Raw genomic sequence first — 112,917 nt, 5'->3', positions numbered from 1 at the left:
TCCACCACACCGCGGCCACCGCGCCCTACGAGTGCTCCGAGTCCGCGGCCATCGTCCGCGGTCTGCACGTCTACCACGTGAAGACCAACGGCTGGCGCGACCTCGGCTACAACTTCCTCGTCGACAAGTGCGGCACCCTCTTCGAGGGCCGTCAGGGCGGTGTGGACCAGCCCGTCCAGGGCGCCCACACCTACGGCTGGAACGCCGAGTCGACGAGCGTCTCCGTCCTCGGCGACTACACGAACGGCGGCGCCTCCGCCGCCGCGCTCGAAGGCATCTCCAAGGCCGCGGCGTACAAGCTGGGCCAGTACGACGGCGACATGAACGGCACCGCGACGCTGACCGCGGGCGACACGCAGAAGAACTACTTCGGCACCTCCTTCACCAAGGGGCAGCAGTACCAGTTCAAGTCGCTCTCGGGTCACCGCGACGGCTTCAACACCCAGTGCCCGGGCAACTCGCTCTACCCCCAGCTGGAAGCGCTCCGCCAGACGGGCCCCGCGGCCCAGCTGAAGATCGCCTCGGTGAACGGTGCGACGGCCACGCCGGGTGCCACCCTCCCGAGCGGCGCCGCCCTCACGGTCGACTGGACCACCAGCACGGCCACCGGCCGGCTGGCCAAGTTCGAGCTCCTCGTGGACGGTGAGGCCACGGCGGTCACCGACGGCGCGGGCCGCAAGGCGACCGCCGTCGTGACCGACGGCAAGCACGAGGTCCGGGTCCGGGCGACCGCCGCGAACGGCAAGGTGTCCACGAGCCTCGCGGTCACCGTCGAAGCGGACGTCAAGGGCGCCAAGTTCGTCCCCCTGACCCCGAAGCGGCTGATGGACACCCGCGAGGGCCTCGGCGTCCGCAAGGGCCCGGTCGGCAGCGGCGAAGTGGTCACCCTGCCGGTGGCCGCGGCCACCGGCGGCACGCCCACCGCGGTGGTGCTGAACGTGACGGCGACGAACCCGACGCAGCCGAGCTTCGTGTCGGTGTACCCGAGCGGCACGACCCGCTCCAGCGCGTCGAACCTGAACTTCACCCCGGGCCGGACGATCCCCAACCTGGTGGTCGTGCCGGTCATCAACGGGAGCGTGAGCTTCTACAACAACCAGGGCACCGTCGACCTGATCGCCGACATCACCGGCTACTTCACCTCGACCGGTGACGGCGCCACGCAGACCAACTTCGGCCCGAAGCGCCTGATGGACACCCGCACGGGCACCGGCGTCCCGGCCGCCCCGGTCGGCACCGGCGGCGTGGTCACCCTGCCCGTGGCGGGCGTCGACGGCATCCCGGCCACCGGCGTCAAGGCCGTCGTGCTGAACGTGACGGCGACGAACCCGACGCAGCCGAGCTTCGTGTCGGTGTACCCGAGCGGCACGACCCGCTCCAGCGCGTCGAACCTGAACTTCACCCCGGGCCAGACGATCCCCAACCTGGTGGTCGTTCCCGTGGTGGACGGCAAGGTCAGCTTCTACAACAACCAGGGCACCGTCGACCTGATCGCGGACATCACCGGCTACTTCTCGGACAGTGACGCGGGCGCGACGCACGCGAACTTCGGCCCGAAGCGCCTGATGGACACCCGCACCGGCACCGGCGTCCGCCAGGGCCCGGTCACCGGCGGCAGCGTCGTCACGCTGCCCGTCGCGGGCATCGGCGGCGTCCCTGCCACCGGGATCAAGGCCGTGGTGCTGAACGTGACCGCGACGAACCCGACCGAGGCCAGCTTCGTGTCGGTCTTCCCGAGCGGCACGACCCGTACGAGTGCCTCGAACCTGAACTTCACCCCCGGCCTCACCATCCCCAACCTGGTGGTCGTGCCCGTGGTGGACGGCAAGGTCAGCTTCTACAACAACTCGGGTTCCGTGGACCTCATCGCGGACATCACGGGGTACTTCCGCTGAGCGTGTGAACACACCTTTGCGCAGGTGAGGGGCTCCGCACCGGAAGGTGCGGAGCCCCTCACGCTTTCCGGGCAGACAAGGGGAGGACAGGACATGGGGAAGAACGACCACGACAGACCGGGCGTCTCCGACGAGGAGTGGGCGCGGTTCATGGAGCAGGCCGCCCAGGGGGCGGGGGACGCACCCAAGGAGCCCTCGGCCCGGGCGCGCATGGTGACCGAGCGGCTGCGCTCCACGCAGGGGCAGGAGCCGGCCGGCTGGCGCACCGGCCCCGCGCCGCGGGAACGCCGCCGCCCGGGCAGGCTGGGGGCCGTCCTGGCCGTCCTCGGCATCGCGGGGCTCGCGCTGATCGCCGTACGGCCCGAGCTGGTGATCGACCGGATCACCGGCAAGACGGCGGCCCGCGAGGAGGCCGCGAAGGCCGGCCCGCTGGCGCCGGAGACCGCCCGCCCGAGCGCCCCGCCGCCGTCGCTGCCGCCGGACAGCCCGACCCTCCAGGAGCCCTTCCGGGGCTCCCCGGCCCTGCAGTGGGCGGACGGCGCCGCCGGCATCGAGATACCCGAGGCCACCGCTGTGAACGGGGTCAGCCGCGAGCTGGTCGCGCAGGGGCTGGAGCGGACGAAGCAGTTCCTGGTGCTCGCCAACCTGGACCCGGCGACACTGCGCGGCGAGCGCCCCACCGCGGCGCTGCAGATGATCGACCCCGGCCAGCGGGAGATGGTGGACCGGCTGGAAGGGGCCCTGGCCCGCCCGGGCCGGGACGCGGACCCGCTCCAGGTGTTCACCCGCGCCGACCCGGCACAGGTGCGCCTCGCAGGCGACGTGGTGAAGGTGCGCGGCCGGATGACGGTCGAGCCCGGCGCGAGCCCGGGCCAGATCGACGTCATGACCGACTACACCTTCGTCTACCCGCTGGTCCAGGCGAAGAGCGGCGCCGAGGAGGTCAGCCGCACCATCGTGCGCAGGCAGATGGAGTTCACCTTCGCCGATCCCCGCAAGTGGCGGGTCGAGGCGGGGATGATGCAGGTCGGGCCCTACCAGTACGACATCGCGAACTCGGAGTGCTTCGTCTACGACGGGTACCTGCATCCGATGTTCCGGGACGCGCCGGCCGGTCCCGAGCCGACGGGGGCGCCCAGGGACCCGTACGACCGCAGCCAGGCCCTGGAACGGCCCGAGAAGGAGGGCTGCGGGACGGTCTCGCGGACCTGAGCCGGCCGGGGGAGAGGCCGCGCCGCGCCAAGGGCGCGGCGCGGTTTGACCACTCAGCGTGGCGGGGTATTCTCTTCGGCCCGATTGGCCAGGTACGTGTCTTGTATGGCAGACTACTCAAGTTGCTCGGCTGAGTGCCGATGCTGCGCGCCTCCCGCCGGGAGGACCGGAAGCGAGTCCCACAGTACTCGTCGTCCTTAATCTGCCTCTCGGGGCAGCAATGGGGACGGACGTACGGGAATCTTCTGGGAAGTGTCAGCACGGTGCCCACCAGGCACTCGGTGGGTGTTTCTCCCCCGAATCGCGGTCATGGGACCGCACCCCCTTGGACGAGGGAATTTCCGTATGGGAATTTTCTGTGGAGGGAGTGCGACACGCCCGACCGCGTGGGTCGGAGGAGAGGCCGCGGGATCCGTCCCGCAGCCGACCGGGCGCCAGAGCGTTTCCACATAGAGACAGGACTACGGAGTAGCCATGGCGGGACAGAAGATCCGCATCCGGCTCAAGGCCTACGACCACGAGGTCATCGACTCCTCGGCGAAGAAGATCGTCGAGACGGTGACCCGCACTGGTGCGTCGGTCGCGGGCCCGGTGCCGCTGCCCACTGAGAAGAACGTGTACTGCGTCATCAAGTCGCCGCACAAGTACAAGGACTCGCGCGAGCACTTCGAGATGCGCACGCACAAGCGCCTGATCGACATCCTCGACCCGACGCCCAAGACCGTTGACTCGCTGATGCGCCTGGACCTTCCGGCCGGCGTTGACATCGAGATCAAGCTCTGAGAGGCGTCGAGAAGATGGCAAAGCAGATCAAGGGCGTCCTGGGCGAGAAGCTCGGCATGACCCAGGTCTGGGACGAGAACAACCGTGTCGTCCCGGTGACCGTCGTCAAGGCCGGGCCCTGCGTCGTTACCCAGGTCCGTACGAACGACATCGACGGCTACGAGTCGGTCCAGATCGCCTTCGGCGAGATCGACCCGCGCAAGGTGAACAAGCCCCTCAAGGGCCACTTCGCCAAGGCCGACGTGACCCCCCGCCGCCACCTGGTGGAGCTCCGCACCTCCGACGCCAGCGAGTACACGCTCGGCCAGGAGATCACTGCTGAGGTGTTCGAGTCCGGCGTCAAGGTTGACGTCACGGGCAACAGCAAGGGCAAGGGCTTCGCCGGTGTCATGAAGCGGCACAACTTCCGGGGCCTCGGCGCCGGTCACGGTGTGCAGCGCAAGCACCGCTCCCCCGGTTCGATCGGTGGCTGCGCCACCCCTGGGCGTGTCTTCAAGGGCATGCGCATGGCCGGTCGCATGGGTAACGAGCGCGTCACCACCCAGAACCTGACCATCCACGCGGTTGACGCGGAGAAGGGTCTGCTGCTCATCAAGGGCGCGGTCCCCGGTCCGAACGGCGGCCTCGTCCTGGTCCGTACCGCGGCCAAGGGGGCTTGAGGTAATGAGCACCATTGACATCCTTTCGCCGGCAGGCGACAAGGCCGGTACCGTCGAGCTCCCCGCGGAGATCTTCGACGCCAAGACCAGCGTTCCGCTGATCCACCAGGTCGTTGTCGCTCAGCTGGCTGCTGCCCGTCAGGGCACGCACAAGACCAAGACCCGTGGCGAAGTCCGTGGTGGTGGCCGCAAGCCGTACCGCCAGAAGGGCACCGGCCGCGCCCGTCAGGGTTCGACCCGCGCTCCGCAGTTCGCAGGCGGTGGCGTCGTCCACGGCCCGCAGCCGCGTGACTACTCGCAGCGGACCCCCAAGAAGATGAAGGTCGCCGCCCTCCGCGGTGCCCTCTCGGACCGTGCGCGTCACTCCCGCATCCACGTCGTCACCGGCGTGGTCGAGGGTGCCGCCTCCACGAAGGCCGCCAAGACGCTGTTCGGCAAGATCTCGGAGCGCAAGAACCTGCTCCTGGTCGTCGAGCGTGCCGACGAGGCCGCGTGGCTGTCCGCCCGCAACCTGCCCCAGGTTCACATCCTGGAGCCGGGCCAGCTGAACACGTACGACGTGATCGTCTCTGACGACGTGGTCTTCACCCAGGCCGCGCTCGAGTCCTTCGTGTCTGGCCCCAAGGCCGATGAGACCGAAGGGAGCGACGCCTGATGTCTGAGGCGACCGTTACCAGCAAGACCTTCACCGACCCGCGCGACCTGCTGATCAAGCCGGTCGTCTCGGAGAAGAGCTACGCGCTGCTGGACGAGAACAAGTACACGTTCATCGTCGCGCCCGGCGCCAACAAGACCCAGATCAAGCAGGCCGTCGAGGCGGTCTTCTCGGTCAAGGTCACCGGGGTCAACACGATCAACCGTCAGGGTAAGCGCAAGCGCACCAAGACCGGTTTCGGCAAGCGCGCCAACACCAAGCGCGCCATCGTGACCCTTGCCGAGGGCAACCGTATCGACATCTTCGGCGGCCAGGCCTCCTAACGGAGGTCTAGTCGTCCGGAATCGGACGAGGACTGAGAAATGGGTATCCGCAAGTACAAGCCGACGACCCCGGGCCGTCGTGGCTCCAGCGTCGCCGACTTTGTCGAGATCACGCGGTCCACGCCGGAGAAGTCGCTGGTCCGCCCCCTGCACAGCAAGGGCGGCCGTAACAACACCGGTCGTGTGACCGTTCGCCACCAGGGTGGTGGCCACAAGCGCGCCTACCGCGTGATCGACTTCCGTCGTCACGACAAGGACGGCGTGCCGGCCAAGGTCGCGCACATCGAGTACGACCCCAACCGCACCGCGCGCATCGCGCTGCTGCACTACGCCGACGGCGAGAAGCGCTACATCATCGCGCCGCGCGGTCTGCAGCAGGGTGACCGGATCGAGAACGGCCCGACGGCCGACATCAAGCCGGGCAACAACCTCGCGCTCCGCAACATCCCGGTCGGTACCACGATCCACGCGATCGAGCTCCGCCCCGGTGGCGGCGCCAAGTTCGCGCGTTCCGCTGGTGCCTCCGTGCAGCTGCTGGCGAAGGAGGGCGTGATGGCCCACCTTCGTATGCCGTCCGGTGAGATCCGTCTCGTCGACGCGCGCTGCCGCGCCACGGTCGGCGAGGTCGGCAACGCCGAGCAGTCGAACATCAACTGGGGCAAGGCCGGCCGCATGCGCTGGAAGGGCGTTCGCCCCTCCGTCCGCGGTGTCGCGATGAACCCGGTTGACCACCCGCACGGTGGTGGTGAGGGCAAGACCAGTGGTGGCCGCCACCCGGTCTCCCCGTGGGGTCAGAAGGAGGGTCGTACTCGTTCGCCGAAGAAGGCTTCGAACAAGTACATCGTCCGCCGCCGCAAGACGAACAAGAAGCGCTAGGAGCGGGTTTAGATGCCGCGCAGTCTCAAGAAGGGGCCCTTCGTCGACGACCACCTCGTAAAGAAGGTGGACGCCCAGAACGAAGCCGGCACCAAGAACGTCATCAAGACCTGGTCCCGTCGCTCGATGATCATCCCCAGCATGCTGGGTCACACCATCGCGGTGCACAACGGCAAGACCCACGTCCCGGTGTTCGTCACCGAGTCGATGGTCGGCCACAAGCTCGGCGAGTTCTCGCCGACTCGCACCTTCCGCGGCCACGTCAAGGACGACCGGAAGTCGAAGCGCCGCTAAAGGCGGGGTGGTTACGACTATGACTTACACCGAAGGGACAACCATGGAAGCCAGGGCCCAGGCGCGGTACATCCGCGTCACGCCCATGAAGGCCCGCCGCGTGGTGGACCTTATCCGTGGCATGGATGCCACGGAGGCTCAGGCGGTCCTGCGTTTCGCCCCGCAGGCCGCGAGCGTGCCGGTCGGCAAGGTGCTGGACAGCGCCATTGCCAACGCCGCACACAACTACAACCACCCGGACGCCTCCACGCTGGTCATCAGCGAGGCGTACGTGGACGAGGGCCCGACCCTGAAGCGGTTCCGTCCGCGTGCCCAGGGCCGTGCCTACCGGATCCGCAAGCGGACCAGCCACATCACCGTGGTCGTCAGCAGCAAGGAAGGTTCCCGGTAATGGGCCAGAAGGTAAACCCGCACGGGTTCCGGCTCGGCATCACCACGGACTTCAAGTCCCGTTGGTACGCCGACAAGCTGTACAAGGACTACGTCAAGGAAGACGTCGCCATCCGTCGGATGATGACGTCCGGCATGGAGCGCGCCGGCATCTCGAAGGTTGAGATCGAGCGCACCCGTGACCGCGTGCGTGTGGACATCCACACCGCTCGTCCGGGCATCGTCATCGGCCGCCGTGGCGCCGAGGCCGACCGCATCCGCGGTGACCTCGAGAAGCTCACGGGCAAGCAGGTCCAGCTGAACATCCTCGAGGTCAAGAACCCCGAGCTCGACGCTCAGCTGGTTGCCCAGGCCGTTGCCGAGCAGCTCTCCTCCCGCGTCTCCTTCCGTCGTGCCATGCGCAAGAGCATGCAGGGCACGATGAAGGCCGGCGCCAAGGGCATCAAGATCCAGTGTGGCGGCCGTCTCGGCGGCGCCGAGATGTCCCGCTCCGAGTTCTACCGCGAGGGTCGTGTGCCGCTGCACACGCTGCGCGCGAACGTGGACTACGGCTTCTTCGAGGCCAAGACCACCTTCGGCCGTATCGGTGTGAAGGTCTGGATCTACAAGGGCGACGTCAAGAACATCGCCGAGGTTCGCGCCGAGAACGCTGCGGCCCGTGCGGGTAACCGCCCGGCCCGTGGTGCCGGCGCTGGCGACCGTCCCGCCGGCCGTGGTGGCCGTGGTGGCGAGCGCGGCGGCCGTGGTGGCCGCAAGCCGCAGCAGGCTGCTGGTGCCGAGGCCCCCAAGGCCGACGCTCCCGCCGCCGCTCCGGCCGAGAGCACCGGAACGGAGGCCTGACCGACATGCTGATCCCTCGTAGGGTCAAGCACCGCAAGCAGCACCACCCGAAGCGCCGCGGTATGGCCAAGGGCGGTACTGAGGTCTCGTTCGGCGAGTACGGCATCCAGGCGCTTACCCCCGCCTACGTGACGAACCGCCAGATCGAGGCGGCTCGTATCGCGATGACCCGCCACATCAAGCGTGGCGGCAAGGTCTGGATCAACATCTACCCGGACCGCCCGCTGACGAAGAAGCCTGCCGAGACCCGCATGGGTTCCGGTAAGGGTTCCCCGGAGTGGTGGATCGCGAACGTGCACCCGGGCCGGGTCATGTTCGAGCTGTCCTACCCGAACGAAAAGATTGCGCGTGAGGCCCTCACTCGTGCGGCCCACAAGCTGCCGATGAAGTGCCGGATCGTCAAGCGCGAGGCAGGTGAGTCGTGATGGCGACGGGAACCAAGGCGTCCGAGCTCCGCGAGCTCGGCAACGAGGAGCTCGTTGCCAAGCTGCGCGAGGCCAAGGAGGAGCTGTTCAAGCTCCGTTTCCAGGCGGCCACCGGCCAGCTGGAGAACAACGGCCGGCTCAAGTCCGTCCGTAAGGACATCGCTCGCATCTACACCCTGATGCACGAGCGTGAGCTCGGTATCGAGACGGTGGAGAACGCCTGATGAGCGAGAACAACGTGACTGAGAAGACCGAGCGCGGCTTCCGCAAGACCCGTGAGGGTCTGGTCGTCAGCGACAAGATGGACAAGACCGTCGTCGTCGCCGTCGAGGACCGCGTGAAGCACGCCCTGTACGGCAAGGTCATCCGCCGTACGAACAAGCTCAAGGCTCACGACGAGCAGAACGCTGCCGGCGTCGGCGACCGCGTCCTCATCATGGAGACGCGTCCGCTGTCGGCGAGCAAGCGCTGGCGCATCGTCGAGATCCTCGAGAAGGCCAAGTAAGCACCTGAGGGGTTTCCCTTAGGTTCGTTCCGCCAGGCTCGGTGGGGGCTCCGCTCGCGTAGCGAGGCCCCCGCCGGGAACCGGCAGACAAACAGGAGATAGACGTGATCCAGCAGGAGTCGCGACTGCGTGTCGCCGACAACACTGGTGCCAAGGAGATCCTTTGCATCCGTGTTCTCGGTGGCTCCGGTCGCCGCTACGCGGGCATCGGTGACGTCATCGTCGCCACCGTCAAGGACGCGATCCCCGGTGGCAACGTGAAGAAGGGTGACGTCGTCAAGGCGGTCATCGTTCGCACCGTCAAGGAGCGCCGCCGCCAGGACGGCTCGTACATCCGCTTCGACGAGAACGCCGCCGTCATTCTGAAGAACGACGGCGACCCTCGCGGCACCCGTATCTTCGGCCCCGTCGGCCGTGAGCTGCGCGAGAAGAAGTTCATGAAGATCATCTCGCTCGCGCCGGAGGTGCTGTAAGCATGAAGATCAAGAAGGGCGACCTGGTACAGGTCATCACCGGCAAGGACAAGGGCAAGCAGGGCAAGGTCATCGTCGCCTTCCCCGCCGAGAACCGCGTCCTGGTCGAGGGTGTCAACCGGGTCAAGAAGCACACCAAGGCTGGCCAGAACCAGGCCGGTGGCATCGTGATCACCGAGGCTCCGGTCCACGTGTCCAACGTCCAGCTGGTCGTGGAGAAGGACGGCAAGAAGGTCGTCACCCGCGTCGGTTACCGCTTCGACGACGAGGGCAACAAGATCCGCGTTGCCAAGCGCACGGGTGAGGACATCTGATGGCTACCACTCCGCGTCTGAAGACGAAGTACCGCGAGGAGATCGCGGGCAAGCTGCGTGAAGAGTTCTCCTACGAGAACGTCATGCAGATCCCCGGCCTCGTCAAGATCGTCGTGAACATGGGTGTCGGCGACGCCGCCCGTGACTCGAAGCTGATCGACGGCGCCATCCGCGACCTGACGACGATCACCGGTCAGAAGCCGGCCGTCACGAAGGCCCGCAAGTCCATCGCGCAGTTCAAGCTGCGCGAGGGTCAGCCGATCGGCTGCCACGTCACCCTCCGTGGTGACCGCATGTGGGAGTTCCTGGACCGTACGCTGTCGCTCGCGCTGCCGCGTATCCGTGACTTCCGTGGTCTGTCGCCGAAGCAGTTCGACGGCCGTGGCAACTACACCTTCGGTCTCACGGAGCAGGTCATGTTCCACGAGATCGACCAGGACAAGATCGACCGTACCCGGGGTATGGACATCACCGTGGTCACCACGGCGACCAACGACGCTGAGGGCCGCGCGCTCCTTCGTCACCTCGGCTTCCCCTTCAAGGAGGCGTAAGCGAGATGGCGAAGAAGGCTCTCATCGCGAAGGCTGCCCGTAAGCCCAAGTTCGGTGTGCGTGCGTACACCCGCTGCCAGCGCTGCGGTCGCCCCCACTCCGTGTACCGCAAGTTCGGCCTCTGCCGCGTGTGCCTCCGTGAGATGGCTCACCGTGGCGAGCTGCCGGGCGTGACCAAGAGCTCCTGGTAATCACCCTCGTCCGCAAGGACTTGGGCGTTTCCAGGCACTCTCGGTAAGCATCTGGACGGTGGGTGCCCGGCCGCGCATGCCTTAGGCTTGTGTGGTTGGGCGTCCGCCGCCCTATCGACTTACTACGCCGTAGGTCCCCGTGCCGCACCCGTCCCGCCACTGAGTGGGGAGAGGGATGGCGCATACAGGAAACCCCGGCGAGAGAGGCCGAAGGCCACTTCATGACCATGACTGACCCCATCGCAGACATGCTCACGCGTCTGCGTAACGCTAACTCGGCGTACCACGACACCGTCGTGATGCCGCACAGCAAGATCAAGTCGCACATCGCGGAGATCCTCAAGCAGGAGGGTTTCATCACCGGCTGGAAGGTCGAGGACGCCGAGGTCGGCAAGAACCTCGTCCTCGAGCTGAAGTTCGGGCCGAACCGTGAGCGCTCCATCGCGGGCATCAAGCGGATCTCGAAGCCCGGTCTGCGCGTGTACGCGAAGTCCACCAACCTGCCGAAGGTCCTCGGCGGCCTGGGCGTGGCGATCATCTCCACGTCCCACGGTCTCCTGACCGGCCAGCAGGCAGGCAAGAAGGGCGTAGGTGGGGAAGTCCTCGCCTACGTCTGGTAGTCGGGAACGGAGGAAAAGCAATGTCGCGAATCGGCAAGCTCCCCATCCAGGTTCCCGCCGGTGTGGACGTCACCATCGATGGCCAGACGGTCAACGTGAAGGGCCCCAAGGGTTCCCTCGCGCACACCGTTAAGGCGCCCATCGCAGTTGTCAAGGACGAGGACGGCGTTCTGAACGTCACCCGTCCGAACGACGAGCGTCAGAACAAGGCCCTGCACGGCCTGTCCCGCACGCTGGTGGCGAACATGATCACCGGTGTGACCACGGGATACGTCAAGGCTCTCGAGATCAGCGGTGTCGGTTACCGCGTGGCCGCGAAGGGCTCCAACCTGGAGTTCCAGCTCGGCTACAGCCACCCGATCCTGGTGGAGGCGCCCGAGGGCATCTCCTTCAAGGTCGAGTCGCCGACCAAGTTCTCGGTCGAGGGCATCGACAAGCAGAAGGTCGGCGAGGTCGCCGCCAACATCCGCAAGCTGCGGAAGCCCGACCCGTACAAGGCCAAGGGTGTCAAGTACGCCGGCGAGGTCATCCGCCGCAAGGTCGGAAAGGCTGGTAAGTAGCCATGGCATACGGTGTGAAGATCGCCAAGGGCGACGCGTACAAGCGCGCTGCCAAGGCTCGCCGCCACATCCGCATCCGCAAGAACGTCTCGGGTACGGCGGAGCGTCCGCGCCTCGTCGTGACGCGTTCCAACCGCAACATCGTTGCTCAGGTCATCGACGACCTCCAGGGCCACACCCTGGCGTCGGCGTCGACCCTGGACGCTTCGATCCGCGGTGGCGAAGGCGACAAGAGCGCCCAGGCCCAGGCCGTCGGCGCACTCGTCGCCGAGCGTGCCAAGGCCGCGGGTGTCGAGACCGTCGTCTTTGACCGCGGTGGCAACCGATACGCCGGGCGCATTGCCGCTCTGGCTGACGCCGCCCGCGAAGCCGGGCTGAAGTTCTAAGCCCCGGTTCCGGGACTCACGGACGTAACAGAGAGAGGTAATCCAATGGCTGGACCCCAGCGCCGCGGAAGCGGTGCCGGTGGCGGCGAGCGGCGGGACCGGAAGGGTCGCGACGGTGGCGCTGCCGCCGAGAAGACCGCTTACGTTGAGCGCGTTGTCGCGATCAACCGTGTCGCCAAGGTTGTCAAGGGTGGTCGTCGCTTCAGCTTCACCGCGCTCGTCGTGGTGGGTGACGGTGACGGCACCGTAGGTGTCGGTTACGGCAAGGCCAAGGAAGTTCCCGCGGCCATCGCCAAGGGCGTCGAGGAAGCCAAGAAGAACTTCTTCAAGGTTCCCCGCATCCAGGGCACCATCCCGCACCCGATCCAGGGCGAGAAGGCGGCCGGCGTTGTCCTGCTGAAGCCTGCTTCCCCCGGTACCGGTGTTATCGCCGGTGGCCCGGTGCGCGCCGTTCTGGAGTGCGCCGGCGTTCACGACATCCTGTCGAAGTCCCTGGGCTCCGACAACGCGATCAACATCGTGCACGCGACCGTGGAGGCCCTCAAGGGCCTGCAGCGTCCCGAGGAGATCGCGGCTCGCCGTGGTCTGCCCCTCGAGGACGTCGCCCCCGCGGCTCTTCTCCGTGCACGTGCTGGGGCGGGTGTCTGATGGCCCGCCTCAAGATCACGCAGACGAAGTCGTACATCGGCAGCAAGCAGAACCACCGCGACACGCTGCGTTCGCTCGGGCTCAAGCGCCTGAACGACGTCGTCGTCAAGGAGGACCGCCCCGAGTTCCGCGGAATGGTGCACACCGTCCGCCACCTCGTGACGGTTGAGGAGGTTGACTAATCATGGCTGAGAACAGCCCGCTGAAGGCCCACAACCTCCGTCCCGCCCCCGGCGCCAAGACCGCGAAGACCCGTGTCGGTCGTGGTGAGGCGTCGAAGGGTAAGACGGCCGGTCGTGGTACGAAGGGCCAGAAGGCCCGTTACCAGATCCCGCAGCGCTTCGAGGGTGGGCAGATGCCCCTCCACATGCGCCTGCCGAAGCTCAAGGGCTTCAAGAACCCGTTCCGCACCGAGTTCCAGGTCGTGAACCTGGACAAGCTCGGCGCTCTCTACCCCGAGGGTGGAGAAGTCACGGTGGCCGACCTGGTCGCCAAGGGCGCGGTTCGCAAGAACAGCCTCGTCAAGGTCCTGGGCCAGGGCGAGCTCTCCGTGGCGCTGCAGGTTTCGGTTGACGCCGTTTCCGCCTCCGCCAAGGAGAAGATTGCCGCTGCCGGCGGCACTGTCACCGAGCTCGTCTAAGACGATTTCAGTGGCTGAATAGCTCAAAACCCGACCGGGGATGCCTCACATATGGGGCATCCCCGGTTGGTCGTTCCACGGGGGGCACACTCGCCGGTAAGGTGGCGTGCACCATTGCTTTGTCGTATACGTCGATCCCTCAGACCGTCACCTCTGACGCAGTAGCGCGGGGGTCGCAGGAGGCACCGTGCTCACCGCGTTCGCCCGGGCGTTCAAGACGCCCGACCTGCGCAAGAAGCTGCTCTTCACGCTCGGCATCATCGTGCTGTTCCGGCTCGGGTCACATGTCCCCGTCCCCGGCGTGAGCTACAAGAACGTACAGATCTGCGTGGAACAGGCCGGAAGCAGCAATGGTCTGTTCGGCCTCGTCAACATGTTCAGCGGTGGCGCGCTGCTGCAGATCACGATCTTTGCGCTCGGCATCATGCCGTACATCACGGCGAGCATCATTCTGCAGCTGCTGACCGTGGTCATCCCGAAGCTGGAGACCCTCAAGAAAGAGGGCCAGTCCGGCACGGCGAAGATCACTCAGTACACGCGCTATCTGACGGTCGCGCTCGCGATCCTCCAGGGCACCGGCCTCGTCGCCACCGCCCGGACGGGCGCCCTGTTCCAGGGGTGCCAGGTCGCCAGCCAGATCGTTCCCGACCGGTCGATCTTCACCACGGTCGTCATGGTGGTCACCATGACCGCCGGTACCTGCGTCGTCATGTGGCTCGGTGAGCTCATCACCGACCGCGGCATCGGCAACGGCATGTCGATCCTCATGTTCATCTCGATCGCCGCCGGCTTCATCGGCGCCCTGTGGCAGATCAAGCTCCAGGGCAAGATCGCGGACGGCTGGGTCGAGTTCGGCGTCGTCATGCTGGTCGGCCTCGCGATGGTCGGCCTGGTGGTCTTCGTCGAGCAGGCGCAGCGCCGGATCCCGGTCCAGTACGCGAAGCGCATGATCGGCCGCCGTGCCTACGGCGGTACCTCTACCTACATCCCGCTCAAGGTGAACCAGGCGGGCATCATCCCCGTCATCTTCGCCTCGTCGCTGCTCTACATCCCGGCACTGGTCGTGCAGTTCAGCGGGTCCACCGCCGGCTGGGCCACCTGGATCCAGAAGCACTTCGTCAAGGGCGACCACCCGTACTACATCGCGGTCTACTTCCTCCTGATCGTCTTCTTCGCGTTCTTCTACGTGGCGATCTCGTTCAACCCCGAGGAAGTTGCAGACAACATGAAGAAGTATGGTGGGTTCATCCCCGGTATCCGCGCCGGTCGACCCACCGCCGAGTACCTGAGCTACGTGCTCAACCGGATCACCTGGCCGGGGTCGCTGTACCTGGGTCTCATCGCTCTTGTGCCGACGATGGCGTTGGCCGGCTTCGGAGCGAACCAGAACTTCCCGTTCGGCGGGACGAGCATCCTCATCATCGTGGGTGTGGGTCTGGAAACCGTGAAGCAGATCGAGAGCCAGCTCCAGCAGCGTAACTACGAAGGGTTCCTCCGCTGATGCGAATCGTCCTCGTCGGACCGCCCGGTGCGGGCAAGGGAACGCAGGCCGCGTTCCTTGCCAAGAACCTGTCGATCCCGCACATCTCCACGGGCGACCTGTTCCGGGCCAACATCAGCCAGGGCACCGAGCTGGGCCTGCGCGCCAAGGCGTTCATGGACGCCGGCGACCTCGTCCCGGACGAGATCACCATCGGCATGGCGAAGGACCGGATGGAGCAGCCCGACGCCGCCGGCGGCTTCCTGCTCGACGGCTTCCCGCGGAACGTCTCCCAGGCCGAGGCCCTCGACGTGATGCTCCAGGAGTCGGGCATGAAGCTCGACGCCGTCCTCGACCTGGAGGTCGAGGAGGACGAGGTCGTCAAGCGCATCGCCGGCCGCCGCGTCTGCCGCAACGAGTCCGCGCACGTCTTCCACGTCGTGTACGCGGCCCCGAAGACCGAGGGCGTCTGCGACCAGTGCGGTGGCGAGCTCTACCAGCGCGGTGACGACTCCGAGGCCACGGTGCGCAACCGGCTGGAGGTCTACCACACGCAGACCGAGCCGATCATCGACTACTACAAGGCCCAGGGCCTGCTGGTGACCATCCCGGCCCTCGGTGAGGTCGCGGACGTCACGAAGCGCGCCATGGACGCCCTGCAGAAGTAGTCCCCAGTAGTACAGGTACGGCCGCGGTGTCCCCAGGGCATCGCGGCCGTACTGTTGAGAAGACCCGTTTCGAAGCTGGAAGGCACGCCCCTATGGTGCAGATCAAGACCCCCGAGCAGATCGCGAAGATGCGCGAGGCGGGGCTGGTCGTCGCCGCGATCCATGCGGCGACCCGTGAGGCGGCCGTTCCGGGCGCCACCACGCGGGATCTGGACATGGTGGCCCGCAAGGTCATCGCGGACGCCGGGGCGAAGTCGAACTTCCTCGGCTACGGCGGCTTCCCCGCGACGATCTGCACCTCGGTGAACGAGGTCGTCGTCCACGGCATCCCGGACGACAAGACCGTCCTCAAGGACGGCGACATCATCTCGATCGACGCCGGCGCGATCGTGGACGGCTGGCACGGGGACGCCGCGTACACGGCCTTCGTGGGCACCGGCCACGCTCCGGAGCTGGTGGAGCTCTCCCGGGTCACCGAGGAGTCCATGTGGGCCGGCATCGCCGCCATGAAGCTGGGCAACCGCCTCGTGGACATCTCCAAGGCGATCGAGACGTACATCAAGCGCCAGCCCCGCCCCTCCACCGGTGAGCACAGCCTCGGCAAGTTCGGGATCATCGAGGACTACGGCGGCCACGGCATCGGGTCCGAGATGCACATGGACCCCCACCTGCTGAACTACGTCTCGCGCAAGCGGGGCAAGGGGATCAAGCTGGTCCCGGGCGTCTGTCTGGCGATCGAGCCCATGGTCTCCCTGGGCACCGCCCAGACGGAGGTCCTCTCCGACGACTGGACGGTCATCACGACGGACGGCACCTGGTCCTCGCACTGGGAGCACTCCATCGCGCTGACGGAGGCCGGTCCGATCGTCCTGACCAGCCCGGACTGCGGCAAGGCGAAGCTGGCGGAGTACGGGGTCACCACGGCCCCGGACCCCCTCGGTTAATGATCTAGACTCTGGGGCAAACTTTCCGGATTCGTCTTTCTGGGTGCCCTGACGTAGACTGACTCGTCGGCTCTCGTGCACTTCCATGTCTGCATGGCGCACGGAGCCGATCAAGGTAGCCGATTCGAAAGGCGAAGCGTGGCCAAGAAGCAAGGTGCCATCGAAATCGAGGGCACCGTGATCGAGTCCCTCCCGAACGCCATGTTCAAGGTGGAACTCCAGAACGGTCACAAGGTCCTCGCGCACATCAGCGGGAAGATGCGCATGCACTACATCCGCATCCTGCCCGATGACCGGGTCGTTGTGGAGCTGTCTCCGTACGACCTGACGCGTGGCCGGATCGTCTACCGATACAAGTAGATCTTGCTCTCACTCCTGCCTGGGCGTCCGTCCCGGTGCGGGTGGTGGCACTGACCCGGAGAACCTCACCAACATGAAGGTCAAGCCGAGCGTCAAGAAGATCTGCGACAAGTGCAAGGTGATCCGCCGTCACGGCCGGGTCATGGTCATCTGCGACAACCTGCGCCACAAGCAGCGCCAGGGCTGACGCACGCCGACCGACCTGCCTTAACGCAGTTCTTCGCGCGACGTAAGAAAACGTACATACGCAGAACCCGCCCAGCCCCGCAAGGGCCGGCGGCACCTCCGGCGGGGGCCGGGGACCCGGACGTACCATCACCCACTCGGGTGGTCGGCGGTCGGGATCGGTTCTGTGGAAGACCCCCGAACACACAGGAGCCATTGAATGGCACGCGTTTCCGGTGTTGACATCCCGCGCGAAAAGCGTGTGGAGATCGCACTCACCTACGTCTTCGGTATCGGGCGCACCCGGTCCAAGGAGATCCTCGCCTCCACCGGCGTGAACCCGAACACCCGCGTTCGTGACCTGGCCGAAGAGGACCTCGTCAAGATCCGCGAGTACGTGGACGCCAACCTCCGTACCGAGGGTGACCTCCGCCGCGAGATCCAGGGCGACATTCGCCGCAAGATCGAGATCCAGTGCTACCAGGGTATCCGCCACCGTCGCGGCCTCCCGGTGCACGGTCAGCGCACCAGCACGAACGCGCGTACCCGCAAGGGCCCGCGTCGCGCGATCGCCGGTAAGAAGAAGCCGGGCAAGAAGTAGTCCTGTTCAGCGGTCTTGCGCTGTAGGACCGACCACCTCCCGTAGGAGATTTAGATGCCCCCCAAGGGTCGTCAGGGCGCTGCCAAGAAGGTGCGCCGCAAGGAAAAGAAGAACGTCGCTCACGGGCACGCCCACATCAAGAGCACGTTCAACAACACCATCGTTTCGATCACGGACCCGTCCGGCAACGTGATCTCCTGGGCCTCCGCCGGCCACGTCGGCTTCAAGGGCTCGCGCAAGTCCACCCCCTTCGCCGCGCAGATGGCCGCCGAGTCGGCCGCCCGCCGCGCGCAGGAGCACGGCATGCGCAAGGTCGACGTCTTCGTCAAGGGTCCCGGCTCCGGCCGTGAGACCGCGATCCGCTCCCTCCAGGCCACCGGCCTCGAGGTCGGCTCGATCCAGGACGTCACCCCCACCCCGCACAACGGCTGCCGCCCGCCGAAGCGCCGCCGCGTCTGACGCAGCGGACGCACAGTTGCGTTCTTGAGTGTCCGGGCGGTACGACCCCTTCGGGGGACGTACCGCCCGTACCCTTGCAGTAGCCGTACCCCGGTACGGCCTCCCGTCGGGCGTCAAATAGTGGGCGTCCACGAATGAAGGAACACAGACATGCTTATCGCTCAGCGTCCGTCGCTGACCGAAGAGGTCGTAGACGAGTACCGCTCGCGGTTCGTGATCGAGCCCCTGGAGCCGGGCTTCGGTTACACCCTCGGCAACTCCCTGCGCCGTACCCTTCTGTCCTCCATCCCGGGTGCCGCTGTCACCAGCATCCGCGTGGACGGCGTCCTGCACGAGTTCACCACCGTGCCGGGCGTCAAGGAAGACGTCACGGACATCATCCTCAACATCAAGCAGCTGGTCGTCTCCTCGGAGCACGACGAGCCGGTCGTGATGTACCTGCGCAAGCAGGGTCCCGGCCTGGTCACCGCCGCCGACATCGCGCCCCCGGCCGGTGTCGAGGTGCACAACCCGGACCTGGTCCTCGCCACGCTCAACGGCAAGGGCAAGCTGGAGATGGAGCTGACCGTCGAGCGCGGTCGCGGCTACGTCTCCGCCGTCCAGAACAAGCAGCTGGGCCAGGAGATCGGCCGCATCCCGGTCGACTCCATCTACAGCCCGGTCCTCAAGGTCACCTACAAGGTCGAGGCGACCCGAGTCGAGCAGCGCACCGACTTCGACAAGCTGATCGTCGACGTCGAGACCAAGCAGGCCATGCGCCCGCGCGACGCCATGGCGTCCGCCGGCAAGACCCTGGTCGAGCTGTTCGGTCTGGCCCGCGAGCTCAACATCGACGCCGAGGGCATCGACATGGGCCCGTCCCCGACGGACGCGGCCCTGGCCGCCGACCTGGCGCTGCCGATCGAGGAGCTCGAGCTCACCGTTCGGTCGTACAACTGCCTCAAGCGCGAGGGCATCCACTCCGTGGGTGAGCTCGTCGCCCGCTCCGAGGCCGACCTGCTCGACATCCGCAACTTCGGTGCGAAGTCGATCGACGAGGTCAAGGCGAAGCTGGCCGGCATGGGCCTGGCCCTCAAGGACAGCCCGCCCGGATTCGACCCGACCGCCGCCGCCGACGCCTTCGGCGCCGACGACGACGCGGACGCCGGTTTCGTCGAGACCGAGCAGTACTGAGAAAGCTTGCGGGGGGCTCACGCCCCCCGCACCCACCCTCTCGCGACCGCCTGAGGGAACTGACTCCGGTACCTGACACGGCCGGTGCAGATTTGAAGGAGTAACAATGCCGCGTCCCGCAAAGGGTGCCCGCCTGGGCGGCTCCGCCGCGCACGAGAAGCACCTCCTCGCGAACCTCGCGAAGGCGCTCTTCGAGCACGGCCGCATCACCACCACCGAGGCCAAGGCCCGCCGCCTGCGTCCCTACGCCGAGCGTCTGGTCACCAAGGCCAAGAAGGGCGACATCCACAACCGTCGCCTGGTGCTGCAGACGATCACGGACAAGAGCATCGTCCACACGCTCTTCACCGAGATCGCCCCGCGCTACGAGAACCGCCCCGGTGGTTACACGCGCATCACCAAGATCGGCAACCGTCGTGGCGACAACGCCCCGATGGCCGTGATCGAGCTGGTCGAGGCCCTCACGGTCGCCCAGCAGGCCACCGGTGAGGCCGAGGCCGCCACCAAGCGCGCGGTCAAGGAGGCGGAGGCCGTCGAGACCCCCGCCGAGGAGACCAAGGAGGCCTGATCCCCCGGGATCACGCTTGCTTGAACGGCTCTGAACGGGCCCGCCCCCTTCCGGGGCGGGCCCGTTCTGCATATGGGTGATTCTGAGAGGATCGGTCACGTGAGTGACGAGGTGGAGCCCGGGCACGTCCGGGTACGGCTGGACCTGAGCTACGACGGCAAGGACTTCTCCGGCTGGGCGAAGCAGCGCACGCTGCGCACCGTCCAGGGGGAGCTGGAGAGCGCCCTGCAGACCGTGATGCGGTTGAAGGACCCGGTCGAGCTGACCGTGGCCGGGCGCACGGACGCGGGCGTGCACGCCCGCGGACAGGTAGCCCAGTTCGACCTCGCCGAGGAGGTCTGGGCCGAGCACCACGACAAGCTGCTGCGCCGCCTCGCAGGCCGCCTGCCGCACGACGTACGGGTGTGGAAGGTCGCCGAGGCCCCCGAGGGCTTCAACGCGCGCTTCTCGGCCGTCTGGCGCCGCTACGCCTACCGCGTCGGCGACCACCAGGGCGGCGTGGACCCGCTGCGCCGCGGCCACGTCCTCTGGCACCAGTGGCCCCTCGACGTGGACGCCATGAACGAGGCCGCCGCCCCGCTCCTGGGCGAGCACGACTTCGCCGCGTACTGCAAGAAGCGCGAGGGCGCCACGACCATCCGTACGCTCCAGCAGCTCAGCTGGGAGCGCGCCGAGGACGGCATCGTCACCGCGACCGTCCGCGCCGACGCCTTCTGCCACAACATGGTCCGCTCCCTGGTGGGCGCCCTGCTGCACGTCGGGGACGGCCACCGGCCCACCGACTGGCCCGGCAAGGTGCTGGCCGCCGCCGTACGGGACTCCTCGGTGCACGTGGTCAAGCCGCACGGGCTGACCCTGGAGGAGGTCGGCTACCCGGCGGACGAGCTGCTGGCCGCCCGCAGCAGGGAAGCGCGCAACATGCGGACCCTGCCGGCCGCCGGCTGCTGCTGAGCCGCAGCCAAATCGTTTGGGCGGATCGCGCGCCGACCTGGACAATGCCCGGCATGGGACATCTCGAAGCCAGCCACCTGGAGTACTACCTTCCCGACGGGCGGGTACTGCTCCCCGACGTCTCCTTCCGCGTGGGGGAGGGGGCGGTGGCCGCCCTGGTGGGGGCGAACGGCGCCGGCAAGACCACCCTGCTGAAGCTGATCTCCGGCGAGCTGCAGCCGCACGGCGGCGGCGTCGCCATCAGCGGCGGCCTCGGCGTGATGTCCCAGTTCGTGGGCTCCGTACGCGACGAGACGACCGTTCGTGACCTGCTGGTCTCGGTGTCCCAGCCGCGGATCCGGGAGGCCGCGAAGGCCGTCGACCGCGCCGAGCACCTGATCATGACGGTGGACGACGAGGCCGCGCAGATGGCCTACGCCCAGGCCCTCAGCGACTGGGCCGACGTGCAGGGCTACGAGGCGGAGACCCTGTGGGACGTCTGCACGATGGCCGCGCTGGCCATCCCGTACGACTCCGCGCAGTTCCGCGAGGTGCGCACGCTCTCCGGCGGTGAGCAGAAGCGGCTCGTGCTGGAGGCGCTGCTGCGCGGGCCCGACGAGGTGCTGCTGCTCGACGAGCCGGACAACTACCTCGACGTCCCGGGCAAGCGGTGGCTGGAGGAGCAGCTGAAGGCGACCCGCAAGACGGTCCTCTTCGTCTCCCACGACCGGGAGCTGCTGACCCAGGCCGCCGAGAAGATCATCAGCCTGGAGGCGGGCCCGACGGGCTCCGACGTGTGGGTGCACGGCGCCGGCTTCGCCACCTACCACGAGGCCCGCAAGGAGCGCTTCGCCCGCTTCGAGGAGCTCAAGCGGCGCTGGGACGAGGAGCACGCCCGCCTCAGGGCCCTGGTGCTGCGGCTGCGCAACCAGGCCGCGAGCAGCCCCGACATGGCCTCGCGCTACCGGGCGATGCAGACCCGCTTCCAGAAGTTCGAGGAGGCCGGCCCGCCGCCGGAGCCGCCGCGCGAGCAGGACATCAAGATGCGGCTCAAGGGCGGCCGGACCGGCGTGCGCGCGCTCACGGTGGAGAACCTGGAGCTCACCGGGCTGATGAAGCCGTTCTCCCTGGAGGTGTTCTACGGGGAGCGCGTCGCAGTGCTCGGCTCGAACGGCTCCGGCAAGTCGCACTTCCTGCGGCTGCTGGCCGGCGAGGACGTCAAGCACACCGGTGACTGGAAGCTGGGCGCACGGGTGGTTCCCGGCCACTTCGCGCAGACCCACGCCCACCCGGAGCTGTTCGGCCGCACCCTCGTCGAGATCCTGTGGACGGAGGCCGCCAAGCCGCTGGGGCAGGCGATGGGGGCCCTGCGCCGCTACGAGCTGGAGCGTCAGGCCGAGCAGCCCTTCGAGAAGCTCTCGGGCGGCCAGCAGGCGCGTTTCCAGATCCTGCTGCTGGAGCTGGCGGGCACCACGGCGCTGCTGCTGGACGAGCCCACGGACAACCTGGACCTGGAATCCGCGGAGGCCCTCCAGGACGGCCTGGAGTCCTACGACGGGACCGTGCTGTGCGTGACGCACGACCGCTGGTTCGCGCGCACATTTGACCGTTACCTGGTCTTCGGTTCGGACGGTGTTGTGCGGGAGACTCAGGAGCCCGTCTGGGACGAACGCAGGGTCGAACGCAAGCGCTGAGCGGTGAGGGAGGGGCGTCGTGGGCCTGAGGCCTGGCATCTGGCTCATGAGGTGGGAGGCCACGGCCCCGGGGAACCGGCTGGTCGCGTGGCTGCTGCGGCCGGCCCCCCGGTCCTGGCGGGTGCTCTCCCTGGCGGTGCTCCTCGGGATCTGCGTCTCCACGAGCCTGCGGGCGAACTGGGGCTCGGACAACGCCTTCGTCGTCAAGGCGGCGCAGACGCTGCTGGAGGGCGGGTCGCCGTACGAGGACAAGCGCTTCCTCTACCTGCCCAGCGCCGTGCTCATGGCGGTGCCGGAGGCGCTGGTGCCGCGGGGGGTGCTGCGCTGGATCCTGCCGGTCGGGATGGCGGGGCTGCTGGGCGTCGGCTGGCTGGCCTCCCTGCGGCTGTTCTCGGTGCCGCTGCGCTCGCGCTTCGCGGTCGGCGGGCTGGCCGTGTTCGCCCTCGCCTACAAGCCGTGGGCGAACCTGGTGCTGATCGGCAACTGGACGGCCGTCTCGGCGGCCGCGCTGCCCGTGGCGCTGCTGCTCGCGCACCGGCGGTCGTGGGGGACGGCGGGGCTGGTGGTCGGGCTGGCCATCGCCTGCAAGCCGATGCTGGTGCCGATCGGGCTGCTGTTCCTGCTCGCCCGCCGGTGGCGGGGGCTGGCCGCGGCCGTGCTGGTGCCGCTGGGGATCTCGCTGGCCGGGGCGCTGCTGATGCCGAGCCCGTCGCTGTTCTTCACCAAGACCCTGCCGTTCCTGCTCCAGGGGCAGGACGCGTACGCGCTGCCCTGGGACGCCTCGCCGATAGCGGTGCTGCCGCGCCTGGGGGTGCCGCAGCCGCTGGCGGTGCTGGTGGCCTTCGCCGGGGCCGCGGCCGGGCTGTGGGCCGCCTGGGCGCGGTGGCGGCGTACCGAGCAGGACGCCGACCGGGGCGAGCTGCGTCTCGTGGAGACCGCCTGCATGGTGATGCTCGCCGCATTCCTGGTGTCGCGGCCGTCCTTCGACCACTACCTGCTCGTGGTGCTGCCGCTGCTGCTGGCCTCGGCGGTACGGCCGGGCTCGATGCCCCGCTCGCCCTGGTTCTGGCTGGCGTTGACGCCCCAGCTGGCCCTGGTCCCGTGGCCCTCGGAGCTGGCCCACAAACGGCGCGCCTTCAAGGACTGCGCCACCCTGTGCGGGCTCGCGTTCGTGCTGGCGCGTCGTGCGTTGCGCTCAGATCGGGTTACTCTTGAGCCCGTAACAACTGCGGGGTCCCCACCCAGGACCGAACCGGAGTGCGCCGCGACGCCAGCAGAATCGGCATCGCGGACCGCGTTTTGACCCGTACGGGTCTGCTTGGGTATCCTGCTGGTTTGTTATGCGTATTGGCTTTCTCATTCTCACGTGAAAGGGCCTTACGCCGGTCCACCGGACCGATGACCAGCAGTTGGCCGTTCACTCGGGTTGCGTCCCTGATGTGAACGAGGGCTGTCGTGATCGTCCGTGGTGACCCTGTCAGGACCTTCCCGCTGGGCTAGCGCCCGTGGGATACCACCACTGAAGAAGCGAAGGCATACGCGTGCGTACGTTCAGCCCCAAGCCCGGCGACATCTCGCGCCAGTGGCTCGTCATCGACGCCCAGGACGTCGTCCTCGGCCGTCTGGCGACCCAGGCCGCTGCCCTCCTGAAGGGCAAGCACAAGCCGACCTATGCCCCTCACATGGACATGGGTGACTTCGTCGTCATCATCAACGCCGACAAGGTCCACCTGTCCGGCAACAAGGCCTCCCAGAAGATGGCCTACCGCCACTCCGGCTTCCCGGGCGGTCTGCGCTCCGTGCGCTACGACGACCTGCTGGCGAACAACCCGGAGAAGGCCGTCGAGAAGGCCGTCAAGGGCATGCTCCCCAAGAACACCCTGGGCCGTCAGATGCTCTCGAAGCTGAAGGTCTACTCGGGCGACCAGCACCCCCACGCTGCCCAGCAGCCGGTGCCGTTCGAGATCACCCAGGTCGCGCAGTAGTTCCGGCCACCCCCTAAGACGTAGAAAATTCTGAGGAGCATCGTGGCCGAGACCACCGCCGAGACGACCGTCGAAGAGTTCGAGGGCAACGTCGAGGAGTACACCAGCGAGTCTGAGGTCGTCGTCGAGGGCGACTACACCTCCGAGTCCCTTGCCGGTCGCTTCGGCGACCCCCAGCCGGCCGCCGGCCTGGGCCGTCGCAAGAACGCCATCGCCCGCGTCCGGATCGTTCCGGGCACCGGCAAGTGGAAGATCAACGGTCGCACCCTTGAGGACTACTTCCCCAACAAGGTGCACCAGCAGGAAGTCAACGAGCCCTTCAAGCTCCTCGAGCTTGACGGCCGCTACGACGTCATCGCCCGCATCTCGGGTGGCGGCGTCTCCGGCCAGGCCGGCGCCCTGCGCCTGGGTGTGGCCCGTGCGCTGAACGAGGCGGACGTGGACAACAACCGCCCGGCGCTGAAGAAGGCCGGCTTCCTCTCCCGCGACGACCGTGCGGTCGAGCGCAAGAAGGCCGGTCTCAAGAAGGCCCGTAAGGCTCCGCAGTACAGCAAGCGTTAATCTGCGCCTGCTGTTCTGCAACGAAACCGCCCCGGCAGCACTCTCTGTGCTGCCGGGGCGGTTCGTTTACCGCCACAAGCGGCAAATACCTGACACAAACGGTCATACGCGAAGCGCAAACTCGGGAGGACAACAGTGGGACGACTCTTCGGGACGGACGGTGTACGCGGCGTTGCCAACGCGGATCTGACGGCGGAGCTCGCGCTCGGCCTCTCCGTGGCGGCTGCCCACGTACTTGCCGAGGCGGGCACCTTCGAAGGCCACCGGGCGACCGCGGTGGTCGGCCGGGACCCCCGGGCCTCCGGCGAATTCCTCGAGGCCGCGGTCGTGGCCGGCCTGGCGAGCGCGGGCGTGGACGTCCTGCGCGTCGGTGTGCTGCCCACCCCGGCGGTGGCGTATCTCACCGGTGCGCTGGGTGCCGACCTCGGCGTGATGCTCTCCGCCAGCCACAACGCCATGCCCGACAACGGCATCAAGTTCTTCGCCCGCGGCGGCCACAAGCTCGCCGACGAGCTGGAGGACCGCATCGAGTCCGTCTACGAGGAGCACCGCACCGGTGCCCCCTGGGACCGGCCCACCGGTTCCGGCGTCGGCCGCGTCTCGGACTACACCGAGGGCTTCGAGAAGTACGTCTCGCACCTCATCGGCGTCCTCCCGAACCGTCTCGACGGCCTGAAGATCGTCCTCGACGAGGCGCACGGCGCGGCCGCCTACGTGTCGCCCGAGGCGTTCGCCCGGGCCGGCGCGGAGATCGTCACGATCGGCGCCGAGCCGGACGGCCTGAACATCAACGACGGCTGCGGCTCCACCCACCTCGGCCTGCTGAAGGCGGCCGTGGTCGAGCACGGCGCCGACTTCGGCATCGCGCACGACGGCGACGCGGACCGCTGCCTGGCCGTGGACGGCAGTGGCGCAGAGATCGACGGCGACCAGATCCTCGCGGTGCTGGCGCTGGCCATGCGCGAGGCCGGCCAACTGCGCGAGAACACCGTGGTCGGCACCGTGATGTCCAACCTGGGCTTCAAGCTGGCCATGGAGGGCGAGGGCATCCAGGTCGTGCAGACCGGGGTCGGCGACCGGTACGTGCTGGAGTCGATGAAGGAGCACGGCTACGCGCTCGGCGGCGAGCAGTCCGGCCACGTGATCATCCTCGACCACGCGACCACCGGCGACGGCACGCTGACCGGCCTGCTGCTCGCGGCGCGCGTCGCGGCCACCGGCAAGTCCCTCGCCGAGCTGGCGGGCGTCATGCAGCGGCTGCCGCAGGTCCTGATCAACGTCCCCGACGTGGACAAGTCCCGGGTCTCCACCTCCGCCGAGCTGGCGCTCGCGGTGACCGATGCCGAGCGCGAGCTGGGCACCACCGGACGGGTGCTGCTGCGTTCGTCCGGTACGGAGCCGCTCGTACGGGTGATGGTCGAGGCCGCCGACATCGAGCAGGCCCGCGCCGTCGCCGGCCGGCTCGCGGACGCCGTGAAGTCGGCGCTCGGCTAGGCACCCGGCCGGCGGGCCATCTAGAGGGCGCCTCCACCAGGTCTGCGTGGCGCACCCGGCTTCCGGATCATCCGGTTCTGCTGGGTGCGCCACAGCAGTTTCCAGGCGATGAGCGTGAGCGTTCCCGAGAGGATGATCCCGCCGAGGTTGAGCGCCAGCTGGATGCCGGAGCCCCACATCTGGCCGAGGTCGCCGTAGCTGAGGGCCACGGCGGCGTTGGCGGCCGCCGGGACGGTGGTCACGGAGATCGCCACGCCGACCAGGGCGCCGGCCTTCGCGGACGTCAGCGAGAGCATGCCGGCCACGCCCGCGAGCAGCGCCACGACGAACGAGAACGGGTCGGGCTGCCAGATGAAGCTGGTGTTCGGCCGTTCGTTCTCCAGCAGGTGCTCGTGGAAGAGGCCGAGGAAGTCCATGACCAGGCTGAAGACCGTCGTCGCGACGATCGCCGCCGTGAAACCGACCGCCAGCGCGACGAACGAGCGCCAGGCCAGTCGGGGCCTGCGCCGCACCAGCCCGGTGCAGATGCCGGCGAGCGGGCCGAACTCGGGGCCGACCGCCATCGCGCCCACGATCAGCACGGCGTTGTCGAGCACCACACCGCACGCCGCGATCATCGTCGCCAGGATCATGAAGGCGGCGTAGGTGATGGTGAGGGTGGACTCCTCGTGCGTCGACTCGGCGAGCTGCTCCCAGACCACCGCGTCGGCCGCCTCGCCCGGAGCCTCCTCCTCCGCCGCGTCGGCGCGCCGGGAGATCGACAGGTCGATGTTCTCGACGGCGATCGAACCGGTCTTGTCGATGCCGAGGGAGCGCATCTCCTGGAGCAGCTCGTCGGCCGCCTCGCGGGCGACGTCGCAGAGGACGAGGTCGCCCGCCGGGTCGCGGGCGGCGCCGGCCAGGACGACCAGGTGGGTGGTGCCGACCGTCCGGTCGATCAGCTCCACCACCTGATCGGTGAGGTGGTGCGGGGTGATCATCCGCAGATGCAGCATGCCGGCACCCTAACCACTACAGCTTGCGGAGGCTCAGCTTCTGGACCTTGTGGTCCGGTCCCTTGCGGACGACGAGGGTGGCGCGGCCGCGGGTGGGGGCCACGTTCTCCAGCAGGTTGGGCCGGTTGATCGTCCGCCACATCGTCTGCGCGTACTCCATGGCCTCCTCCTCGGAGACCTGGGTGTACTTGCGGAAGTACGAGAACGGGTTCTGGAAGGCGGTCTCGCGCAGCTTCCGGAAGCGGTTGAGGTACCAGCGCTCGATGTCCTCCGGGCGGGCGTCCACGTACACGCTGAAGTCGAAGTAGTCGGCGAGGGCGACGCGGGTCCTGCCGTCGGTGCCGGGGAGCGCCGGCTGGAGCACGTTGAGGCCCTCGACGATGAGGATGTCCGGGCGGCGTACGACGAGCTCCTCGCCCGGCACGATGTCGTAGATCAGGTGCGAGTAGACCGGGGCCCGCACCTCGTCCTTGCCGGCCTTGATGTCGGCGACGAAGCGGGTGAGCGCGCGGCGGTCGTAGGACTCGGGGAAGCCCTTGCGGGAGGTGAGCCCGCGCCGCTGGAGCTCCTTCATCGGGTACAGGAACCCGTCGGTGGTGACCAGCTCCACGCGGGGGTGCTCGGGCCAGCGGGCGAGCAGTGCCTGGAGCAGGCGGGCCACGGTGGACTTGCCGACGGCGACCGAGCCGGCGACCCCTATGACGAAGGGGGTGCCCGCCTGTGAACCGTGGCCGTTGCCGGCGTCGCCGAGAAAGGTGTTGAGGGTGCCGCGGAGGTTGCTGGTGGCGCCGACGTAGAGGTTCAGCAGGCGCGACAGCGGCAGGTACACGTCGCGGACCTCGTCGAGGTCGATGACGTCGCCGAGGCCGCGCAGGCGTTCCACCTCGTCGGCGGTCAGCGGCAGCGGCGTCCGCTCGCGCAGGGCGCTCCACTCGGCCCGGGTGAGGTCGAGGTAGGGCGAGGCCTCGGGGCCGCGGCGGTGCGCGGTCCGCGGGGGCTGCGCGTCCCGGCCGGTGTGCTCCGTTGCACCCTCGGGCGTGTTGCTTCGTGGCGGCGAAGTGATCACACCGCCATTGTCGTGGCTGGGGGGCGGTTGTGGGTGGTGGGGTCGGTCACGTGACCAACGGGATATTCGGCCGCGGGGTCTCGATTCGGGGGGCCGCACGGTCTCGCCCCGGTCACGATCGGCCTCGAACGGTGTGTTCGGGCGAGTCGCTGTCGGTGGGGGCACGTACCTTTGATCATCGTGGCTCCGGCGAGCCCCTGGGGAGGGGGCGCCGTGCGAGCCGTACCTACCGTCACCGCATCACCCTGTGGGGGAGATCTTCCGTGCGCAGCACCCTGGTCCGCCGTTCCGTCATCACCGCCTCCGCCGTCTCGCTGGCCCTCATGGTCACGGCCTGCGGCTCCGACAAGGCCGACACCAAGGCCGACGCCAAGCCGTCCGAGGCCGCGGCGACGTCGGCCGCCCCCGCCGGCGCGAAGGGCAAGACCGCCGCCGAGCTGACCCCGCTGCTGGTCACGCAGGCCGACCTGCCGGACTACAAGGTGGAGGCGGACGCCGCCGCTGCCGCGGCCGCGAAGGGCAAGCCCGCCCAGGGGGACAAGCCCGAGTGCCAGCCGCTGATCCAGCTCCAGTCGTACGCGGCGCTGGGCAAGCCCGTCGGCACCGCGGGCATCGCCGCCACCTCCAAGCCGAAGGCGCCCGCCGAGGGCGCCACCATGGACGAGAAGCTGGACGCCGCCATGAGCGGCCTCGCGGTGACGCGGACCTCGGTCGGCCTGAACTCCTACGACGGCAAGGGCGCCGAGGAGGCCTTCACCGCGCTGAAGACCGCCGCCACCGCCTGCGCCGGCGGCTACACCATCACGGCCGAGGGCGAGCAGACGAAGATCGAGAAGGTCACCGTCGGCTCCCCGATCGGCGGCGGCGACGAGGCCATCTCCTTCGCCACGGTCATGGACCTCAAGGACGGCGACAAGGCCACCTGGCAGTACGCCGTCGTGCGCAAGGGCGCCACGCTCGCCACCTTCAGCAGCATGAACCTGACCGGGGACGCCGAGCAGCCCAAGCCGGTCATCGAGGCGCAGGCCAAGAAGCTCGGCTGACCCCGCCCGGCCGCACGTCGACCCCGTTCCGGCGCCACTGCCGGGGCGGGGTTTTCGGCGTGTTCAGGTACGGGGCAGACGGCCAACTACGGCGTACGCTGCGCCCTATGTGCGGAATTGTGGGTTACGTGGGAGCGCAGTCTGCGCTCGATGTGGTCATCGCCGGACTCAAGCGACTGGAGTACCGCGGCTACGACTCGGCAGGGGTCGCCGTACTCGCAGACGGCAGCCTGGCCGCCGCCAAGAAGGCCGGCAAGCTCGTCAATCTGGAGAAGGAACTGGTCGCGCACCCGCTGCCGGCCGGTTCCACGGGACTCGGGCACACCCGGTGGGCGACCCACGGCGGGCCCACCGACGTCAACGCCCACCCGCACCTCGACAATTCGGGGCGCGTGGCCGTCGTCCACAACGGCATCATCGAGAACTTCGCCGCGCTCCGGGCCGAGCTCGCCGAGCGTGGACACCGGCTGGAGTCCGAGACCGACACCGAGGTCGTCGCGCACCTGCTGGCCGAGCAGTTCTCGGCCACCGGCGACCTCGCGGAGGCCATGCGGCAGGTGTGCCGGCGCCTCGAAGGCGCGTTCACCCTGGTGGCCGTGCACGCCGACGAACCGGACGTGGTGGTCGGCGCGCGCCGGAACTCCCCCCTGGTGGTGGGCGTCGGCGAGGGGGAGAACTTCCTCGCCTCGGACGTCGCCGCGTTCATCGCCCACACGCGGTCCGCGATCGAGCTGGGGCAGGACCAGGTCGTCGAGCTCCGCCGGGAAGGGGTCACGGTCACCAACTTCGACGGTTCGGTCGCCTCCGTGCGGGCGTACCACGTGGACTGGGACGCCTCGGCGGCAGAGAAGGGGGGATACGACTACTTCATGCTCAAGGAGATCGCCGAGCAGCCGAAGGCCGTCGCCGACACCCTCCTGGGCAGGATCGACGGGAGCGGCTCGCTGAGCCTGGACGAGGTGCGCATCCCCGTCTCCGTGCTCAGGGAGGTGGACAAGGTCGTGATCGTGGCCTGCGGTACGGCCTACCACGCGGGCATGATCGCGAAGCTGGCCATCGAGCACTGGACCCGCATCCCGTGCGAGACGGAGCTGGCGAGCGAGTTCCGCTACCGCGACCCGATCCTGGACCAGCGGACGCTCGTCGTCGCGATCTCCCAGTCCGGCGAGACCATGGACACCCTGATGGCGCTGCGCCACGCGCGCGAGCAGGGCGCCAAGGTGCTGGCCATCTGCAACACGAACGGGTCGACGATCCCGCGCGAATCGGACGCCGTGCTCTACACGCACGCCGGTCCCGAGGTCGCCGTCGCCTCGACCAAGGCCTTCCTGACCCAGCTCGTGGCCTGCTACCTGGTCGCGCTGTACCTCGGGCAGGTCCGCGGCACCAAGTGGGGCGACGAGATCGAGGCGGTGATCCGCGAACTGTCGGACATCGCCGCCGCCGTGGACACCGTCCTGGAGACCATGGAGCCGGTACGGGAGCTCGCGCGGTCCCTCGCCGACAAGGACACCGTGCTCTTCCTCGGCCGGCACGTGGGCTACCCGGTGGCGCTGGAGGGCGCGCTCAAGCTCAAGGAGCTGGCGTACATGCACGCCGAGGGCTTCGCGGCGGGCGAGCTCAAGCACGGGCCGATCGCGCTCATCGAGAAGGACCTGCCGGTGGTCGTGGTCGTCCCCTCGCCGCGCGGCCGCTCGGTGCTCCACGACAAGATCGTGTCGAACATCCAGGAGATCCGGGCGCGCGGGGCGCGGACCATCGTGATCGCGGAGGAGGGCGACGAGGCGGTCGTCCCGTACGCGGACCACCTGATCCGCATCCCGGCGACGCCGACGCTGCTCCAGCCGCTGGTGGCGACGGTCCCGCTGCAGGTGTTCGCCTGCGAACTGGCCACGGCCCGCGGCAACGAGGTGGACCAGCCGCGTAACCTCGCAAAGTCCGTGACCGTGGAGTAGTCGGGTAGTGGGGTAGGCCTCGTGATTGTCGGCGTCGGGATCGATGTGGCGGAGATCGAGCGGTTCGGGGCTGCGCTGGAGCGCACGCCGGGCCTGGCCGGGCGGCTGTTCGTCGAAGCCGAGCTGACGCTGCCGAGCGGCGAGCGGCGCGGCACCGCCTCGCTCGCCGCGCGGTTCGCCGCCAAGGAGGCGCTGGCCAAGGCGCTCGGCGCGCCCGCCGGCCTGCTGTGGACCGACGCCGAGGTCTACGTGGAGGACAGCGGGCAGCCCCGGCTGCGGGTGTCGGGGACGGTACAGGCGCGGGCACTGGCGCTGGGCGTGAGGTCCTGGCACATCTCGCTCAGCCACGACGCCGGTGTGGCCTCCGCGGTGGTGATCGCGGAGGGTTGACCCCATGCGTACTGCTTACAGCGTGGAGACCGTACGGGCCGCCGAACGGGAGCTGATGGCCCGGCTGCCGGAGGGCGCCCTGATGCTGCGGGCGGCGGCCGGGCTGGCCGCCGTGTGCGCGGGCCTGCTGACGCGGCGGCGCGGCCGGGTCTACGGGGCGCGCGTCGTGCTCCTCGTCGGCCCCGGCGACAACGGCGGCGACGCCCTGTACGCCGGCGCACGGCTGGCGCGCCGCGGGGCCGGGGTGACGGCCGTGCCGATGGACCCCGAACGGATGCACACGGGCGGGCTGGCCGCGCTGCGGGCCGCCGGCGGTCGGGTGGAGCAGGCCGTACCGCAGCGGGCGGACCTGGTGGTGGACGGGCTGCTCGGGATCGGCGGGCGGGGCGGGCTGCGGCCCGCCGGCGCCGCACTGGCGGAGCGGATCCCGCCGGGGGTCCCCGTGGTCGCCGTGGACCTGCCCAGCGGGGTGGACGCCGACACCGGGGAGGTGGCGGGACCGGCCGTCACGGCCGACGTGACGGTGACCTTCGGGGCGTACAAACCGGGTCTGCTGATCGACCCCGGAGCCACCCGCGCGGGCGCGGTGCACCTCGTGGACATCGGTCTGGAGCTGCCGGAGCCCGAGGTGGAGGCCCTCCAGCACGCGGACGTCGCCGGGCTGCTGCCGCAGCCGACGGCGTCGAGCGACAAGTACCGGCGCGGCGTCGTCGGGATCGTCGCCGGATCGGCGCAGTACCCCGGAGCGGCGGTGCTGGCCGTCGCGGGAGCCCTCCGCGGCGGCGCGGGGGCGGTGCGCTACGTCGGCCCGGCGGCGGACTCCGTCCTGGCGCGCTACCCCGAGACGCTGATCGGGCCCGGACGGGTACAGGCGTGGGTGATCGGCCCGGGCCTGGGGGAGGGGCGCGTCGGCGAGGTCGCGGACCTGCTCGCGGGGGACACGGCGGTACTGGTCGACGCGGACGGGCTGCGCGGTCTGGACCCGGCGGTGCTGCGCGCGCGGACGGCACCGACCCTGCTGACCCCGCACGCGGGGGAGGCGGCGGCGCTGCTCGGGGTGTCGCGGGAGTCGGTGGAGGCGGGCCGGCTGGCGGCCGTACGGCGGCTGGCGGAGCGGTACGGGGCGACGGTCCTGCTGAAGGGTTCGACGACGCTGGTCGCCTCCGCCGGCGGCCGGCCGGTCCGGGTGAACCCGACGGGAACGCCGTGGCTGGCGACCGCGGGCAGCGGGGACGTGCTGTCCGGACTGGCCGGGTCCCTCCTGGCGGGCGGACTGTCCGGCGCGGACGCCGGCGCGGTGGGCGCGTACCTCCACGGCCTGGCGGCCCGCCGCACCGGCGGCCCCCTGCTGGCCCACCAGGTGGCCGAAGCCCTCCCCTCCGCCTGGCGCGACACCCGCTCCTGACCTGCGGGGCCCCGCTCCGCACCCCGCGGGGGAGGAATTGTCCGCCTCTTCGGCCGCCCGCACCAGTGCAGGGCGGGGATTCTGAGAGACTGGGGGCGATGAACGAGACACCGACGCGCGTGTACGCCGAGATCGATCTTGACGCCGTGCGGGAGAACGTGCGCGCACTGCGCGAGCGGGCGCCCCGGGCCGAGTTGATGGCCGTCGTCAAGGCGAACGCCTACGGGCACGGGGCAGTGGAGTGCGCCAGGGCCGCCCAGGAGGCCGGTGCCGCCTGGCTGGGGACCGCCACCCCCGACGAGGCCCTCGCGCTGCGCGCCGCCGGGATCGAAGGCCGGATCATGTGCTGGCTGTGGACCCCCGGCGGGCCCTGGCGGCAGGCCGTCGAGGCCGACCTGGACGTCTCCGTCAGCGGAATGTGGGCCCTCGACGAGGTGCGCGAGGCCGCCCGCGCGGCCGGCCGCACCGCCCGCATCCAGCTCAAGGCCGACACCGGCCTCGGCCGCAACGGCTGCCAGCCCGCCGACTGGGAGGCCCTGGTCGGGGCGGCCGTCGCCGCCCAGGCCGAGGGCACCGTCAAGGTCACCGGCCTCTGGTCGCACTTCGCCTGCGCCGACGAGCCCGGCCACCCCTCGATCAAGCTCCAGCTCGACGCCTTCCGCGAGATGCTCGCGTACGCCGAGAAGGAGGGCGTCGAGCCCGAGGTCCGGCACATCGCCAACTCGCCCGCCACCCTCACCCTGCCCGAGTCCCACTACGACCTGGTGCGCTGCGGACTGGCCGTCTACGGGGTCTCGCCGGCGCCCGAGCTCGGCACCCCGGCGCAGCTGGGCCTGCGGCCCGCGATGACCCTCAAGGCCTCCCTCGCGCTGGTCAAGACGGTCCCCGCCGGGCACGGGGTGAGCTACGGCCACCACTACGTCACCAGCGGCGAGACGAGCCTCGCGCTGGTCCCGGCCGGCTACGCCGACGGCATCCCGCGCCACGCCTCGGGGGCCGGCCCGGTGCTCGTCGGCGGCAAGGTCCGCCGCGTCGCCGGACGCATCGCCATGGACCAGTTCGTGGTCGACTTGGGAGAGGACCAGGCCCGCGCCGGCGACGAGGTCGTCATCTTCGGCGACGCGGAACGCGGTGAACCCTCCGCCGAGGACTGGGCGCAAGCGGCACACACGATCGCGTATGAGATCGTCACCCGTATCGGTGGACGCGTGCCCCGGGTGTACCTGGGCGGCTGAGCGGAGTGAGGGCGGCGGCGTGAGCGAGAACTGGCGCAGGGCCGGCTGGGCCGGCGCCGCCATCGGCGTGATAGCCGCGGGTGCGGCGGCCGGTGTCGCGGTCGAGCGGATCACCGTCGGACGCGGCATGCGCAGGAAGGCCCGCCTGGCCCTCGACGCCGCAGGGGACTACGGCTCCCTGCGCGGCACCGAGGGCACCTGCCGGGCCGAGGACGCCACCGAGCTCTACTACGAGGTCGACGAACTCCCCGAGGAGGGCAAGCGGCGCCGGCTGCGGCGCAAGGCCGACCCCCCGGCCACCGTCGTCTTCTGCCACGGCTACTGCCTCGCCCAGGACTCCTGGCACTTCCAGCGGGCGGCCCTGCGCGGAGTGGTCCGCGCCGTCTACTGGGACCAGCGCAGCCACGGGCGCAGCGCGCGCGGCCTGGCCCAGGCGGACGGCGAACCGCTCACCATGGAGCAGCTCGGCCGGGACCTGAAGGCCGTCATCGACGCCACCGCCCCCGAGGGCCCGCTGATCCTGGTGGGTCACTCGATGGGCGGAATGACCATCATGGGATTCGCCGAGCAGTACCCGGACCTCGTGCGCGACCGCGTCGTCGGCGTGGCGCTGGTCGGAACCTCCAGCGGCCGCCTCGGCGAGGTGACGTACGGGCTGCCCGCCGCCGGCATGGGCGCCGTGCGCAGGATCCTGCCGGGCGTACTGAAGGCGCTCGGATCGCAGGTGGAACTGGTCGAGAAGGGCCGGCGGGCCACCGCGGACCTCTTCGCCGGCATGATCAAGATGTATTCGTTCGGCTCCAGGGACGTGGACCCGGGCGTCGCGCGCTTCGCGGAGCGGCTCATCGAGGCCACCCCGATCGACGTCGTCGCGGAGTTCTACCCGGCCTTCCAGACCCACGACAAGACCGCCGCGCTCCAGCAGTTCGCCGGCATCCCGGTCACCGTCGTCGCGGGGGACAAGGACATGATCACCCCGCCGGGGCACAGCGTGGCCATCAAGGACGTGCTGCCCACCGCCGAGCTCGTCGTCCTGGAGTCCACCGGGCACCTGATGATGCTGGAGCGCCCCGAGACCGTGACGCGGCTGCTGACCGAGCTGCTGGCCCGCACCGGGGCGGTGCCGGTCCCGGTAGCGACTAACGTTGGCGCGCATGGAAGAAGTACCGCTGGAAGCACAGCGCAGCCAGGCACCCGAAGCTGAGTCCGGGCGCGGCGCGCAGACCCGGATCACCGTCGACTCCCCCCGTGCGATGCAGGAGTTGGGCCGCCGGATCGCCGGCCTGCTGCGCCCCGGTGACCTCGTCCTGCTGACCGGTGAGCTGGGCGCGGGCAAGACCACGCTGACCCGGGGCCTCGGCGAGGGGCTGGGCGTGCGCGGGGCCGTGACCTCGCCGACCTTCGTGATCGCCCGGGTTCACCCCTCGCTGACCGGCGGGCCGGCGCTGGTGCACGTGGACGCGTACCGCCTGGGCGGCGGGCTGGACGAGATGGAGGACCTGGACCTCGACGTCTCGCTGCCCGAGTCCGTCGTCGTCGTCGAGTGGGGCGACGGCAAGGTCGAGGAGCTCTCCGACGACAGGCTGCACGTGGTGATCGCGCGGGCCGTCGGCCACGAGGAGGTCCTGGACGACGTGCGGGAGGTCGCGGTGCGCGGGGTCGGAGCGCGCTGGGGCGCCGGAGCGGGGCTGGAGGCCCTGGCCGGAGCGTTCTCGGAGTAAACGTGCCGACAACTCGTCGGCAAGATATTGCGTTGGCGGCAGCCCTCGTGATGACATGGTACCGAGAGTTTCTTAGGCATGCCTAAGTACGGCGTCCCGGGGTCCAGGAGGCAGCCATGTCGGCACCAGCAGGAGCACAGCGCCACCCCCGCCCGTCCGCCGTCTCCATGCACGCGCTGCTGGCCGCCGGCGTGGCCGCCACCGCCGTCTCGACGCCGCCCTCGCGCGAAGAACGCGCACCGCGCGAGGCCGAGCCGGAGGCCGGCGTACGCGAACAGGCCGCTCCGGAGTCCGAAGCGGCCTGAAAGGGCCCCGAGCTGGGCCCGAAGGGCTCGTCCCGAGCGCCCCGGCCTCGGCCGGTCGCCCGTACGGGTGAAGGAAGCGCGTCCCGTCAGGGAACGACGACGACCTTGGAGTTGATCGTCGCGAAGGCCCACATCGCGTCGCCGTCGGCCCGCGACATGCGGATGCCGCCGGTCTTCTTGTTCGGGTCGGGCTCCGGGGTCGAGCCGTCCACGCGGGCACTGAAACCGATCGCCACACCCTCCTGGGTGGCGAACCGGACCACGTGCTCGATCGGCACCCCGTCCGAGCCCGTGACCGAGCCCGAACGCGAACCGACGAGGTAGGTGCCCGGCTTCGGGTGCACCGTGCTCGGCATCACCGTGAACGACTTGAGCTGCTGCTGCTGCGCGGCGTCCCCCACCAGCCACACCCGCTTCTGCCCCACCGAGTACACGACGCGCACACCCGTGCCGGAACCCTCGGGCACGGCCACCGGCTTCGCCGGGTCCTGCTTGCCCGCGGCCGCCGGGCTCGCCGCCGGGGCCGGCTCCTGCGCGGCCGCCTGCGGGGGATGCGCCGGCGCCGTCGCGGAAGCCTGGTAGCCGAGGAAGCCGACGGCTGCGATCGCCGCGGCGGTGAGCCCGGCCACGATTCCCGAGCTGCTGCGTGCCACCTTGCTCCACCTCTCCGCGCTGACGCGATCCGTGTGATCCCTCTGTGATCCCTCGGTCGAAAGGTAGCAGCCGCCCCGCTCCACGACCGGGCGCAAGGGGTGCGGCCGCCGGAGTCGTAGGCTGTTCGCGTGCTCTTGCTCGCTGTAGATACCGCCACGCCCGCCGTCACCGTCGCCCTGCACGACGGCGAGTCCGTCCTCGCCGAGTCCGACCAGGTCGACGCCCGCCGCCACGGGGAGCTGCTGATCCCCTCCGTGGACCGCGTCCTCGCCGAGGCCGGCCTGAAGCTCGACGCGATCACCGGCATCGTGGTCGGCGTCGGACCCGGCCCCTACACCGGGCTGCGCGTCGGCCTCGTCACCGCCTCCACCTTCGCCGCCGTACTGGGCGTGCCCGTCCACGGCCTGTGCACGCTGGACGGACTCGCCTACGCCGCGGGCACCGCCGGAATCGAGGGCCCCTTCACCGTCGCCACCGACGCGCGGCGCAAGGAGGTCTACTGGGCACGCTACGAGGACCCGCGCACCCGCGTCGGCGAGCCCGCGGTGGACCGCCCGGCGGACATCGCCGAGGAGGTCGCGGGCCTGCCCGCGGTGGGCCAGGGCGCACTCCTGTACCCCGAGGTGTTCCCGGACGCACGGGGCCCCGAGCACCAGTCGGCCGCCGCGCTGGCCTCCCTGGCGGCGGAACGGCTGGCCGCGGGCGCGGAGTTCCTCCCTCCGACCCCGCTCTACCTGCGCCGCCCCGACGCGCAGGTGCCCAAGAACTACAAGGTGGTCACCCCGCAGTGACCACGGCCGAGACGGTTCTGCGCGAGATGCGCTGGTGGGACATCGCACCGGTGCTGGAACTGGAGCACGACCTCTTCCCGGAGGACGCCTGGTCCGCCGGGATGTTCTGGTCCGAACTGGCCCACGCGCGCGGCCCGCAGGCCACCCGCCGCTACGTCGTCGCCGAGACGCCCGACGGCCGCCTCGTCGGCTACGCCGGACTGGCCGCCGCCGGCGACCTGGCCGACGTACAGACCATCGCGGCCGCCCGCGACCAGTGGGGGACCGGGCTCGGCGCCCGGCTCCTGACCGACCTGCTGCGCGCCGCCACCGCGTTCGAATGCGCCGAGGTGCTGCTGGAGGTGCGCGTGGACAACACGCGCGCCCAGAAGCTCTACGAGCGCTTCGGTTTCGAGCCCATCGGCTTCCGGCGCGGCTACTACCAGCCGGGCAACGTCGACGCGCTCGTCATGCGACTGACCGACCCCGCACAAGCACGAACTGAGAGCAGTGAGAGCAATGGCTGACGAACCGCTCGTCCTCGGCATCGAGACGTCCTGCGACGAGACCGGCGTCGGCGTCGTCCGCGGAACCACCCTCCTCGCGGACGCGATCGCGTCGAGCGTCGACGAGCACGCCCGCTTCGGCGGCGTCGTGCCCGAGGTGGCCTCGCGGGCCCACCTGGAGGCGATGGTCCCCACCATCGAACGCGCCCTGAAGGAGGCCGGCGTCAGCGCCCGCGACCTCGACGGCATCGCGGTCACGGCCGGCCCCGGCCTCGCCGGGGCGCTGCTGGTGGGCACCTCGGCCGCCAAGGCCTACGCGTACGCCCTCGGCAAGCCCCTGTACGGCGTCAACCACCTGGCCTCGCACATCTGCGTCGACCAGCTGGAGCACGGCCCGCTGCCCGAGCCGACCATGGCGCTCCTGGTGTCCGGCGGGCACTCCTCGCTGCTGCTGGCCCCCGACATCACCTCCGACGTACGGCCGCTCGGCGCGACCATCGACGACGCCGCGGGCGAGGCCTTCGACAAGATCGCGCGCGTGCTCCAGCTGGGCTTCCCCGGCGGCCCGGTCATCGACCGGCTCGCCAAGGAGGGCGACCCGAAGGCGATCAACTTCCCGCGCGGCCTGACGGGCTCGCGCGACCCCGCGTACGACTTCTCCTTCTCCGGCCTGAAGACCGCCGTCGCCCGCTGGATCGAGGCGAAGCGCAACGCGGGCGAGGAGGTGCCGGTGCGCGATGTCGCGGCGTCCTTCCAGGAGGCCGTCGTGGACGTCCTGACCCGCAAGGCGATCCGGGCGTGCAAGGACGAGGGCGTCGACCACCTGATGATCGGCGGCGGTGTGGCGGCCAACTCGCGGCTGCGCTCGCTCGCCCAGGAGCGCTGCGACGCCGCGGGCATCACCCTGCGCGTGCCGCGGCCGAAGCTGTGCACGGACAACGGGGCGATGGTGGCCGCGCTCGGCGCCGAGATGGTCAAGCGGAACCGGCCGGCCTCGGACTGGGACCTGTCGGCGGACTCCTCGCTGCCGGTGACGGACCCGCACGTGCCGGGGACGTCCCACGCGCACGGCCACTCGCACGGAAACGGCCACTCGCACGGTCACGGTCACGACCACGACCACGTGCACGAGCTGAGCAAGGACAACCTCTACTCGTGAGCACCGTCGCGCTGATGTGGGAGGCCCGGGCCGCCGACGGCCGGGGCAACGAACTGCTGGAGTGGGCCCGCGCCCAGGTCCTCGCCCGGGACCCGGTACGCCGCGAGGTGTTCCGGGCCCCGCAGGACCGGGTCCTCGTCATCACCTGGTGGGAGGCGGCCGAGGGGGTCGCGGCGGACCTGCCCGAGCTGCCCGAGCCGGCGGCCGACCTGATCACGCGGGCGGTGCACCGCTGGCGGTTCGAGTCGGTGGAGGTCGAGGGAGCCTGACCCCGGGCCGGGGCACCCCGGCCCGGGGTGGCTACGCCTCGGGCGGGACGGCCGGCGCCGGGGCGCCGATCAGCATGGAGGGGGCGCCCGCCACCCGGGTCAGGAAGACGGTCGCCGAGTTCCGGCCCTGCGGCTTGACCTTCTTGCGCAGTTCCTCGGGCTCGACGGCCGAACCGCGCTTCTTCACGGTCAGGATCCCGACCTCGCGCTCGCGCAGCAGGGCCTTCAGCTTCTTCAGGCCGAAGGGCAGCACGTCGGTGATCTCGTACGCGGTCGCGTACGGCGTCGCCCGCAGCTCGTCCGCGGTGATGTAGGCGATGGTCGGGTCGATCAGCCGGCCGTCCAGCTGCGCGGCGACCTCGGCGACCAGATGGGCGCGGATCACGGCGCCGTCGGGCTCGTAGAGCCAGCGGCCCACCGGCCCGGCCTCCGGGTCGGGCAGCGGATCGGCGGTGCGCAGCTCGCGCGGCCCGGGGAGCAGGGTGGCGCGCACGGTCCCGGGGTCGGTGCCGAACCAGAGCACGGCCTCCTTGACGTCCCCCTGGTCGGAGATCCACTCGGCCTCGGCCTCCGCGGGGACCGCCTCGTGCGGGATCCCGGGGGCGATCTTGATGGCCGCGTACTTCGCCGCACGGGCCGTTTCCACGGCCCACGACAGCGGCGGCGAGTAGGACTCCGGGTCGAAGATCCGCCCGCGGCCCCCGCGCCGGGCCGGGTCGATGAAGACCGCGTCGTAGCCCGAGGTGTCCACCTCCGTCACGTCGGCCTCCCGGACCTCGATCAGGTCCGCCAGCCCCAGCGCCTCGGCGTTGGCGCGCGCGACGGCGACCGTCAGCGGGTCGTGGTCCACCGCGAGCACCCGGATGCCGAGCCGGGCCAGGGCGAGCGCGTCCCCGCCGATGCCGCAGCACAGGTCGGCCAGGCTGCGCACGCCGAGGGCCGCGAGCCGTTCCGCCCGGTACGAGGCCACGGACGCGCGGGTGGCCATCTCGCCGCCGCCGGGGGTGAAGTACATCCGGAAGGCGTCCTCGGACCCGAACTTCGCCACCGCGCGCTGCCGCAGCCGGGCCTGCCCGAGGGCCGCGGAGACCAGCCCGGCGGGGTGCTCGCGGCGCAGCCGGGTGGCGACGGCCAGCTCCTGGGCGGGGTCGTGGTCGCGGAGCGAGTCGAGGAGGGCACGGCCCTCGGGGGTGAGGAGGGCGGCGAAGTCTTCGGGGGTCACGGGTCCATTGTCGGCGACGGGGCGTGTGGGCCGGTCGGAGGAACGTCGCAGGCCGGTGCGCGGTGTCGGCCCGGAAGCCCGCGTGTCGGATGCCAGGATGCGCTGCTATGCAGCTAGTCGGACAAAGGGAAGATAAGACGCAACTGGGTCACCGGCGTGCGGCGGGTCCGCGCGGCCGGTTCGGGGTGGCCGTGGCCGCCCTGCTGGTAGCCGCCCTCGGCACGGCGTGCGGCTCGGGGCAGTCGGGGGCCCCGGACAAGGCCGAGAAGTCGAAGGCCGCCAAGGGCTCGGAGGCGGGCGCCGCGGGCGCGCTCAGCGCCGCCGAGAAGGCCAAGGCGCTGCAGCAGGCGCGCGTCGCCGCGGCGAAGAAGTGGGGGCTGCGCAAGGTGCCGCTCGCCGCTCCCGCGGCGCCGAAGGAGAAGCCCCACATCGGCACGCGCGACGGCTTCGAGGTGTGGAACCACGAAGAGGACGAACTGCCCCCGGTCTTCACCACCGTCCCCACCGAGGACAAGGTCGTCTTCCTGACCATCGACGACGGCTCGGAGAAGGACCCCGAGTTCCTGAAGATGATGCAGGAGCTGAAGATCCCGTACACGGCCTTCCTCAGCGACTACCTGGTGAAGGACAACTACCCGTACTTCAAGCAGATGCAGGCCGCCGGCGTCACCCTGAACAACCACACCCTCAACCACCGCTACATGCCGGGGCTGTCGTACGAGCAGCAGCGCGAGGAGATCTGCGGCCAGCAGGACACCATCCAGAAGACGTTCGGCAAGCGGCCGACCCTCTTCCGGCCGCCGTACGGCAACTACAACGACGACACCCTCAAGGCGGCGAAGTCCTGCGGCATCAAGGCGGTCCCGCTGTGGAACGCCGAGGCGTTCACGAACCGCATGGACTACCGCGAGTGGGACCGCGACCTCCACCCCGGTGACATCATCCTCACGCACTTCCGGGGTAAGGAGGACTGGAAGGGCACGATGCCTGACATGATCCGTCATGTCATGAAGACCGTCACGGACAAGGGTTATGCCGTGGCTCGCCTGGAGGACTACTTGTGAGGTACGTGCGCCGGTTGGTAGCCGGAACACTGGCGGCCGGCGCGCTCGCGCTCTCCCTGGCGGGGTGCGGGGCGAGTGTGGAGCCCATCGAACGACTGGGCCGCAAGACGACGCAGGAGCCGTCGCAGACGCCGTCCGCGTCCGCGTCGGCACCTGCGTCCTCGCCCGCGCCCGCGCCGGGCGGCGCATCCGACGAGGCGTACAAGAAGTGGGGCCTGACGGCCCCCGTCCAGTACGCGCCGAAGCCCGCCCAGAAGCCGCAGCTTCCGAAGGCGGACCCGGGCAAGGTCCCGGTGATAGACCGAATACCCCTGCCGGCCGGGGAGAAAATAGTCTTCCTGACCTTCGACGACGGCTCGGAGAAGGACCCCGAGTTCCTCAAGATGGCGGCCGACCTCAAGCTGCCGATCAGCATGTTCCTGACGGACAGCGTGGCCTCGTCGGACTACGGGCACTTCGAGAAGCTCCGCGACAACGGCTCGGCGAGCACGGTGAACAACCACACGCTGACCCACCCGAACCTGCGGACCCTCTCCTTCGAGGCGCAGAAGAAGGAGATATGCGGCCAGCAGGACAAGCTGGAGCAGCGCTTCGGCCAGCGCCCGCCGCTCTTCCGCCCGCCCTTCGGCAACTACAACGACGACACCCTCCGGGCGGCCTCGGAGTGCGGTGTCTCGTCGATTCTCCTGTGGCGGGTGTCGATGCAGATCAACAACTTCCAGTACGCCCAGGGCTCCGCCCTCCAGCCCGGCGACATCGTCCTGGCCCACTTCCGCGGCCCGTCCGAACTCAAGGGCGCGACGGAGATCCAGATGACGACCCGCATGCTCCAGCGCATCCAGGAACAGGGCTACAAGATCGGCCGCCTGGAGGACTACCTGTAGGGGGGCCGGTACGAACCCCTGCGCACGCGGGGCGATGGTACGGGGGCGGGGGTTCCGGCGGGGCGGCATCAGGGCTGTCTTGGGGGTTTCCCGTCAGTCCATCGTTTCTCCGGTTCGCGCCGGCCCGTCAAGGGCGCTCCCTTCGGTCGCGTCGCTGCGCGATGGCCTGCGGCCACCCTTGACCGCCCGTCCCGTCCCGGAAATCCGAAAGACTGCCGGGAAGCCCCCAAAGGGACGGGCCGGGGGAGAGAAGGCCATCGGGGTGGGCGGAGCCCGGCGCGCGTCAGATCGCTACGCGCTCCTGCCCGGCGGCGTCCGCGAGCCTCTTGGGCTGGTCATAAGCCGCCATCGATCGCTGCGCGCTCCTCCGAGACGGCGCCTGCGGCCCACATCCACGTCCTGGGGCCCTGTGTGAGGAACCTCTGATCTCGCCGGCGCATCTTTACGGGAGCCGTTCCCGTGTACAGGGGCGCGCGTGGGGACTTCAGTGAGGAATGCGGATGCTTGCTCTGGGTGCGACGTACGGGCCCGGCTCGGGGGTGATCGGGCTGCTGGTTGCCGCCCTGGGTATTGCGGGACTGGTCTCCATGGTGCGCGTGGCGCTGGTGAACCGAAGAACCATCCGGGAGGGGGTGGTGGCAGAGGCCCGCTGCCTGGAGGCGTACGTGGTGCACAACCGCTCTTCGGACGGATACACCACCAGCCAGCGGCGGCTGATCCTGGGATTCCTGACGCCGGAAGGACGGGACGTACGCACCGAGCTGGTGGCCCAGGTCCCCTACGCCGTCGGCGACACCGTGCCCGTGCGGTACCTGCCGGAGTGCCCCGAGCGGGTCGTGCCGGCCGGAGCGACGTTCGGGATCGGCCTCTCCGCCGGCCTCAAGGGTGTGGCGATGCTCGGCCTCGTCTACGCGGGACTCTCCCTCATGGTGATGGCGCTCGGCGCCGACTGGGCGTAGGGCCCCGGCGGCAGCAGCGTCCGATCAGGGTCTCCGCCCTCACCCCCACGGCGGCGTCTTCGAGTACGTCGGCCCGTGACCTGCCGGGTGGGGCTCAGTCTGCGGGCTCGACGTTGGCGGCCGACGTGGTGAACTCCAGCCCGGACGCGCCGCGGATGTAGGCGAGCTCCACCCAGTGCTCGGTGGGGGCGTCCGAGACGTTCTCGTTGACCACGGCCATCAGTACGCCCTCGACACCGGAAGCGATGTCGCGGACACGCCGGTGCAGCAGGTGGTGCGGCACGTGCTCGTACTGCTCGCTCACCGGACGTCACGGTGCTGAGGCATGCAGACCACCCCTCATCCGCAGCTGCCTCAACGGCAGCCTCTCTAGAGACATTCCCACTACATCCGATCCGCCTTCCGTTCGCAATACGTCTCTAGAGAACTACCCCCGAATGGGCCCCCGGCCTGATGCGTGCGGCGGCCCACCTCTCGCCCTAGGGTGTCTAGAGAGGAAAGGGAGTGATCGTTCTCATGACCAGCCAGGGCGCTACTCGGCAGCCGAAGTACCAGCGGATCGCCGACGCGCTGAGGAAGTCCATCCAGGCGGGCGAATACGGTCCGGGTGACCGGCTGCCGGGTGAGAACGACCTCATGGCCGCGTACGAGGTCGCCCGGATGACGGCCCGCCAGGCCCTCGGCGTCCTCCAGAACGAAGGCCTCGCCGAGGCGCGGAAGGGCGCCGGAGTCTTCGTCCGGGCGTTCAGGCCCCTGCGGCGGCGCGGTCTCCAGCGGTTGGCGCAGGAACAGTGGGGTGCCGGCCGCTCCATCTGGTCGACGGACTCCGAGGACCGGGAGCTGGTCGTCGACCAGATCGACGTACGTGAAGAAGAGGCGGACGACCGCGTCTGCGACGCGCTCGGCATCACACCGGGAACCCGGGTATGGGCGCGCAGCCGCCGTTTCGTGCTCGACGGCAAGCCGGTGCTCTTCGCGACCTCCTACCTGCCGTCGGACGTCGTCGCCGATTCCCCCATCACCCAGCGCGAGACGGGCCCGGGCGGGACGTACGCGCGGCTGGCCGAGCTGGGCCACGGCCCGGTCCACTTCCGCGAGGAGATCCGCTCCCGGATGCCCTCCGCCGAAGAGGCCGACCGACTCTCCCTCGCGATGGGCACGCCCGTCATCCGCATCGTCCGCACCGCGTTCGCCGAGGACGGACGAGCCGTCGAGGTCAACGAGATGACCCTGGACTCCGCCTCCTACATCCTGGAATACGACTTCGACGCCTAGGCCCTGGAGCGGCGGCTTCGCGGGCGGGCGGCGGCTGACGTCGGGCGGGGGTGGGAGGCGCGCGGGGTGGGGGTGGGGCGGCGGTGTTTCGGCGGGGCGGGATCAGGGATGTGCTGGGGGTTTCCCGTCAGTCCCATCGTCTCTCCGGTTCGTGCCGGCCCGTCAAGGGCGCTCCCTTCGGTCGCGTCGCTTCGCGATGTCGCTGCGCTCCACCCTTGACCGCCCGTCCCGCCCCGGAAATCCGAAAGACTGCCGGGAAGCCCCCAAAAGAACGGGCCGGGCCTTCCTTTTCAGGGACGGGCACATCAGTGATGGGCGGGGCGGTTGGGGGAGCGCCCCAAATCGCTACGCGCTCCTGTCGGATGGCGTCCGCAGGCCTCTTGGGCTGGACATAGGCCGCCTCAGATCGCTACGCGCTCCTGTCGTGAAGCGTCTGCGAGCCGTCAAGGGCCGGACATAGGCCGCCCTCGATCGCTACGCGCTTCTCCGAGACCGCGTCCGGCCCTTGTTCGGGGCTGGGCGAGGCGGTTTCGGGGGCGGGCGGGCGATCCATCGGCTGAGCCGATGCCAACCCCCATCAAGGGCGAGGTGGCATCCCAGCCGCCCGCCCAAACAGGGGCAATTGGGGCAAGATGATGGCTCTCCGAGGCCTCCACCCACCTACACCTGGATTGGCATCGCCTCAGCCGTCATCTGACGCTTTTCCTCCCCCCAACCGCCTTCGGGCGCCCTCCATGAGGAGCGAATCGGGCCTCTGCGGCCTATTACCAGCCCCAGACGGTCTGCAGTCGCGTGATCGAGGAGCGCGTAGCGATCGATGGCGGCTTATGTCCAGCCCCTGACGGCTCGCAGACGCTTCACGACAGGAGCGCGTAGCGATTTGGGGCGCTCCGGGCCCCCGCCCGGGCCTCTCCGACGCCCCGTCCCTGAAATCTGAGACCGGCCCGTTCCTTTGGGGGGTTCCCGGCTGTCCTCGTATTTCCGGGGCGGGACGGGCGGTCAAGGGTGGAGCGCAGCGACATCGCGAAGCGACGCGACGAAGGAGCGCCCTTGAGGGGCCGGCACGAACCGGAGAGACGATGGGACTGACGGGAAACCCCCAAACCATCTCTGATGCCGCCCCGCGCAGACCCCGCCGCCCCACACCACCCCGCACCTCCCACCCCCGCCCACCTCCCACCCCCGCCCACACCCCCACCCGCCGCGCTCCGACCCCGCCGCGCCCGGGGGTGGGTGGGCAGCCACCGGCCCGGGGTGGTGGGGTCGCGGGGGTGAAGGCGCCGGGTGTGCGGAGCCCCGTACCCCCTACACCTGCACCACCGGGGTGATCGTCGTTTCCGCCGGGCCTCGGGCGTCCGCCTCGCGTTGGCGTTCCGCGCTGTCGCTGATGCGCAGAAGGAGGGCGATCATGATCCAGTTGGCCAGGAGGGACGAGCCGCCCTTGGCCAGGAAGGGCAGTGCCTTGCCCGTCAGGGGGATCAGGCCCGTGACGCCTCCGGCGACCACGAAGACCTGGAGCGCCAGCGCCGAGGCGAGGCCGACCGCCAGCAGTTTGCCGAAGGGGTCGCGGGCGCCGAGCGCCATCCGCAGGCCGCGCTGCACGAGGAGCGCGTAGAGGATCAGGACGGCCATGACCCCGGCCAGGCCCAGTTCCTCGCCCACGGTGGTGAGGATGAAGTCGCTGCGGCCGGCGAACTTGATCAGCTCGGGGTGTCCCATGCCGAGGCCGGTCCCGGAGATGCCGCCCGTGCCGAAGCTGAAGAGCGCCTGCGCCGACTGGTCCGAGGTGACGCCCGGGGGAGGGGTTTCCCAGTAGACGGAGAGCGGGTTCAGCCAGGCCGCCACGCGCGCCTTGACGTGCGGTTCCGTCGAGCCGACCACGAAGGCGCCCGCCGAGGCCATGAGCAGCCCGCACACGATCCAGCTGGTGCGCTCGGTGGCGACGTACAGCATCACCACGAAGACGCCGAAGAAGATCAGCGACGTGCCCAGGTCCCGCTCGAAGACCAGCACCAGCATCGAGAGGATCCACACCGTGATGATGGGTCCGAGCTGGCGCATCGGTGGCAGCCGCATGCCGAGGAACTTGCGGCCCGTCAGGGCCAGCGAGTCGCGGTGGATGACCAGGTAGCCGGCGAAGAAGATCGCGATCATGATCTTCACGAACTCGCCGGGCTGGATCGAGAAGCCGAAGAGGATGATCCACCGCTTGGCGCCGTACGTGTCCGCGCCGAAGAACGCCGGCGCGATCAGCAGCACCAGCGCGACCGCCATCGTGATGTAGATGAACCGCTGGAGCAGCCGGTGGTCACGCAGCAGGGCCAGTACAGCGATGCACGCGGCGACGCCGACCACCGTCCACAGCAGCTGGCCCGGGGCGTTGGCTTCGGAGTTCCACCGCTCGATGTAGCCCTGGTCGAGCCGGTGGATCAGTACCAGCCCCAGCCCGGTCAGCAGCATGGCGAGCGGGAAGACCAGCGGATCCGCGTAGGCCGCGAAGCGGCGCACGCCCAGGTGCCCCACCAGCGCCAGCAGCGTCATGGAGATGGTGAAGTCGGCGAGGTTGGGCGGGAGCTCGCCGTTCATGGCGAGGCCAGCGGCGGCGTGCCCGAAGACGGCGATGACGATGACGAAGACGAGGAGCAGCGCCTCGGTGCGGCGGCGGGCGCCCGCCGTCGTCAGGGGCCTCAGTCCACGCACGGGATGCCGCCGCCGTCCTTCGGGGAGGGCGAAGAGGCCGGTGGGGGTGACGCCTCACGCGCCCCCGGTGCGGAGCCGGGCGCGCCGGGCCCGCTCGCCGGGGCGCTCGGCGCGCCGGGGCTTGCGGAAGCCTTGGGTCCGATCTGCTCTGCAATGAGGCGCTTTATCTTCATATCATCTACGACGTTGATGTCCTCCCCAAGGTTCCTTCCGAAGCGCTCGACGGGGAGTGTCGTGAACTGCACCCTGCCGCCGGACAGGCTCTTCGCCTGCTTCACGAACGCCGCCAGGTCCCACCCCTGGTCGGTCACCACGTCCTGTTTCGCGACGTCGATCAGCTTGATCAGCTTCACCGGGTCGGTGAAGGTCCCGGCCGAGTTCAGCTTCTTCGTCGCACCCGCGAGGAACGCCTGCTGCCGCTTCGTCCGGTCCAGGTCGCCGCCGTCCAGACCGTGCCGCTGGCGCACGAAGGCGAGCGACTGCCGGCCGTCGAGGGTCTGCGGGCCGGCCGGGAAGTCGGCGCCCGAGTACGGGTCCTTGACCGCCTTGTTCAGGCACACCGGTACGCCGCCCAGCGCGTCCGCGAGGTGGTGGAAACCGGCCAGGTTCAGCTCGGCGAAGTGATCGACCGGCACCCCCAGGAAGGCGCGCACCGTCGCGATCTGGGCCGCTCGCCCCGCCTCCCGGCCCTCCCGTTCCAGCTGCCGGGAGTCCTTCACGCCCGCTGCGGCGAGCTGCCCCTCCTTCCGGGCCTTCGCCAGCCCGTACGCCTTCTTGATCTTGTCCTTGCCGTGGCCGGGTATGTCGACGAAGTCGTCGCGCGGCACCGAGAAGGCCTTCGCCCGGCTGCCGTCCCCCGGCACGTGCAGCAGGATCAGGGTGTTCGCGTTGTAGCCGCCGATGTCCGAACCGCCGGCGTGCAGTTGGTCGAGGACCTCTGCGGGCAGTTTCTCGCCGTTCTGATCCCGGCGGCTGTCCAGGCCGATGAGCAGGATGTTGGTGTCGCCGAACTTCGACTTCTCGGCTCCTTCGAGGGCCTTGGAACTGCCGATTCCGGCGGCCAGGTCCCGGTACAGGTACCAGGCGCCCCCGCCGGCCATCACCGCCAGCGCGCAGGTCGCGACCAGCAGCGTGCGGACCGGCCGCCGGCGGCGGGACGGGGGGCGGCGTCGGGTCGTCGTCTTCCTCCGGTGCGCGCTCATGCCAGTCGATGGTGGGGGAGGCCCGCTGAAGGAATCCTGAGGTTCCTGAAGGGGCGTTCAGGGCTGCCGCCCGGGGCCCCGCCCCGCTACCGGATCCGCAGCACCAGCCGTGCGCCCCCGGCCGGCGCCGGCAGCGCGCGTACGTCGCCCCCGTGCGCCCGCGCGATCTCCCGGGCGATGGCCAGGCCGAGGCCGGTGCCGCCGCCGGCCCGGCTGCGGTCCGCGTCGAGCCGTACGAACCGCTCGAAGACCCGGTCCCGGTCCGCGTCCGGGATGCCGGGGCCGTCGTCCGTGACCTCCAGCACCGCCCAGCCGTCCTCCTCGGCCGCCCGGACGGCGACCTGCGAGCGGGCGTGCCGCAGGGCGTTGTCCACCAGGTTGGCCAGCGCCCGCTCCAGCCTCGGCGGGTCCCCGGCCGCCGGTACGGGCGCCCGCGCGTCCAGCCGTAGCGAGACCCGGGCACCGCCCCGGCGGGCCACGTCCTCCGCGGCGAGCAGCGCCAGGTCCACCGGCTCGGTCCGGGGCGGCGGCCCGCCGTCGAGGCGGGCCAGCAGCAGCAGGTCCGCCGCGATCCGCTGCAGCCGGTCGGTTTCGGCCAGCGCGGCCACGACCGACTCGCGGTCGGGGCGGTCCGCCGCCAGCGCCACCTCCAGCCGGGACCGTACGGCCGCCAGCGGATTGCGCAGCTCGTGCGAGGCGTCCGCGGTGAACTGCCGCTGCCGGGCGTCGGAGCGCTCCAGCCGGTCGAGGGTGGCGTTGACGGTCCGGGCAAGCTGCGCGATCTCGTCCGCCCCGCCGGGGTCGGGGACCCGCCGGTCCAGCTCGCTGGCGGTCACCGACGCCAGCTCGGTGCGGATGGCGTCCACCGGGCGCAGCGCGCGGCCGGTCACCCACCAGGCCAGCGCCGCGGCGAAGCCGATCAGCGGGGGAGCGCCCGCCAGCAGTCCGGCGGCGACGGCCCGGGTCGCGTCGTCGACGTCGCCGAGCACGGTCATTGCGTACACCGTGTGCCCTCCGGGCGCCGCGACGGCGACCACCGCGCGCCGGTGCCCGCCGGGGTGCTCGGGCGGGAGTACGGCCGAGCGGGAGTCCTCCCCGGGGCCGGGGTGCGGCGCGCCGTCCAGGTCGGGGGTGTGCCGCGGGTCGCCGCCGGTCGCGGCGACGGTCCGGCCGGCTGCGTCCCGTACGAGGACCAGGTCCACGCCGTTCTCGGGGGCGGGCAGCCGCCCGCCGGGCGGCGGCGGGGTCCGGGCGTCGAGCTGGGCGGCGGCCCTGAGGGCGGCGAGTTCGGTGCGGCCGGTGGTGTTGTCGAGGAGGTTGGCCCGCAGCAGGGAGTGCAGCCACAGCCCGCCGGCGGCCAGTACCGCGGCCATGGCGAGGGCTGCGGCCGCGGCGGTGCGCGCCCGGATCCCGGGTCGGCTAGCCACCGTCGGGGGCCATCCGGTAGCCGGTGCCGTGGACGGTGCGGATGGAGCGGCGGCCGAAGGGGGCGTCGATCTTCTTGCGCAGCGAGGAGACGTACACCTCGACGATGTTCGGGTCGATGTCCTGCGGGGTGTCCCAGACCTCGTCCAGGATGTCCTGCTTGGCGACGGCGCGGCCGGGCTGCTCCATCAGGCAGGCGAGTACGCCGAGTTCGCGGGCGGTGAGCTCGATGTCCCGGTCGCCGCGGCGGCAGCGGCGGCCGCGCGGGTCCAGGACGAGGTCGCCGGCCTGCAGGGTGCCGCGGTCGCAGGCTCCGGCGCGGCGGGCGAGCGCCCGGATCCGGGCGGCCAGGACCACGAAGGAGAACGGCTTGGTGAGGTAGTCGTCGGCGCCGGCGTCCAGCCCCTCGGCCTCGTCGTACTCGCCGTCCTTGGCGGTGAGCATCAGGACGGGGGTGGTGTCGCCGTGGGAGCGCATGCGGGTGCAGATGGCGTGGCCGCCGGGACCCGGGAGCATCAGGTCGAGCAGGACGACGTCGTACGGGCCGCCGGCGAGGGCGAGGTCCAGGCCGCGGTGGCCGTCGTGCGCGACGTCGACCAGGTGTCCGTCGGCGGACAGGCCGCACCGCAGGGACTCGGCGAGGTTCTCTTCGTCTTCGACCACGAGGATGCGCACGGCTCAAGCGTCACATACCGCCCGAACCGGGTGTCCTGCGGGCGGCCCTGCGGGCGGCTCGGCGGTGCGGCTCGTTCCGGCTCGGCCGGGTCGGATCGGTCGGTCCGTGGCGCGGGGTGCCCTGCGGGCGGCGCGGCGGGGTCGGTCCGGTCGGGGAGCGGGGCCGCCGCCGGAGTGTCTCCTCGGCTCGGCGCGTGCGGGGTGTCTCGGCCGTACCCGGTGGTCGCGCGCTCGTCCTGCGGGGACACCCCGGCACGTCCCCACTCCCCTCGGCCGCGGACACGCAGGGGGATGCCCCTGTTTCGGAGCGGTGGCGTGGCGTACCCGCAGGGGCCGAGCAGGCCCTCGTGCGGGAACGGGGCGGATTCACGCTGCCGAGCGCCTCGCAGGGGACAGGATGTCGCGGGCGGCTGCCGTCAACGCCCAGGCCGGGAAGGCGAAGGCGGTCAGGCCCAGGCCCATGGGCGCGAGGGAGGTGAGGATGCTCATCTGTACGGCCTGGTCGGCCTCGGGTCCGCTGACGCGGGCGGCCACCGGCGCCTGCGGCCGCTCGTCGAAGACGCCGTCGATCCTGATCCCGGGGAGGGTGAACGATCCGTCGGCGGCGGTGAAGGATCCCGCGCACGTCATCGTGCGGTCCCCATCGGAATCCGGCTCACCCCACACGCACCGCTCCGCGCTGAACCTGCCGTCCACACCCGTCAGCTGGGTGATGAGCCGCGGTACGGCCGCGTGGAACATCCAGATCCCTACGGCGAGCCCGATGGCGATCGGGACGGCGTGCACCCACCGCACACCGGAGTTTGTCCTGGTCATGTCCGGGACAGTACTGATCTCGAACGTGTGCGCGTAAGGGAGTTTTCGGGGATCGGGTCGGGCTCCGCGCAACGCCCGGGGGTCGGGAATTGGCACTCCGCTTGACCGAGTGCTAATCGCCGGAATAGTCTCGCACCTGGCACTCACCCCAGGTGAGTGCCAACACAGCGACAGGCAGGTCCGGCACCCGCGACGACGGATCGACCTGGTCGCCACCTCAGACAGTTAACCCCGGATCTCCGAAGGGGGAGGTCGGATCGTGACGACCGCCAGCTCCAAGGTTGCCATCAAGCCGCTTGAGGACCGCATTGTGGTCCAGCCGCTCGACGCCGAGCAGACCACGGCCTCCGGCCTGGTCATCCCGGACACCGCGAAGGAGAAGCCCCAGGAGGGCGTCGTCCTCGCGGTCGGTCCGGGTCGCTTCGAGGACGGCCAGCGTCTCCCGCTGGACGTCACCGTCGGCGACATCGTGCTGTACAGCAAGTACGGCGGCACCGAAGTGAAGTACAGCGGCGAGGAGTACCTCGTCCTCTCGGCTCGCGACGTGCTCGCGATCGTCGAGAAGTAATTTCGCTTCACAGCACTGCTTTGAGCTACGCCCCTGGTCACCCCGCTGATTGCCGGGCGGCGAGGGGCGTAGCTCGTTAAACCCGAGTTTTCGAGAGGGCTGAACCGCTCCCATGGCGAAGATCCTGAAGTTCGACGAGGACGCCCGTCGCGCCCTCGAGCGCGGCGTCAACAAGCTTGCCGACACGGTCAAGGTGACGATCGGCCCCAAGGGCCGCAACGTCGTCATCGACAAGAAGTTCGGCGCCCCCACCATCACCAACGACGGTGTCACCATCGCCCGCGAGGTCGAGCTGGACGACCCGTACGAGAACCTGGGCGCGCAGCTCGTGAAGGAGGTGGCGACCAAGACCAACGACATCGCGGGTGACGGCACCACCACCGCCACCGTGCTGGCCCAGGCGCTGGTCCGCGAGGGTCTGCGCAACGTCGCCGCGGGTGCTTCCCCGGCCGCCCTGAAGAAGGGCATCGACGCCGCGGTCAAGGCGGTCTCCGAGGAGCTCCTCGCGACCGCCCGCCCGATCGAGGACAAGTCCGACATCGCCGCCGTGGCCGCGCTCTCCGCGCAGGACTCGCAGGTCGGCGAGCTCATCGCCGAGGCGATGGACAAGGTCGGCAAGGACGGTGTCATCACCGTCGAGGAGTCCAACACCTTCGGCCTGGAGCTGGAGTTCACCGAGGGCATGGCCTTCGACAAGGGCTACCTCTCCCCGTACATGGTCTCCGACCAGGAGCGTATGGAGGCCGTCCTCGACGACCCGTACATCCTGATCAACCAGGGCAAGATCTCCTCCATCCAGGACCTCCTGCCGCTGCTGGAGAAGGTCATCCAGGCGGGTGGCTCCAAGCCGCTGCTGATCATCGCCGAGGACGTCGAGGGCGAGGCGCTCTCCACCCTCGTCGTCAACAAGATCCGCGGCACCTTCAACGCGGTGGCCGTCAAGGCCCCGGGCTTCGGTGACCGCCGCAAGGCGATGCTGCAGGACATGGCCACCCTCACCGGTGCCACCGTCATCGCCGAAGAGGTCGGCCTCAAGCTCGACCAGGCCGGTCTGGACGTACTGGGCTCCGCCCGCCGCGTCACCATCTCCAAGGACGACACGACCATCGTCGACGGTGGCGGCAGCCACGAGGAAGTCGTCGGTCGCGTCAACCAGATCAAGGCCGAGATCGAGTCCACGGACTCGGACTGGGACCGCGAGAAGCTGCAGGAGCGCCTGGCGAAGCTCGCCGGCGGCGTCTGCGTCATCAAGGTCGGCGCCGCCACCGAGGTGGAGCTCAAGGAGAAGAAGCACCGTCTCGAGGACGCCATCTCGGCGACCCGCGCCGCGGTCGAGGAGGGCATCGTCTCCGGCGGTGGCTCCGCGCTCGTCCACGCCGTCAAGGTCCTCGAGGGCAACCTCGGCCTGTCGGGCGACGAGGCCACCGGTGTCGCGGTCGTGCGCCGCGCCGCCGTCGAGCCGCTGCGCTGGATCGCCGAGAACGCGGGCCTCGAGGGCTACGTCATCACCTCGAAGGTCTCCGAGCTCGACAAGGGCCAGGGCTTCAACGCCGCCACCGGCGAGTACGGCGACCTGGTCAAGGCCGGCGTCATCGACCCGGTGAAGGTCACCCGTTCCGCGCTGGAGAACGCCGCCTCCATCGCCTCCCTGCTGCTCACGACCGAGACCCTGGTCGTCGAGAAGCCGGCGGAGGACGAGGGCGACGCCGGTCACGGCCACGGTCACGGCCACAGCCACTGATCGCGCTCCACGTCGAAGGCCCCGTTCCGCAGTCGCGGAGCGGGGCCTTCCCCGTGTTCGGGCCTCAGGTTCCGTAGGGCGTTCCGGTCCCGCCCATCTGGCGTTGCAGGGCTCCGGGGTTGTAGTGCCACCAGCCCTCGGTGATCTCTCCGTCCTGGCACCGGAAGGTCGTCGTCCCGGACATCTCGTACGTCTTCCCGGTCGGTGCGACCCCCATGAACTCTCCCTTGTGGGCGCCGCGCCAGTTCCACACCGTCGTGACCATGTCGCCCTCGGCCACCTGGGCCGTCGGCTCGAAGGTCATGTCGAAGGCCGCGCGCCACGTCTCCATGTCCGAGCGCATGCCCTCGCGTCCGATGACGGTGGACTCCTCCTTGCTGGCGTCGTGGTCGATGTAGTTCACCGCGAAGCACTCGTCGAGGACGCTCATGTCGCCGGCCATGGCGGCTTCCTGGAACACCCGGTTCGCGAGCTGCTTGTTGAGGTGCTCGTCGCGGACGACGTCGAGGTTCATGAACTTCGGCATCCCCTCGCAGAGGGACACCATCTCCTGGAACATCCGGTCCGTCTCGGGGAGCTGAGAGTTCCTCATCGCCTCCTCGTACGAAGCGAATTCCACCATGTCCACGTAGTGGTTCCGGGCCTCGCGGTCCTGGCCGATCATCGTGTGCGTGGCGGTGCGCCTGCCGCTGCTCTGTTCCGCCCAGCGGTCGATGAGCGCGTTCATCTCATCGAACCGCGTCGTCTCGTAATCGATCACTTGTACGAATGTCATCGCGTCGCCTCCCTCTGGAGATGGGACATGTCCAGTTTAGGGAGAGTTCGCCCGTTTGGCGGTTTCGGTGGGGGCTTCGACGGAGGCTTACCGGCGGGTCACGAACGCTACTGGGGCCCGTACTTGCGGCCCGTGCGCGAGGACACCCCGCCCAGCAGCCCGCGCGGCGTCAGCTTCACCACGCCCATCAGCGCCTTGTACCGCGGGTCCGGGACGGACACCGTCTTCCCGCGCGCCAGGTCGGCCAGCGCCGCGGCCACCAGCTTGTCGGCGTCCAGCCACATCCAGCCGGGGATGTTGTCCGTGCCCATGCCGGCGCGCTGGTGGAACTCCGTCCGCACGAAGCCGGGGCACAGCGCCATCAGCCGGACCCCGGAGCCCGCCATGTCCCGCGCCGCGCCCTGGGTGAACTGCACGACCCAGGCCTTGCTGGCCCCGTACGTGCCGCGGGGTACGAAGGCGGCCACCGAGGCCACGTTGATCACGCCGCCGCGGCCGCGCGAGCGCATCGACTCCGATGCCGCCGAGGTCAGCCGCAGCACCGCCTCGACGTGCACCTTGAGCATGGTCAGCTCGTCGGCCATGGAGACCTCGAGGTAGCGGCCCTTGTTGCCGAAGCCCGCATTGTTGACCAGCAGGTCCACGGGGTGGGTGCGGTCGCCGAGGCGTTTCTCGACCGACGCGATGCCCCCCTCGGTGGACAGGTCGGCGACCAGTACCTCGGCCTCGATGCCGTGCAGGTCGTGCAGCTCCGTGGCCTGCTCGCCGAGGCGCCTGGCGTCGCGCGCCACCAGCACGAGGTTGTGCCCCTGGGCGGCCAGCCGCCGGGCGAAGGCGGCGCCGATGCCCGCCGTGGATCCCGTAATCAACGCAGTCGTCATAGGCGCAACCTAGCCGCCCCGGATGACAGCGTTATCGCGCCCCGGCCCCGGTCCCGTACTTCTCCACGTACCGGCGCACGGTCTCGTGCGCCTCGGGCTCCATCGCCGCACCCGCGGCCAGGGTGCTGGGCAGCAGCGTGCGCTCGGTGGTGAAGGCGCGGAACCAGAGCTGCACCGTCACGTCGTGGTCCGGCCGGTGGATGATCTCGATGCTGTCGCCGGGGGAGACGGAACCCTCCTGGATCACCCGGAGGTACGCGCCCGGCCGGGCCTCCTGGGTGAACCGCCTGACCCAGCCCGCCTCGCCCAGCGCCCCCTGGAAGGTGCGGCACGGGATGCGGGCCGAGGCCACTTCGAGGACGAGGTCCGCGCCGACCCGCCAGCGGTCGCCGAGCCGTGCGGTGTTCAGGTCGATGCCGGACGTCGTGAAGTTCTCGCCGAAGAGCCCGCCGGGCAGCTCGCGGCCCAGCTCCCGCTCCCACAGGTCCAGGTCCTCGCGGGCGTACGCGTAGACGGCCTGGTGGTCGCCGCCGTGGTGGCGCCGGTTGCAGATGGCGTCGCCCTCCAGGCCGCTGCCGAGGCCGCTGGCCTTGTCGCCGGGGGCGAAGACGCGGACCGGGCCGGGGACGGGGCGCTTGCCGATGCCCGTCACCCCGCTCTCCGCGTCGGTGTACTCGGAAGGCGTGGCGGTGCCGACGTTCACGGAGATCAGATGCATGGGACCCATGGGCACAGGCTAACCGGGCGGCCCCAAAGCGTCACAGAGGTATTCGCGCGACGGTCAAAGAGGGCCTTATGCTCGAAGGGTGATCGAGGCACGTCATCTCCGGGTACTGCGCGCCGTAGCCGGGACCGGATCCTTCTCCGCCGCCGCGCGCGAACTCGGCTGCACCCAGCCCGCCGTCTCCCAGCAGATGAAGGCGCTGGAGCAGTCGGCCGGCACCCCACTGCTCATCCGCACCGGCCGCGAGATGCGGCTGACCCAGGCCGGGGAGGCCCTGGTCCGGCATGCCGCCGGGATCCTGGCCGGGCTGACCGCCGCCGAGGAGGAGGTCGCGGCCATCGCCGGGCTGCGCGCGGGCCGGGTACGGCTCGTGTCCTTCCCCAGCGGCAGCTCCACCCTGGTGCCGACCGCGCTCGCGGCGATGCGTGCCGAGCACCCCGGAACCCGTATCTCGCTGGTCGAGGCCGAGCCGCCGCGGTCCGTGGAGATGCTGCGCGAGGGCGACTGCGATCTGGCACTGGCCTTCCGCTACGGCGGGTCCGCCGGATCCGCGGCCGAGTGGGAGGACCTCGTGGTGCGGCCGCTGCTGACCGACCGGCTCGTGGGGCTGGTCCCCGAGGGGCACGCGCTGGCCGGGGCGGAGCGCGTGGGCATGGCGGAGCTGGCCGACGAGCCCTGGATCGCGGGCTGCCCGCGCTGCCGCCGCCATCTGGTGGAGGTGTGCGAGGACGCGGGATTCACCCCGCGCATCGACTTCGCCACCGACGACTATCCGGCGGTGGTCGGCCTGGTCGGCGCGGGGCTGGGCGTGGCGGTACTGCCGGAGCTCGCGGTGGAGTCCGTACGGGCCAAGGGCGTCAGCACGCTCGTCGTGGAGCCGGCCGTCGAGCGGGAGGTCGTGGCGCTGACCCTGCCCGACCTGGCCCGGGTGCCGGCCGTGGCCGCGACCCTGGCCGAGCTGGAGCGCGCGGCCACGCGCTGACCGCCCGCAGGAGCACGAGCCGGCCGTGCGCGGCTACCGGCCGCACGCGCGGGGCACGCGTACGGCCGAACGTGTGAAACCCGGGCCGGGCGGCGACACGCCCGGCGTGCAGGTGGCGCAGAGGAAACGTTCCTTCCGTCGTTCGGTCGGCTCTCAGTGCGGCGCGGTCGGTCCGATCGCACTCGACGCGGGGATGAGTCGGTGCCGGGCGCGGCCCATCAGTTCCTCGCGTTCGTCCTCGGTGAGGCCGCCCCACACTCCGTAGGGCTCACGGACGGCGAGTGCGTGCGCGGCGCATTCCGAACGAACCGGGCATCGCATGCAGACCTCTTTAGCCGAGGCCTCGCGCGCGCTCCTGGCCGCGCCCCGCTCGCCCTCCGGGTGGAAGAAGAGGGAGCTGTCGACCCCGCGGCAGGCGGCTAGCAGCTGCCAGTCCCAGAGGTCGGCGTTCGGTCCGGGGAGGCGGGAGAAATCTGCCATTGGTAGTCCTCTTGGTGCCGGTACTGAGGCGGATACGGTCCATGTCTCCAAGGGTCTCCACACCTACTGTCGGAGTAGATGTAAATATGACTCATTGGGAATCTAGCCTCAGACACGTGCCAAACGGAAGGAAAGCCGCCAAATAGGGCATAGCTCCAGATGGAGGACAGGCCGCTTGCGCCTCCACCGCAGTGATCGCTTCCTCACGTAGAGTGCCGAAGGTGTCCGTCCGACCCGTAACTCTTTCGAGTGACCATCGTTGAGAGTGCGAAGGCGGTTGAACCCACAAGTTCTCGGACAGGTGTCCGGGAGCATCGACCGCACAGGTGACGATACGTACCAGCCTGGAGGCTCAAGGTGACGCGCATCAGCAGCTGCGGAGGGCGGTCATGACATCCGTCCTCGTCTGCGACGACTCCCCGCTTGCCCGAGAGGCGCTCCGTCGCGCGGTTGCCACCGTGCCCGGCGTCGAGCGTGTGACGACGGCTGCCAACGGCGAGGAAGTCCTCCGCCGCTGGGGTGCCGACCGCTCCGACCTGATCCTGATGGATGTTCGGATGCCCGGGCTCGGCGGTGTGGAGACGGTCCGCCGCCTCCTCTCGGCCGACCCCGGCGCCCGCATCATCATGCTGACGGTCGCCGAGGACCTGGACGGCGTGGCCCTCGCGGTCGCCGCCGGCGCCCGCGGCTACCTGCACAAGGACGCCTCGCGCGCCGAGCTGCGGGCCACGGTCACCCAGGCCCTCGCCGACCCGACCTGGCGACTGGCCCCGCGCCGGCTCCGCTCCGCCGAGATGGGCGCCGCGCCCACCCTCACCGCGCGCGAGATCCAGGTGCTGGAGGGCATGAGCCACGGCCGGTCCAACGCGGAGATCGGGCGCGAGCTCTTCCTCTCCGAGGACACGGTCAAGACGCACGCCCGTCGGCTGTTCAAGAAGCTCGGCGCCTCGGACCGCGCGCACGCCGTGGCGCTCGGCTTCCGCTGGGGTCTCGTCCGCTGACCCGGCAGCGGCCGGGCCCGGCCCGGTCCGCCGCAGACCGCGGATCGTCGAGAGCGGTCCCGTCCGCCACCGGTGGACGGGGCGGCGCGCCGCTCTTGCCGTCGCCCGGCGCCTCCCGGCGCCTCTTCTCGTCGCGGTAGCCCTGTCCCGCCGTACCCGGTGCGCACCCGGGGGTTGGCGGGGCACAATCCGGGGGACGTCTCGCTTCGTGCGCGATGCCGCATCCTTGAGGGTGTGGAGTCTCTCGGGGACTATTCGGCCGAGCGGGAGGGGAGGGCGCAGATGAAGAGTTCCGGCGCACCCGCTCATAACGCTTCGACGCACAACAAGGGCCACGGTGCCGCGGATGCTCCGGCGCCAAGGCACCATGGACTGATGCGCGACGACGAGGCCCTGGGGTCCCCTGCGGCCACAGGCCCCACCGGCGCCGCCGGAGGCGGCAGTGCCGGAGGCGTCAGCGCGCTCGTACGCCGGGCGGTGGAGGGTGACGAGCAGGCCACGCACGACCTGCTCGCCTTCGTGCACCCCCTGGCGATCCGCTACTGCCGCACCCGGCTGTCCCGGCTCCCGGGTGACGCCCGCCACTTCGTGGAGGACCTGGCGCAGGAGGTCTGCGTCGCCGTCCTGATGGCGCTGCCGCGCTACCGGGACACCGGTCGGCCCTTCGAGGCCTTCGTCTTCGCCATCGCCGCGCACAAGGTCGCCGACCTGCAGCGGGCCGCCATGAGGCACCCGGGCAGCACGGCCGTGCCGTCGGACGAGATGCCCGAGCGGCCGGACGACTCGCTGGGCCCGGAAGAGCGCGCGCTGCTCAGCAGCGACGCCGCCTGGGCCAAGAAGCTGCTGGCGAACCTTCCGGAGAACCAGCGCGAACTCCTCGTACTGCGGGTGGCCGTCGGGCTGACCGCGGAGGAGACCGGCCAGATGCTCGGGATGTCTCCCGGAGCCGTGCGCGTGGCCCAGCACCGGGCCCTCAGCCGGCTCCGTGCGCTCGCTGAGCAGTAGGCACACCCGTAGGAAACTACGAAACTTCCGGTTGACCTTGGTCGTGGAATGAGACGCGTCGGGATCCCGTTAGCATGGACATCCGCGCTGAGCAAGACCATTTGGGAAGGTGTCATGACTGCCGACGGAGTGCCCGACAAATTCGCCACGCTCGGACTGACCTACGACGACGTGCTGCTGCTGCCGGGCGCGTCGGACATGGCTCCGAACGACATCGACACCTCTTCCCTCATCTCCCGCAACGTGCGCGTGAACATCCCGCTGCTGTCCGCCGCCATGGACAAGGTCACCGAGGCCCGCATGGCCATCGCGATGGCCCGCCAGGGCGGCGTCGGCGTACTGCACCGCAACCTGTCCATCGCGGACCAGGCCAACCAGGTCGACCTCGTCAAGCGCTCCGAGTCCGGCATGGTCACCGACCCGATCACGGTGCACCCGGACGCGACCCTGCGCGAGGCCGACGAGCTCTGCGCGAAGTTCCGCATCTCCGGCGTCCCGGTCACCGACCCCGCCGGCAAGCTCCTCGGCATCGTCACCAACCGCGACATGGCCTTCGAGTCGGACCGCAGCCGCCAGGTGCGCGAGGTCATGACCCCGATGCCGCTGGTCACCGGCAAGGTCGGCATCTCGGGCGTGGACGCCATGGAGCTGCTGCGCCGCCACAAGATCGAGAAGCTTCCGCTGGTCGACGAGGCGGGCATCCTCAAGGGCCTCATCACGGTCAAGGACTTCGTCAAGGCCGAGAAGTACCCGAACGCCGCCAAGGACAAGGACGGCCGCCTCCTGGTCGGCGCCGCCGTCGGCGTCGCCGGGGACGCGTACGAGCGCGCCCAGGCCCTGATCGAGGCGGGCGCCGACTTCATCGTCGTCGACACCGCCCACGGCCACTCCCGCCTGGTCGGCGACATGGTCTCCAAGATCAAGTCGAACTCCGCGGTCGACGTCATCGGCGGCAACGTCGCGACCCGCGACGGCGCCCAGTCGCTGATCGACGCCGGCTGCGACGGCATCAAGGTCGGCGTCGGCCCCGGCTCCATCTGCACCACCCGCGTCGTCGCCGGCATCGGCGTCCCGCAGGTCACCGCGATCTACGAGGCCTCGCTCGCCGCCAAGGCGGCCGGCGTCCCGGTCATCGGCGACGGCGGTCTGCAGTACTCCGGCGACATCGCGAAGGCCCTGGTCGCGGGCGCCGACACGGTGATGCTCGGCTCGCTGCTCGCGGGCTGCGAGGAGTCCCCGGGCGAGCTGCTCTTCATCAACGGCAAGCAGTTCAAGTCCTACCGCGGCATGGGCTCGCTCGGCGCGATGCAGTCCCGCGGCGACCAGCGCTCCTTCTCCAAGGACCGCTACTTCCAGGAGGGCGTGGGCGGCGACGACAAGCTCATCCCCGAGGGCATCGAGGGCCAGGTGCCCTACCGCGGCCCGCTGTCCGCGGTCGTCCACCAGCTCGTCGGCGGCCTGCGCCAGTCGATGTTCTACGTGGGCGGGCGCACCGTGCCGGAGCTCCAGCAGAACGGCCGCTTCGTGCGCATCACCTCGGCGGGCCTCAAGGAGAGCCACCCGCACGACATTCAGATGACCGTCGAGGCCCCGAACTACAGCCGCAAGGGCTGAGCAGGCGCGGGCGCGGAGGGGCGGACCGGGTCACCGGGTCCGCCCCTCTCGCATGACGTCCGTACAGCGGTCACCGGAACGCGGCCCGCCGGGGTTCGGGGATACTGGACGGGCAGACCCAGAGGAAAGGCCACCACACGTGACTGAGATCGAGATCGGGCGCGGCAAGCGCGGCCGCAGGGCGTACGCGTTCGACGACATCGCCATCGTCCCGAGCCGGCGTACCCGGGACCCGAAGGAGGTCTCGATCGCCTGGCAGATCGACGCGTACCGCTTCGAGCTCCCCTTCCTGGCCGCCCCCATGGACTCGGTCGTCTCCCCGCAGACCGCCATCCGCATCGGTGAGCTCGGCGGCCTCGGCGTGCTGAACCTCGAAGGCCTGTGGACCCGCTACGAGGACCCGCAGCCGCTGCTCGACGAGATCGCGGAGCTGGACGAGGAGTCGGCCACCCGCCGCCTCCAGGAGATCTACTCCGCGCCGATCCAGGCCGACCTGATCCGGCAGCGCATCAAGGAGGTGCGCGACTCGGGCGTCGTCACCGCCGCCGCGCTCTCCCCGCAGCGCACCGCCGAGTTCTCCAAGGCCGTCGTCGACGCGGGCGTGGACATCTTCGTCATCCGCGGCACCACCGTCTCCGCCGAGCACGTCTCCGGCGCCGCCGAGCCGCTGAACCTCAAGCAGTTCATCTACGAGCTCGACGTCCCGGTCATCGTCGGCGGCTGCGCCACCTACACCGCGGCCCTGCACCTGATGCGCACCGGCGCCGCGGGCGTGCTGGTCGGCTTCGGCGGCGGCGCCGCGCACACCACGCGCAACGTGCTCGGCATCCAGGTCCCGATGGCGACCGCCGTCGCGGACGTGGCCGCGGCCCGCCGCGACTACATGGACGAGTCCGGCGGCCGCTACGTCCACGTCATCGCCGACGGCGGCGTGGGCTGGTCGGGCGACATCCCGAAGGCCGTGGCCTGCGGCGCCGACGCCGTGATGATGGGCTCCCCGCTGGCCCGCGCCACGGACGCGCCCGGCAAGGGCAACCACTGGGGCATGGAGGCCGTCCACGAGGACGTGCCGCGCGGCAAGAAGGTCGACCTGGGCACCGTCGGCACCACCGAGGAGATCCTCACCGGTCCCTCGCACAGCCCGGACGGCTCGATGAACATCTTCGGCGCGCTGCGCCGTTCGATGGCCACCACCGGCTACAGCGAGCTCAAGGAGTTCCAGCGGGTCGAGGTCACGGTCGCGGACTCCCAGCACAGCCGCTGACGGTCCCACCACGTACGCCGGAGGGCCGGCACCCCGCTCGGGGTGCCGGCCCTCCGGCGTCAGCTCAGGCCCTGTCTGCGGCGCCGCAGGCAGATGCCCCAGGGCGTCAGCAGCATCGCCGAGACGATGATGCCGGCGAGCAGGACCGTGGCGTACTCCTGGGGGATCTCCTCCCCGCTGTACATCCGGGTCACGAGGAGCGCGCTCAGAGCGGTCACGCCGCCCGACAGCATCGCCGGGATGCCGAGGATCCACAGCAGAGCGGTGAACCAGGCGCGCCGGACGGGCGCTTTCGCGGGCTTCGGCGGCTCCGGGATCCGGGCGGGGTCGCGCGGCGGCATACGGACCACCGAGGCGGGCGGAACGCCGGCGTCGAGCGGAGCGAGCGCGTCGGACGTCAGGCGGTACAGCGTCGGCTCGACGGTGATGCTGAAGCCGTCGTTGCCGACGAGGTGGCGGGCGCCGTCCGGGAAGACCTGCAGGAGGGCGCAGTCGGCGTACCGCACGGTCACCTGGTCGTTCGGCGTGACGAGACTGATCCCGTCCTTCGCGACGAGCAGGGCGACCCTCGCGTCCTCCACGGCGGAGTGGCGCCGGCCGCTGACGATCTCCGGCGAGGCGGTGGGCGCGGCGGTCAGGCCGGCCCAGTCCACGCCCCGGCCCGGCACCTGCATGAGGGCGTCCGCCCACAGCTCCCGTGCGACGCGGTGGAGGTCCTCGACGGTGACCGCCTCGATCTCGGCCCGCGCCCCGGCGACGGCCAGGTGGCGGTGGCGCATCAGGAGGTTCATGGCAGTGCCCGGAAGCATCGCCGCGGCGAGCTCCGGGCTGTCGAACTGCGCCAGGGCGGAGGCCCGTACGGAGTCCAGGTCGGCCTGTTCGATCCGGCCGGCCCGCAGTTTCGCGAGGACGTCGACGAAGGCGCCGACCAGTGCGTCCTGCTTGGCCGGGAGGGCGTCGGCGTAGGCGGTGACGGTGGCGTGGTCGGTGTCGCGCGGGTGGTACTCGGCGGCGGCGGTGTAGGAGTAGCCGCCCTTCTGGCGCAGCTCCCGGAAGAGCTCCTTGCCGAGGACCTCGGCGAACAGGCGTGCCGCGGTCGACCGGGGCAGGACCGAGGTGAGCACGACTCCGCCCGCGTCGCCGTGGAAATAGGCCGGGGTGGTGGGCAGGGCCGAGGTCGGCTCGGGGGCGCGGAGCCACTCGCCGGCGGGGAGGGTCAGGTCCAGGCCCTCGGGGAGGGTGTCGGTGGTCATCCACAGGACCGCGTTCTCGGCGGTGAACCGGGTCCGGGCCCAGTCGCGGACGTCCTCGGCGGTGATGGCGGGCAGGCCCGTCTCGGCGTAGTCGACGAGGCCGTAGGAGCGGGCGCCGTAGCGCCACAGGTCCATGCCGTGCCCGGGTCCGCGGCCGCGGCCGGCGGCCTCCGTGCGGAGTATCTCCTTCTCGGTCTCCAGCCGGTCCACCGGCAGGTCGCGCAGGGCCGCGCAGACCCCGTTCAGGTACTCGACCACTTCGGAGGCGGTGCCGGTGACGGCGAAGAGGGTGTGCGCGGCGGCGGTCGCGCCGTTGTAGTGGAGGTCGCTCAGACCGTGCCGGTGCAGGGCGAGGTGTTCGACGAGGTGGGTGATCCCGCTGGTGGCGAGGGTCTCGTCGGCGCGGCCCACGCGGAAGAGGAGGCCCGCGGTGACGGGGCCGGAGCGGGGCGCCAGCAGGGTGCGCACGCCGTCGACGGTGGTCGTGGTGAGCCCGTCCGTGTCGGTCGTGGCGGTGGGCGCCGTGGTGGTGTCGATGTCCATCTCCGTGGTCCTCAGCCCTTCGCCAGGGCGGTCTTGCGGTGGCGTACGAACTCGGCCTCGTGGTCGCCGGACCCGAGGTAGCCCCACGGGAACTCGCTCGCGCGGTCGCCGAGGGCGCGGAAGTGCGGGGCCGCCGCGGCGTGCCGGCCGGCGGCGCTGTGCGCGGCGGCGAAGGCGCTGTGGGCGTCGACGGTACGGAAGGCGTCGGCCCGGGAGGCGGGGTGGAGGGCGGACCGGGTGGCCGCTTCGAGCAGCCGGGTGTGGTGGTCGTGCTCGCGCAGGTACGCGGCAGCGGCGCCTGTGCCGCTCTTCTCCGCGATCTCCAGGTGGTTCTCCATCTGCGCGATGGCGACCAGGGCGCCGTTCGGGCTGCCGTCCGGTGCGTTCGCGGCGCACTCCTGGGCGAAGCCGTGCGCGGCCTCCCAGCTGCCGCCCCACTTGGGGCAGATCTGCTGGAGCAGCTGCGACTGGCCGCCGAAGTGGTGCGGGTGGTGCTCGGCGAGCCGGTCGTAGCGGCGGCGGGTCTCGCCCGCGCCCAGTTGGAGGCCGCGCGAGGTGATGACCCGGAGGTACCAGGCCAGCGCGTACCGCGGGTGCTCGGCGCAGACGTCGATCAGCAGGATCTCGGCTCGCCGCAGGTGGGCGTGGAACTCGTCGAACTGCTGCCTGGAGACGTGCTGGGCCCGGTGGGCGGTACGGATGCCCCAGCCGATCTGGACCAGCCGGTCGGCGAGCAGGCTCCGGGGCAGCGGATCGCGCGGGAAGCGCTCCGCGGCCTGTCGCAGGAAGGCCTCGGAGCCGCTCCGTTCGGCGACGACCCGGCAGGCGAGGGCCCGGTCGTCCTCGTCGTCGAGTCCGTCGAAGGCCGCGGCGACGGCGGTCCAGTCCTGGCGTTGGACGGCGGAGCGCAGGGCGGCGAGGGCGGGTATGCGGTCGGCGGGTTCGAACACGGGCCGACCGGGCGGGGTATGAGCGGGCACGCGCGGATCATATGGACCGGCGCGGATCCCGTCGACCGGGATTGCGGCTCCTCGGCGGACCGATCGTGCCTGCTCAGCGTCCCGTCGGCGGCCGATGCGTCAGTTGGCGGACTTGCGGGCCGTCTGGAAGGCGGCGTATGCGCCGATCGCGTAGAACAGGATCGAGATCGGGTCGATGTTGTCGATGTAGAACCGGTTCAGGTTCACGAGCTCGGTGGTGAGCAGTTCGGAGACCGGAATCCCTTCGTGCTCGGACACGGCGAGGGCCATGTCCAGGAGGTAGCCGACGTACACGCCGGCGAGCGTCAGCACGGCGCTCAGGACCGGGAGGACGGGGTTGCGGCCACCGAGGCGGACGGCGACGAGGGCGACCGCGAAGCCGACGCCGGCGGCCAGGTAGCCGATCTGGAACGAGATCGCACTCATGATGCCGCCGTAGGCGGCGCCCGCGACGAGGGCGGTGCCGACGGCCGCGAGGACCGCCAGGCCGAAGTTGCCGGTGCGGACCGGGGCCGGGGCGGCCACCGGCGTGTAGGAGTCGGGCGCGGGCGGCGTGAAGTTCTGGCTCATTGGAAAATCCCCCCAGGGATGAGGCGGTGCTCAGAGGCGGTGGGCGGCGCCGATCGGGCTGGCGCCCCGGGTGTCCAGGAGGAGCTGGGCCTTCACGGCCAGGGCCTGCATGTCGTAGGTGCGGTGGTGCTGGAGCAGGATCGTCAGGTCGGCGTTGGCCGCGGCCTCGTACAGGGACTCGGCGCGGGGGACCGGCTGGTCCCTGACCCGCCAGCCCGTGATGTACGGGTCGTGGTAGCTGATCAGCGCCCCGAGGTCGATGAGGCGGCTGGCGATCTCGCCGGCCGGGGAGCCCTCCTGGTCGGCGAGGTCGGGCTTGTACGTGACGCCGAGCAGCAGGACGCGGGCCCCGCGGGCGGACTTGCCGTGCTCGTTCAGCAGGGTGGCGGAGCGCTGGATGACGTACTGCGGCATCCGGTCGTTGATCTCCTGCGCCAGGCCGACCATGCGCAGCGGGTGTCCGGGGGTGCGGGTGGTGTGGGGGAGGTAGTTCGGGTCGAGGGGGACGCCGTGGCCGCCGACGCCGGGGCCGGGGCGGAAGGCCTGGTACCCGTACGGCTTGGTCTCGGCGCAGCGGATGACGTCCCACAGGTCGACGCCGAGGTCGTGGCAGAGCACGGCCATCTCGTTCATCAGGGCGATGTTGACGTGGCGGTAGTTGGTTTCGAGGAGCTGTACGGTCTCGGCCTCGCGCAGGCCGCGGGCCCGGACCACCTTCTCGGTGAGGCGGGCGTAGAAGGCGTGCGCGGACTCGGTGCAGGCCGGGGTGAGGCCGCCGATCACCTTGGGGGTGTTGGAGATGCCGTGGGTCCGGTTGCCGGGGTCGAGGCGGCTGGGGGAGTAGGCCAGGTGGAAGTCCCGGCCGGCGCGGAGTCCGGATCCCTCCTCCAGGATCGGCCGCAGGTAGTCCTCGGTGACGCCGGGGTGTGCGGCGGATTCGAGGATCACCGTGGTGTGCGGGCGCAGCCGCGCCGCGAGGGCGCGGCCCGCGCCGCCCACGGCGGAGAGGTCCAGCGCGCGGTCCGCGCCGAGCCGGGTGGGGGCGCAGATGACGGCCGTGCGGACCCGGCCGAGCTCGGCGGGGTTGGTGGTGACCCGGAAGCCGGCCGCCGACATGCGGCGGATCTCGGCAGCGGAGAGAGTGGAGTCCGTGACCGGACCGCTTTCGTAGCCGACCGTCTCGATTCCGGCGGCGACGGCCGCCTGGGCGAGCGGGAGGCCGAGGTGGCCGAGTCCGATGACGGCGAGGTCTGCGGGCATGGGGATGCCGTCCCTTCCCTGGCATGAGGGGGTGCCGCGCAAGTCCTCCCGAGGACAGGGGAGCTGGCGCAATGTCAGACTAGGCTTATATATGACCGATATGTTGCATTCCGGGGTGAACGCCACCGTTGTGTTGTCCACAGCCGGTGGCTGATGTGGGTGCGGGAAGTCAGAATCGGAAAACGGGGGCATGCGAGCGGGATCTCACCCGCACCAACGGGAGGCAGCCGTGAGGACAGCGACACTGGGGCCGAAGCAGCGAGCCGCGGCCTTCACCCGGATGGCCGAACGGGAACTGGACGTGCTGGTCGTCGGCGCGGGCGTGGTCGGCGCCGGCACCGCGCTCGACGCCGTGACGAGGGGCCTTACCACCGGCCTGGTGGAGGCCCGGGACTGGGCCTCGGGCACCTCCAGCCGGTCGAGCAAGCTCGTCCACGGCGGCCTGCGCTATCTGGAGATGCTCGACTTCGCCCTCGTGCGGGAGGCGCTGAAGGAGCGGGGTCTGCTGCTGGAGCGCCTCGCCCCGCACCTGGTGAAGCCGGTTCCCTTCCTGTACCCCCTGCAGCACAAGGGCTGGGAGCGGCTCTACGCCGGCGCGGGCGTCGCGATGTACGACGCGATGTCGGTCTCCAGCGGGCACGGCCGGGGCCTGCCGGTGCACCGGCACCTCTCGCGCACCCAGGCCCTGCGGGTGGCGCCGGCGCTGCGCAAGGACGCCCTGGTGGGCGCCCTCCAGTACTACGACGCCCAGATGGACGACGCGCGGTACGTCACGACGCTCGTGCGGACGGCCGCCGCGTACGGGGCGCACTGCGCCAACCGGGCGAGGGTCGTCGGGTTCCTGCGTGAGGGCGAACGGGTGGTCGGCGCGCGCGTGCAGGACGTGGAGGGCGGCGTCGAGTACGAGATCCGCGCGAAGCAGGTCGTGAACGCCACGGGGGTGTGGACGGACGACACCCAGGCACTGATCGGGGAGCGCGGGCAGTTCCACGTACGGGCCTCGAAGGGCATCCACCTGGTCGTGCCGAAGGACCGCATCCATTCGACGACCGGGCTGATCCTGCGGACCGAGAAGTCGGTGCTGTTCGTCATCCCGTGGGGCCGTCACTGGATCGTGGGAACCACGGACACCGACTGGGACCTGGACAAGGCCCACCCGGCGGCGTCGAGCGCGGACATCGACTACCTGCTGGAACACGTGAACTCGGTGCTGGCGGTGCCGCTGACGCGCGACGACGTCCAGGGCGTGTACGCGGGCCTGCGGCCGCTGCTGGCCGGCGAGTCGGACGCGACGAGCAAGCTGTCGCGCGAGCACACGGTGGCGCATCCGGTGCCGGGGCTGGTGGTGGTCGCCGGCGGCAAGTACACCACGTACCGGGTCATGGCGAAGGACGCGGTCGACGAGGCGGTGCACGGTCTGGACCAGCGGGTGGCGCCGTGCGTGACGGAGGACGTGCCGCTGGTGGGGGCCGAGGGGTACCGGGCCCTGTGGAACGGCCGGGCGAGGATCGCGGCCCGGACGGGCCTTCATGTGGTGCGGGTGGAGCACCTGTTGAACCGGTACGGGACGCTGACGGAGGAGCTGCTCGACCTCGTCGTCGCCGATCCGGAACTGGGCAAGGCGGTGACCGGGGCGGACGACTACCTGCGGGCGGAGATCGCGTACGCCGCCTCGCACGAGGGGGCGCGGCACCTGGACGACGTGCTGACGCGGCGGACGCGGATCTCGATCGAGACCTTCGACCGGGGGACGCGGTCGGCACGGGAGTGCGCGGAGTTGATGGCGCCGGTGCTGGGGTGGGACAAGCAGCAGATCGAGAAGGAAGTGGAGCACTACGAGAAGAGGGTCCAGGCGGAGCGGGAATCGCAGCGTCAGCCGGACGACCAGACGGCGGACGCGGCGCGGCTGGGTGCGCCCGACATCGTTCCGTTGTAACTCCGGGATGCGGAAGGCGGAACCGCAGACCCGGGGGGTCCGTCCGTTGCGGAGTGAGGAACAATGATGGCTCTGCCGGGGCGGGTTACCGTGGGCCCCGGCCGCCGGGTCGCTCAGCCGCTGGGGCGGGCGGAGCAGCGGCACGATCGCAGAGGGGACGCATGTCGAAGCCGGAGCACACCGAGTCACCTGCCGGGGCGCCTGCGGCGAAGCTTGGCGATGGCGCTTCGGCGGGGTCCGCCCCTGCCTCTGCGCCTGCGGCGAAGCCCGAGGACGTTTCCGTGCCCGCGGCAAGGACGGCCGCTGACGCGGAGCCTGATGGGCCGGAGCCTGTCCCCGCCTCTGCGCCTGCGGCGAAGCCCGAGGAGTCGAAGCCTGCGGCTTCGAAGCCGCGGCTGAGCAAGGCTGCGCCTGCGGCGGAGCCTGAGGACGCGAAGCCGCGGCCGGGCAAGGCTGCGGCGGCGGAGCCTGCCCCTGCGCCTGCGGCGGAGCCTGAGGACGCGAAGCCGCGGCCGGGCGAGGCTGCGGCTGCGGAGTCGGGCGCTGATGCGAAGCCTGAGGGGTCGAAGCCGCGGCTGGGCAAGGGCGTGCCCGCGGCTGCCGAGCCGGGGTCGGGCAAGGCTGCGGCTGCGGAGCCGGGCGCTGATGCGAAGCCCGAGGACGCGAAGCCTGCGGTCAAGCCCGTGGGGGCGACCGGGGCGAACCCCGTAGTAGAGAAGGCCGATGCCGTGGCCGCCGCCGTCAAGGCCGCCGCCGCCAAGGCGGCCAAGGGCGCGCACGACGAAGGTCGGCTGCTGGCCGGCCGGTACCGGCTGAACGCCGTGCTCGGCAAGGGCGGCATGGGTACCGTCTGGCGGGCCCAGGACGAGACGCTGGGCCGCACCGTCGCCGTCAAGGAGCTCCGCTTCAGCAGCGGGGTCGACGACGACGAGAAGCGCCGCCTCATCACCCGAACCCTCCGCGAGGCCAAGGCCATCGCCCGGATCCGCAGCGGCGGCGCCGTCACCGTCTACGACGTCGTCGACGAGGACGCCCGGCCGTGGATCGTCATGGAGCTCATCGAGGGGCCCTCGCTCGCCGAGTTCATCCGGGAGAACGGCCCCCTCACCCCGCACCGCGCCGCCGAGGTCGGCCTCGCGGTGCTCGACGTCCTGCGCGCCGCGCACGGCCAGGGCATCCTGCACCGGGACGTCAAGCCCTCCAACGTGCTCATCGCCGGCAACGGCCGTGTCGTCCTGACCGACTTCGGCATCGCGCAGGTCGAGGGCGACCCCTCCGTCACCTCCACCGGCATGCTCGTCGGCGCCCCCTCCTACATCTCGCCCGAGCGCGCCCGAGGCCAGAAGCCCGGTCCGCCCGCCGACATGTGGTCGCTCGGCGGCCTGCTGTACGCCTCCGTCGAAGGCACGCCCCCGTACGACAAGGGGTCCGCGCTCGCCACGCTCACCGCGGTGATGACCGAGCCGGTCGACCCGCCGAAGAACGCCGGCCCGCTCACCGAGGTCATCTACGGTCTGCTCGCCAAGGACCCGGCCCGCCGCCTCGACGAGGGACGCGCCCGGGCGATGCTCACCGCCGTCATCGCCGCGCCCGAGCCGGTACCGGCTCCCGTGGTGCCCGCGGTCGCCGAGGAGACCCGGCAGATATCGCTGGCGGACGCCAAGCAGGCCGCGGAGAAGGCCACCGCGGAGAAGGCCGCCGAGAAGGCCGCGAAGAAGGAGCGGGAGCGTCGCGAGCGGGAGCAGCGCGAGCGTGCCCGCGCCGCGCTGAAGGCCGCCCGCAAGGCGACGGCCGCCGCCGCCGCGACCGCGACCGCGGCCTCGGCCGCGGAAGCACCGAAGGGCCGGCCCGCCTCCGTCGTCGCGCCGCTCACGGACGTCATGCCGCGCCGCACCATCGTGCTGGCGGTCGTCGCCGTGGTCGCCGTGCTGGCTGTGGTCGGCTCGCTGATCGCCTGGGCGATCAGCGGCGACGACAAGGACAAGAAGGACCAGGGCAAGGGCGGCCAGGCCACCCCGGCCGCGTCCGCCCCGCAGACCTCGGGCGGGGCCGAACAGGGCTCCCCGAAGCCCTCGGGGAACACCGGTGAGACGGGCGCGGGCGGCACCGCCGGCACCGGCAACGGCACCGGTACCGACGCGGGAGCCGCCGCTCAGGGCCAGGGCCAGCAGACCGCCGGCCAGGGGCAGGGGCAGGGACAGGGACAGGGCGCGACGACCGGGGGAGCGGGAGGCGCCCTCCCCGCCGGATACGCGGTGATCACGGAGCCCGGATTCCACTTCTCCATGGCGATGCCCGAAGGGTTCAAGCGGACGGGCACGGCCGGTGACAACTCCGGCGGGATATTCAGCCGCGACGGCGGGTTCCCGCGGATCCAGGTCGACTTCACCGGCAAGCCGGGCGACGACGCGGCCCTCGCCTGGGTCAAGCTGGCCCCCGCCGTGGGCAGCAGCAGCAAGGGCTACCGGCAGATCCGCATAGACAAGGCGGAGTACCGGGGCTACCCGACCGTCGCGGACTGGGAGTTCGAGCGGGAGCAGGGCGGGACGAAGGTCCGTGTGCTCAACCGCGGGTTCAAGATCGACGCCACGCACGGCTACGCGATCATGATCAGCTGCCCCGCGGACCAGTGGGACGGCCCGGAGTGCACCCAGATGCGCAACGTCGCCTTCCAGACGTTCCAGCCTCTCGGCTGACCCCGGGACGCAGGCGCCCCTGTCGACGTATCGTGTCAGCGGGGCCCTGCGGGGGCCTGCCGCACTCGGGGGAGGCGATGTGGAGGAGTACGCGGGCCGGATCCTGGCCAGCCGCTACCGCCTGCCGCTGCCGCCGTCCGACGAGTACGAGCTCGTCGAGACCCGGGCCTTCGACACGCGCAGCGGACAGGAAGTCCTGGTCCGGCAGGTGCCGTTGCCGGAGGTCGTGGACGCCGAGTTGATGGACGGGCCGCAGGCCGTTCCGGCGGCCCGCCGCGCTCCCGCCGACCTGCCGGCCGTGCGGCGGGCGATCGAGGCGGCGCAGGCCGCGGCCTCGATTCCCGACCACCCCCGGCTGGACCAGGTCTTCGACGTGTTCGCCGAGGGCGAGTCGCTGTGGATAGTGAGCGAACTGGTCCCGGCCAAGCCGCTGGCCGCACTGCTCGCCGACGAACCGCTCAGCCCCTACCGGGCTGCTGAGGTGGCGTCGGACGTGCTCACCGCGCTGCGGGTGCTGCACGCGCACGGCTGGACCCACCGCAACATCACCGTCCGGACGGTGTTGGTGTGCGAGGACGGCCGGGTCGTGCTGACGGGCCTCGCGGCCGGGGCCGCGGAGGAGGCCCTGTGCGGGTACGACCCCGTCCCCCGCACCACGGATTCCGGTCCCGACGAGCGCTGGGGCGCGGGCCCCGCACCCGCCCCGTTACCGGCTCCCGTACGGTCCGCACCGCTTCCGGCCGTGCCTCTTCCGGTGCCACCGCCTCCGGCCCCTGCTCCGGCCCCCGCTCCGGCCCCGCCCCCGCCGCGGCCGCCCGAAGCGGACGGTGCCCCCGGGTACGCGCCCCTCGTGGCCCCCGGGTACGACACCGGGCCGCGGTACACCGACCACATCACCCCCGGGCGGCCGCAGGACCGTGCCGACCTCCAGGCCGCCGCGCGCGCCGGCGTCATCGCCGCGTACCGGGCGGGCGCGCGGGCCGCCGCCGCCCGGGTCACCGAGCAGCGCAAGGCCGAGGCCGGGACCGGAGCCGCGATCGAGGCGGGGCCCGCGGCCGCATTCGAGCGCAGGCCCGAGGGGTCGACCCTCCCACAGGGCTACTCGTACCCGTACGGGGGAGGACCGGAGACCGGGACCGGGACCGCCGGTGCCTGGCACGGCGCGACCCCGCGCCGCCCGGCCCTGCCACAGCCCGAAGCCGAGCCCGAGCCGCAACACCAGCTGCAACACCAGCCGCAGCCCCAACGGAGCCCGGAGCCCGAGCCGCAGCCTGAGGCCCAGCCGCAGTCCGAGGCCCAGCCGCGGCCCGTACCGGCCCCGTCGGCGTGGAGCCGCGCCGAAGCGCCGGCCGCGCCCGCCCTGCCCGCGCAGCTCGCCCTGCCGCAGGGCTACCACCAGGCCGAGACCCCGGGACGCCCGGCACTCGGCGGCCCGCCCCCGCCCCCGCCCCCGCCCCCGCCCCCGATACCGGAACCCGCCCCGCAGGCGGCCGCGTGGACCGGGCTCGACGCCGAGCGGGCACGCCACACGCGCATGGCCGTGGTCGGCGCGATCACCGAGCGGTGGGCCCCCGAACAGGCCGGCCCCGTGCACGGGCGCTGGCAGCTGGCGGCGCCCGTCGGGCCCGCCACCGACCTCTGGGCGCTCGGCGCGCTGCTCTACCGCGCCGTGCAGGGCCACGCCCCGTACCCGGAGGACAGCGTCGCCGAGCTGGTCGAGATGGTCTGCGCCGAGCCCCCCGCCTTCGCCGAGGAGTGCGGCGCGCTCCGCCCGGTCGTGGAGTCCCTGCTGCGCCAGGACCCCACGGAACGGCCCGACTTCGAGGAGCTGCGCGGCTGGCTCCGCTCGCTCGTACGGTCCGCTCCCGAGCCGGACGCCGGGCTCGGCGTGCTCCCGATGCCGGAGGCGGATCCCGCGCGGCTGCCCGTCGTACGCCGCCGCGGCGAGGTCCACGGACGGCACCGCAACCCCACGGCCGCCCGCAAGCCGCGGGCGCTCGGCCGGACCCTGCTCGTCGGCATCCTGGTCCTCCTCGCCGGGGCCGTCGCGTACGCGATGCTGTTCATGCCCCGGGCCGGAGTTCCGCAGGAGCAGGACGGCCCCGGGGAGGCCACCGCGCACACGTCCTCGCGGCCGAGCCCCTCCCAGGTGCCCACCGGCACGCCCGAGTCCAAGCCCGCGCCCCAGACGACCGGGCCCGCCGCGTCGCAGGCCGCACCCGCGCCGGCCCCGCCCGGCTACACCACCCAGCAGGACCCGGAGCACTTCGAGATCGCCGTCCCGGAGGGCTGGGAGCGCCGCGGGATCAACGAGGCGGGCCAGGTGCGGTACACCGACGGGGCGTTCGTACTGACGGTGGTCCCCGGCCGGGACAAGGTCGAGGGCAATCCGGACCCGGCGGCGTACCAGAAGGACAAGGAGCCGGAGCTGACGCCGTACCGGACCTCCACCTGGTCGACCGTCGGGGACGTGAAGACCACCAGGGTCGGGCAGCAACTGCGGGCCACGGGCCGCTACACGTGGATCGACGGGACCGGTCGCAGCGTGTTCGCCCGCAATTTCGTCGTCGCACTGGGCGGCAGTTACCACGTCGTCCTGGTGACCGGTCCGGAGGACGAACAGACCAAGGTCACCGAAGTCTTCGAGAAGGCCACGGCGAGTTACAAGGCGGGCGGATGAGCGGATATTGACGACTGATCAGTACGGCGATTGCGTCACAGTGCCGTCTTTCGGCGCCCGGGCGGTTCCGACAGCCCCCGTGGGCTCCGTAATCTGGCCTGAAGTGCAGAGAGCGGCGGGAATTCGTGGAACAGCAGACAGGTGGGGGCGCCGTGCTGGCGGGCCGGTACAGGCTCGTCGAGCCGATCGGCCGGGGCGGTATGGGAAAGGTGTGGCGCGCGCATGACGAGCTGCTCCACAGGACCGTCGCGGTCAAGGAACTGACGGCGGGTCTGTACGTCGCCCAGGCCGACCGGGACGTCATGCATGCCCGGACGCAGAAGGAGGCCCGGGCAGCGGCCCGGATCCAGCACCCGGCGGTGGTCACCGTCCACGACGTGCTGGAACACGACGACCGGCCGTGGATCGTCATGGAGTACATCGACGGCCCCTCCCTCGCGGACGCGGCCAAGGCGGCCGGGCGGATCGAGCCGCGCGAGGCGGCCCGGATCGGGCTGCACGTGCTGGGCGCGCTGCGCGCCGCGCACGCGGTCGGGGTGCTGCACCGGGACGTGAAGCCGGGCAACGTGCTGCTCGCCAAGGACGGCCGGGTGCTGCTCACCGACTTCGGGATCGCCGCGATCGAGGGCGACTCCTCCATCACCCGCACCGGCGAGATCGTGGGCTCGATCGACTACCTGGCGCCCGAGCGGGTCACCGGTGGGATCCCCGACCCGTCCTCGGACCTGTGGTCGCTGGGCGCCACCCTGTACACGGCGGTGGAGGCCCGCTCCCCGTTCCGCCGTACGTCTCCCATCTCCAGCCTGCAGGCCGTGGTGAACGACGAGCCGCCGGCGCTGCGCCAGGCCGGGGCGCTGGGGCCGGTGATCACGTCCCTGCTGCGCAAGGACCCGACGGAGCGGCCCTCGGCGGAGGAGGCCGAGCGGATGCTGCTGGAGGCGATGGAGGGCCGTGAGCCGAAGGCGGCGCACGCGTACGTGCCGACGCGCGCGGTCACCTCCGAGGAGCTCGCCCCGGCGCAGGACCGGCCCGAGGAGTCGGCCCCGCAGGAGGAGGTCGCGCAGACGGCCCCGCTGCCGGAGCCCCTGGTCTCCGGGACGGTGGCCGCGCCCGCGCCCGCCGACCGGGACGGTGGCTGGCTCAAGCGCGCCGCGGTGGTGGCCCTGGTGGCCGCGCTGCTCGGCGGCGGCGGTGTCTTCGGGGTCCTCAAGTACACCGGGGACTCGGGGACGGACGGCGGTCAGGACAGGGTCACGAGCTCGACGGGCGGCCAGTCGGGCGACGAGGGCAAGCCGCAGGCGGCGGCCCCGCCGGCCGGCTACAACAAGGTCGTCGACCCGCTCGCCGGTTTCACCCTGTTCGTCCCGGAGGGCTGGACGCGCAAGGCGAACGGCGACCAGATCGACTACACCCCGGACGACGGGAAGCACTTCATCCGGATCGCCGCCGACCCCACTCCGGACTACCAGGACCCGTACGCGCACCTGCTCGACCTGGAGAAGCAGGTGGCGAAGCGGACCGACTACAAGAAGGTGCGGCTGAACCAGAACACCTTCCGGGACAGCACCCGGGCCGCGCTCTGGGACTTCACCTGGACGGAGAAGCAGAACCACCCCGGTCCGCGCAGGGCCAAGGAGCAGATGTACGTGGCCCCGGACGGCACGGAGTACGCCATCTACATGTCGAGCCCCGTCGCGAGCTGGGCCACGACCGAGCAGCAGTTCGACATCGTGCTCAGCGGCTGGGAGCCGCCCGCCAAGAAGCCCTGATCGGCACCGATCCGGGCATCCTGCCAGCGATCACTGGCGGAAAAGGCAAAATCCGGTTACCGGCGGGTACCCAAAGGCTGCCGGGCGCAATACGCTCACCGGCATGACGGACTCGCAGGCCTCCGACGCCCCCCTCCGCACCGCACCGCAGCCCACCAACCCGGTTGCCCCGGCCCCGGCCGGTGCCCGCACCGCAGCCGACGTGGTGACCCCCGACCTGGTCGCACGGCTGACTCGCGGAGTGATCGGCTCCGGCCGCACCGCCAACCACACCCCCTTCACCGGGGACCGGCTGGCGGAGCTCCCCGAGGCCACCCCCGAGGACGTGGCCGAGGCCTTCGACCGGGCCCGCGCCGCCCAGCCCGCCTGGGCGGCCGTCCCCGTGCGCCGGCGGGCCGCGGTCCTGCTGCGCTTCCACGACCTGGTCCTCGCCCGGCAGGCCGAGGTCCTCGACCTGATCCAGCTGGAGACCGGCAAGGCCCGCCTTCACGCCCACGAGGAGGTCCAGGCCGTCGCCGTCTCGGCCCGCCACTACGGCCGCAAGGCACCCTCGTACCTGCGCCCCAAGGGCCACACCGGCGCGATGCCCACCCTCACCAAGGTCACCGAGCTGCGCCAGCCGCGCGGGGTCGTCGGCCAGATCGCCCCCTGGAACTACCCCCTGGAGCTGTCGGTCGGCGACGCCCTGCCGGCCTTCGTCGCGGGCAACGCGCTCGTCATGAAGCCCGACACCGAGACCGCGCTGACCGCCCTGTGGGCCCGCGACCTGCTGATCGAGGCCGGGCTGCCCGCCGAGGTCTTCCAGATCGTCCTCGGCGAAGGCCCCGTCGTCGGCCCCGAGGTCGTCCGCCACGCCGACTACGTCTCCTTCACCGGCTCCACCCGCACCGGTCGCGAGGTCGCCCGCGGCGCGGCCGACCGGCTCGTCGGGGTCTCCCTCGAACTCGGCGGCAAGAACGCCATGCTCGTCCTGCACGACGCCGACGTCGAGAAGGCCGCAGCGGGCGCCGTCCGCGCCTGCTTCTCCTCGGCCGGCCAGCTGTGCATCTCCATCGAGCGGCTCTACGTCCACGCCTCGATCGCCGACGACTTCGTCGAGCGGTTCGCCGCCCGCACCCGGGCCATGCGCCTGGGCAGCTCCCTCGCCTACGGCGCCGACATGGGCTCGCTGGTCGGCGAGCGCCAGCTGGAGACCGTACAGCGGCACGTGGACGAGGCCGTCGCCAAGGGCGCCACCCTCGTCGCCGGCGGCACCGCCCGCCCCGACATCGGCCCGCTCTTCTACGAGCCCACCATCCTCGACGGCGTCGAGGCCCCCATGGCGGTCTGCGGCGAGGAGACCTTCGGCCCGGTCGTCTCGATCTACCGCTTCACCGACGAGGAGCAGGCGATCGCGGAGGCCAACGCCACCGCCTACGGCCTCAACTCCAGCGTCTGGACCAAGGACGCCCGCCGCGGCCACTCCGTCGCCGCCCGCCTGCGCACCGGCACCGTCAACATCAACGAGGGCTACGCCCCCGCCTACGGCAGCGCCCAGGCGCCCATGGGCGGCATGAAGGACTCCGGCCTCGGCCGCCGTCACGGCTCCGAGGGCATCCTCAAGTACACCGAGGCCCAGACCGTCGCCCACCAGCGGCTGGTCCCGATGGCGCCCTCGCTGGGCATGGACGACGAGAAGTACGCGGCGTTCATGACCCGCAGCCTCAAGGTCATGAAGGCTCTCCGACTGCGCTAAGGGGTATCCGTGTCGCACGACGACGCGTCCGACGACGCCTACGACTACGACGTCATCGTCATCGGATCGGGTTTCGGAGGGTCGGTCTCGGCCCTGCGCCTCACCGAGAAGGGCTACCGGGTCGGCGTCCTGGAGGCAGGGCGCCGCTTCACCCGCGAGAGCCTGCCGAAGAACAGCTGGGACCTGCGCAACTACCTGTGGGCCCCGGCCCTCGGGCTGTACGGGATCCAGCGGATCCACCTGCTCGGCAACGTCATGGTGCTCGCGGGCGCCGGCGTCGGCGGCGGCTCGCTCAACTACGCCAACACCCTGTACGTGCCGCCCCGGGCCTTCTTCGAGGACCGGCAGTGGGCGTCCATCACCGACTGGCGGGGCGAACTCGCCCCGTACTACGACCAGGCCAAGCGGATGCTCGGGGTGCGCCTCAACCCGACCATGACCCCCTCCGACGTCCACCTCAAGGCGGCCGCCGAGAAGATGGGCGTGGCGGACACCTTCCACATGGCCCCGGTCGGCGTCTTCTTCGGCGACGGCGAGGACGCCGAGGCCGGGCCCCGGGTCCGGCCCGGCGAGGAGACCGCGGACCCGTACTTCGGCGGCGCCGGCCCCGCCCGCAAGGCCTGCACCGAATGCGGCGAGTGCATGACCGGCTGCCGGCACGGCGCGAAGAACACCCTGAACGAGAACTACCTGCACCTGGCCGAGCGGGCCGGCGCCGTCATCCACCCCATGACGACCGTCACCGCCCTGTCCGAGCACCCGGACGGCGGCCACCGCGTCCGCACCGTGCCCACCGACGGCCGCCGCCGCGGGAAGGCGAAGGTGCTGCGCTGCCGGTACGTGGTCGTCGCCGCGGGTACGTACGGCACGCAGACCCTGCTGCACACCATGAAGGACCGCGGCGAGCTGCCGCGCCTGTCGGAGCGGCTCGGTGAGCTGACCCGGACCAACTCCGAAGGCATCGTCGGCGCGCAGACCGACGACCGCCGCTACGGCAGGCGGCACGGCGCGGGCCCCGGCAAGGAACAGCGGGCCGACTTCACCAGGGGCGTGGCGATCACCTCCTCCGTGCACCCCAACGCCGACACCCACATCGAGCCGGTCCGCTACGGCAAGGGCTCCAACGCGATGGGGTTCATGACCGTCCTGCAGGTCCCCCACAGCGCCCACCGGGTCCGCGGCTGGCTGGCCAGGACCGCCAGGCACCCCCTCCAACTGGCCCGGTCGCTCTCCAACCGGCGCTGGTCGGAGCGGACCATCATCGGCCTGGTCATGCAGTCCCTGGACAACTCGCTGACCACGTACCGCAAGCCGGGCGGGATCGGGAAGGGCATGCTCACCGCGCGCCAGGGACACGGCGCCCCGAACCCGGTGCAGATCGCGGAGGCCACGCAGGCCGCGACCCTGCTGGCCGAGGAGATCAACGGCTTCCCCGGCAGCAACATCGGCGAGCTGATGGGGACCCCGCTGACCGCGCACTTCCTCGGCGGCTGCCCGATCGGGGCGTCGGCGGGGGAGGGCGTGGTGGACCCGTACCACCGGCTCTACGGGCACCCGGGCATCTCGGTGGTGGACGGCTCTGCCGTCTCCGCGAACCTGGGGGTCAACCCGTCGCTGACGATCACCGCGCAGGCGGAGCGGGCGATGTCGTACTGGCCCAACAAGGGCGAACGGGACCCGCGGCCCGAACAGGGCGCGGCCTACGCCCGCCTGGAGGCCGTGGAGCCGGTCCGGCCGGCCGTGCCCAAGGACGCGTTCGGCGCGCTGCGGCTGCCGTTCCTCGCCGTCCCCGCAATTCCCCCACGGGATCCGGAACCTGCCGGATGACGACGGTGGGTACCGCGCTCCCCCTCCGAGCGCGGTACCCACCGCGGTACATACGTGACAGATGTTCAGCCTTGATGGTTGTACCGGAATCCGCCAAGCCGGGCTGTGGTGTCGATCACACCGTCAACGAGGCAACTGCGCATCGCGTTCGACCGTCAACGGCAGCATGAGAAAGCCCATCTCCTTGCTGGCTGCCTGCGGCATCGCCGCCCTGGGGCTCGCAGCCACTCCCGCGCACGCCGCGGACCCCTCCTTCACCCTGGCCGGACCGGCCGAGATCGGCCTGCGCCCGCACCCCGGGCAGAGCGGCGCACCGCAGAAGGCCTCGGTCGAGTTCCGGCTCGTCAACGACACCGCCTCGGCGTTCGAGCGCCAGAGCACCTTCACGATCGACCTGAGCGGCCTCAAGGGGATCGCCGACGTCGCCCTCGCGAAGCAGCAGGGCTCGGACTGCACGCTCACCGAGGCGGCCGTCACCTGCAAGCGGCCCGCACTGTGGAAGGGGGAGACCGGCGTCGTCGACCTGGACCTCAGCGCCGCCCAGGGCAGCAAGGCCGGCGCCACCGCCGACCTCACCGTGACCGGCAAGGCCGAGGGCGCCACCTTCAAGGCCGCCACCACCAAGGTCCGGGTCGGCGGCCCCGACCTCGTACTGGAGCGGGCCGGGCTCAAGGAGGAGCAGAAGCCGGGCGACCGGCAGAACCTGTCGATCGTCTTCGCGAACGAGGGCACGGAGTCCGTCCAGGGCGTCGTCCTGGAGATGCGCACCACGCACGGCATCGACCTGCTGGAGCAGTACGACAACTGCTCCTACTCCGAGGACACGGGTGAGGGCCAGCCCCTCAACACGAGCTGGAGCACGGTGCAGTGCCTGCTGGAAGGCGAGTACAAGCCGGGCAGCGTCTACGGGGTCGACGGCTCGCTGACCCTCAAGGCCGCCCCGCACGCCTTCGCCGACGCCCTCACCTACGCCGTGTACGCCGACGGGCACCAGCCGAAGGCCGGCAAGACGTCCAGGAAGCCGACCGGCGGCAAGAAGCTGGCCGTGCGGGAACGCGCCCCCAAGGCCGCCTCCGCGCAGTCGGCGGACCTCGACCCCTGGAACAACCTCCAGGAGTTCGACTTCAGGACGAGGAACAGCGCCGACCTCGTGGCCTGGCCCGTCGCCCTCGCCGGCGGGACGGGCGAGACGGTCAGGGCCGACTTCGGCTTCCGCAACAACGGTCCCGCCTGGGTGGCGGAACTGCGTTCCGGTGAGAGCGTCGCCCGCACCGACATCGTGATCCCGGCCGGCACGAAGGTCACCAAGGTCCCGGCCGGCTGCCACGGCGTCAACGCCGACGGCACCGCCCGCGAGCAGACGCTCGGCGCGCCGCGCTACTTCTGCTCCACCGGCCACGTCGTGGGGGAGCGGGAGAAGTTCAGCTACCCGTTCGAGCTGAAGATCGAGCAGGTCGTGGCGAACGCCGCGGGCTCCGTCTCGGTCGGCCGGGGGACGCCCGAGGGCACCAAGGGCCAGCCGTGGGACCCGAACCACGCCAATGACAAGACGCCCGTCGTGATCAGCGCCAAGGACGGCGGCGCCACGCCGACCGCCACGACCAGCCCCTCGCCGACCGCGACGGCGACCACCTCGGCCACGCCCACCGCCACCGCCACCTCCGGCGTCACCGCCAACGGCGACCTCGCCGCCACCGGCAGCTCCGCCGGGATGCTCGCGCTCGGCGGCGCGGTGCTCGTGGCCGCGGGCGGCGGCCTGGTCCTGGCCTTCCGCCGCAAGACCGGCTCGCACGCCTAGCCGCGCGGCTCCGTACGCAGAACGGCCGGCCCGGGGCGTCCCCCGGGCCGGCCGTCCTTACGGGGTGACCGGGCTGCTGTCCCCTGCCGTCCGGTCACGCGAAGGAGCGAGGTCCCACGACGTACGCACCACGAGGCGTACGTCTCATCGCTCCTGCAGAGCCACGCGTGGTGTTGCGGTTCCGCGGCTGGCTGACGCGGACATCCTCACCAACGAAGCGTCCCGGGGGCGGTCACGCTCCGGACGGGTGACGAACAGCCGTCACACCCGGCCCCGGCACAGCTCCAGCAGGGTCATCGCGAGGGCGGTGCCGGGCTTGCCGAGGGCATCGCTCCAATGGGACAGCACCTCCATCTCGCGGGACAGGTGCACCCGGCGCCCGCCGGAGGCGATCCGGGCGTCCTGGATGACCGTCGAGACGGCCATCCGCTCCTGGATCAGTCCGATGATCCGGTCGTCGATGGCGTCGATGCGGGTGCGGGACTCGGCGATCAGCTGCTCGGGGGTGGTGGTGACGCTCATGGGGTTCTCCTGTGGGTCGTGCCGGCAGGAGCGGGAACGCAGAGCGCCCCGGTCCTGTCGGACCGGGGCGCTCTGGGAAGTCAGCGGCTCAAGCGAGCATCACGATGACCCATGGCGACCGGACCGGCCGGTGCCATAGGTAAAGAGGAAGCTCAGCTGCTTGCGCATGGAAGGGATTATGGCCTCGTGTCCCGTCGCGTGCCAAGCCGATTCGGATGGTGAGACAAAGGGGCCCCGGCGTCCCCCGTTAGAATCGACAAAACAGCCACCTCTTCCGCCGGAAGGCCGCCCCGTGCCAGAAGCACCCTCCGCCGCCCACGACAGCGCCCCGGACACGGTTCTCGTCGTCGACTTCGGCGCCCAGTACGCCCAGCTCATCGCCCGCCGCGTCCGCGAGGCACGGGTCTACAGCGAGATCGTGCCGAGCTCGATGCCCGTCGACGAGATGCTGGCCAAGAACCCGAAGGCGATCATCCTCTCCGGCGGTCCGTCCTCCGTCTACGAGGAAGGCGCCCCGCAGCTGGACCGCGCCCTCTTCGAGGCCGGGATCCCCGTCTTCGGCATGTGCTACGGCTTCCAGCTGATGGCGACCATCCTCGGCGGCACCGTCGACAACACCGGCGCCCGCGAGTACGGCCGCACCCCGCTGCACGTCTCCAAGGTCGGCTCCACCCTCTTCGAGGGCACCCCGGAGAACCAGTCGGTGTGGATGTCCCACGGCGACGCCTGCTCCGCCGCCCCCGAGGGCTTCACCGTCACCGCGTCCACGAACGTCGTACCCGTGGCGGCCTTCGAGAACGACGAGAAGAAGCTGTACGGCGTGCAGTACCACCCCGAGGTGATGCACTCCACGCACGGCCAGCAGATCCTGGAGCACTTCCTCTACCGCGGCGCCGGTCTCGCCCCCACCTGGACCACCGGCAACATCGTCGAGGAGCAGGTCGCGGCCATCCGCGCGCAGGTCGGCGACAAGCGCGCCATCTGCGGCCTGTCCGGCGGCGTGGACTCCGCGGTCGCCGCGGCCCTCGTGCAGAAGGCCATCGGCTCCCAGCTCACCTGCGTCTACGTCGACCACGGCCTGATGCGCAAGGGTGAGACCGAGCAGGTCGAGAAGGACTTCGTCGCCGCCACCGGCGTGCAGCTGAAGGTCGTCGACGCCCAGGAGCGCTTCCTGAACGCGCTCGCCGGCGTCTCCGACCCGGAGACCAAGCGGAAGATCATCGGCCGCGAGTTCATCCGCGTCTTCGAGCAGGCCCAGCTGGAGATCCTCCAGGAGGACGGCCCCGCGGTCGCCTTCCTCGTGCAGGGCACCCTGTACCCGGACGTCGTCGAGTCCGGCGGCGGCACCGGCACCGCGAACATCAAGTCCCACCACAACGTCGGCGGCCTCCCCGACGACATCGAGTTCGAGCTCGTCGAGCCGCTGCGCCAGCTGTTCAAGGACGAGGTCCGCATGGTCGGCCAGGAGCTCGGCCTGCCCGACGAGATCGTCCAGCGCCAGCCCTTCCCCGGCCCCGGCCTCGGCATCCGCATCGTCGGCGAGGTCACCAAGGAGCGCCTGGACCTGCTGCGCGAGGCCGACGCGATCGCCCGCCACGAGCTCACCGCGGCCGGCCTGGACCGCGAGATCTGGCAGTGCCCGGTCGTCCTGCTCGCGGACGTCCGCAGCGTCGGCGTCCAGGGCGACGGCCGCACCTACGGCCACCCGATCGTCCTGCGCCCCGTCTCCTCCGAGGACGCGATGACCGCGGACTGGACGCGCATGCCGTACGAGGTGCTCGCCCGGATCTCCACCCGCATCACCAACGAGGTGCCGGAGGTGAACCGTGTGGTCCTGGACTGCACGAGCAAGCCCCCGGGCACCATCGAGTGGGAGTAAGGGGCCCCGCCCCGCACGACGGCGCCGCCGCTCAGCCAGGCTGAGCGGCGGCGCCGTCGCCGTTTCGCCGGTGCGCGGCTCTGTTCTCCTCACGCGGCGGCCAGTACCTTGCGCCGACGACGGCGGAGCCGGAGCGGAGGAGGGCGGGCGATGTCCGAGGAGACGGGGGCGCCGGGCATACGGCCCGGCCCGGTGCCGGTGGACCGGCTGCGGTTCGAGATGCCGCCCGCGCACACCGACCCCGCCGAGGAGCGCGCGTACCGCAAGGAGCGCCTCGCCGGAACGCTGCGGCTGTTCGCGCGCCTCGGGTACGAGGACGGGGTCGCCGGGCACGTCACCGCACGGGACCCGGAGTTCGACGACTGCTACTGGGTGAACCCCTTCGGCCGCGCCTTCGCCGCCCTCGGCCCCGAGGACCTGCTGCTCGTCGACGGGGACGGGCGCGTGGTGCAGGGGGAGCGGCGGGTCAACCAGCTGGCCTTCGCCGTGCACGCCGCCGTGCACCGGGCGCGCCCCGGGGCGGTGGCCGTCGTCCGGGCGCAGGCCCCGTACGGCCGGGCGCTGGCCGCCCTCGGTGAACTGCTCGCCCCGATCACCCACGAGGCCTGTGCCTTCTACGAGGACCACGCGCTCCTCGACGAGTACGCCGGCGCGGAGGACGGCGCGCGGATCGGCCGCGCGCTCGGCCCGTACAAGGCGCTCATCCTGCGCAACCACGGGCTGCTGACCGTCGGCGGTTCGGTGGACGCGGCCGCCTGGTGGTTCGTCGCGGCGGAACGGGCGGCGCAGGTCCAGCTGATCGCGCGGGCCGCCGGGAAACCGGTGCTCATCGACCACCACAGCGCCGTCGCCACCCGCGAGCGGTTCGGCGGGGACCTCGCCGCCTGGGTGAGCTACCAGCCGCTGTGGCAGACCGTCGCGGACATGGCGTCAACATCATGAACCGTTAATCACCTGCTCTGACATCGTGCGCAATCCGGAGCACTGCCGCAGTGGTGCACAATTCGCTGGCATTGCCCCGTAGTTCAGAGAGGCGGCACGTACGTGGCTGTCCAAGAGATGTCCCGCGGCACCCATACCACTGCCTGCGCCTGCGAGGAGTGCGCACGTGAAGGGCACCGCCGAGCGGTCGCCGCGTTCCTGGAGAAGCGCGACGAGTTCGCCGCCGGGCAGGGCGTGCCGGCCGCCGTCGCCCACTCCCTCGGCGCCTCCCGCCAGTGGGTCTCCGACGAGCTGACCCTGTCCGCCCGCAACGTCGCCGACCGCGGCCGGGAGGCCGGGAACACCTGGCTGTACGTGTTCTCGCGGCGGGCCGTCCTCGCCGTGTGGATCGCCGCCGGCGTCCTGCTGCTGGTCCAGGTCGCCGCCGCACTCGGCACCGGCTGGTCCACGGCCCGCACCGCCGGACTGCTCGCCGCCCTGCTGCTGGCCGGGCTGCTGACGGTCGCGGCCCGCGCCCAGTCGCTGCGCGGTGGGCTGATGGCCCCGCTGGTCGGCGAGGACAACCGGCTGTCCACCTCGAAGGCGGTGCCCAGCGCCTGGGTGGTGCTCACGGCGTTCGCCACGCTGCTGCCCGCGCTGCGGCTGGCCGCGTCGGCCCCCGGACCGGAGCGGCAGGCGCTGTACGCGGGCCTCGCCCTGGACCGAGCGCTGCCGCTGCTGTCGGTGGTCGTGCTGACCTCCGGGGTGGCGGTGCTGGTGCGCCGGGTGGTCTGCGTACGCATCATGAGCCAGCGGCTGCAGAAGCTGCCGGCCGACCGGCCGCGCGGAGCGGACCTGCTGACGGACGACGCGGGCCGCGGCAGCTTCCCGGACGCGCAGTACGTGCTGGTCTCGACGGCCGTACTGGCCTACGCAGGGGCCTCGCTCGCCCGCTTCCCGGACCGGCTGCCGCAGCTGCCGTGGGCGCTGGCCCTGCTGGTCGCCCTGTCGGCCGCGGTGTACCTGGCGGCGAAGTACGCGGAGGGCAGCCGCCCGCTCGTGCTGTCGGTGGTGCGCAGACGGGAGCCCGGGGACCTGGACGCCGCCGTCCGCCCCGGGGACGACATCGAGATCCGGGGCGTGGGATTCGTGCCGCCCGGCGCGCAGACCCCGGAGATGCTCGCCCGGCTGGTGGTGCGGATCGGGGCGGTCCACGTGCACGTACCGCTGGTCCCGGTGCCCGGCGGGTTCACCAACCCCTCCGACGCGGTGCTGACGGTGCCGGTCCCCGCGGAAGTGGAACCCGGGCGCACCGAGATCCAGGTAGTCACGGCCGCCGGAGTGGAATCCAACCGCTGCACCATCGACGTGGCCGAGTGATCGGGGTACACATGACGCGTGACCAGAACCGAAGCACCTCCCCGGACCGACGTACCGCGCGGGCTGCGTGACCAGGCTGCCCGGTACCACCTGCTGCCCCTGCGGCTCTTCCTCGGCGTGACCTTCGTCTACGCGGGGCTGGACAAGCTCTTCGATCCCGCGTTCCTCTCCGCCTCCGGCGACGGCTCCATCGGCGAGCTGATGCGCGGGGTGCGCGACAGCTCCGCGGTCCCCGCCCTGGTGGACCTGTCCCTGGAGTCCCCCGTGGGCTTCGCCGTGTTCCTCGCCGTCGCCGAGATCCTGGTGGGCCTCGGCACCCTGGTCGGCCTGCTGTCGCGGACGGCGGCGATCGGCGGGGCGCTGATCTCGCTCAGCCTGTGGCTGACGGTGTCGTGGGCGGTTTCCCCGTACTACTACGGCAACGACCTGATCTACCTGATGGCCTGGACCCCGCTGATCCTCGCCGGTGCGCCCTACCTGTCGCTGGACTCGGAGATCGCCTCGCGCCGGTCCCGGCGTACGGCGTAGGTGACCAGACCCACCAGTGCGGCCAGCGACAGGCCTCCCATGGTCAGCGGGACGACCGCGAACCACGGCACGTCGGCCTCGCCGGTGCTGTCGAGCAGGTAGAGCACGCCCGCCAGCAGCAGGACCAGCCCCGCGATCAGCCGTCCCGGCTGGAACTCATGACGCCGCACGGGCCACCTCCACCTGTCCGATACCCGCACTGAGGTCCAGCTCGATCGTCCCGCCGGCCTCGGTGCCGGCGGCCGGCGCGAGGGTCGCCGTCCGGTTCTGCTGCCCGGGCCCTGCCCGCTCGATGCGGCCGGCGTAGTCGCCCGGCAGCTGGATGTCGCCGAGGCGCCGGACGGTGACGTCCGCCTGGGCGGTGACCTCCCGGGGCAGGAGCACCTTGAGCCGGCCCGCGTCGATGGAGGCGCTCACGGCCACGGTGGTGCCCCTGGGCACGTCCAGGCGGCTCAGGTCCAGGGTGGCCAGCCCGGTGCCCGCCTCGTACTCGGGCCGTACGTCGGCCACCGCGGCCGGCCGCCACTTGACCTCCCGCCAGTCGGTGCCGATCTCGCGCGGCAGTGCCGCGGCGCCCGCCAGCAGGCCGGAGGTGAACACGGCCAGCACGACCGTGCCGAAGCCGGTGCGCCCCAGGAAGGAGCTGACCGCGAGGCCCAGGCCGAAGACGACCAGGGCGGCGGCGAGCCCGGTCTGCAGGGCCGCGCCGAGGGAGCTGCCCTCCCATTCGGCCGCGGTACCGGCGGCCCCCGCCAGCAGGGCGAGCACGAACACCCGGCCGCCGATGCCGCCGCGCCCCCGGACCCGGGCGGCGGCGGGCGGCCGTACGGACGCGTCCGCGGCGCCCGCGGCCTCGGACTCCACCGGGTCGGCGGCGACGTCGGGCGGCCCCCACAGGTACCCCGTCGAGCCGACGGGGCCGGTGGTGCCGTCCTTGACCAGCGGGTCCCGCCACCAGGAAGGGGAACCGGGAGCGGGCGGCGCCTTCGTCTCCGGCGGGGCCGCCGGAGAGTGCGCGGCGCGGGACGCGGCCCCGCCCGGGGCGGGCGCCTCCGCCTCGGGGGCAAGGGTCTGCCGGCGCCGCTGCGACCAGTACGAGGCGCCGCCGAGCGCCAGGACCACCAGGACCGAGAACACCGCCAGCGCGCCGTTGTCCAGCATCGACAGGAACAGGGCGCAGCCCACCAGGGCGGCGAACACCGCCGCCAGGGTCGCCCCTTCGACCCGGCCCGTCAGCAGCTTCTTCGCCTCGCTGTCCTCCTCGCCCTCCTGCGGGAGCAGCAGCCACGCGAAGCCGTAGAAGATGAGGCCGACGCCGCCGGTGACCGCGAGGACGCCGAGGACGATCCGGAAGACCACCGGGTCCAGGTCGAAGTACCGGCCCAGGCCGCCGCACACGCCCGCGAGGACCTTGTCCCGCTTGCTGCGGCGCAGGGGCGGCCGGGGCTCGGCCGCCCGGGGTGCCCCGGGGTCCGCCGGCGGGGCGTCGTGTACTTCGGTCATGCGTCCATGGTGACGGTCGGCGCGGGCACCCGGAATCCGGTCCTACCCTGGCGCAACCCTGAAATCTCCCGGGCAGAAGTGGGGGGATGCCCTGATGCCCGGCCGCGGCCCGCCGTGTGACCCTTGGTGACATGCCCGTAGCCGCCGCCACCCGCCCCCCGCACGCCCCGGACGCCGACGACCCGCCGCAGCGCAAGCTCTACCGCAGCGCCGACGGCCGGATGCTCGGCGGTGTGGCGCGCGGTCTGGCCGGGCACCTCGGGCTGCCCGTGGGCTGGGTCCGGCTCGCGTTCCTCCTCCTGTTCATGTGGGGCGACGGGCTGGGCGTGCTGCTCTACGCGGCGTTCTGGGTCTTCGTACCGCTCGGCGTCGGCGGGCGCGCCGGGCACCGCTCCTTCTTCGAGACCCTCCCCGACGGCACCCGCCGCCTGCGCAAACCCGACCGCGGGCAGATCACGGCACTGGTCGCCCTGTTCATCGGCGCGGGCATCTTCATCTCCAAGGTCCAGCTGGGCGGCGAGTCCGGGCGCTACGTGTGGCCGACGCTGCTGGTCGGGGCCGGGGTGGTCCTCGTATGGCGGCAGGCCGACAACGCCCGCCGCGCCCACTGGACCACCGCCGCCGGACGGCACGGGCGGCTCTTCCAGGCCGCCCGCGCGCTCGCCGGCGTCGCCCTGGTCGGCGTGGGCCTCACCGTCTTCATCGTCGTACGGGGCTCCGCCGCGCAGCTCGGCAACGTCCTGACCGCCACCCTCGCCGTCCTCGTCGGCGTCGCCCTGCTCGCCGGACCCTGGCTGATCAGGATGACGCAGGACCTCTCCGAGGAGCGGCTCATGCGCATCCGCGCCCAGGAACGCGCCGAGGTCGCCGCCCACGTGCACGACTCGGTGCTGCACACCCTCACCCTGATCCAGCGCAACGCGGAGGACGCGGGCGAGGTGCGCCGGCTCGCCCGCGCCCAGGAGCGCGAGCTGCGCAACTGGCTCTACAAGCCCGAGGGCACCGGCAAGGACGAGGCCGAGGAACCGGCCACCCTGGCCGAGGCGGTGAAGAAGACGGCCGCCGAGGTGGAGGACCACCACGGCGTGCCCATCGAGGTCGTAGTCGTCGGCGACTGCCCGCTCGACGAGAAGCTGGGCGCACAGATCCAGGCCGCGCGCGAGGCGATGGTCAACGCCGCCAAGTACGGTGGCGAGGGCGGCCCGGTACAGGTGTACGCGGAGGTGGAGGGGCAGACCGTGTTCGTGTCCGTACGGGACCGGGGACCGGGCTTCGACATCGACGCGGTACCCGAAGACCGCATGGGCGTACGAGAATCGATCATCGGCCGGATGCAGCGCAACGGCGGGACCGCACGACTGCGGTCCGCGCCCGACGGCGGCACGGAAGTCGAGCTGGAGATGGAGAGGGCGGCGAACGCGGCATGACCGAGGCCGGAGAGAACGCAGGCACGGGGGAGACCGGGGGTCCCCCCGGCGGTAGCCGGGGGCGCGTCCGGGTGGTGCTCGTCGACGACCACAGGATGTTCCGCACGGGAGTGCAGGCCGAGATCGGCGAGACCGACCGGACCGGGGTCGAGGTCGTCGGCGAGGCTGCCGACGTCGACCAGGCCGTCACCGTCATCACCGCCACCCGGCCCGAGGTGGTCCTCCTCGACGTGCACCTGCCCGGCGGCGGCGGTGTCGAGGTGCTGCGGCGCTGCGCCCCGCTGATGGCGGCCGCCGAGAACCCGGTGCGGTTCCTGGCGCTGTCGGTGTCCGACGCGGCCGAGGACGTCATCGGCGTGATCCGCGGCGGTGCGCGCGGCTACGTCACCAAGACCATCACCGGCACCGACCTGGTGGACTCGGTCTTCCGGGTGCAGGACGGGGACGCGGTGTTCTCGCCGCGGCTGGCGGGCTTCGTGCTCGACGCGTTCGCCTCCACGGACGCGCCGCCGGTGGACGAGGACCTGGACCGGCTCACGCAGCGCGAGCGCGAGGTGCTGCGGCTGATCGCGCGCGGGTACGCGTACAAGGAGATCGCCAAACAGCTCTTCATCTCGGTGAAGACGGTGGAGTCCCACGTCTCGGCGGTGCTGCGCAAGCTGCAGCTCTCCAACCGGCACGAGCTGACCCGCTGGGCGACGGCCCGCCGCCTCGTGTGACGCCTGAAGGCCCCCGGCCTGCGGTGTGACCCACACCGCAGGCCGAATGGGCAACCGGGCTCCCGCCGGCCGCACTCTAGGCTGGCGTGATGAGCTTGACCGGTACACCCTTCTTCGTGTCGGTGATCGCGCTGACCGTGATCGCCGTCATCCTTCCCCTGGCCGTCTGGAGCAAGGTGCGCGGCCCTGCCGTCGTACGCACCCTGCTGCGCACCTTGATGGTGCTGTTCGCCCAGGTCACAGCCGTCGCCGTGGTGTTCGTCGCCGTCAACAGGGCCGAGCACTTCTACAACTCGTGGGGCGATCTGCTCGGCACCGGCAAGTACGTCACCGCGGCCCCCGACCTCGGTCCGGACGGGCTGGGCGGCAAGAAGGTCGAAGAGGCGCCGAAGGTCAAGCAGGCCTTCCAGCCGGTCGAGGGCCTCGGCGGCCGCGTCCAGAAGACCGAGCTCGACGGGAAGATATCCGGGGTCAAGGGCGACGTGCTGGTGTGGCTGCCGCCGCAGTACGACGACCCGGCCTTCAAGGACAAGAAGTTCCCGGTCGTCGAGCTGATCCCGGGCATCCCGGGTACGGGCAAGTCCTGGTTCCAGGGGCTCAAGGCCCACGAGGTGCTGGAGCCGCTGATGAAGAGCGGCAAGGTGCAGCCGTTCATCCTCGTCTCGCCGCGCGCCATGCTCGTGGGCAACGGCGACACCGGCTGCGCCAACCTCCCCGGCAAGGTCAACGCGGACAGCTGGTTCAGCGTCGACGTCCGCAAGATGGTCGTCGACAACTTCCGGGCCTCGGACGAGGCCCGGACCTGGGGCGTGGCCGGCTACTCGGCCGGCGCCTACTGCGCCGCCAAGCTGGCGATCGCCCACCCCGACCGCTACAGCGCGGCCGTCTCCCTGTCCGGTTACAACGACCCCGGACAGGAACCCTCCTCGCTCGTCGCCCAGGACCCGCAGCTGCGCGTCTCGCACAACCTGAAGAACGTCCTCAAGGCCCAGCCGGCGCCGCCGGCGGTCTCGCTGTGGCTGTCGGGTGCCGAGCAGGACGGCTACCTGTCCGGCATGGACCTCAAGGCGATCGCGCAGAAGCCGACCGTCGTGCACGCGGAGAAGGTCACCGGCGGCCACAACCTCGACTCGTGGTCCAAGCAGCTGCCGCAGACCTTCGGCTGGCTGAGCGGCGTGGTCAAGGCCCCCTAGGGGGTGCCTCCCCCGGATCTGCCGATCGGCAGACATCGGCCGTCGGGGGGCGGTCGATCTCTGCCGGTCGGCCGATGTGCCCGGTGGCCGCAGGCCGGGAGCCTGGTCCCAGGACGACATCCGAGGGGGATCAGGGTCATGGCACACGCGGTGGGCAGCAGGAACGAGCAGGGCCGGGCGCAGAAGCAGGCACAGGCGCGGGCGGCGGTGCGCCGCCGGTGGTGGTCGGGCTGGCCGCACTGGGCCGGGTACGCGGCGGCCGTCTGGTCCCTCGGCTACGGACTGGCCGGGCTGTACTGGGCGCTGGGCGGCGCCGGGTACCCGTTCGCGAAGGCCGCCGTGGAACGCTCGTCCGGGTCGGTGCTCGACCCGAGCCCGGTGGCCGTGGTCGCCCCGGTCATCGCGGTGGTGGGGCTGGTGGGGGCGGTCTGCGGGGTGCTCATGGCGCGCCGCCGGTGCACCGCCGGCGCGGGCCGCCGGGCGCTGCTCGTCGTCGGCTGGACGCTGGCCGCGACGCTCACGGTGGCCGTGCAGGACTACACCCTGATCGCCGTGCTGGCCTTCGCGCCGCTCCTCGTGGTGTTCGCGTTCACCGGGGTGCCCGGTCCGCAGGACGGCGTCGGCGACATCCTCTTCTGGCACCGGGACAACCTGCTGATCCTGTTCGTGGGCGGCGTGCTCTGGACGCTGGCGACACTGGCCCACCAGCGTCGGGCCGGCGGGCTGTGCGCGCACTGCGGGCGCGGCGGCCGGGCCGCCTCGTGGACCACGCCCGAGTCCGCCGCCCGCTGGGGGCGCAGGGCGGTGCTGGTGGCCGTGCTGTCCACCGTCCCGTACGAGGTGACCCGCGTGGCCTGGTTCTTCGGCTACCCCCTCGGCATCACCGACGCGTTCCTGAAGGACATGCAGGACACCCCGGGCCTGCTCGGGATCGGGCTCGGCCTGGGGCTCGCCTCGGTCGTCGGCGGAGTGCTCACCCACGGGCTGATCGCGCGCTGGGGCGAGGTCTGGCCGCCGTGGGTGCCGTTCAAGGCGGGCAGGCCGGTCGCACCCGCCACCGCGATCGTCCCGGCCCTGCTGGTCTCCGTCGTCGCCGTACCCGGCGGCCTGATGATGATCCGGGCCGGCAACCAGCCCTTCGGCTGGGGGACCAACTACCCGGCGATGCTGTGGGTGGTGTGGGGAGCGGCGCTGGGCGCCGCCACCCTCGCCTACTACCTCCGCCGGCGCGGGACGTGCGGGTACTGCGCACAGGGCTGAGGGGGCAGCGGGCCGACGGGCCTCACGCCGGGCGGGGCCTCACGCCGGGCGGGGCCTCACGCCGGGCGGGAGGCGCCGGCCCAGGGCATCGAGTCGATCGGCGCCAGCCGGACCGTCGATCCCGGGCGCGGGGCGTGGACCATCTGGCCGTTGCCGACGTAGAGGCCGACGTGCGTGATCCCGGAGTAGAAGAACACCAGGTCGCCGGGGGCCAGCTGGTCGCGGGACACGCGCTGGCCGGCGTTGATCTGGGTGTAGGTCGTGCGGGGCAGCGAGACCCCGGCCGAGCGCCAGGCCGCCTGGGTCAGCCCCGAGCAGTCGAAGGAGCCGGGCCCCGTCGCGCCCCACACGTAGGGCTTGCCGATCGAGGAGTACGCGAAGGCCACGGCGCGGGCCGCGCGGGAGCCGTCGGCGGGCGGCGGGGGCGCGGCGGTGACCGGGCCGGAGGGTGCGGCGGCGGCGCCGGGCGCCTGGGCCTCGTAGGCGGCGCGCTCCTCCGCGGTGAGCTTGGCCAGCAGGCGCTTGGCGGCGGCGAGCTTCTCCTCGGCCTCCGCCTTGTGGGCGGCGAGCTCGTCCTGCCGGGAGCGGAGGTCGGAGAGCCGGCCGGAGGCCTGCTCCCGCAGCTTCGAGACCTCGTCCAGCTTGCGGCGCACGGTGGTGATCCCGGCGGCGTTGCGGTCACCGGCGCGGGAGATGAAGGAGGCCTGGGCGAGGTACTCCTGCGGGTCGTCCGCCAGGGCGAGCTGTACGGCGGTGCCCAGGGAACCGCTGCGGTACTGGGAGGCGGCGAGCGTCCCGAGCGCGCTGCGGGCGGTGTTGAGCTGGTCGGCCTTGCGGGCGGCCTCGTCGCGCAGGCCGGTCAGTGCCTTCTCGGCCTCGTCGGCCTGCTCCTTCGCCCCGTTGTACCGCTCGGTCGCCGCCTCGGCCTCCTCGTAGAGGCGGTCCACCTCCGTCTTGATCTGTGCGGGGGTGGGCCGGGGGTCGGCCTGGGCGGCGCCTTCGAAGGCGGTGGCGGTGGCAGCGCCCGCGAGGGCGATGGTGGCGGCGGTCGTCCGTACCGGGCCGCCGGAGAGCGAGCGCTGCCTGGGCTTTCGATGACTGGCCACGAGGGCCTCACGTCCTTCCTCTGCCGGTGCTTGGAGGAGGACGCTAGACCCGGAGGTAACGGGCGGATGACGCGATGATCGTAAGTGCCCTGATGCGACCGGAGCTGGCCGCACGGGACCGGAGCGGATCGCTGCGGTGCGGGTCAGTGCCAGAGAAGGGCGATGAAGATGTTGATCACGGTCAGTCCGCCGACCGCGCCGAAGAGCGCCTTGTCCACGTGCTCCTCGTCGCGCTTGACGTAGACGAGGGCGAGGATCACGAAGAGGAGCGCGAGCTTCACGCCGACCTTGATGTTGTTGACGGGCGTGCCGTCCATCTCGTTGAAGCCGACGAGGAGCACGCCGGTGACGAGCATCGTGAGCGCGCCGTGCAGCATGGCGGGCGTGAAGCGGGCGGTGCCCGCGCTCATCGCCTTCATCTGGGTCAGGAAGCCACCGAGGAGAGCGGCGATCCCGATGATGTGCAGACCGACGAAGACACTGATGAGTACGTCCATGGCAGTCGAGCGTACGGGGGCGCGAGCTCGGCCGAAGAAGCGGGTCGGCCCGTCGGCGAGGGCCTGCCGCCCTGCTCAGGAAAGCTCCGCCGACGTCCGTACGAGATCTGCGTACAGTGGGGGGCATGCCTGCCGCCGCCGACCTGCCCCACCCCGCCGCCGACCGGCTCCAGCTCGTCGACGTCCTGGCTGCGCTCGGGCACCCCGTCCGGCTGGAGATCGTCCGCAAGCTCGCCTCCGGCGAGGAGGCCTTCTGCGGCGAGGTCGTGCCCGACCTGCCCCGGTCGAGCGTCACGCACCACCTCAAGACGCTGCGGGAGAGCGGAGTCATCTGCCGGCGCGCCCAGGGCCGCAGGCTCTACCTCGCGCTGCGCCGCGACGACCTGGAGCTCCGCTTCCCCGGTCTGCTGGAACTCGTGCTGGCCTGTCGGTCCCGCCCCCTAGACTCGGAATGCGATGAGCAGCCTCTTTGACGACAGCTTCCTGGCGGACCTCACCCCCTCCGACGAGGTCCCGCCGCCGCCCGAGGAGCACCCCGCCCCGGAGGCGGGTGCGGACGACCTCTTCGGGGGCCACTTCGACGTGCCCATGACCGGGGACGCGTACTACCGGGACGGCGCCCCCAAGCCCGTCATCGACCCGGCGACGCTCCTGGACGGCCTGAACGAGCAGCAGGCCGCCGCCGTGGTGCACGCGGGCTCCCCGCTGCTCATCGTGGCCGGCGCCGGCTCCGGCAAGACCAGGGTGCTGACCCACCGGATCGGGCACCTGCTGGCCGCCCGGAACGTCCACCCCGGCCAGATCCTGGCGATCACCTTCACCAACAAGGCCGCCGGCGAGATGAAGGAGCGCGTCGAGGGCCTGGTCGGCCCGCGCGCCAACGCCATGTGGGTCTCCACCTTCCACAGCGCGTGCGTGCGCATACTGCGCCGCGAGTCCAAGCGGCTCGGTTTCACGTCCTCGTTCTCGATCTACGACGCGGCCGACTCGAAGCGCCTGATGGCGCTCGTCTGCCGCGACCTGGACCTGGACCCGAAGAAGTTCCCGCCGAAGTCCTTCAACGCCAAGATCTCGAACCTGAAGAACGAGCTGATAGACGAAGAGGCCTTCGCCGACCAGGCTGCCGACGGTTTCGAGAAGACGCTCGCCCAGGCGTACGCGATGTACCAGGCGCGGTTGCGCGAGGCCAACGCCCTCGACTTCGACGACATCATCATGACCACGGTGCACCTGCTCCAGGCCTTCCCGGACGTCGCCGAGCACTACCGGCGCCGCTTCCGGCACGTCCTGGTCGACGAGTACCAGGACACCAACCACGCGCAGTACACGCTGGTGCGCGAGCTGGTCGGCACCGGCTACCCGGACCTGCCCCCGGCCGAGCTGTGCGTGGTGGGTGACGCCGACCAGTCGATCTACGCCTTCCGCGGCGCGACGATCCGCAACATCCTCCAGTTCGAGGAGGACTACAAGGACGCGACGACGATCCTGCTGGAGCAGAACTACCGCTCCACGCAGACGATCCTCTCCGCCGCCAACGCCGTCATCGAGCGCAACGAGAACCGCCGCGCCAAGAACCTGTGGACCCAGGCCGGCAGCGGCGCCGTCATCACCGGCTACGTCGCGGACACCGAGCACGACGAGGCCCAGTTCGTCGCCGACGAGATCGACCGGCTCACCGACGCCGGGGACGCCAAGGCCGGCGACGTCGCGATCTTCTACCGGACCAACGCCCAGTCCCGCGTGTTCGAGGAGATCTTCATCCGGGTCGGCCTGCCGTACAAGGTCGTCGGCGGCGTCCGCTTCTACGAGCGCAAGGAGGTCCGCGACGTCCTCGCGTACCTGCGCGTCCTCGCGAACCCGGAGGACAACGTCCCGCTGCGCCGCATCCTGAACGTGCCCAAGCGCGGCATCGGCGAGCGCGCCGAGGCGATGGTCGACGCGCTCGCGCTGCGCGAGAAGATCACCTTCCCGCAGGCGCTGCGGCGCGTCGACGAGGCCTTCGGCATGGCGGCCCGCTCCACCAACGCCGTGAAGCGGTTCAACGCGCTGATGGAGGAGCTCCGTACGATCGTCGACTCGGGCGCCGGCCCGGCGGTGGTGCTGGAAGCGGTCCTGGAGCGCACCGGCTACCTCGCCGAACTCCAGGCCTCGACCGACCCGCAGGACGAGACCCGGATCGAGAACCTCCAAGAACTGGCCGCCGTGGCGCTGGAGTTCGAGCAGGCGCGGGATGCCGCGGCCGCCGAGGCGCCGGAGGGCACGGCGCCGGCCGGTCCCGGCACGCTCGCCGAGTTCCTGGAGCAGGTCGCCCTCGTCGCCGACTCCGACCAGATCCCCGACGAGGACGAGGACGGCTCCGGCGTCATCACCCTCATGACCCTGCACACCGCCAAGGGCCTGGAGTTCCCGGTGGTCTTCCTGACCGGCATGGAGGACGGGGTCTTCCCGCACATGCGCGCGCTGGGCCAGACCAAGGAGCTGGAGGAGGAGCGCCGCCTCGCCTACGTCGGCATCACGCGTGCGCGCGAGCGGCTGTACCTGACCCGGTCCAGCATGCGCAGTGCGTGGGGCACCCCCTCGTACAACCCGCCGTCGCGGTTCCTGGAGGAGATCCCGGACCAGTACCTGCAGTGGAAGCGCACGGGGGCGGCCCAGAAGCCGGCCGGCCCGATGCGCAGTTCGGGCTACGGCTCGGGCTCGGGCGGCGGACGGTCCTCGTTCGGCACCTCGCCCGAGGCCTTCCTGTCCTCGTCGCGTACGAAGTCGGGCCCGTCCGGGTTCGCGACGCGCCGGGCCGCGGACAAGCCCGTCATCGCGCTGGTGGTCGGGGACCGGGTCACGCACGACCAGTTCGGGCTCGGCACCGTCATGGAGGTCAAGGGAGCGGGCGCGGACGCGCAGGCCACCATCGACTTCGGCGACGACAAGCCGAAGCGGCTGCTGCTGCGGTACGCGCCGGTGCAGAAGCTCTGAGGGAGCGGGACCACGTGCGGGTGCCCGGCAGCGCGAACGCTGCCGGGCACCCGTGGAGTCCGTCGGACCGAGGCGACTACCTCGGGTCCAGGCCCTTGCTGCGCAGCCAGGCCAGGGGGTCGATCGCGGAGCCGCCGCCGGGCCGGACCTCGAAGTGCAGGTGCGGACCGGTGGAGTTGCCGGAGTTGCCCGAGTAGGCGATGACGTCGCCCGCCTTGACCTTGCCGCCGCGGATCTTGGTGGAGCTGAGGTGGCAGTACCAGGTCTCGGTGCCGTCGGGCGCGGTCACTATGGCCATGTTCCCGTAGGCGCTGTTGTACTGCGTGCGCACGGTGCCGTCGGTGGCCGCCATGACCGGGGTCCCGTAGGACACCGGGAAGTCGATGCCGGTGTGCACCGACATCCACATGCCGCCGGCCTGGCCGAAGCTGGCGCTGAGGCCGTGCTGCGCGACGGGGATCGCGAACTTGGGGCGGGCGGCCTCCTTGGCCGCGGCCTCCTCGGCCTTCTTCTTCTTTTCCTCTTCCTGGCGTTCGCGCAGGTCGATGCGCTCCTGCGTGCGGCTCGCGCGGTCCGCGAAGTCGCCCGCGTCGGCGCTGAGCGCGACCAGTTGGGTGTCGAGCTTGGTGTTCGCGGCGACCGGCTTCACCGAGGCCGGGTCGGGCGCGGCCATCGTGGTGGTGTCCTCGCCGGGCTTGTCCGTACCGGTGAGTCCGCCGACGGAGGCGGCCGCGACGCCCGCGACGCCCATCACGCAGGCGGAGGGAACCGCGACGGTCAGCAGGGCGGAACGCTTCGCCGGGGTGCGCCGGCGGCCGCCGGCCGACTTGGCGCCCGTCGTCTTGGCGTTGCCCTTGGCGGCGGTCCGGCGCGCGGAGCGCGGGGCGGAGGTCACCGGCATGGCCTGGGTGGGCATGTCGTGCACGCCGTGCAGTTCGTGGACCTCGGGCAGCTCGTACGCCTCGGCGGTCTCGGGCGCCGGGTCGGAGAGCACCTCGAAGACGGCGGTCTCGCTGTAGGTGTCGGCCCCGGTCTCCGGGGCGGTCGCGTCGGCCTGGGGCTCGTGGACGTAGCCGACGGTTCCGAGCGTGGTCGTGCCGTACGCGTAGTCCTGCTGCGCGGGCTGGTAGTCGTACGCGTATTCGGCCTCGGGCTGCGCCGGGGTCTGCGTGACGGTGTTCCAGGCGGTCGCGTCGTAGGCGCCGGTCTCGGTACCGGTGGTGCCGAAGCCCGGCATCGCCCAGTGGCCGGTCTGGTCGGTGGAGGTGTCGTAGCCGAAGGAGGCCGTCGGGTAGGCGGTGTAGCCGGAGTAGTCGGTGCCCGCCCCCGCCGCGTTCCAGGCGCTCGCGTCCCAGCTCCCGGTGGTGTCCTCGGGTGCGGACTGCGAGGGGATCGTGGACAGGTAGGGGTCCTGCGAGGTCCACGCGGTGGTGTCGTACGTGCCGGTCTCATAGGAGCCGTAGGCAGCGTAGTTGACCCCTTGGCCCTGCGTTTCGTAGGAAACGTAGGCCGAGTCACCAGCGAAAGCGGTGGTGGAGAGGCCGTCATACCCGGCATCCGGGTACTGGCCCGACGAGGGGCGGTCGTTCACCAACTTCTCTTTCGCCTCGGCAGTGGGGGCCTGGGTGGCCGGGAACTCGAAGTTCACCGGAGGAGAGCAGTGGCGTGACTGTACCCGTCGGTTACTCGCAACGACAATCTTCGCCGGGTCCCCAGATCAGCGGAACCGGGCATTCGGCCGCCTTTCGGTCGCCGAAAGACGCAGCCTTGGCCTTGAGTTCGAAATGTGTTCGACTCATGGTCGCCGAACGGTCAGGCGACGGAAGCGGCGTCCGGGCCCGTCACGACGGCCGGCGCGGGGCCGTCGAGGGCGCGGCCGACCGCCGCGATGACCGCCGGGTGCGCCGGGAGGGCGAGGTGTCCGATACCCATCACCTGCACGTTCTCCACGAGCAGGTCCGGATGTTCGATCCGGGCGCTCCCGACCGGGGTCATCAGCGTGTCGAACTCGCTCCAGAACGCCACGCAGCGGGTCGCGCAACCGGGCGAGGGCGCAGCCAGCTCGGCCAGCACCTCGGAGTCCGGGCGCATCTGCCGCACCAGGGGGTGCGCGTCCATGAAGGGGGCGGCCCGCGTGCCGGAATGCGGGGTGCCGAGCGTGACGAGGGTGCGCACGCGCGTGTCGCCGCCGAGGCGCTGGACGTAGTACCGGCCGACCAGGCCGCCCAGGCTGTGCCCGACGAGGTCCACCCGTTCCTGGCCGGTGCGCTCGCACAGCTCCTCGACACGCCGGGCGAGATGGCGGGCGGTGACGCGCAGGTCGAGGGTGAGGGGCGAGTAGTTGTACGCCTCCACGTGCCGCAGGCCGGCGGCTCCGAGGGCGCGGCGCAGCAGGACGAAGACGGAGCGGTTGTCGGTGAACCCGTGCAGCAGCAGAACGGGCGGGCGTGTCGTCGCCGGGACGGGGGCGACCCTCTCCTGGCACACCCCGGTGGGGTACAGCAGGAGGTGCCCGCCGAGCACGACGACCTCCAGCGCTCCGGCCCGCAGCGCGGCGCCGGAGAAGGGGACGGGCATGGGTAAGGACAGACCCATCGACGGCCTCCTGTGATCCTCCGGGGACGACGGCCGCCGCGCCACCGTGCCGTGCGGCTGTCGGCACGGTGGCGCAATGCCGTCCCACGTGTGATTTCCCCCTCGTGCTCGCCCGCGAAACGGCGGCGTGCGCGATGCTGTACTTAACGTTCGTTCACTCGGGAGGCAGTGCGATGGGTGTGACCGGTCCGATCCGTGTGGTGGTGGCCAAGCCGGGTCTCGACGGCCACGACCGCGGGGCCAAGGTGATCGCGCGGGCGCTGCGGGACGCGGGCATGGAGGTCATCTACACCGGCCTCCACCAGACCCCCGAGCAGATCGTGGACACCGCGATCCAGGAGGACGCCGATGCGATCGGCCTCTCGATCCTCTCGGGCGCCCACAACACGCTCTTCGTGCGCGTGCTGGAGCTCCTCAAGGAGCGCGACGCGGAGGACATCAAGGTCTTCGGCGGCGGCATCATCCCGGAGGACGACATCGCCCCCCTGAAGGAGAAGGGCGTGGCCGAGATCTTCACCCCGGGCGCGACGACCACCTCCATCGTGGACTGGGTCAACGCCCACGTCCGCCAGTAGCCTCCGGCGGTCCGGCAGCGGGGCCGCCGCGCGGGAGCTGGCCCTTCCGGGCCCGCCCCGCGCACGGCAGGGCGCGCGGCAGCGGCCCCGCCGGGGCCCCCGGCGTAGCCGGACGATCCCGCAGGTCCGGGCAGTGCCCGGCGGGGCTGCCGCCGCATCTGTCGAACCTCCCGGGCCGGCGGCCGCCGCCGGCCGCCGTCGGCCGCGCCAGCGGCGCCTCCGGCGGTGGCGGGGCGACGTTGCGGCGGGGCCGGGCGAAGGCTCGGCCGAGCGTCCCGCAGCATCAGGCCGGGGCGAGCTCCGACAGCATCGCCGCGCGCAGCCGGAGCGTGGCCACCAGCCGCTGGAAGGCCTCGGCCCAGTACGCGGCCGCGCCCGGCGACGCGTCCGGCGGTTCCTCCGCGGCCGCGGTCAGGGCCTCGAGCCGGCCGGCCTCGGAAGGGTCGAGGCAGCGTTCGGCCAGGCCCATCACCCCGCTGAAGCTCCACGGGTAGCTGCCGGCCTCCCGGGCGATGTCCAGCGCGTCCACCACGGCGCGGCCCAGCGCGCCCGCCCACGGCACCACGCACACCCCGAGCAGCTGGAAGGCCTCGGACAGCCCGTGCGCCCGGACGAACTCCGCCACCCACTCGGCCCGTTCCCCGTCGGGGAGGGTCTCCAGCAGTTTGGCCCGCTCCGCGAGCGACGCCGTGCCCGGACCCGCCGCGGGCGGCGCGGACGCAGGGCCGAGCAGGGCCCGCGACCAGTCCGGGTCCCGCTGGCGCACCGCCGCCCGGCACCACGCCGCGTGCAGTTCCTCCGTCCAGCCCTCGGCCGTGGCCACCGGCAGTGCCACGATCTCCGCCGGGCCCAGGCCCCCGAACCGCTCCCGCCAGCACGACAGCGGAGCCGCCTCCACCAGCTGGCCGAGCCACCAGGCCCGCTCTCCGCGTCCGGCGGGCGGCCGCTTGACCACGCCGTCGCGGAGCATCCCCCCGTCGCACTCGGCCGGCGGGGCCACCCCCTCCGGTCCCACGCAGGCCAGTGCGCGCTCGGCCATCCGGCCCGCCAGCGCCGACTGCGGCAGCGCCGACAGCAGTTCGGCGGCCGTCGCGCGGACATTGCGGCTGCGATCGCCCAGCGCCGCCTCCAGGAAGGGCTCGTCCTCCAGGGACAGCCCCACCCTCAGCGAGTCGAGGAACATCAGCCGGTCCTCGGCCCGTTCGCTCCCCCAGGTCGTCGCCAGCAGCCGCGGCGCGGCCGCCGGCTCATGGGCCCGTACGGCACCGAGCAGTGCCACGCGCTCCGCGAACAGCCCTTCCTCCCAGAGCCGTTCGACCGCGGACGGGTCGGTCACGTCCGGCAGTTCCCCGCCGCCCGCCCCGCCGCGCAGGGCGAACCGCCAGTCCGGATTCATCCGTGCCAGCCACAGTCCCCGCGTCCCGGCCAGGGCCAGAGCCTGCGGGCGCAGGTCCGTACGGGCCCGGGCGGCGTCCAGGAGCGCCGGTACGAGCGCTGCGGGCGCGCGGTAGCCGTGCCGTGCGGCCGCGGCCAGCCACTGCGGCAGCAGCTCCGTCAGATCCGGGGCCGATCCGCGCCGCCCGCCGCCGCCCCCGCTGCCGGCGCCGGTGCGGCCAGCCAGCAGTTGTGCGAGCCGGCGGCCCGCCGCCTCCGGCGGTGCCGGCCGGGGGTCGCGGGGCGCGGGCTCCGGCCGCGGGCGCGCCCCCGCCGGCCGCAAGCCGGCGCGGCGGCGCACGGTGTGCACGGCCGCCGCGTCCAGCAGCGCCTCCGGCGAGCCGGCCGGGCCCCCGCCCCGGCGCCGGTCGGTGCCCAGCAGCGCGGCACCGACCAGCTCCTGCCACTCCCCGTACCCCTCGTCACCCTCGCCCATCGGTGCCCCTCCCTCGCTGCTCGTCCTCGGTGGTGTCCAGTGCCCCGGTCCCGCCCCCTCCGCGGGACCGGGGCTGTCGATGTCCCGTACGGGTCCGCTCAACTGGCGTGGTTGTCGTTCATGAAAGCCCCCCGGCTTCTCGTCGTTGCGTGTACGGCGCCCCCCGGCGCCGCACTTCTCCCTGCCGCCGCCGTGCGACGGCACAGGACCCCCCAGGCCCCCTGCGATGTGGTTGTCGTTCCCGCCCGGCTCAGGACAGGGCGACCGGCTCCGAGGAGTCCGGCTGCCAGGCCGTCAGCGGAGTGAAGCCGCGGTGGCCGCACTCGCCGAAGACCGTCACCGGGCCCCCGCCCGACAGTGCGGCCAGCTGCCACAGACCCCCGCGGGAGCGGCTGCCCGCCCCGGTGAGGGGCACCGGCAGGGCGGAGGTGCCCTCCGCGTCCGCCAGCTGCCAGCCGAGCTCTCCCGGTATCGGAACCACCGGACCGAGCACCACCGGCCAGGACTCCAGCCACGGGTCGTCCCGCAGCGCCGCCCCGTAGGCCTCCAGGGCCGCCTGCGTGCCCACCCCGGCCGGAACCTCCGTGCACGGCGCGGCCGCCGCGAACCTCTCCCCGAGGTCCGCCCGCAGCCCCGCCGACCCGGGCCGGAAGCGCATCTCCGCCTCCAGCACCAGCCCCACCGGCAGCGCCAGCCCCGGCGGCCGCCCGGGCGGTCCGAAGTCCAGCACCAGCGCGGGCCGTCCGCCCGCCAGCCCGCGCAGCCATATCCGGCGGGTGGTGAGCCGACCGTCCGGCGACACCGAGTCGTACTGGGCGAGCACCAGCCAGCGGTCCCGTACGGCCTCCCCCTCCCCGGAGGCCGGCAGTCCCACCCGGTTGCGCACGGTCGCCGCCAACTGGTCCGGAAGCCCCGTCACCCCCATCCAGGCCCGGTCCAGCAGGTGCAGCAGCGCCGCCTCCTCCAGCATCCGGGCGGGCCAGCCGGGGCCGCAACTGGGTATCGTCCCCAACTCCCTTACGCGCCCGGCCAGTCCGGGCGCCTGGGCGTCCACCATCCGGGCCGCGGTCTCCTCCCACGCCGCGTACCCCGCGTGCTCCTGGCCCGCGAGGCCGCCGCGCAGCAGGTCGGCCAGCCGCTGTTCCAGCTCGGTGACGCCCGCGCCGATGCGCGCCGCCCGCCGCTCGGCCCGCCGCCGGGCCCCCTCCTCGTCCACCGGCCCGGCGGCCGCGCCCGCCGGACGTGCGGCCTTGGCCGCCCGGTCCGCCAGCCACTGCGCGGCCCAGTCCGGCGCCTCCCCGGGCTCGCCGACCCCCTCGGCGGACCAGAGCAGGAGCAGTCCCAGCGCGTGCTTGCACGGGAACTTCCGGCTCGGGCAGGAGCACTTGTAGGCCGGTCCCGTCAGGTCGACGACCGTCCGGTACGGATTGCTGCCGCTGCCCTTGCACAGCCCCCACACAGAACCGGAAGCGGAACCTCCGATCTGTGACCACGGCCCCGCTCCTCCGAGTCTGCCGCCCGCCTTGCGTGAAGCATCGTCAGGAGCCAGAGCCAGTACCTGTTCCGCCGTCCAGCGGACCCCCTGCTCAGTCATGGAAACCACCGTAGAGACCCCCTCTGACAATCGCTCTGACCTGCAACAACGTGATGAGCACGGGGTGTTGTCAGTGGCGTGGTGCACCGTTGGAACAGCAGTCGGGAGCGGCTGCCGAGCATTGGAGGGGGACCATGAGCAAGCCCGAGAACGGCATCGGTGCCGAGGCGCTGCGACCGCACGCCGAAGACGCCTACGCGCACGAACTGAAAGCCCTGGCGGCCGCCGACGACAGGCCTCGCCCGACCCGCTGGAAGCTCTCCCCGTGGGCCGTCGCCACCTACCTGCTCGGTGGCACGCTCGACGACGGCACGGTGATCACACCCAAGTACGTGGGCCCGCGCCGCATCGTCGAGGTCGCGGTCACCACCCTGGCCACCGACCGCGCCCTGCTCCTGCTCGGCGTTCCCGGCACCGCCAAGACCTGGGTGTCCGAACACCTCGCGGCCGCCGTCAGCGGGGACTCCACCCTCCTCGTGCAGGGCACCGCCGGCACCCCCGAGGAGGCCATCCGGTACGGCTGGAACTACGCCCGGCTCCTCGCCCACGGCCCCAGCCGCGAGGCGCTCGTCCCCAGCCCCGTCATGCGGGCCATGGCCGACGGCATGACCGCCCGCGTCGAGGAGCTCACCCGCATCCCCGCCGACGTCCAGGACACCCTCATCACCGTCCTGTCCGAGAAGACCCTGCCGATACCGGAGCTCGGCCAAGAGGTCCAGGCCGTACGCGGCTTCAACCTCATCGCCACCGCCAACGACCGCGACCGCGGCGTCAACGAGCTCTCCAGCGCGCTGCGCCGCCGCTTCAACACCGTCGTCCTGCCGCTGCCCGCCACCGCGGACGCCGAGGTCGACATCGTGGCCCGCCGCGTCGACCAGATGGGCCGCGCCCTCGACCTGCCGGCCGTGCCCGAGGGACTGGAGGAGATCCGCCGCGTCGTCACCGTCTTCCGCGAGCTGCGCGACGGCGTCACCGGCGACGGCCGCACGAAGGTGAAGTCGCCCAGCGGCACCCTCTCCACCGCCGAGGCCATCTCCGTCGTCACCAACGGCCTCGCCCTGGCAGCCCACTTCGGGGACGGCGTCCTGCGCCCCTCCGACGTGGCCGCGGGCATCCTCGGCGCCGTCGTCCGCGACCCGGCGGCCGACAAGGTGGTCTGGCAGGAGTACCTGGAGGCCGTGGTCCGCGAGCGCGACGGCTGGAAGGACTTCTACAGGGCCTGCCGGGAGGTGACGGCATGAGCACCGCCCGACAGGGCCCGCTGCTCCTCGGCGTGCGCCACCACGGGCCCGGATCGGCCCGCGCGGTCCGCTCCGCCCTGGACGCGGCCCGCCCGGCGGCCGTGCTGATCGAGGGGCCGCCCGAAGGGGACGCCCTGCTCGAACTGGCCGCCGACCCCGGCATGCGGCCGCCCGTGGCCCTGCTCGCGCACGCCGCGGACGACCCGGGCCGGGCCGCGTTCTGGCCGCTCGCCGACTTCTCCCCGGAGTGGGTGGCGATCCGCTGGGCGCAGGAGGCCGGGGTACCGGTCCGGTTCATGGACCTGCCCGCCGCGCACTCGCTGGCCGCCGCCGGGGAGCCGGACGCGGACCACGCCGAGCCCGACGCGGTCCGGCTGGACCCCCTCGCGGTGCTCGCCGAGACCGCCGGGTACGACGACCCCGAGCGCTGGTGGGAGGACGTGGTCGAGCACCGGGGCAGCGGCGGCGCGGGGGAGGAGGCGCTGGGCGCGTTCGAGGCGCTCGGGGAGGCCATGGGAGCCCTGCGCGAGACGTACGGCGACGGCGGCCACCGCCGCGACCTGGTGCGCGAGGCGTACATGCGGCAGCGGATGCGCGCCGCCCGCCGCGAGTTCGGCGACGGGTACGCCGTCGTGTGCGGTGCCTGGCACGTCCCGGCGCTGCGGGCGAAGACCACCGTGGCCGCCGACAAGGCGCTGCTGACCGGACTGGCGAAGGTCAAGGTGGAGACCACCTGGGTGCCGTGGACGCACCGCCGGCTCGCCCGGGCCGGCGGGTACGGCGCGGGGATCACCTCGCCCGGCTGGTACGCCCACCTCTTCTCCGCCCGGGACCGGCCCGTCGAGCGGTGGCTGACCAAGGTCGCCGGCCTGCTGCGCGAGGAGGACCGGCAGGTCTCCTCGGCCCACGCCATCGAGGCGGTGCGGCTGGCCGAGACCCTGGCCGCCATGCGGGGCAGGCCCCTGCCCGGCCTGACGGAGACGCTGGAAGCGGTCCGGGCGGTGATGTGCGACGGCTCCGACGTACCGCTCACGCTCATCGAGGACCGCCTCGTCGTCGGCGACGTGCTCGGCGAGGTCCCGGACGCGGCACCCGTCGTACCGCTCCAGCGGGACCTGACGCGGCAGCAGCGGTCGCTGCGGCTCAAGGCCGAGGCGCAGGAACGCGAGCTGGAACTCGACCTGCGCAAGGACACCGACGCCGCGAAGTCCCTGCTGCTGCACCGGCTGCGGCTGCTCGGCATCGGCTGGGGCACCCCGGCCGCCTCCCGCAGCAGCACCGGCACCTTCCGGGAGACCTGGCGGCTGCGCTGGGAGCCGGAGCTGTCCGTGCGGGTGGCCGAGGCCGGGATCTGGGGCACCACCGTCCTCGCGGCGGCCACCGCCAAGGCGGAGGCGGACGCCGCGGGCGCCGAGGAACTGGGCGAGGTCACGGCGCTGGCCGAGCGGTGCCTCCTGGCCGGGCTGTCCGAGGCGCTGCCGGCCGTACTGCGGGCCCTCGCGGACCGCGCCGCGCTGGACACCGACGTCGCCCGGCTCGCCAAGGCCCTGCCGGCGCTCGCCCGTTCACTGCGGTACGGGGACGTGCGGGGCACCGACGCGACGGCGCTCGGCGCGGTTGCGGCCGGGCTCGCCGAGCGGATATGCGTCGCACTCCCGCCGGCCTGCGCGGCCGGCCTGGACGGCGACGCGGCGGCGGAGCTGCGCGGCCACGTCGACGGGGTGCACACGGCGGTCGGCCTGCTGGCGGACACCGGCGACGGGCTGCGGGAACGCTGGTCCGCGGTGCTGCGGACGCTGGCGGCCCGGGACACCGTGCCGGGCGTCATCCGGGGCAGGGCGGCCCGGTTGCTCCTCGACGACGGACGGCTGGAGGCCGAGGAGACGGCCCGGCTGATGGGGCTCGCGCTGTCCCCGGCCGCCTCGCCCGCCGACGCGGCGGGCTGGATCGAGGGCTTCGCGGGCGGGAGTTCGGGCGGCGGCACCCTGCTGGTCCACGACGACCGGCTGCTGGGCCTGATCGACAGCTGGCTGGTGGGGGTGCCGGAGCGCGCCTTCACCGACGTGCTCCCGCTGCTGAGGCGGACGTTCGGGGCGTACGAGCCGGGGGTGAAGCGGACCCTGGGCGAACTGGTCCGGCGCGGCCCGGCCGCCTCCGCGGGGGCGGCGCGCGCGACGGGCTCGGCCCCCGAGGGCTTCGCCCCCGACCTGGACCCCTTGCGGGCGGACGCGGTGACGGAGCTGGTCCGGATACTGCTGGCGTCTCCCGACGGGGTGGCAGCCGCCTGAGAGTGCGGTGCAACGACGAGTACGACGAGTGCAGGGGGACGGACGGATGAGCGGTACGGACATGAGCGCGGCGGTCGGGCAGGACGCCGCGGACCCCGCCGGAGGCGAGCGGCTGCGGCGGTGGCGGATGGTGCTCGGCGGGGGAGACGCCGACGGCACCGGGCACGCGCTGACCGGGCGGGACGCGGCGATGGACGCCGCGCTCGGTGCGCTGTACGGGGGAGGCGGCGAAGGGGGGTCCCGCCGGGCCTCGGGGTCGGCGCGGTCGGCCGGGCTCGGCGGCTCCGCGCCGAACGTGGCCCGCTGGCTCGGGGACATCCGGACGTACTTCCCGAGCTCGGTGGTGCAGGTGATGCAGCGCGACGCCATCGAGCGGCTCGGCCTGTCCACCCTGCTGCTGGAGCCGGAGATGCTGGAGGCCGTCGAACCGGACGTCCATTTGGTCGGCACCCTGCTCTCCCTGAACAAGGCGATGCCCGAGACGACGAAGGAGACGGCGCGGGCCGTGGTCCGCAAGGTGGTCGAGCAGCTGGAGAAGCGGCTCGCGACCCGCACCAGGGACACCCTCACCGGCGCACTCGACCGCTCCGCCCGCATCAGCCGTCCCCGCCACCGCGACATCGACTGGGACCGCACGATCCGGGCGAACCTGAAGAACTACCTGCCCGAGTACGGCACCGTCGTCCCCGAGCGGCTGATCGGCTACGGCCGGGCTGCGCAATCGGTGAAGAAGGAGGTCATCCTCTGCATCGACCAGTCGGGTTCGATGGCGGCCTCCGTCGTCTACGCCTCCGTCTTCGGCGCGGTCCTCGCCTCCATGCGCTCGATCGCCACCCGCCTGGTCGTCTTCGACACCGCCGTCGTCGACCTGACCGACCAGCTCGACGACCCGGTCGACGTCCTCTTCGGCACCCAGCTGGGCGGCGGCACCGACATCAACCGGGCCCTCGCCTACTGCCAGTCGAAGATCACCCGGCCCGCCGACACGGTCGTCGTCCTCATCAGTGATCTCTACGAGGGCGGCATACGCAACGAGATGCTGGGGCGGGTCGCCGCGATGAAGGGGGCGGGCGTCGAGTTCGTGACCCTGCTGGCGCTGTCCGACGAGGGAGCCCCGGCCTACGACCGCGAGCACGCCGCTGCCCTCGCCGCGCTCGGGGCCCCGGCCTTCGCCTGCACGCCCGACCTGTTCCCGGAGGTAATGGCCGCGGCGCTGGAGAAGCGGCCCCTGCCGACCCCCTGAAATTCCTCCGACACGCCCGTCCCGGCCACCCGTGTGAATCGGCGGATCACACGAATTTCCAGTTCAACCGTGAGGCGTTCTGTGACAGGTATCACCGCTCAGGTGTGATCTGCGATTTAGGGTCCCACGCCCCACGGGGATAACCTGCCGGACGGACATGCCGCGTCCACGGTCACCGTGTGCGCCTTCCTTGTGACAGCGCCGTCACGTTGCCCTCCGCGGCACGCCCACGCAGATAGCAGACAACCGCGAATCACTGCGAATCTTTGAAAAGACAAGGGACGGACGCGCGTGGACCTGTTCGAGTACCAGGCGAGGGACCTCTTCGCCAAGCACGGTGTACCGGTGCTGGCCGGTGAAGTCATCGACACGCCTGAGGCGGCTCGCGAGGCCACCGAGCGGCTGGGCGGCAAGTCGGTCGTCAAGGCGCAGGTGAAGGTCGGCGGCCGCGGCAAGGCCGGCGGCGTGAAGCTGGCCGCCACCCCGGACGAGGCCGTCGCCCGCGCGACGGACATCCTGGGCATGGACATCAAGGGCCACACGGTCCACAAGGTGATGATCGCGGAGACCGCTCCCGAGATCCTCGAGGAGTACTACGTCTCGTACCTCCTCGACCGCACCAACCGCACCTTCCTGGCCATGGCCTCGGTCGCGGGCGGCATGGACATCGAGCAGGTCGCCGAGGAGACCCCGGAGAAGCTCGCCAAGGTCCCGGTGAACGCCAACGAGGGCGTGACCATCGAGAAGGCCCGCGAGATCGTCGCGCTGGCGCAGTTCCCGGCCGAGGTCGCCGAGAAGGTCGCCGAGGTCCTCGTGACCCTGTGGGACACCTTCATCGCCGAGGACGCGCTCCTCGTCGAGGTCAACCCGCTCGCGAAGGTCGCCTCCGGCGAGGTCATCGCCCTCGACGGCAAGGTCTCCCTCGACGAGAACGCCGAGTTCCGCCAGCCGGGTCACGAGGAGTTCGTCGACCACGCCGCCGCGAACCCGCTCGAGGCCGCCGCCAAGGCGAAGAACCTCAACTACGTCAAGCTCGACGGTGAGGTCGGCATCATCGGCAACGGCGCGGGTCTCGTCATGAGCACCCTGGACGTCGTCGCCTACGCCGGCGAGAACCACGGTGGCGTCAAGCCCGCCAACTTCCTGGACATCGGCGGTGGCGCCTCCGCCGCCGTCATGGCCAACGGTCTCGAGATCATCCTCGGGGACCCGGACGTCAAGTCCGTCTTCGTCAACGTCTTCGGTGGCATCACCGCGTGCGACGAGGTCGCCAACGGCATCGTCCAGGCGCTGGCCCTGCTGGAGGAGAAGGGCGAGGCGGTCACCAAGCCGCTCGTCGTCCGTCTCGACGGCAACAACGCCGAGCTGGGTCGCAAGATCCTCTCGGACGCCAACCACCCGCTGGTGCAGCGCGTGGACACCATGGACGGCGCGGCCGACAAGGCCGCCGAGCTCGCGGCTGCGAAGTAAGGGCAGAGGTCAAAGACTCACATGGCTATCTTCCTCAACAAGGACAGCAAGGTCATCGTCCAGGGCATGACCGGTGCCACGGGCATGAAGCACACCAAGCTGATGCTGGCTGACGGCACCAACATCGTCGGCGGCGTGAACCCGCGCAAGGCCGGCACGACCGTCGACTTCGACGGCACCGAGGTCCCGGTCTTCGGCTCCGTCGCCGAGGCGATGGAGAAGACGGGCGCCAACGTCTCCGTCCTCTTCGTCCCGCCGGCCTTCGCCAAGGCCGCCGTCGTCGAGGCCATCGACGCCGAGATCCCCCTGGCCGTCGTCATCACCGAGGGCATCGCGGTGCACGACTCCGCCGCCTTCTGGGCGTACGCGACCGCCAAGGGCAACAAGACCCGCATCATCGGCCCGAACTGCCCGGGTCTGATCACCCCCGGCCAGTCCAACGCCGGCATCATCCCGGGCGACATCACCAAGCCCGGCAAGATCGGTCTCGTGTCCAAGTCCGGCACGCTGACCTACCAGATGATGTACGAGCTCCGTGACATCGGCTTCACCTCCGCCGTCGGCATCGGTGGCGACCCGGTCATCGGCACCACGCACATCGACGCCCTGGAGGCCTTCGAGGCCGACCCGGAGACCGAGCTGATCGTCATGATCGGCGAGATCGGCGGCGACGCCGAGGAGCGCGCGGCGGACTTCATCGCGAAGAACGTCACCAAGCCGGTCGTCGGTTACGTCGCGGGCTTCACCGCCCCCGAGGGCAAGACCATGGGCCACGCCGGCGCCATCGTCTCCGGCTCCTCCGGCACCGCGCAGGCCAAGAAGGAGGCCCTCGAGGCCGCCGGCGTCAAGGTCGGCAAGACGCCGACCGAGACCGCCGAGCTCGCCCGCGCGATCCTGAACGCCGCTCAGTAAGCAGCGACCGTACGGCTGAACGGGCGTGGCCCGCACCCCTCGGGGTGCGGGCCACGCCCGTTCGCGTACGCGGTCTCACTCGATCTTCGGGGTGATGCGCGCCGGACCCGCCTGCGGATCCGCGCGCAGCTTGTCGTGGAGTTGCCTGCTCCGTTCGGTGAGCTGCTGCGGGCCGCTGAGCGCCGGCACCCCGGTCACGCTCTCGCCGGGTGCCGGCGGGGGGTCGTACCGGGTGGGCGCCGTCGTCGCCGTGTAGGCGGTGGCGGCCGTGATCATCGCGGTCAGGCCGAGCGTCGCCCGGGTCCACTGTCGGCCGCGCCGCTCGCCGCCGCCGCGGACCGCCGCCGCCGGGCGCGGGTCGAGCGGGAACGGCGGCCGCAGTGCGACGAGCCGCTCCCGCAGCGCCGCGGACTGCTTCTCGACCGGTACGTCGGCCAGTTCGGGGATCCGGGCGGCGAGGTCGGCGTGGGCGTGCAGGATGCGGTTGCCGGCGGCGAGGGTGGTGGCTTCCGTCTCGGCGGCGGTGTCGGGCAGGTCGAGGCCGACGCCGTCGTAGAGCAGGACGGTTCGGCGGTGGATCCGCGACAGGGCGAGCAGGGCGTCGAGCAGGATCCGGTCGGCGGGATCGGCGGGGGGCCGGTCGGGTCTGCGATGGGCGCGCCGGAACCGGTGCCAGGGGGAGAGCGCGTACTCGTACGCGATCGCACGCACCCAGCTCTCCGGGTCCGGGTCGGCGGCCACCTCGGGCCACTGGTCCCAGGCCCGGGTGAAGGCCCGGTGCACGGCCTCCAGGGCGAGGGCGCGGCGGCCGGTGAGCAGGTAGGCCTGCAGGGCGAGGACGGGTGCGGCCCGGTCGTACAGGGTGTCGAAGGCGTCGGCCGGTCCGTGGACGTGACGTACGGCCGGTCGGGTGACGGCTCCGTTCGCGCTGCTGCCGGTGTCGGGGACGTCGGTGGTGACCGCGGCCCCGTCCGGGGCGGCCGGGCTTCCCCCGGCCCCGGCCCCGGCCCCGGCCCCGGCCCCGGCCTCGGCTCCGGCACCGGGCGCCACCGCCACCGCCACCAGCAACGGGTCGGCAGAGTCGGCCCGGTCGGCCCGGTCCGGCGGCCCGGTCGTGTCCGC

112 protein-coding genes (2 of these 112 cut by a window edge) are annotated in these 112,917 nt (G+C 71.5%); 84 read left to right on the top strand and 28 right to left on the bottom strand.

All coding sequences use genetic code 11. The annotated features are described in order from the left end of the window. The 38 genes from OHA91_RS15820 to glmM form a co-directional block, all read left to right on the top strand. Nucleotides 1–1,895: the 3' portion of a peptidoglycan recognition protein family protein gene (locus tag OHA91_RS15820; RefSeq protein WP_266498459.1), read on the top strand. 709 nt of this gene lie to the left of the window's left edge; the window shows 1,895 of its 2,604 coding nt (coding positions 710–2,604); its start codon lies beyond the left edge, outside the window; its stop codon occupies nt 1,893–1,895. Between the two features lie 93 nt (nt 1,896–1,988). After that, nucleotides 1,989–3,107 carry a hypothetical protein gene (locus tag OHA91_RS15815; protein ID WP_266498457.1) on the top strand — a complete coding sequence of 373 codons (1,119 nt, stop codon included), beginning with the start codon at nt 1,989–1,991 and terminating at the stop codon, nt 3,105–3,107. A gap of 474 nt (nt 3,108–3,581) precedes the next feature. Beyond that, nucleotides 3,582–3,890 carry a 30S ribosomal protein S10 gene (gene rpsJ, locus OHA91_RS15810; RefSeq protein ID WP_003948644.1) on the top strand — a complete coding sequence of 103 codons (309 nt, stop codon included), beginning with the start codon at nt 3,582–3,584 and terminating at the stop codon, nt 3,888–3,890. 14 nt (nt 3,891–3,904) lie between these two features. Next, nucleotides 3,905–4,549: a 50S ribosomal protein L3 gene (gene rplC, locus OHA91_RS15805; RefSeq protein ID WP_007265899.1), complete on the top strand. Its 645-nt coding sequence runs from the start codon at nt 3,905–3,907 to the stop codon at nt 4,547–4,549. 4 nt (nt 4,550–4,553) lie between these two features. Beyond that, entirely contained in the window at nt 4,554–5,204 is a 651-nt protein-coding gene (gene rplD, locus OHA91_RS15800; protein ID WP_031152736.1) for a 50S ribosomal protein L4, read from the top strand. Continuing rightward, a complete protein-coding gene (rplW, locus tag OHA91_RS15795) occupies nt 5,204–5,527 on the top strand; it encodes a 50S ribosomal protein L23 (RefSeq protein WP_007265901.1) in 324 nt (107 codons plus the stop codon). The genes rplD and rplW overlap by 1 nt, the downstream gene beginning before the upstream one ends. Nucleotides 5,528–5,566: 39 nt before the next feature. After that, entirely contained in the window at nt 5,567–6,403 is an 837-nt protein-coding gene (gene rplB, locus OHA91_RS15790) for a 50S ribosomal protein L2 (protein ID WP_030026325.1), read from the top strand. Between the two features lie 12 nt (nt 6,404–6,415). Then, a complete protein-coding gene (rpsS, locus tag OHA91_RS15785) occupies nt 6,416–6,697 on the top strand; it encodes a 30S ribosomal protein S19 (protein ID WP_007265903.1) in 282 nt (93 codons plus the stop codon). A 43-nt stretch (nt 6,698–6,740) separates the two neighbouring features. Further along, on the top strand, nt 6,741–7,088 hold the full coding sequence (gene rplV / locus OHA91_RS15780; protein WP_007265904.1) for a 50S ribosomal protein L22: 348 nt from the start codon (nt 6,741–6,743) through the stop codon (nt 7,086–7,088). Then, a complete protein-coding gene (rpsC, locus tag OHA91_RS15775) occupies nt 7,088–7,927 on the top strand; it encodes a 30S ribosomal protein S3 (protein WP_007265905.1) in 840 nt (279 codons plus the stop codon). Before rplV ends, rpsC begins: the two co-directional genes overlap by 1 nt. A gap of 5 nt (nt 7,928–7,932) precedes the next feature. Beyond that, complete coding sequence (gene rplP / locus OHA91_RS15770; protein ID WP_030653642.1) at nt 7,933–8,352, top strand: 50S ribosomal protein L16; 420 nt, start codon at nt 7,933–7,935, stop codon at nt 8,350–8,352. Next, nucleotides 8,352–8,576 (top strand): 50S ribosomal protein L29, encoded by a 225-nt coding sequence (gene rpmC, locus OHA91_RS15765; protein WP_007265907.1) that lies wholly within the window; start codon nt 8,352–8,354, stop codon nt 8,574–8,576. Before rplP ends, rpmC begins: the two co-directional genes overlap by 1 nt. Further along, entirely contained in the window at nt 8,576–8,857 is a 282-nt protein-coding gene (gene rpsQ / locus OHA91_RS15760; protein WP_030008467.1) for a 30S ribosomal protein S17, read from the top strand. The genes rpmC and rpsQ overlap by 1 nt, the downstream gene beginning before the upstream one ends. 104 nt (nt 8,858–8,961) lie before the next feature. Beyond that, nucleotides 8,962–9,330 (top strand): 50S ribosomal protein L14, encoded by a 369-nt coding sequence (gene rplN / locus OHA91_RS15755; protein WP_003956455.1) that lies wholly within the window; start codon nt 8,962–8,964, stop codon nt 9,328–9,330. 2 nt (nt 9,331–9,332) lie between these two features. After that, complete coding sequence (gene rplX, locus OHA91_RS15750) at nt 9,333–9,644, top strand: 50S ribosomal protein L24 (RefSeq protein ID WP_030026329.1); 312 nt, start codon at nt 9,333–9,335, stop codon at nt 9,642–9,644. Further along, nucleotides 9,644–10,195: a 50S ribosomal protein L5 gene (rplE, locus tag OHA91_RS15745; RefSeq protein WP_030026331.1), complete on the top strand. Its 552-nt coding sequence runs from the start codon at nt 9,644–9,646 to the stop codon at nt 10,193–10,195. The genes rplX and rplE overlap by 1 nt, the downstream gene beginning before the upstream one ends. A 5-nt stretch (nt 10,196–10,200) precedes the next feature. Continuing rightward, nucleotides 10,201–10,386, top strand: coding sequence for a type Z 30S ribosomal protein S14 (locus tag OHA91_RS15740; protein WP_003956452.1), 186 nt, complete (start codon nt 10,201–10,203; stop codon nt 10,384–10,386). Nucleotides 10,387–10,607: 221 nt separating this feature from the next. Next, a complete protein-coding gene (gene rpsH / locus OHA91_RS15735) occupies nt 10,608–11,006 on the top strand; it encodes a 30S ribosomal protein S8 (protein ID WP_007265911.1) in 399 nt (132 codons plus the stop codon). Between the two features lie 20 nt (nt 11,007–11,026). Continuing rightward, nucleotides 11,027–11,566: a 50S ribosomal protein L6 gene (gene rplF / locus OHA91_RS15730; RefSeq protein ID WP_030653648.1), complete on the top strand. Its 540-nt coding sequence runs from the start codon at nt 11,027–11,029 to the stop codon at nt 11,564–11,566. 2 nt (nt 11,567–11,568) lie between these two features. Beyond that, on the top strand, nt 11,569–11,952 hold the full coding sequence (gene rplR, locus OHA91_RS15725; RefSeq protein WP_030026334.1) for a 50S ribosomal protein L18: 384 nt from the start codon (nt 11,569–11,571) through the stop codon (nt 11,950–11,952). Between the two features lie 45 nt (nt 11,953–11,997). Continuing rightward, entirely contained in the window at nt 11,998–12,600 is a 603-nt protein-coding gene (gene rpsE, locus OHA91_RS15720) for a 30S ribosomal protein S5 (RefSeq protein ID WP_007265914.1), read from the top strand. Next, a complete protein-coding gene (gene rpmD, locus OHA91_RS15715; RefSeq protein WP_005313525.1) occupies nt 12,600–12,782 on the top strand; it encodes a 50S ribosomal protein L30 in 183 nt (60 codons plus the stop codon). Before rpsE ends, rpmD begins: the two co-directional genes overlap by 1 nt. 2 nt (nt 12,783–12,784) lie before the next feature. Continuing rightward, on the top strand, nt 12,785–13,240 hold the full coding sequence (gene rplO, locus OHA91_RS15710) for a 50S ribosomal protein L15 (RefSeq protein ID WP_008739693.1): 456 nt from the start codon (nt 12,785–12,787) through the stop codon (nt 13,238–13,240). Between the two features lie 187 nt (nt 13,241–13,427). Beyond that, complete coding sequence (gene secY, locus OHA91_RS15705; RefSeq protein ID WP_030026339.1) at nt 13,428–14,741, top strand: preprotein translocase subunit SecY; 1,314 nt, start codon at nt 13,428–13,430, stop codon at nt 14,739–14,741. Then, complete coding sequence (locus OHA91_RS15700) at nt 14,741–15,388, top strand: adenylate kinase (RefSeq protein ID WP_031152742.1); 648 nt, start codon at nt 14,741–14,743, stop codon at nt 15,386–15,388. The genes secY and OHA91_RS15700 overlap by 1 nt, the downstream gene beginning before the upstream one ends. A gap of 92 nt (nt 15,389–15,480) precedes the next feature. After that, entirely contained in the window at nt 15,481–16,332 is an 852-nt protein-coding gene (gene map / locus OHA91_RS15695; protein WP_030653658.1) for a type I methionyl aminopeptidase, read from the top strand. A gap of 138 nt (nt 16,333–16,470) precedes the next feature. Continuing rightward, the gene (infA, locus tag OHA91_RS15690; protein ID WP_003956442.1) at nt 16,471–16,692 is read left to right on the top strand and encodes a translation initiation factor IF-1; all 222 of its coding nucleotides are present in this window, start codon (nt 16,471–16,473) and stop codon (nt 16,690–16,692) included. Between the two features lie 73 nt (nt 16,693–16,765). Beyond that, a complete protein-coding gene (gene rpmJ, locus OHA91_RS15685) occupies nt 16,766–16,879 on the top strand; it encodes a 50S ribosomal protein L36 (RefSeq protein WP_003956441.1) in 114 nt (37 codons plus the stop codon). A 198-nt stretch (nt 16,880–17,077) separates the two neighbouring features. Further along, nucleotides 17,078–17,458, top strand: coding sequence for a 30S ribosomal protein S13 (gene rpsM, locus OHA91_RS15680; protein ID WP_007265919.1), 381 nt, complete (start codon nt 17,078–17,080; stop codon nt 17,456–17,458). Between the two features lie 54 nt (nt 17,459–17,512). Next, entirely contained in the window at nt 17,513–17,917 is a 405-nt protein-coding gene (gene rpsK / locus OHA91_RS15675; RefSeq protein WP_003956432.1) for a 30S ribosomal protein S11, read from the top strand. A gap of 150 nt (nt 17,918–18,067) precedes the next feature. Next, complete coding sequence (locus tag OHA91_RS15670; RefSeq protein WP_007265920.1) at nt 18,068–19,090, top strand: DNA-directed RNA polymerase subunit alpha; 1,023 nt, start codon at nt 18,068–18,070, stop codon at nt 19,088–19,090. Nucleotides 19,091–19,196: 106 nt separating this feature from the next. Further along, on the top strand, nt 19,197–19,658 hold the full coding sequence (rplQ, locus tag OHA91_RS15665) for a 50S ribosomal protein L17 (RefSeq protein ID WP_030154710.1): 462 nt from the start codon (nt 19,197–19,199) through the stop codon (nt 19,656–19,658). A 99-nt stretch (nt 19,659–19,757) separates the two neighbouring features. After that, nucleotides 19,758–20,609 carry a tRNA pseudouridine(38-40) synthase TruA gene (gene truA / locus OHA91_RS15660; protein WP_031152748.1) on the top strand — a complete coding sequence of 284 codons (852 nt, stop codon included), beginning with the start codon at nt 19,758–19,760 and terminating at the stop codon, nt 20,607–20,609. 44 nt (nt 20,610–20,653) lie between these two features. After that, nucleotides 20,654–22,282: an ABC-F family ATP-binding cassette domain-containing protein gene (locus tag OHA91_RS15655; protein ID WP_328739506.1), complete on the top strand. Its 1,629-nt coding sequence runs from the start codon at nt 20,654–20,656 to the stop codon at nt 22,280–22,282. 19 nt (nt 22,283–22,301) lie between these two features. Then, a complete protein-coding gene (locus OHA91_RS15650; RefSeq protein WP_328739505.1) occupies nt 22,302–23,585 on the top strand; it encodes a glycosyltransferase family 87 protein in 1,284 nt (427 codons plus the stop codon). A 238-nt stretch (nt 23,586–23,823) separates the two neighbouring features. Next, the gene (gene rplM / locus OHA91_RS15645) at nt 23,824–24,267 is read left to right on the top strand and encodes a 50S ribosomal protein L13 (RefSeq protein WP_031152754.1); all 444 of its coding nucleotides are present in this window, start codon (nt 23,824–23,826) and stop codon (nt 24,265–24,267) included. A gap of 42 nt (nt 24,268–24,309) precedes the next feature. After that, nucleotides 24,310–24,828: a 30S ribosomal protein S9 gene (gene rpsI / locus OHA91_RS15640; RefSeq protein ID WP_030388851.1), complete on the top strand. Its 519-nt coding sequence runs from the start codon at nt 24,310–24,312 to the stop codon at nt 24,826–24,828. A 135-nt stretch (nt 24,829–24,963) separates the two neighbouring features. After that, entirely contained in the window at nt 24,964–26,322 is a 1,359-nt protein-coding gene (glmM, locus tag OHA91_RS15635) for a phosphoglucosamine mutase (RefSeq protein ID WP_031152756.1), read from the top strand. Between the two features lie 20 nt (nt 26,323–26,342). Here glmM and OHA91_RS15630 read toward each other — a convergent pair whose 3' ends face one another. Both OHA91_RS15630 and coaA read right to left on the bottom strand, forming a co-directional pair. After that, a complete protein-coding gene (locus OHA91_RS15630) occupies nt 26,343–27,317 on the bottom strand; it encodes a DUF389 domain-containing protein (protein ID WP_328739502.1) in 975 nt (324 codons plus the stop codon). A gap of 16 nt (nt 27,318–27,333) precedes the next feature. Further along, complete coding sequence (gene coaA / locus OHA91_RS15625; RefSeq protein WP_031152760.1) at nt 27,334–28,383, bottom strand: type I pantothenate kinase; 1,050 nt, start codon at nt 28,381–28,383, stop codon at nt 27,334–27,336. A 263-nt stretch (nt 28,384–28,646) separates the two neighbouring features. Here coaA and OHA91_RS15620 point away from each other — a divergent pair, with 263 nt between their 5' ends. The 8 genes from OHA91_RS15620 (at nt 28,647) to OHA91_RS15585 (ending at nt 36,437) form a co-directional block, all read left to right on the top strand. Then, a complete protein-coding gene (locus OHA91_RS15620) occupies nt 28,647–29,426 on the top strand; it encodes a hypothetical protein (RefSeq protein ID WP_031152762.1) in 780 nt (259 codons plus the stop codon). A gap of 107 nt (nt 29,427–29,533) precedes the next feature. Continuing rightward, the gene (gene glmS / locus OHA91_RS15615) at nt 29,534–31,381 is read left to right on the top strand and encodes a glutamine--fructose-6-phosphate transaminase (isomerizing) (protein ID WP_328739499.1); all 1,848 of its coding nucleotides are present in this window, start codon (nt 29,534–29,536) and stop codon (nt 31,379–31,381) included. A 21-nt stretch (nt 31,382–31,402) separates the two neighbouring features. Further along, nucleotides 31,403–31,771 (top strand): holo-ACP synthase, encoded by a 369-nt coding sequence (locus tag OHA91_RS15610; RefSeq protein WP_031152766.1) that lies wholly within the window; start codon nt 31,403–31,405, stop codon nt 31,769–31,771. Nucleotides 31,772–31,775: 4 nt separating this feature from the next. After that, the gene (locus tag OHA91_RS15605; protein WP_328739497.1) at nt 31,776–33,176 is read left to right on the top strand and encodes an NAD(P)H-hydrate dehydratase; all 1,401 of its coding nucleotides are present in this window, start codon (nt 31,776–31,778) and stop codon (nt 33,174–33,176) included. Between the two features lie 98 nt (nt 33,177–33,274). Next, nucleotides 33,275–34,411, top strand: a complete 1,137-nt coding sequence (gene alr / locus OHA91_RS15600) for an alanine racemase (protein ID WP_328739494.1) — start codon at nt 33,275–33,277, stop codon at nt 34,409–34,411. Continuing rightward, a complete protein-coding gene (locus OHA91_RS15595) occupies nt 34,356–35,615 on the top strand; it encodes an alpha/beta fold hydrolase (RefSeq protein WP_078959388.1) in 1,260 nt (419 codons plus the stop codon). The genes alr and OHA91_RS15595 overlap by 56 nt, the downstream gene beginning before the upstream one ends. Beyond that, entirely contained in the window at nt 35,566–36,132 is a 567-nt protein-coding gene (gene tsaE / locus OHA91_RS15590) for a tRNA (adenosine(37)-N6)-threonylcarbamoyltransferase complex ATPase subunit type 1 TsaE (protein WP_031152776.1), read from the top strand. The genes OHA91_RS15595 and tsaE overlap by 50 nt, the downstream gene beginning before the upstream one ends. Before the next feature lie 116 nt (nt 36,133–36,248). Continuing rightward, nucleotides 36,249–36,437, top strand: a complete 189-nt coding sequence (locus OHA91_RS15585; RefSeq protein ID WP_328739491.1) for a hypothetical protein — start codon at nt 36,249–36,251, stop codon at nt 36,435–36,437. Between the two features lie 86 nt (nt 36,438–36,523). Here OHA91_RS15585 and OHA91_RS15580 read toward each other — a convergent pair whose 3' ends face one another. Then, a complete protein-coding gene (locus OHA91_RS15580) occupies nt 36,524–37,090 on the bottom strand; it encodes a hypothetical protein (protein ID WP_245240148.1) in 567 nt (188 codons plus the stop codon). Between the two features lie 129 nt (nt 37,091–37,219). Between OHA91_RS15580 and tsaB the strand changes: the two genes are divergently transcribed. The 4 genes from tsaB to OHA91_RS15560 are packed head-to-tail and all read left to right on the top strand — an operon-like array spanning nt 37,220 to nt 39,795. Beyond that, nucleotides 37,220–37,882: a tRNA (adenosine(37)-N6)-threonylcarbamoyltransferase complex dimerization subunit type 1 TsaB gene (gene tsaB, locus OHA91_RS15575; protein ID WP_328739488.1), complete on the top strand. Its 663-nt coding sequence runs from the start codon at nt 37,220–37,222 to the stop codon at nt 37,880–37,882. Between the two features lie 26 nt (nt 37,883–37,908). Next, nucleotides 37,909–38,388 (top strand): ribosomal protein S18-alanine N-acetyltransferase, encoded by a 480-nt coding sequence (gene rimI, locus OHA91_RS15570; protein ID WP_030825893.1) that lies wholly within the window; start codon nt 37,909–37,911, stop codon nt 38,386–38,388. After that, complete coding sequence (tsaD, locus tag OHA91_RS15565) at nt 38,381–39,526, top strand: tRNA (adenosine(37)-N6)-threonylcarbamoyltransferase complex transferase subunit TsaD (RefSeq protein ID WP_328739486.1); 1,146 nt, start codon at nt 38,381–38,383, stop codon at nt 39,524–39,526. Before rimI ends, tsaD begins: the two co-directional genes overlap by 8 nt. Continuing rightward, nucleotides 39,523–39,795 carry a hypothetical protein gene (locus OHA91_RS15560; protein ID WP_031152786.1) on the top strand — a complete coding sequence of 91 codons (273 nt, stop codon included), beginning with the start codon at nt 39,523–39,525 and terminating at the stop codon, nt 39,793–39,795. The genes tsaD and OHA91_RS15560 overlap by 4 nt, the downstream gene beginning before the upstream one ends. Nucleotides 39,796–39,826: 31 nt before the next feature. On the opposite strand, the gene OHA91_RS15555 is transcribed toward OHA91_RS15560, so the two are convergent. Next, nucleotides 39,827–41,017: a class I SAM-dependent methyltransferase gene (locus OHA91_RS15555; RefSeq protein WP_031152788.1), complete on the bottom strand. Its 1,191-nt coding sequence runs from the start codon at nt 41,015–41,017 to the stop codon at nt 39,827–39,829. Between the two features lie 185 nt (nt 41,018–41,202). Here OHA91_RS15555 and OHA91_RS15550 point away from each other — a divergent pair, with 185 nt between their 5' ends. The 3 genes from OHA91_RS15550 (at nt 41,203) to OHA91_RS15540 (ending at nt 43,924) form a co-directional block, all read left to right on the top strand. Beyond that, nucleotides 41,203–42,081 (top strand): polysaccharide deacetylase family protein, encoded by an 879-nt coding sequence (locus tag OHA91_RS15550; protein ID WP_031152790.1) that lies wholly within the window; start codon nt 41,203–41,205, stop codon nt 42,079–42,081. Between the two features lie 5 nt (nt 42,082–42,086). After that, nucleotides 42,087–42,965, top strand: coding sequence for a polysaccharide deacetylase family protein (locus OHA91_RS15545; RefSeq protein WP_456293583.1), 879 nt, complete (start codon nt 42,087–42,089; stop codon nt 42,963–42,965). Nucleotides 42,966–43,465: 500 nt separating this feature from the next. Continuing rightward, entirely contained in the window at nt 43,466–43,924 is a 459-nt protein-coding gene (locus OHA91_RS15540; protein WP_051893276.1) for a DUF3592 domain-containing protein, read from the top strand. A gap of 94 nt (nt 43,925–44,018) precedes the next feature. Here OHA91_RS15540 and OHA91_RS15535 read toward each other — a convergent pair whose 3' ends face one another. After that, a complete protein-coding gene (locus tag OHA91_RS15535) occupies nt 44,019–44,228 on the bottom strand; it encodes a hypothetical protein (RefSeq protein ID WP_031152796.1) in 210 nt (69 codons plus the stop codon). A gap of 212 nt (nt 44,229–44,440) precedes the next feature. Here OHA91_RS15535 and OHA91_RS15530 point away from each other — a divergent pair, with 212 nt between their 5' ends. Continuing rightward, a complete protein-coding gene (locus OHA91_RS15530; RefSeq protein WP_328739482.1) occupies nt 44,441–45,199 on the top strand; it encodes a GntR family transcriptional regulator in 759 nt (252 codons plus the stop codon). Between the two features lie 1,305 nt (nt 45,200–46,504). On the opposite strand, the gene OHA91_RS15525 is transcribed toward OHA91_RS15530, so the two are convergent. From OHA91_RS15525 to OHA91_RS15505, 5 genes are all read right to left on the bottom strand, one after another. After that, nucleotides 46,505–47,899 (bottom strand): FtsW/RodA/SpoVE family cell cycle protein, encoded by a 1,395-nt coding sequence (locus OHA91_RS15525; protein WP_037631768.1) that lies wholly within the window; start codon nt 47,897–47,899, stop codon nt 46,505–46,507. Continuing rightward, a complete protein-coding gene (locus OHA91_RS15520; protein WP_031147846.1) occupies nt 47,887–49,101 on the bottom strand; it encodes an LCP family protein in 1,215 nt (404 codons plus the stop codon). The genes OHA91_RS15525 and OHA91_RS15520 overlap by 13 nt, the downstream gene beginning before the upstream one ends. Nucleotides 49,102–49,187: 86 nt before the next feature. Continuing rightward, nucleotides 49,188–50,528, bottom strand: a complete 1,341-nt coding sequence (locus tag OHA91_RS15515) for a sensor histidine kinase (RefSeq protein ID WP_328739480.1) — start codon at nt 50,526–50,528, stop codon at nt 49,188–49,190. Then, nucleotides 50,521–51,201, bottom strand: coding sequence for a response regulator transcription factor (locus OHA91_RS15510; RefSeq protein WP_031147849.1), 681 nt, complete (start codon nt 51,199–51,201; stop codon nt 50,521–50,523). Before OHA91_RS15510 ends, OHA91_RS15515 begins: the two co-directional genes overlap by 8 nt. A gap of 366 nt (nt 51,202–51,567) precedes the next feature. Beyond that, nucleotides 51,568–52,017: a hypothetical protein gene (locus OHA91_RS15505; protein ID WP_158714737.1), complete on the bottom strand. Its 450-nt coding sequence runs from the start codon at nt 52,015–52,017 to the stop codon at nt 51,568–51,570. A gap of 259 nt (nt 52,018–52,276) precedes the next feature. Between OHA91_RS15505 and groES the strand changes: the two genes are divergently transcribed. Further along, the gene (gene groES / locus OHA91_RS15500; RefSeq protein WP_030011064.1) at nt 52,277–52,585 is read left to right on the top strand and encodes a co-chaperone GroES; all 309 of its coding nucleotides are present in this window, start codon (nt 52,277–52,279) and stop codon (nt 52,583–52,585) included. Between the two features lie 112 nt (nt 52,586–52,697). After that, complete coding sequence (groL, locus tag OHA91_RS15495) at nt 52,698–54,326, top strand: chaperonin GroEL (RefSeq protein WP_031147852.1); 1,629 nt, start codon at nt 52,698–52,700, stop codon at nt 54,324–54,326. Between the two features lie 64 nt (nt 54,327–54,390). Here the strand turns inward: groL and OHA91_RS15490 are convergent, their stop codons facing one another. From OHA91_RS15490 to OHA91_RS15480, 3 genes are all read right to left on the bottom strand, one after another. Next, nucleotides 54,391–55,101: an ester cyclase gene (locus tag OHA91_RS15490; RefSeq protein ID WP_328739476.1), complete on the bottom strand. Its 711-nt coding sequence runs from the start codon at nt 55,099–55,101 to the stop codon at nt 54,391–54,393. A 107-nt stretch (nt 55,102–55,208) separates the two neighbouring features. Beyond that, entirely contained in the window at nt 55,209–55,982 is a 774-nt protein-coding gene (locus tag OHA91_RS15485; protein WP_031147854.1) for an SDR family NAD(P)-dependent oxidoreductase, read from the bottom strand. A 31-nt stretch (nt 55,983–56,013) separates the two neighbouring features. Next, nucleotides 56,014–56,700, bottom strand: coding sequence for an MOSC domain-containing protein (locus OHA91_RS15480; RefSeq protein ID WP_031147855.1), 687 nt, complete (start codon nt 56,698–56,700; stop codon nt 56,014–56,016). An 88-nt stretch (nt 56,701–56,788) separates the two neighbouring features. On the opposite strand from OHA91_RS15480, the gene OHA91_RS15475 reads away from it, so the two are divergent. Further along, a complete protein-coding gene (locus OHA91_RS15475) occupies nt 56,789–57,688 on the top strand; it encodes a LysR family transcriptional regulator (protein WP_031147857.1) in 900 nt (299 codons plus the stop codon). 153 nt (nt 57,689–57,841) lie between these two features. On the opposite strand, the gene OHA91_RS15470 is transcribed toward OHA91_RS15475, so the two are convergent. Beyond that, entirely contained in the window at nt 57,842–58,168 is a 327-nt protein-coding gene (locus OHA91_RS15470) for a WhiB family transcriptional regulator (RefSeq protein ID WP_030960963.1), read from the bottom strand. 389 nt (nt 58,169–58,557) lie between these two features. Here OHA91_RS15470 and OHA91_RS15465 point away from each other — a divergent pair, with 389 nt between their 5' ends. The 4 genes from OHA91_RS15465 (at nt 58,558) to OHA91_RS15450 (ending at nt 63,052) form a co-directional block, all read left to right on the top strand. Beyond that, complete coding sequence (locus OHA91_RS15465) at nt 58,558–59,169, top strand: response regulator transcription factor (protein WP_003948568.1); 612 nt, start codon at nt 58,558–58,560, stop codon at nt 59,167–59,169. A 375-nt stretch (nt 59,170–59,544) separates the two neighbouring features. Further along, nucleotides 59,545–60,174, top strand: coding sequence for a sigma-70 family RNA polymerase sigma factor (locus tag OHA91_RS15460; protein WP_030659530.1), 630 nt, complete (start codon nt 59,545–59,547; stop codon nt 60,172–60,174). Nucleotides 60,175–60,288: 114 nt separating this feature from the next. Next, nucleotides 60,289–61,788, top strand: coding sequence for an IMP dehydrogenase (guaB, locus tag OHA91_RS15455; protein WP_031147859.1), 1,500 nt, complete (start codon nt 60,289–60,291; stop codon nt 61,786–61,788). Between the two features lie 139 nt (nt 61,789–61,927). Continuing rightward, nucleotides 61,928–63,052, top strand: coding sequence for a GuaB3 family IMP dehydrogenase-related protein (locus OHA91_RS15450; protein WP_031147860.1), 1,125 nt, complete (start codon nt 61,928–61,930; stop codon nt 63,050–63,052). Between the two features lie 59 nt (nt 63,053–63,111). Here the strand turns inward: OHA91_RS15450 and OHA91_RS15445 are convergent, their stop codons facing one another. From OHA91_RS15445 to OHA91_RS15430, 4 genes are all read right to left on the bottom strand, one after another. Beyond that, the gene (locus OHA91_RS15445; protein ID WP_328739468.1) at nt 63,112–64,848 is read right to left on the bottom strand and encodes an insulinase family protein; all 1,737 of its coding nucleotides are present in this window, start codon (nt 64,846–64,848) and stop codon (nt 63,112–63,114) included. A gap of 11 nt (nt 64,849–64,859) precedes the next feature. Beyond that, nucleotides 64,860–65,828 (bottom strand): hypothetical protein, encoded by a 969-nt coding sequence (locus OHA91_RS15440; RefSeq protein WP_031147862.1) that lies wholly within the window; start codon nt 65,826–65,828, stop codon nt 64,860–64,862. A 99-nt stretch (nt 65,829–65,927) separates the two neighbouring features. Beyond that, nucleotides 65,928–66,398, bottom strand: coding sequence for a hypothetical protein (locus OHA91_RS15435; protein WP_266498379.1), 471 nt, complete (start codon nt 66,396–66,398; stop codon nt 65,928–65,930). 30 nt (nt 66,399–66,428) lie between these two features. Then, nucleotides 66,429–67,658, bottom strand: coding sequence for a nucleotide sugar dehydrogenase (locus tag OHA91_RS15430; protein ID WP_031147865.1), 1,230 nt, complete (start codon nt 67,656–67,658; stop codon nt 66,429–66,431). A 229-nt stretch (nt 67,659–67,887) separates the two neighbouring features. On the opposite strand from OHA91_RS15430, the gene OHA91_RS15425 reads away from it, so the two are divergent. From OHA91_RS15425 to OHA91_RS15395, 7 genes are all read left to right on the top strand, one after another. Further along, entirely contained in the window at nt 67,888–69,594 is a 1,707-nt protein-coding gene (locus tag OHA91_RS15425; RefSeq protein WP_031147866.1) for a glycerol-3-phosphate dehydrogenase/oxidase, read from the top strand. A 161-nt stretch (nt 69,595–69,755) separates the two neighbouring features. Then, nucleotides 69,756–72,290 (top strand): serine/threonine-protein kinase, encoded by a 2,535-nt coding sequence (locus OHA91_RS15420; RefSeq protein ID WP_328739463.1) that lies wholly within the window; start codon nt 69,756–69,758, stop codon nt 72,288–72,290. Nucleotides 72,291–72,369: 79 nt separating this feature from the next. Then, entirely contained in the window at nt 72,370–74,970 is a 2,601-nt protein-coding gene (locus OHA91_RS15415) for a protein kinase (protein WP_328739462.1), read from the top strand. Between the two features lie 125 nt (nt 74,971–75,095). Next, nucleotides 75,096–76,739 carry a serine/threonine-protein kinase gene (locus OHA91_RS15410; RefSeq protein ID WP_031147869.1) on the top strand — a complete coding sequence of 548 codons (1,644 nt, stop codon included), beginning with the start codon at nt 75,096–75,098 and terminating at the stop codon, nt 76,737–76,739. Between the two features lie 103 nt (nt 76,740–76,842). After that, nucleotides 76,843–78,474 carry a succinic semialdehyde dehydrogenase gene (locus OHA91_RS15405; protein WP_031147870.1) on the top strand — a complete coding sequence of 544 codons (1,632 nt, stop codon included), beginning with the start codon at nt 76,843–76,845 and terminating at the stop codon, nt 78,472–78,474. A 9-nt stretch (nt 78,475–78,483) separates the two neighbouring features. Continuing rightward, on the top strand, nt 78,484–80,301 hold the full coding sequence (locus OHA91_RS15400) for a GMC oxidoreductase (protein WP_031147871.1): 1,818 nt from the start codon (nt 78,484–78,486) through the stop codon (nt 80,299–80,301). Between the two features lie 166 nt (nt 80,302–80,467). Then, nucleotides 80,468–82,099, top strand: coding sequence for an LPXTG cell wall anchor domain-containing protein (locus OHA91_RS15395; RefSeq protein WP_328739459.1), 1,632 nt, complete (start codon nt 80,468–80,470; stop codon nt 82,097–82,099). 261 nt (nt 82,100–82,360) lie between these two features. Here the strand turns inward: OHA91_RS15395 and OHA91_RS15390 are convergent, their stop codons facing one another. Then, on the bottom strand, nt 82,361–82,621 hold the full coding sequence (locus OHA91_RS15390; RefSeq protein WP_031147873.1) for a chorismate mutase: 261 nt from the start codon (nt 82,619–82,621) through the stop codon (nt 82,361–82,363). 292 nt (nt 82,622–82,913) lie between these two features. Between OHA91_RS15390 and guaA the strand changes: the two genes are divergently transcribed. The 4 genes from guaA to OHA91_RS15370 all read left to right on the top strand — a co-directional run bounded on the left by guaA (nt 82,914) and on the right by OHA91_RS15370 (nt 87,329). After that, nucleotides 82,914–84,500 carry a glutamine-hydrolyzing GMP synthase gene (guaA, locus tag OHA91_RS15385; protein WP_031147874.1) on the top strand — a complete coding sequence of 529 codons (1,587 nt, stop codon included), beginning with the start codon at nt 82,914–82,916 and terminating at the stop codon, nt 84,498–84,500. Nucleotides 84,501–84,650: 150 nt separating this feature from the next. Beyond that, entirely contained in the window at nt 84,651–85,442 is a 792-nt protein-coding gene (locus OHA91_RS15380; protein WP_031147875.1) for a class II aldolase/adducin family protein, read from the top strand. Between the two features lie 102 nt (nt 85,443–85,544). After that, on the top strand, nt 85,545–86,801 hold the full coding sequence (locus OHA91_RS15375) for a hypothetical protein (RefSeq protein ID WP_031147876.1): 1,257 nt from the start codon (nt 85,545–85,547) through the stop codon (nt 86,799–86,801). Between the two features lie 18 nt (nt 86,802–86,819). Then, the gene (locus OHA91_RS15370; protein WP_031147877.1) at nt 86,820–87,329 is read left to right on the top strand and encodes a TQO small subunit DoxD; all 510 of its coding nucleotides are present in this window, start codon (nt 86,820–86,822) and stop codon (nt 87,327–87,329) included. Here the strand turns inward: OHA91_RS15370 and OHA91_RS15365 are convergent. Both OHA91_RS15365 and OHA91_RS15360 read right to left on the bottom strand, forming a co-directional pair. Beyond that, on the bottom strand, nt 87,275–87,499 hold the full coding sequence (locus tag OHA91_RS15365; protein ID WP_031147878.1) for a hypothetical protein: 225 nt from the start codon (nt 87,497–87,499) through the stop codon (nt 87,275–87,277). The genes OHA91_RS15370 and OHA91_RS15365 overlap by 55 nt on opposite strands. Next, a complete protein-coding gene (locus tag OHA91_RS15360) occupies nt 87,486–88,832 on the bottom strand; it encodes a PspC domain-containing protein (protein ID WP_328739452.1) in 1,347 nt (448 codons plus the stop codon). The genes OHA91_RS15365 and OHA91_RS15360 overlap by 14 nt, the downstream gene beginning before the upstream one ends. Before the next feature lie 131 nt (nt 88,833–88,963). On the opposite strand from OHA91_RS15360, the gene OHA91_RS15355 reads away from it, so the two are divergent. The 4 genes from OHA91_RS15355 to OHA91_RS15340 all read left to right on the top strand — a co-directional run bounded on the left by OHA91_RS15355 (nt 88,964) and on the right by OHA91_RS15340 (nt 93,431). Further along, nucleotides 88,964–90,259 (top strand): ATP-binding protein, encoded by a 1,296-nt coding sequence (locus OHA91_RS15355; protein WP_031147880.1) that lies wholly within the window; start codon nt 88,964–88,966, stop codon nt 90,257–90,259. Further along, entirely contained in the window at nt 90,256–90,978 is a 723-nt protein-coding gene (locus OHA91_RS15350; RefSeq protein WP_031147881.1) for a LuxR C-terminal-related transcriptional regulator, read from the top strand. The genes OHA91_RS15355 and OHA91_RS15350 overlap by 4 nt, the downstream gene beginning before the upstream one ends. Before the next feature lie 89 nt (nt 90,979–91,067). Continuing rightward, on the top strand, nt 91,068–92,171 hold the full coding sequence (locus tag OHA91_RS15345; protein ID WP_031147882.1) for an alpha/beta hydrolase: 1,104 nt from the start codon (nt 91,068–91,070) through the stop codon (nt 92,169–92,171). A gap of 138 nt (nt 92,172–92,309) precedes the next feature. Further along, nucleotides 92,310–93,431 (top strand): NYN domain-containing protein, encoded by a 1,122-nt coding sequence (locus OHA91_RS15340; RefSeq protein ID WP_328739448.1) that lies wholly within the window; start codon nt 92,310–92,312, stop codon nt 93,429–93,431. A 56-nt stretch (nt 93,432–93,487) separates the two neighbouring features. Here OHA91_RS15340 and OHA91_RS15335 read toward each other — a convergent pair whose 3' ends face one another. Next, entirely contained in the window at nt 93,488–94,537 is a 1,050-nt protein-coding gene (locus OHA91_RS15335; protein WP_328739446.1) for a C40 family peptidase, read from the bottom strand. Nucleotides 94,538–94,680: 143 nt separating this feature from the next. Continuing rightward, the gene (locus tag OHA91_RS15330) at nt 94,681–95,034 is read right to left on the bottom strand and encodes a hypothetical protein (RefSeq protein ID WP_031147886.1); all 354 of its coding nucleotides are present in this window, start codon (nt 95,032–95,034) and stop codon (nt 94,681–94,683) included. A 125-nt stretch (nt 95,035–95,159) separates the two neighbouring features. Here OHA91_RS15330 and OHA91_RS15325 point away from each other — a divergent pair, with 125 nt between their 5' ends. Both OHA91_RS15325 and pcrA read left to right on the top strand, forming a co-directional pair. Beyond that, complete coding sequence (locus tag OHA91_RS15325; protein ID WP_037631794.1) at nt 95,160–95,507, top strand: ArsR/SmtB family transcription factor; 348 nt, start codon at nt 95,160–95,162, stop codon at nt 95,505–95,507. After that, nucleotides 95,491–98,007, top strand: a complete 2,517-nt coding sequence (gene pcrA / locus OHA91_RS15320; RefSeq protein WP_031147888.1) for a DNA helicase PcrA — start codon at nt 95,491–95,493, stop codon at nt 98,005–98,007. The genes OHA91_RS15325 and pcrA overlap by 17 nt, the downstream gene beginning before the upstream one ends. A 76-nt stretch (nt 98,008–98,083) precedes the next feature. Here pcrA and OHA91_RS15315 read toward each other — a convergent pair whose 3' ends face one another. Then, nucleotides 98,084–99,655 (bottom strand): M23 family metallopeptidase, encoded by a 1,572-nt coding sequence (locus tag OHA91_RS15315; RefSeq protein WP_381703285.1) that lies wholly within the window; start codon nt 99,653–99,655, stop codon nt 98,084–98,086. Nucleotides 99,656–99,819: 164 nt separating this feature from the next. Next, nucleotides 99,820–100,602, bottom strand: coding sequence for an esterase/lipase family protein (locus tag OHA91_RS15310; protein WP_031147890.1), 783 nt, complete (start codon nt 100,600–100,602; stop codon nt 99,820–99,822). A gap of 173 nt (nt 100,603–100,775) precedes the next feature. Here OHA91_RS15310 and OHA91_RS15305 point away from each other — a divergent pair, with 173 nt between their 5' ends. Further along, nucleotides 100,776–101,177 carry a cobalamin B12-binding domain-containing protein gene (locus tag OHA91_RS15305; protein ID WP_030764263.1) on the top strand — a complete coding sequence of 134 codons (402 nt, stop codon included), beginning with the start codon at nt 100,776–100,778 and terminating at the stop codon, nt 101,175–101,177. Between the two features lie 283 nt (nt 101,178–101,460). Here the strand turns inward: OHA91_RS15305 and OHA91_RS15300 are convergent, their stop codons facing one another. Next, nucleotides 101,461–103,128 carry a DUF5691 domain-containing protein gene (locus OHA91_RS15300; protein WP_408059238.1) on the bottom strand — a complete coding sequence of 556 codons (1,668 nt, stop codon included), beginning with the start codon at nt 103,126–103,128 and terminating at the stop codon, nt 101,461–101,463. A 169-nt stretch (nt 103,129–103,297) separates the two neighbouring features. Further along, nucleotides 103,298–104,641: an SWIM zinc finger family protein gene (locus OHA91_RS15295; protein ID WP_266498343.1), complete on the bottom strand. Its 1,344-nt coding sequence runs from the start codon at nt 104,639–104,641 to the stop codon at nt 103,298–103,300. 134 nt (nt 104,642–104,775) lie between these two features. Here OHA91_RS15295 and OHA91_RS15290 point away from each other — a divergent pair, with 134 nt between their 5' ends. The 5 genes from OHA91_RS15290 to sucD all read left to right on the top strand — a co-directional run bounded on the left by OHA91_RS15290 (nt 104,776) and on the right by sucD (nt 111,795). Then, nucleotides 104,776–105,882 (top strand): ATP-binding protein, encoded by a 1,107-nt coding sequence (locus OHA91_RS15290; RefSeq protein WP_031147893.1) that lies wholly within the window; start codon nt 104,776–104,778, stop codon nt 105,880–105,882. Then, nucleotides 105,879–108,170: a DUF5682 family protein gene (locus OHA91_RS15285; protein ID WP_328739437.1), complete on the top strand. Its 2,292-nt coding sequence runs from the start codon at nt 105,879–105,881 to the stop codon at nt 108,168–108,170. Before OHA91_RS15290 ends, OHA91_RS15285 begins: the two co-directional genes overlap by 4 nt. Nucleotides 108,171–108,216: 46 nt before the next feature. Next, entirely contained in the window at nt 108,217–109,413 is a 1,197-nt protein-coding gene (locus OHA91_RS15280; RefSeq protein WP_266498337.1) for a VWA domain-containing protein, read from the top strand. A 291-nt stretch (nt 109,414–109,704) separates the two neighbouring features. After that, a complete protein-coding gene (gene sucC, locus OHA91_RS15275) occupies nt 109,705–110,883 on the top strand; it encodes an ADP-forming succinate--CoA ligase subunit beta (RefSeq protein ID WP_030659459.1) in 1,179 nt (392 codons plus the stop codon). A gap of 21 nt (nt 110,884–110,904) precedes the next feature. Next, the gene (sucD, locus tag OHA91_RS15270; protein WP_030764277.1) at nt 110,905–111,795 is read left to right on the top strand and encodes a succinate--CoA ligase subunit alpha; all 891 of its coding nucleotides are present in this window, start codon (nt 110,905–110,907) and stop codon (nt 111,793–111,795) included. A 75-nt stretch (nt 111,796–111,870) separates the two neighbouring features. Here sucD and OHA91_RS15265 read toward each other — a convergent pair whose 3' ends face one another. Then, nucleotides 111,871–112,917, bottom strand: the 3' portion of a protein-coding gene (locus OHA91_RS15265) for a helix-turn-helix domain-containing protein (RefSeq protein WP_328739431.1). The gene runs 210 nt beyond the window's last position; only the last 1,047 of its 1,257 coding nucleotides appear in the window; the start codon falls outside the window, past its right edge; its stop codon occupies nt 111,871–111,873.

This window comes from Streptomyces erythrochromogenes, assembly GCF_036170895.1.
Lineage (GTDB): Bacteria > Actinomycetota > Actinomycetes > Streptomycetales > Streptomycetaceae > Streptomyces > Streptomyces erythrochromogenes.
The sequence above is the reverse complement of the archived record's forward strand: the minus strand, read 5'-3'. Positions and strand labels throughout refer to the sequence as shown.

Excerpts from the sequence above, each read along its gene's own strand:
- OHA91_RS15815 (WP_266498457.1), top strand. The coding sequence starts at position 1,989 with ATGGGGAAGAACGACCACGACAGACCGGGCGTCTCCGACGAGGAGTGG.
- rpsJ (WP_003948644.1), top strand. The coding sequence starts at position 3,582 with ATGGCGGGACAGAAGATCCGCATCCGGCTCAAGGCCTACGACCACGAG.
- rplC (WP_007265899.1), top strand. The coding sequence starts at position 3,905 with ATGGCAAAGCAGATCAAGGGCGTCCTGGGCGAGAAGCTCGGCATGACC.
- rplD (WP_031152736.1), top strand. The coding sequence starts at position 4,554 with ATGAGCACCATTGACATCCTTTCGCCGGCAGGCGACAAGGCCGGTACC.
- rplW (WP_007265901.1), top strand. The coding sequence starts at position 5,204 with ATGTCTGAGGCGACCGTTACCAGCAAGACCTTCACCGACCCGCGCGAC.
- rplB (WP_030026325.1), top strand. The coding sequence starts at position 5,567 with ATGGGTATCCGCAAGTACAAGCCGACGACCCCGGGCCGTCGTGGCTCC.
- rpsS (WP_007265903.1), top strand. The coding sequence starts at position 6,416 with ATGCCGCGCAGTCTCAAGAAGGGGCCCTTCGTCGACGACCACCTCGTA.
- rplV (WP_007265904.1), top strand. The coding sequence starts at position 6,741 with ATGGAAGCCAGGGCCCAGGCGCGGTACATCCGCGTCACGCCCATGAAG.
- rpsC (WP_007265905.1), top strand. The coding sequence starts at position 7,088 with ATGGGCCAGAAGGTAAACCCGCACGGGTTCCGGCTCGGCATCACCACG.
- rplP (WP_030653642.1), top strand. The coding sequence starts at position 7,933 with ATGCTGATCCCTCGTAGGGTCAAGCACCGCAAGCAGCACCACCCGAAG.
- rpmC (WP_007265907.1), top strand. The coding sequence starts at position 8,352 with ATGGCGACGGGAACCAAGGCGTCCGAGCTCCGCGAGCTCGGCAACGAG.
- rpsQ (WP_030008467.1), top strand. The coding sequence starts at position 8,576 with ATGAGCGAGAACAACGTGACTGAGAAGACCGAGCGCGGCTTCCGCAAG.
- rplX (WP_030026329.1), top strand. The coding sequence starts at position 9,333 with ATGAAGATCAAGAAGGGCGACCTGGTACAGGTCATCACCGGCAAGGAC.
- rplE (WP_030026331.1), top strand. The coding sequence starts at position 9,644 with ATGGCTACCACTCCGCGTCTGAAGACGAAGTACCGCGAGGAGATCGCG.
- OHA91_RS15740 (WP_003956452.1), top strand. The coding sequence starts at position 10,201 with ATGGCGAAGAAGGCTCTCATCGCGAAGGCTGCCCGTAAGCCCAAGTTC.
- rpsH (WP_007265911.1), top strand. The coding sequence starts at position 10,608 with ATGACCATGACTGACCCCATCGCAGACATGCTCACGCGTCTGCGTAAC.
- rplF (WP_030653648.1), top strand. The coding sequence starts at position 11,027 with ATGTCGCGAATCGGCAAGCTCCCCATCCAGGTTCCCGCCGGTGTGGAC.
- rplR (WP_030026334.1), top strand. The coding sequence starts at position 11,569 with ATGGCATACGGTGTGAAGATCGCCAAGGGCGACGCGTACAAGCGCGCT.
- rpsE (WP_007265914.1), top strand. The coding sequence starts at position 11,998 with ATGGCTGGACCCCAGCGCCGCGGAAGCGGTGCCGGTGGCGGCGAGCGG.
- rpmD (WP_005313525.1), top strand. The coding sequence starts at position 12,600 with ATGGCCCGCCTCAAGATCACGCAGACGAAGTCGTACATCGGCAGCAAG.
- rplO (WP_008739693.1), top strand. The coding sequence starts at position 12,785 with ATGGCTGAGAACAGCCCGCTGAAGGCCCACAACCTCCGTCCCGCCCCC.
- OHA91_RS15700 (WP_031152742.1), top strand. The coding sequence starts at position 14,741 with ATGCGAATCGTCCTCGTCGGACCGCCCGGTGCGGGCAAGGGAACGCAG.
- map (WP_030653658.1), top strand. The coding sequence starts at position 15,481 with ATGGTGCAGATCAAGACCCCCGAGCAGATCGCGAAGATGCGCGAGGCG.
- rpmJ (WP_003956441.1), top strand. The coding sequence starts at position 16,766 with ATGAAGGTCAAGCCGAGCGTCAAGAAGATCTGCGACAAGTGCAAGGTG.
- rpsM (WP_007265919.1), top strand. The coding sequence starts at position 17,078 with ATGGCACGCGTTTCCGGTGTTGACATCCCGCGCGAAAAGCGTGTGGAG.
- rpsK (WP_003956432.1), top strand. The coding sequence starts at position 17,513 with ATGCCCCCCAAGGGTCGTCAGGGCGCTGCCAAGAAGGTGCGCCGCAAG.
- OHA91_RS15670 (WP_007265920.1), top strand. The coding sequence starts at position 18,068 with ATGCTTATCGCTCAGCGTCCGTCGCTGACCGAAGAGGTCGTAGACGAG.
- rplQ (WP_030154710.1), top strand. The coding sequence starts at position 19,197 with ATGCCGCGTCCCGCAAAGGGTGCCCGCCTGGGCGGCTCCGCCGCGCAC.
- OHA91_RS15655 (WP_328739506.1), top strand. The coding sequence starts at position 20,654 with ATGCCCGGCATGGGACATCTCGAAGCCAGCCACCTGGAGTACTACCTT.
- OHA91_RS15630 (WP_328739502.1), bottom strand. The coding sequence starts at position 27,317 with ATGCTGCATCTGCGGATGATCACCCCGCACCACCTCACCGATCAGGTG.
- glmS (WP_328739499.1), top strand. The coding sequence starts at position 29,534 with ATGTGCGGAATTGTGGGTTACGTGGGAGCGCAGTCTGCGCTCGATGTG.
- OHA91_RS15605 (WP_328739497.1), top strand. The coding sequence starts at position 31,776 with ATGCGTACTGCTTACAGCGTGGAGACCGTACGGGCCGCCGAACGGGAG.
- alr (WP_328739494.1), top strand. The coding sequence starts at position 33,275 with ATGAACGAGACACCGACGCGCGTGTACGCCGAGATCGATCTTGACGCC.
- OHA91_RS15595 (WP_078959388.1), top strand. The coding sequence starts at position 34,356 with ATGAGATCGTCACCCGTATCGGTGGACGCGTGCCCCGGGTGTACCTGG.
- tsaE (WP_031152776.1), top strand. The coding sequence starts at position 35,566 with ATGGAAGAAGTACCGCTGGAAGCACAGCGCAGCCAGGCACCCGAAGCT.
- OHA91_RS15585 (WP_328739491.1), top strand. The coding sequence starts at position 36,249 with ATGTCGGCACCAGCAGGAGCACAGCGCCACCCCCGCCCGTCCGCCGTC.
- rimI (WP_030825893.1), top strand. The coding sequence starts at position 37,909 with ATGCGCTGGTGGGACATCGCACCGGTGCTGGAACTGGAGCACGACCTC.
- tsaD (WP_328739486.1), top strand. The coding sequence starts at position 38,381 with ATGGCTGACGAACCGCTCGTCCTCGGCATCGAGACGTCCTGCGACGAG.
- OHA91_RS15540 (WP_051893276.1), top strand. The coding sequence starts at position 43,466 with ATGCTTGCTCTGGGTGCGACGTACGGGCCCGGCTCGGGGGTGATCGGG.
- OHA91_RS15530 (WP_328739482.1), top strand. The coding sequence starts at position 44,441 with ATGACCAGCCAGGGCGCTACTCGGCAGCCGAAGTACCAGCGGATCGCC.
- OHA91_RS15520 (WP_031147846.1), bottom strand. The coding sequence starts at position 49,101 with ATGAGCGCGCACCGGAGGAAGACGACGACCCGACGCCGCCCCCCGTCC.
- OHA91_RS15505 (WP_158714737.1), bottom strand. The coding sequence starts at position 52,017 with ATGACCAGGACAAACTCCGGTGTGCGGTGGGTGCACGCCGTCCCGATC.
- groL (WP_031147852.1), top strand. The coding sequence starts at position 52,698 with ATGGCGAAGATCCTGAAGTTCGACGAGGACGCCCGTCGCGCCCTCGAG.
- OHA91_RS15490 (WP_328739476.1), bottom strand. The coding sequence starts at position 55,101 with ATGACATTCGTACAAGTGATCGATTACGAGACGACGCGGTTCGATGAG.
- OHA91_RS15485 (WP_031147854.1), bottom strand. The coding sequence starts at position 55,982 with ATGACGACTGCGTTGATTACGGGATCCACGGCGGGCATCGGCGCCGCC.
- OHA91_RS15480 (WP_031147855.1), bottom strand. The coding sequence starts at position 56,700 with ATGCATCTGATCTCCGTGAACGTCGGCACCGCCACGCCTTCCGAGTAC.
- OHA91_RS15470 (WP_030960963.1), bottom strand. The coding sequence starts at position 58,168 with ATGGCAGATTTCTCCCGCCTCCCCGGACCGAACGCCGACCTCTGGGAC.
- OHA91_RS15465 (WP_003948568.1), top strand. The coding sequence starts at position 58,558 with ATGACATCCGTCCTCGTCTGCGACGACTCCCCGCTTGCCCGAGAGGCG.
- OHA91_RS15460 (WP_030659530.1), top strand. The coding sequence starts at position 59,545 with ATGCGCGACGACGAGGCCCTGGGGTCCCCTGCGGCCACAGGCCCCACC.
- guaB (WP_031147859.1), top strand. The coding sequence starts at position 60,289 with ATGACTGCCGACGGAGTGCCCGACAAATTCGCCACGCTCGGACTGACC.
- OHA91_RS15445 (WP_328739468.1), bottom strand. The coding sequence starts at position 64,848 with ATGGACATCGACACCACCACGGCGCCCACCGCCACGACCGACACGGAC.
- OHA91_RS15435 (WP_266498379.1), bottom strand. The coding sequence starts at position 66,398 with ATGAGCCAGAACTTCACGCCGCCCGCGCCCGACTCCTACACGCCGGTG.
- OHA91_RS15430 (WP_031147865.1), bottom strand. The coding sequence starts at position 67,658 with ATGCCCGCAGACCTCGCCGTCATCGGACTCGGCCACCTCGGCCTCCCG.
- OHA91_RS15420 (WP_328739463.1), top strand. The coding sequence starts at position 69,756 with ATGTCGAAGCCGGAGCACACCGAGTCACCTGCCGGGGCGCCTGCGGCG.
- OHA91_RS15405 (WP_031147870.1), top strand. The coding sequence starts at position 76,843 with ATGACGGACTCGCAGGCCTCCGACGCCCCCCTCCGCACCGCACCGCAG.
- OHA91_RS15395 (WP_328739459.1), top strand. The coding sequence starts at position 80,468 with ATGAGAAAGCCCATCTCCTTGCTGGCTGCCTGCGGCATCGCCGCCCTG.
- OHA91_RS15390 (WP_031147873.1), bottom strand. The coding sequence starts at position 82,621 with ATGAGCGTCACCACCACCCCCGAGCAGCTGATCGCCGAGTCCCGCACC.
- OHA91_RS15380 (WP_031147875.1), top strand. The coding sequence starts at position 84,651 with ATGTCCGAGGAGACGGGGGCGCCGGGCATACGGCCCGGCCCGGTGCCG.
- OHA91_RS15360 (WP_328739452.1), bottom strand. The coding sequence starts at position 88,832 with ATGACCGAAGTACACGACGCCCCGCCGGCGGACCCCGGGGCACCCCGG.
- OHA91_RS15355 (WP_031147880.1), top strand. The coding sequence starts at position 88,964 with ATGCCCGTAGCCGCCGCCACCCGCCCCCCGCACGCCCCGGACGCCGAC.
- OHA91_RS15350 (WP_031147881.1), top strand. The coding sequence starts at position 90,256 with ATGACCGAGGCCGGAGAGAACGCAGGCACGGGGGAGACCGGGGGTCCC.
- OHA91_RS15345 (WP_031147882.1), top strand. The coding sequence starts at position 91,068 with ATGAGCTTGACCGGTACACCCTTCTTCGTGTCGGTGATCGCGCTGACC.
- OHA91_RS15340 (WP_328739448.1), top strand. The coding sequence starts at position 92,310 with ATGGCACACGCGGTGGGCAGCAGGAACGAGCAGGGCCGGGCGCAGAAG.
- OHA91_RS15330 (WP_031147886.1), bottom strand. The coding sequence starts at position 95,034 with ATGGACGTACTCATCAGTGTCTTCGTCGGTCTGCACATCATCGGGATC.
- OHA91_RS15325 (WP_037631794.1), top strand. The coding sequence starts at position 95,160 with ATGCCTGCCGCCGCCGACCTGCCCCACCCCGCCGCCGACCGGCTCCAG.
- pcrA (WP_031147888.1), top strand. The coding sequence starts at position 95,491 with ATGAGCAGCCTCTTTGACGACAGCTTCCTGGCGGACCTCACCCCCTCC.
- OHA91_RS15310 (WP_031147890.1), bottom strand. The coding sequence starts at position 100,602 with ATGGGTCTGTCCTTACCCATGCCCGTCCCCTTCTCCGGCGCCGCGCTG.
- OHA91_RS15305 (WP_030764263.1), top strand. The coding sequence starts at position 100,776 with ATGGGTGTGACCGGTCCGATCCGTGTGGTGGTGGCCAAGCCGGGTCTC.
- OHA91_RS15295 (WP_266498343.1), bottom strand. The coding sequence starts at position 104,641 with ATGACTGAGCAGGGGGTCCGCTGGACGGCGGAACAGGTACTGGCTCTG.
- OHA91_RS15290 (WP_031147893.1), top strand. The coding sequence starts at position 104,776 with ATGAGCAAGCCCGAGAACGGCATCGGTGCCGAGGCGCTGCGACCGCAC.
- OHA91_RS15285 (WP_328739437.1), top strand. The coding sequence starts at position 105,879 with ATGAGCACCGCCCGACAGGGCCCGCTGCTCCTCGGCGTGCGCCACCAC.
- OHA91_RS15280 (WP_266498337.1), top strand. The coding sequence starts at position 108,217 with ATGAGCGGTACGGACATGAGCGCGGCGGTCGGGCAGGACGCCGCGGAC.
- sucD (WP_030764277.1), top strand. The coding sequence starts at position 110,905 with ATGGCTATCTTCCTCAACAAGGACAGCAAGGTCATCGTCCAGGGCATG.